This window comes from Streptomyces katrae (assembly GCF_000717655.1).
GTDB classification, from domain to species: domain Bacteria; phylum Actinomycetota; class Actinomycetes; order Streptomycetales; family Streptomycetaceae; genus Streptomyces; species Streptomyces katrae_B.
Map to the genome: position 1 here is coordinate 285,055 of NZ_JNZY01000010.1, position 113,085 is coordinate 398,139.

The 113,085-nt window shown below is 72.6% G+C and carries 105 protein-coding genes and 2 pseudogenes (2 of these 107 cut by a window edge); 59 read left to right on the forward strand and 48 right to left on the reverse strand.

Going from position 1 to position 113,085, the window contains the following annotated elements:
• The 4 genes from IF09_RS0114980 to IF09_RS0114995 form a co-directional block, all read left to right on the forward strand.
• On the forward strand, window positions 1-281 hold the final stretch of the coding sequence (locus IF09_RS0114980; RefSeq protein WP_324606847.1) for a HAMP domain-containing sensor histidine kinase. 1,162 nt of this gene lie to the left of the window's left edge; the window shows 281 of its 1,443 coding nt (coding positions 1,163-1,443); its start codon lies off the left edge, out of view; the stop codon is at window positions 279-281.
• Window positions 282-448: 167 nt separating this feature from the next.
• Window positions 449-676 carry a hypothetical protein gene (locus IF09_RS0114985; RefSeq protein WP_030295799.1) on the forward strand — a complete coding sequence of 76 codons (228 nt, stop codon included), beginning with the start codon at window positions 449-451 and terminating at the stop codon, window positions 674-676.
• On the forward strand, window positions 673-1,599 hold the full coding sequence (locus IF09_RS0114990; RefSeq protein ID WP_051832463.1) for a sigma-70 family RNA polymerase sigma factor: 927 nt from the start codon (window positions 673-675) through the stop codon (window positions 1,597-1,599). Before IF09_RS0114985 ends, IF09_RS0114990 begins: the two co-directional genes overlap by 4 nt.
• Window positions 1,583-2,368, forward strand: a complete 786-nt coding sequence (locus IF09_RS0114995) for a hypothetical protein (RefSeq protein ID WP_051832464.1) — start codon at window positions 1,583-1,585, stop codon at window positions 2,366-2,368. The genes IF09_RS0114990 and IF09_RS0114995 overlap by 17 nt, the downstream gene beginning before the upstream one ends.
• 66 nt (window positions 2,369-2,434) lie before the next feature.
• Here IF09_RS0114995 and IF09_RS0115000 read toward each other — a convergent pair whose 3' ends face one another.
• The 4 genes from IF09_RS0115000 to IF09_RS0115015 form a co-directional block, all read right to left on the reverse strand.
• The gene (locus IF09_RS0115000) at window positions 2,435-3,703 is read right to left on the reverse strand and encodes a serine hydrolase domain-containing protein (RefSeq protein ID WP_030295804.1); all 1,269 of its coding nucleotides are present in this window, start codon (window positions 3,701-3,703) and stop codon (window positions 2,435-2,437) included.
• Between the two features lie 46 nt (window positions 3,704-3,749).
• Window positions 3,750-4,592 (reverse strand): C40 family peptidase, encoded by an 843-nt coding sequence (locus IF09_RS0115005; protein WP_030295806.1) that lies wholly within the window; start codon window positions 4,590-4,592, stop codon window positions 3,750-3,752.
• A gap of 189 nt (window positions 4,593-4,781) precedes the next feature.
• Complete coding sequence (locus tag IF09_RS0115010; protein WP_267882148.1) at window positions 4,782-8,663, reverse strand: helix-turn-helix domain-containing protein; 3,882 nt, start codon at window positions 8,661-8,663, stop codon at window positions 4,782-4,784.
• Window positions 8,664-8,839: 176 nt separating this feature from the next.
• Window positions 8,840-9,205: a hypothetical protein gene (locus tag IF09_RS0115015; protein WP_030295809.1), complete on the reverse strand. Its 366-nt coding sequence runs from the start codon at window positions 9,203-9,205 to the stop codon at window positions 8,840-8,842.
• 360 nt (window positions 9,206-9,565) lie between these two features.
• On the opposite strand from IF09_RS0115015, the gene IF09_RS0115020 reads away from it, so the two are divergent.
• On the forward strand, window positions 9,566-11,650 hold the full coding sequence (locus IF09_RS0115020) for a SpoIIE family protein phosphatase (protein ID WP_030295811.1): 2,085 nt from the start codon (window positions 9,566-9,568) through the stop codon (window positions 11,648-11,650).
• A gap of 142 nt (window positions 11,651-11,792) precedes the next feature.
• Window positions 11,793-12,800 carry an endonuclease/exonuclease/phosphatase family protein gene (locus tag IF09_RS0115025; protein ID WP_418953053.1) on the forward strand — a complete coding sequence of 336 codons (1,008 nt, stop codon included), beginning with the start codon at window positions 11,793-11,795 and terminating at the stop codon, window positions 12,798-12,800.
• Here the strand turns inward: IF09_RS0115025 and IF09_RS47930 are convergent.
• From IF09_RS47930 to IF09_RS0115040, 3 genes are all read right to left on the reverse strand, one after another.
• Entirely contained in the window at window positions 12,794-12,919 is a 126-nt protein-coding gene (locus IF09_RS47930; RefSeq protein ID WP_267882149.1) for a hypothetical protein, read from the reverse strand. The two genes, IF09_RS0115025 and IF09_RS47930, sit on opposite strands and share 7 nt — an antisense overlap.
• On the reverse strand, window positions 12,916-13,254 hold the full coding sequence (locus IF09_RS0115035) for a MazG-like family protein (RefSeq protein ID WP_030295816.1): 339 nt from the start codon (window positions 13,252-13,254) through the stop codon (window positions 12,916-12,918). Before IF09_RS0115035 ends, IF09_RS47930 begins: the two co-directional genes overlap by 4 nt.
• A gap of 86 nt (window positions 13,255-13,340) precedes the next feature.
• Window positions 13,341-13,772 carry a nuclear transport factor 2 family protein gene (locus tag IF09_RS0115040; RefSeq protein ID WP_051832466.1) on the reverse strand — a complete coding sequence of 144 codons (432 nt, stop codon included), beginning with the start codon at window positions 13,770-13,772 and terminating at the stop codon, window positions 13,341-13,343.
• Window positions 13,773-13,904: 132 nt separating this feature from the next.
• Here IF09_RS0115040 and IF09_RS0115045 point away from each other — a divergent pair, with 132 nt between their 5' ends.
• Complete coding sequence (locus IF09_RS0115045) at window positions 13,905-14,474, forward strand: PadR family transcriptional regulator (protein WP_030295820.1); 570 nt, start codon at window positions 13,905-13,907, stop codon at window positions 14,472-14,474.
• A complete protein-coding gene (locus IF09_RS0115050; RefSeq protein WP_030295821.1) occupies window positions 14,461-15,237 on the forward strand; it encodes an SGNH/GDSL hydrolase family protein in 777 nt (258 codons plus the stop codon). The genes IF09_RS0115045 and IF09_RS0115050 overlap by 14 nt, the downstream gene beginning before the upstream one ends.
• Before the next feature lie 4 nt (window positions 15,238-15,241).
• On the opposite strand, the gene IF09_RS41740 is transcribed toward IF09_RS0115050, so the two are convergent.
• From IF09_RS41740 to IF09_RS0115065, 3 genes are all read right to left on the reverse strand, one after another.
• The gene (locus tag IF09_RS41740; RefSeq protein WP_051832467.1) at window positions 15,242-16,480 is read right to left on the reverse strand and encodes a low temperature requirement protein A; all 1,239 of its coding nucleotides are present in this window, start codon (window positions 16,478-16,480) and stop codon (window positions 15,242-15,244) included.
• A 7-nt stretch (window positions 16,481-16,487) separates the two neighbouring features.
• Entirely contained in the window at window positions 16,488-17,207 is a 720-nt protein-coding gene (locus IF09_RS0115060; protein WP_030295825.1) for an aspartate/glutamate racemase family protein, read from the reverse strand.
• A gap of 156 nt (window positions 17,208-17,363) precedes the next feature.
• On the reverse strand, window positions 17,364-17,555 hold the full coding sequence (locus IF09_RS0115065; RefSeq protein WP_037634862.1) for a hypothetical protein: 192 nt from the start codon (window positions 17,553-17,555) through the stop codon (window positions 17,364-17,366).
• Window positions 17,556-17,762: 207 nt separating this feature from the next.
• Here IF09_RS0115065 and IF09_RS0115070 point away from each other — a divergent pair, with 207 nt between their 5' ends.
• Complete coding sequence (locus tag IF09_RS0115070) at window positions 17,763-20,090, forward strand: HelD family protein (protein ID WP_078613256.1); 2,328 nt, start codon at window positions 17,763-17,765, stop codon at window positions 20,088-20,090.
• Between the two features lie 20 nt (window positions 20,091-20,110).
• On the opposite strand, the gene IF09_RS0115075 is transcribed toward IF09_RS0115070, so the two are convergent.
• Window positions 20,111-20,974, reverse strand: a complete 864-nt coding sequence (locus IF09_RS0115075; protein WP_030295831.1) for a helix-turn-helix domain-containing protein — start codon at window positions 20,972-20,974, stop codon at window positions 20,111-20,113.
• A 101-nt stretch (window positions 20,975-21,075) separates the two neighbouring features.
• On the opposite strand from IF09_RS0115075, the gene IF09_RS0115080 reads away from it, so the two are divergent.
• The 4 genes from IF09_RS0115080 (at window position 21,076) to IF09_RS0115095 (ending at window position 26,422) form a co-directional block, all read left to right on the forward strand.
• On the forward strand, window positions 21,076-22,533 hold the full coding sequence (locus IF09_RS0115080) for an MFS transporter (RefSeq protein WP_030295833.1): 1,458 nt from the start codon (window positions 21,076-21,078) through the stop codon (window positions 22,531-22,533).
• A 188-nt stretch (window positions 22,534-22,721) separates the two neighbouring features.
• A complete protein-coding gene (locus tag IF09_RS0115085; protein WP_030295834.1) occupies window positions 22,722-24,041 on the forward strand; it encodes a cytochrome P450 in 1,320 nt (439 codons plus the stop codon).
• A gap of 145 nt (window positions 24,042-24,186) precedes the next feature.
• Entirely contained in the window at window positions 24,187-24,801 is a 615-nt protein-coding gene (locus IF09_RS0115090; RefSeq protein ID WP_030295836.1) for a TetR/AcrR family transcriptional regulator, read from the forward strand.
• Entirely contained in the window at window positions 24,785-26,422 is a 1,638-nt protein-coding gene (locus IF09_RS0115095; RefSeq protein ID WP_030295838.1) for an isovaleryl-CoA dehydrogenase, read from the forward strand. Before IF09_RS0115090 ends, IF09_RS0115095 begins: the two co-directional genes overlap by 17 nt.
• A gap of 90 nt (window positions 26,423-26,512) precedes the next feature.
• Here IF09_RS0115095 and IF09_RS0115100 read toward each other — a convergent pair whose 3' ends face one another.
• Window positions 26,513-27,004: a DUF3995 domain-containing protein gene (locus IF09_RS0115100; protein WP_051832468.1), complete on the reverse strand. Its 492-nt coding sequence runs from the start codon at window positions 27,002-27,004 to the stop codon at window positions 26,513-26,515.
• 66 nt (window positions 27,005-27,070) lie between these two features.
• Between IF09_RS0115100 and IF09_RS0115105 the strand changes: the two genes are divergently transcribed.
• Window positions 27,071-27,676: a TetR/AcrR family transcriptional regulator gene (locus IF09_RS0115105; protein WP_051832469.1), complete on the forward strand. Its 606-nt coding sequence runs from the start codon at window positions 27,071-27,073 to the stop codon at window positions 27,674-27,676.
• Window positions 27,677-27,879: 203 nt separating this feature from the next.
• Here the strand turns inward: IF09_RS0115105 and IF09_RS0115110 are convergent, their stop codons facing one another.
• On the reverse strand, window positions 27,880-28,485 hold the full coding sequence (locus IF09_RS0115110; RefSeq protein WP_030295843.1) for a TetR family transcriptional regulator: 606 nt from the start codon (window positions 28,483-28,485) through the stop codon (window positions 27,880-27,882).
• A gap of 102 nt (window positions 28,486-28,587) precedes the next feature.
• Between IF09_RS0115110 and IF09_RS0115115 the strand changes: the two genes are divergently transcribed.
• Together IF09_RS0115115 and IF09_RS0115120 are read left to right on the forward strand one after the other, a co-directional pair.
• Window positions 28,588-29,571 carry an aldo/keto reductase gene (locus IF09_RS0115115; RefSeq protein ID WP_030295846.1) on the forward strand — a complete coding sequence of 328 codons (984 nt, stop codon included), beginning with the start codon at window positions 28,588-28,590 and terminating at the stop codon, window positions 29,569-29,571.
• A 171-nt stretch (window positions 29,572-29,742) separates the two neighbouring features.
• A complete protein-coding gene (locus IF09_RS0115120) occupies window positions 29,743-30,915 on the forward strand; it encodes a S8 family peptidase (protein ID WP_030295847.1) in 1,173 nt (390 codons plus the stop codon).
• 18 nt (window positions 30,916-30,933) lie between these two features.
• Here the strand turns inward: IF09_RS0115120 and IF09_RS0115125 are convergent, their stop codons facing one another.
• Window positions 30,934-32,349 (reverse strand): amidase, encoded by a 1,416-nt coding sequence (locus tag IF09_RS0115125; protein ID WP_030295849.1) that lies wholly within the window; start codon window positions 32,347-32,349, stop codon window positions 30,934-30,936.
• A gap of 125 nt (window positions 32,350-32,474) precedes the next feature.
• Between IF09_RS0115125 and IF09_RS0115130 the strand changes: the two genes are divergently transcribed.
• A complete protein-coding gene (locus IF09_RS0115130) occupies window positions 32,475-33,077 on the forward strand; it encodes a TetR/AcrR family transcriptional regulator (RefSeq protein WP_030295851.1) in 603 nt (200 codons plus the stop codon).
• Window positions 33,078-33,150: 73 nt separating this feature from the next.
• Window positions 33,151-33,438, forward strand: coding sequence for a DUF6225 family protein (locus tag IF09_RS0115135; RefSeq protein ID WP_030295853.1), 288 nt, complete (start codon window positions 33,151-33,153; stop codon window positions 33,436-33,438).
• Here IF09_RS0115135 and IF09_RS0115140 read toward each other — a convergent pair.
• Window positions 33,386-34,324 (reverse strand): alpha/beta fold hydrolase, encoded by a 939-nt coding sequence (locus IF09_RS0115140; protein WP_234320998.1) that lies wholly within the window; start codon window positions 34,322-34,324, stop codon window positions 33,386-33,388. The genes IF09_RS0115135 and IF09_RS0115140 overlap by 53 nt on opposite strands.
• Before the next feature lie 60 nt (window positions 34,325-34,384).
• Here IF09_RS0115140 and IF09_RS0115145 point away from each other — a divergent pair, with 60 nt between their 5' ends.
• The 5 genes from IF09_RS0115145 to IF09_RS47935 all read left to right on the forward strand — a co-directional run bounded on the left by IF09_RS0115145 (window position 34,385) and on the right by IF09_RS47935 (window position 39,391).
• Window positions 34,385-34,861 (forward strand): MarR family winged helix-turn-helix transcriptional regulator, encoded by a 477-nt coding sequence (locus IF09_RS0115145; RefSeq protein ID WP_030295857.1) that lies wholly within the window; start codon window positions 34,385-34,387, stop codon window positions 34,859-34,861.
• A 187-nt stretch (window positions 34,862-35,048) separates the two neighbouring features.
• On the forward strand, window positions 35,049-35,243 hold the full coding sequence (locus IF09_RS46350; RefSeq protein ID WP_030295859.1) for an alpha/beta fold hydrolase: 195 nt from the start codon (window positions 35,049-35,051) through the stop codon (window positions 35,241-35,243).
• Window positions 35,244-35,287: 44 nt separating this feature from the next.
• The gene (locus IF09_RS0115155) at window positions 35,288-36,922 is read left to right on the forward strand and encodes a glutamate synthase subunit beta (RefSeq protein WP_030295860.1); all 1,635 of its coding nucleotides are present in this window, start codon (window positions 35,288-35,290) and stop codon (window positions 36,920-36,922) included.
• Window positions 36,923-36,989: 67 nt separating this feature from the next.
• A complete protein-coding gene (locus IF09_RS0115160; protein WP_030295862.1) occupies window positions 36,990-39,005 on the forward strand; it encodes a prolyl oligopeptidase family serine peptidase in 2,016 nt (671 codons plus the stop codon).
• A 254-nt stretch (window positions 39,006-39,259) separates the two neighbouring features.
• Window positions 39,260-39,391, forward strand: a complete 132-nt coding sequence (locus tag IF09_RS47935) for a hypothetical protein (RefSeq protein ID WP_267882150.1) — start codon at window positions 39,260-39,262, stop codon at window positions 39,389-39,391.
• 7 nt (window positions 39,392-39,398) lie between these two features.
• On the opposite strand, the gene IF09_RS45620 is transcribed toward IF09_RS47935, so the two are convergent.
• From IF09_RS45620 to IF09_RS0115180, 3 genes are all read right to left on the reverse strand, one after another.
• Window positions 39,399-39,596, reverse strand: a complete 198-nt coding sequence (locus IF09_RS45620; protein WP_158709975.1) for a hypothetical protein — start codon at window positions 39,594-39,596, stop codon at window positions 39,399-39,401.
• A gap of 90 nt (window positions 39,597-39,686) precedes the next feature.
• Entirely contained in the window at window positions 39,687-40,340 is a 654-nt protein-coding gene (locus tag IF09_RS0115175) for a hypothetical protein (protein WP_030295864.1), read from the reverse strand.
• Between the two features lie 104 nt (window positions 40,341-40,444).
• A complete protein-coding gene (locus IF09_RS0115180; RefSeq protein ID WP_030295866.1) occupies window positions 40,445-40,864 on the reverse strand; it encodes a DUF7144 family membrane protein in 420 nt (139 codons plus the stop codon).
• Window positions 40,865-41,183: 319 nt separating this feature from the next.
• On the opposite strand from IF09_RS0115180, the gene IF09_RS0115185 reads away from it, so the two are divergent.
• Window positions 41,184-41,810, forward strand: a complete 627-nt coding sequence (locus IF09_RS0115185) for a hypothetical protein (RefSeq protein WP_051832470.1) — start codon at window positions 41,184-41,186, stop codon at window positions 41,808-41,810.
• A 449-nt stretch (window positions 41,811-42,259) separates the two neighbouring features.
• Here IF09_RS0115185 and IF09_RS0115190 read toward each other — a convergent pair whose 3' ends face one another.
• From IF09_RS0115190 to IF09_RS40250, 3 genes are all read right to left on the reverse strand, one after another.
• On the reverse strand, window positions 42,260-42,709 hold the full coding sequence (locus IF09_RS0115190) for a hypothetical protein (protein WP_030295869.1): 450 nt from the start codon (window positions 42,707-42,709) through the stop codon (window positions 42,260-42,262).
• 226 nt (window positions 42,710-42,935) lie between these two features.
• Entirely contained in the window at window positions 42,936-43,103 is a 168-nt protein-coding gene (locus tag IF09_RS46980) for a hypothetical protein (protein WP_234320999.1), read from the reverse strand.
• Between the two features lie 95 nt (window positions 43,104-43,198).
• A complete protein-coding gene (locus IF09_RS40250) occupies window positions 43,199-43,438 on the reverse strand; it encodes a hypothetical protein (protein WP_037634868.1) in 240 nt (79 codons plus the stop codon).
• Between the two features lie 198 nt (window positions 43,439-43,636).
• Between IF09_RS40250 and IF09_RS46985 the strand changes: the two are divergent.
• A pseudogene (locus IF09_RS46985) lies at window positions 43,637-43,896 on the forward strand (DNA-binding transcriptional regulator); the annotation flags it as partial.
• 51 nt (window positions 43,897-43,947) lie between these two features.
• Here the strand turns inward: IF09_RS46985 and IF09_RS0115205 are convergent.
• Both IF09_RS0115205 and IF09_RS45625 read right to left on the reverse strand, forming a co-directional pair.
• A complete protein-coding gene (locus IF09_RS0115205; RefSeq protein ID WP_030295873.1) occupies window positions 43,948-45,639 on the reverse strand; it encodes a serine/threonine-protein kinase in 1,692 nt (563 codons plus the stop codon).
• Between the two features lie 130 nt (window positions 45,640-45,769).
• Window positions 45,770-46,036: a hypothetical protein gene (locus IF09_RS45625; RefSeq protein ID WP_030295875.1), complete on the reverse strand. Its 267-nt coding sequence runs from the start codon at window positions 46,034-46,036 to the stop codon at window positions 45,770-45,772.
• Window positions 46,037-46,059: 23 nt separating this feature from the next.
• Between IF09_RS45625 and IF09_RS45630 the strand changes: the two genes are divergently transcribed.
• The gene (locus tag IF09_RS45630) at window positions 46,060-46,431 is read left to right on the forward strand and encodes an RICIN domain-containing protein (RefSeq protein WP_267882154.1); all 372 of its coding nucleotides are present in this window, start codon (window positions 46,060-46,062) and stop codon (window positions 46,429-46,431) included.
• Between the two features lie 158 nt (window positions 46,432-46,589).
• Here the strand turns inward: IF09_RS45630 and IF09_RS0115220 are convergent, their stop codons facing one another.
• The 5 genes from IF09_RS0115220 to IF09_RS0115240 form a co-directional block, all read right to left on the reverse strand.
• Complete coding sequence (locus IF09_RS0115220) at window positions 46,590-46,961, reverse strand: peptidase inhibitor family I36 protein (RefSeq protein WP_030295879.1); 372 nt, start codon at window positions 46,959-46,961, stop codon at window positions 46,590-46,592.
• Window positions 46,958-47,491 (reverse strand): hypothetical protein, encoded by a 534-nt coding sequence (locus IF09_RS0115225; protein WP_030295881.1) that lies wholly within the window; start codon window positions 47,489-47,491, stop codon window positions 46,958-46,960. The genes IF09_RS0115220 and IF09_RS0115225 overlap by 4 nt, the downstream gene beginning before the upstream one ends.
• Before the next feature lie 273 nt (window positions 47,492-47,764).
• Complete coding sequence (locus tag IF09_RS0115230) at window positions 47,765-48,433, reverse strand: GNAT family N-acetyltransferase (protein ID WP_030295882.1); 669 nt, start codon at window positions 48,431-48,433, stop codon at window positions 47,765-47,767.
• Window positions 48,434-49,059: 626 nt separating this feature from the next.
• The gene (locus tag IF09_RS0115235) at window positions 49,060-49,551 is read right to left on the reverse strand and encodes an NUDIX hydrolase (RefSeq protein ID WP_037634871.1); all 492 of its coding nucleotides are present in this window, start codon (window positions 49,549-49,551) and stop codon (window positions 49,060-49,062) included.
• Between the two features lie 2 nt (window positions 49,552-49,553).
• On the reverse strand, window positions 49,554-49,886 hold the full coding sequence (locus IF09_RS0115240) for a MazG-like family protein (protein ID WP_037634874.1): 333 nt from the start codon (window positions 49,884-49,886) through the stop codon (window positions 49,554-49,556).
• Window positions 49,887-50,351: 465 nt separating this feature from the next.
• Between IF09_RS0115240 and IF09_RS0115245 the strand changes: the two genes are divergently transcribed.
• Window positions 50,352-50,678 carry a GYD domain-containing protein gene (locus tag IF09_RS0115245; RefSeq protein WP_030295888.1) on the forward strand — a complete coding sequence of 109 codons (327 nt, stop codon included), beginning with the start codon at window positions 50,352-50,354 and terminating at the stop codon, window positions 50,676-50,678.
• Between the two features lie 177 nt (window positions 50,679-50,855).
• A complete protein-coding gene (locus IF09_RS0115250) occupies window positions 50,856-52,154 on the forward strand; it encodes a DUF4241 domain-containing protein (RefSeq protein ID WP_030295891.1) in 1,299 nt (432 codons plus the stop codon).
• Between the two features lie 263 nt (window positions 52,155-52,417).
• On the opposite strand, the gene IF09_RS47940 is transcribed toward IF09_RS0115250, so the two are convergent.
• Window positions 52,418-53,050 (reverse strand): DUF2690 domain-containing protein, encoded by a 633-nt coding sequence (locus IF09_RS47940; protein WP_078613260.1) that lies wholly within the window; start codon window positions 53,048-53,050, stop codon window positions 52,418-52,420.
• 44 nt (window positions 53,051-53,094) lie between these two features.
• Here IF09_RS47940 and IF09_RS40255 point away from each other — a divergent pair, with 44 nt between their 5' ends.
• Together IF09_RS40255 and IF09_RS0115265 are read left to right on the forward strand one after the other, a co-directional pair.
• Window positions 53,095-53,652, forward strand: coding sequence for a L,D-transpeptidase family protein (locus IF09_RS40255; protein WP_078613261.1), 558 nt, complete (start codon window positions 53,095-53,097; stop codon window positions 53,650-53,652).
• A gap of 324 nt (window positions 53,653-53,976) precedes the next feature.
• Entirely contained in the window at window positions 53,977-55,299 is a 1,323-nt protein-coding gene (locus IF09_RS0115265) for a hypothetical protein (protein ID WP_030295895.1), read from the forward strand.
• Window positions 55,300-55,490: 191 nt separating this feature from the next.
• Here the strand turns inward: IF09_RS0115265 and IF09_RS0115270 are convergent, their stop codons facing one another.
• A complete protein-coding gene (locus tag IF09_RS0115270; protein ID WP_037634877.1) occupies window positions 55,491-56,084 on the reverse strand; it encodes a TetR/AcrR family transcriptional regulator in 594 nt (197 codons plus the stop codon).
• A 91-nt stretch (window positions 56,085-56,175) separates the two neighbouring features.
• Here IF09_RS0115270 and IF09_RS0115275 point away from each other — a divergent pair, with 91 nt between their 5' ends.
• The 4 genes from IF09_RS0115275 (at window position 56,176) to IF09_RS0115290 (ending at window position 60,729) form a co-directional block, all read left to right on the forward strand.
• Window positions 56,176-57,396 (forward strand): alpha/beta fold hydrolase, encoded by a 1,221-nt coding sequence (locus tag IF09_RS0115275; protein WP_030295899.1) that lies wholly within the window; start codon window positions 56,176-56,178, stop codon window positions 57,394-57,396.
• Window positions 57,397-57,448: 52 nt separating this feature from the next.
• Window positions 57,449-57,841: a nuclear transport factor 2 family protein gene (locus tag IF09_RS0115280; RefSeq protein WP_030295901.1), complete on the forward strand. Its 393-nt coding sequence runs from the start codon at window positions 57,449-57,451 to the stop codon at window positions 57,839-57,841.
• Between the two features lie 768 nt (window positions 57,842-58,609).
• Window positions 58,610-59,812 carry an NAD(P)/FAD-dependent oxidoreductase gene (locus IF09_RS0115285; protein ID WP_030295903.1) on the forward strand — a complete coding sequence of 401 codons (1,203 nt, stop codon included), beginning with the start codon at window positions 58,610-58,612 and terminating at the stop codon, window positions 59,810-59,812.
• A complete protein-coding gene (locus tag IF09_RS0115290) occupies window positions 59,809-60,729 on the forward strand; it encodes an RNA polymerase sigma-70 factor (RefSeq protein ID WP_030295905.1) in 921 nt (306 codons plus the stop codon). The genes IF09_RS0115285 and IF09_RS0115290 overlap by 4 nt, the downstream gene beginning before the upstream one ends.
• A gap of 163 nt (window positions 60,730-60,892) precedes the next feature.
• Here IF09_RS0115290 and IF09_RS0115295 read toward each other — a convergent pair whose 3' ends face one another.
• Genes IF09_RS0115295 through IF09_RS0115305 form a run of 3 tightly spaced genes read right to left on the reverse strand, consistent with a single transcriptional unit; the run spans window position 60,893 to window position 65,000 of the window.
• Complete coding sequence (locus tag IF09_RS0115295; protein WP_030295906.1) at window positions 60,893-62,173, reverse strand: hypothetical protein; 1,281 nt, start codon at window positions 62,171-62,173, stop codon at window positions 60,893-60,895.
• A gap of 51 nt (window positions 62,174-62,224) precedes the next feature.
• Window positions 62,225-63,112 carry a serine/threonine-protein kinase gene (locus tag IF09_RS0115300; protein ID WP_037634881.1) on the reverse strand — a complete coding sequence of 296 codons (888 nt, stop codon included), beginning with the start codon at window positions 63,110-63,112 and terminating at the stop codon, window positions 62,225-62,227.
• Between the two features lie 16 nt (window positions 63,113-63,128).
• A complete protein-coding gene (locus tag IF09_RS0115305; RefSeq protein ID WP_051832473.1) occupies window positions 63,129-65,000 on the reverse strand; it encodes an ABC transporter ATP-binding protein in 1,872 nt (623 codons plus the stop codon).
• A 412-nt stretch (window positions 65,001-65,412) separates the two neighbouring features.
• On the opposite strand from IF09_RS0115305, the gene IF09_RS0115310 reads away from it, so the two are divergent.
• Complete coding sequence (locus IF09_RS0115310) at window positions 65,413-65,649, forward strand: chaplin (protein ID WP_030295911.1); 237 nt, start codon at window positions 65,413-65,415, stop codon at window positions 65,647-65,649.
• A 51-nt stretch (window positions 65,650-65,700) separates the two neighbouring features.
• Here the strand turns inward: IF09_RS0115310 and IF09_RS0115315 are convergent, their stop codons facing one another.
• The 3 genes from IF09_RS0115315 to IF09_RS0115325 all read right to left on the reverse strand — a co-directional run bounded on the left by IF09_RS0115315 (window position 65,701) and on the right by IF09_RS0115325 (window position 69,527).
• On the reverse strand, window positions 65,701-66,939 hold the full coding sequence (locus tag IF09_RS0115315) for an MFS transporter (RefSeq protein WP_051832474.1): 1,239 nt from the start codon (window positions 66,937-66,939) through the stop codon (window positions 65,701-65,703).
• Window positions 66,936-68,309, reverse strand: coding sequence for a GH1 family beta-glucosidase (locus tag IF09_RS0115320; RefSeq protein WP_030295915.1), 1,374 nt, complete (start codon window positions 68,307-68,309; stop codon window positions 66,936-66,938). Before IF09_RS0115320 ends, IF09_RS0115315 begins: the two co-directional genes overlap by 4 nt.
• Window positions 68,310-68,402: 93 nt before the next feature.
• Window positions 68,403-69,527 (reverse strand): CapA family protein, encoded by a 1,125-nt coding sequence (locus tag IF09_RS0115325; RefSeq protein ID WP_030295917.1) that lies wholly within the window; start codon window positions 69,525-69,527, stop codon window positions 68,403-68,405.
• Window positions 69,528-69,581: 54 nt separating this feature from the next.
• Between IF09_RS0115325 and polX the strand changes: the two genes are divergently transcribed.
• Window positions 69,582-71,339 (forward strand): DNA polymerase/3'-5' exonuclease PolX, encoded by a 1,758-nt coding sequence (gene polX / locus IF09_RS0115330; protein WP_051832475.1) that lies wholly within the window; start codon window positions 69,582-69,584, stop codon window positions 71,337-71,339.
• Between the two features lie 121 nt (window positions 71,340-71,460).
• Here polX and IF09_RS0115335 read toward each other — a convergent pair whose 3' ends face one another.
• From IF09_RS0115335 to IF09_RS0115350, 4 genes are all read right to left on the reverse strand, one after another.
• On the reverse strand, window positions 71,461-71,676 hold the full coding sequence (locus IF09_RS0115335) for a hypothetical protein (protein WP_158709978.1): 216 nt from the start codon (window positions 71,674-71,676) through the stop codon (window positions 71,461-71,463).
• Entirely contained in the window at window positions 71,673-72,089 is a 417-nt protein-coding gene (locus tag IF09_RS0115340; protein WP_030295921.1) for a hypothetical protein, read from the reverse strand. The genes IF09_RS0115335 and IF09_RS0115340 overlap by 4 nt, the downstream gene beginning before the upstream one ends.
• Window positions 72,090-72,227: 138 nt before the next feature.
• Window positions 72,228-73,673 (reverse strand): sensor histidine kinase, encoded by a 1,446-nt coding sequence (locus tag IF09_RS0115345; protein WP_030295923.1) that lies wholly within the window; start codon window positions 73,671-73,673, stop codon window positions 72,228-72,230.
• On the reverse strand, window positions 73,670-74,386 hold the full coding sequence (locus IF09_RS0115350) for a response regulator transcription factor (RefSeq protein ID WP_030295924.1): 717 nt from the start codon (window positions 74,384-74,386) through the stop codon (window positions 73,670-73,672). Before IF09_RS0115350 ends, IF09_RS0115345 begins: the two co-directional genes overlap by 4 nt.
• A 356-nt stretch (window positions 74,387-74,742) precedes the next feature.
• Between IF09_RS0115350 and IF09_RS0115355 the strand changes: the two genes are divergently transcribed.
• The 3 genes from IF09_RS0115355 to IF09_RS0115365 all read left to right on the forward strand — a co-directional run bounded on the left by IF09_RS0115355 (window position 74,743) and on the right by IF09_RS0115365 (window position 77,553).
• A complete protein-coding gene (locus IF09_RS0115355) occupies window positions 74,743-75,090 on the forward strand; it encodes a bifunctional 3-phenylpropionate/cinnamic acid dioxygenase ferredoxin subunit (protein WP_030295926.1) in 348 nt (115 codons plus the stop codon).
• Window positions 75,087-76,271 (forward strand): NAD(P)/FAD-dependent oxidoreductase, encoded by a 1,185-nt coding sequence (locus tag IF09_RS0115360; RefSeq protein ID WP_030295928.1) that lies wholly within the window; start codon window positions 75,087-75,089, stop codon window positions 76,269-76,271. Before IF09_RS0115355 ends, IF09_RS0115360 begins: the two co-directional genes overlap by 4 nt.
• 94 nt (window positions 76,272-76,365) lie before the next feature.
• Complete coding sequence (locus IF09_RS0115365) at window positions 76,366-77,553, forward strand: aromatic ring-hydroxylating oxygenase subunit alpha (RefSeq protein WP_051832476.1); 1,188 nt, start codon at window positions 76,366-76,368, stop codon at window positions 77,551-77,553.
• Here the strand turns inward: IF09_RS0115365 and IF09_RS0115370 are convergent.
• Window positions 77,525-78,322 (reverse strand): IclR family transcriptional regulator, encoded by a 798-nt coding sequence (locus IF09_RS0115370; RefSeq protein WP_030295932.1) that lies wholly within the window; start codon window positions 78,320-78,322, stop codon window positions 77,525-77,527. The genes IF09_RS0115365 and IF09_RS0115370 overlap by 29 nt on opposite strands.
• A 167-nt stretch (window positions 78,323-78,489) precedes the next feature.
• Here IF09_RS0115370 and betA point away from each other — a divergent pair, with 167 nt between their 5' ends.
• The 10 genes and pseudogenes from betA to IF09_RS0115425 all read left to right on the forward strand — a co-directional run bounded on the left by betA (window position 78,490) and on the right by IF09_RS0115425 (window position 94,530).
• The gene (betA, locus tag IF09_RS0115375; RefSeq protein WP_030295934.1) at window positions 78,490-80,184 is read left to right on the forward strand and encodes a choline dehydrogenase; all 1,695 of its coding nucleotides are present in this window, start codon (window positions 78,490-78,492) and stop codon (window positions 80,182-80,184) included.
• An 11-nt stretch (window positions 80,185-80,195) separates the two neighbouring features.
• Window positions 80,196-81,080 (forward strand): methylenetetrahydrofolate reductase, encoded by an 885-nt coding sequence (locus IF09_RS0115380; RefSeq protein ID WP_051832477.1) that lies wholly within the window; start codon window positions 80,196-80,198, stop codon window positions 81,078-81,080.
• Window positions 81,081-81,240: 160 nt separating this feature from the next.
• Window positions 81,241-82,710 (forward strand): aldehyde dehydrogenase family protein, encoded by a 1,470-nt coding sequence (locus IF09_RS0115385; protein ID WP_030295937.1) that lies wholly within the window; start codon window positions 81,241-81,243, stop codon window positions 82,708-82,710.
• 28 nt (window positions 82,711-82,738) lie between these two features.
• Window positions 82,739-83,821, forward strand: coding sequence for a quaternary amine ABC transporter ATP-binding protein (locus IF09_RS0115390; RefSeq protein ID WP_037634885.1), 1,083 nt, complete (start codon window positions 82,739-82,741; stop codon window positions 83,819-83,821).
• Complete coding sequence (locus IF09_RS0115395) at window positions 83,821-85,845, forward strand: ABC transporter permease (RefSeq protein WP_030295941.1); 2,025 nt, start codon at window positions 83,821-83,823, stop codon at window positions 85,843-85,845. Before IF09_RS0115390 ends, IF09_RS0115395 begins: the two co-directional genes overlap by 1 nt.
• 22 nt (window positions 85,846-85,867) lie before the next feature.
• Window positions 85,868-86,884: an ABC transporter substrate-binding protein gene (locus IF09_RS0115400; RefSeq protein ID WP_051832478.1), complete on the forward strand. Its 1,017-nt coding sequence runs from the start codon at window positions 85,868-85,870 to the stop codon at window positions 86,882-86,884.
• A gap of 207 nt (window positions 86,885-87,091) precedes the next feature.
• On the forward strand, window positions 87,092-89,566 hold the full coding sequence (locus IF09_RS0115405; RefSeq protein ID WP_030295952.1) for a GcvT family protein: 2,475 nt from the start codon (window positions 87,092-87,094) through the stop codon (window positions 89,564-89,566).
• Window positions 89,563-90,795 carry a sarcosine oxidase subunit beta family protein gene (locus IF09_RS0115410; protein WP_030295954.1) on the forward strand — a complete coding sequence of 411 codons (1,233 nt, stop codon included), beginning with the start codon at window positions 89,563-89,565 and terminating at the stop codon, window positions 90,793-90,795. Before IF09_RS0115405 ends, IF09_RS0115410 begins: the two co-directional genes overlap by 4 nt.
• Window positions 90,796-90,807: 12 nt before the next feature.
• Window positions 90,808-93,908: pseudogene (locus tag IF09_RS0115420) on the forward strand (sarcosine oxidase subunit delta family protein).
• The gene (locus tag IF09_RS0115425; RefSeq protein ID WP_030295960.1) at window positions 93,901-94,530 is read left to right on the forward strand and encodes a sarcosine oxidase subunit gamma; all 630 of its coding nucleotides are present in this window, start codon (window positions 93,901-93,903) and stop codon (window positions 94,528-94,530) included. Before IF09_RS0115420 ends, IF09_RS0115425 begins: the two are co-directional and overlap by 8 nt.
• 195 nt (window positions 94,531-94,725) lie before the next feature.
• Here the strand turns inward: IF09_RS0115425 and IF09_RS0115430 are convergent, their stop codons facing one another.
• Complete coding sequence (locus IF09_RS0115430; RefSeq protein WP_030295962.1) at window positions 94,726-95,259, reverse strand: CGNR zinc finger domain-containing protein; 534 nt, start codon at window positions 95,257-95,259, stop codon at window positions 94,726-94,728.
• A gap of 26 nt (window positions 95,260-95,285) precedes the next feature.
• On the opposite strand from IF09_RS0115430, the gene IF09_RS0115435 reads away from it, so the two are divergent.
• Both IF09_RS0115435 and IF09_RS0115440 read left to right on the forward strand, forming a co-directional pair.
• Complete coding sequence (locus tag IF09_RS0115435) at window positions 95,286-95,765, forward strand: GNAT family N-acetyltransferase (RefSeq protein WP_030295964.1); 480 nt, start codon at window positions 95,286-95,288, stop codon at window positions 95,763-95,765.
• Window positions 95,766-95,850: 85 nt separating this feature from the next.
• Entirely contained in the window at window positions 95,851-98,070 is a 2,220-nt protein-coding gene (locus tag IF09_RS0115440) for a SpoIIE family protein phosphatase (protein WP_051832479.1), read from the forward strand.
• Here the strand turns inward: IF09_RS0115440 and IF09_RS0115445 are convergent.
• From IF09_RS0115445 to IF09_RS0115460, 4 genes are all read right to left on the reverse strand, one after another.
• On the reverse strand, window positions 98,052-98,435 hold the full coding sequence (locus tag IF09_RS0115445; RefSeq protein WP_158709979.1) for a hypothetical protein: 384 nt from the start codon (window positions 98,433-98,435) through the stop codon (window positions 98,052-98,054). The genes IF09_RS0115440 and IF09_RS0115445 overlap by 19 nt on opposite strands.
• Before the next feature lie 125 nt (window positions 98,436-98,560).
• Window positions 98,561-99,088, reverse strand: coding sequence for a hypothetical protein (locus IF09_RS0115450; protein WP_030295972.1), 528 nt, complete (start codon window positions 99,086-99,088; stop codon window positions 98,561-98,563).
• A gap of 220 nt (window positions 99,089-99,308) precedes the next feature.
• Window positions 99,309-100,754, reverse strand: a complete 1,446-nt coding sequence (locus IF09_RS0115455; RefSeq protein WP_030295973.1) for a glyceraldehyde-3-phosphate dehydrogenase — start codon at window positions 100,752-100,754, stop codon at window positions 99,309-99,311.
• 197 nt (window positions 100,755-100,951) lie between these two features.
• Complete coding sequence (locus IF09_RS0115460) at window positions 100,952-101,773, reverse strand: helix-turn-helix transcriptional regulator (RefSeq protein ID WP_078613285.1); 822 nt, start codon at window positions 101,771-101,773, stop codon at window positions 100,952-100,954.
• 170 nt (window positions 101,774-101,943) lie between these two features.
• Between IF09_RS0115460 and IF09_RS0115465 the strand changes: the two genes are divergently transcribed.
• Entirely contained in the window at window positions 101,944-103,359 is a 1,416-nt protein-coding gene (locus IF09_RS0115465) for an MFS transporter (protein WP_234321001.1), read from the forward strand.
• Between the two features lie 116 nt (window positions 103,360-103,475).
• Here the strand turns inward: IF09_RS0115465 and IF09_RS40260 are convergent, their stop codons facing one another.
• Window positions 103,476-103,802: a hypothetical protein gene (locus IF09_RS40260; protein WP_037634889.1), complete on the reverse strand. Its 327-nt coding sequence runs from the start codon at window positions 103,800-103,802 to the stop codon at window positions 103,476-103,478.
• Window positions 103,803-104,375: 573 nt separating this feature from the next.
• Between IF09_RS40260 and IF09_RS0115475 the strand changes: the two genes are divergently transcribed.
• From IF09_RS0115475 to IF09_RS0115505, 7 genes are all read left to right on the forward strand, one after another.
• Window positions 104,376-105,650 (forward strand): phenylacetate--CoA ligase family protein, encoded by a 1,275-nt coding sequence (locus tag IF09_RS0115475; protein ID WP_030295979.1) that lies wholly within the window; start codon window positions 104,376-104,378, stop codon window positions 105,648-105,650.
• A complete protein-coding gene (locus IF09_RS0115480; protein WP_078613266.1) occupies window positions 105,647-106,939 on the forward strand; it encodes an MFS transporter in 1,293 nt (430 codons plus the stop codon). Before IF09_RS0115475 ends, IF09_RS0115480 begins: the two co-directional genes overlap by 4 nt.
• Window positions 106,936-108,072 (forward strand): GNAT family N-acetyltransferase, encoded by a 1,137-nt coding sequence (locus IF09_RS0115485; RefSeq protein WP_030295983.1) that lies wholly within the window; start codon window positions 106,936-106,938, stop codon window positions 108,070-108,072. The genes IF09_RS0115480 and IF09_RS0115485 overlap by 4 nt, the downstream gene beginning before the upstream one ends.
• Window positions 108,069-109,238, forward strand: a complete 1,170-nt coding sequence (locus IF09_RS0115490) for an acyl-protein synthase (protein WP_030295986.1) — start codon at window positions 108,069-108,071, stop codon at window positions 109,236-109,238. Before IF09_RS0115485 ends, IF09_RS0115490 begins: the two co-directional genes overlap by 4 nt.
• A complete protein-coding gene (locus tag IF09_RS0115495; RefSeq protein WP_030295988.1) occupies window positions 109,235-111,751 on the forward strand; it encodes an aldehyde dehydrogenase family protein in 2,517 nt (838 codons plus the stop codon). Before IF09_RS0115490 ends, IF09_RS0115495 begins: the two co-directional genes overlap by 4 nt.
• A 224-nt stretch (window positions 111,752-111,975) precedes the next feature.
• Window positions 111,976-112,350 (forward strand): hypothetical protein, encoded by a 375-nt coding sequence (locus tag IF09_RS0115500; protein WP_030295990.1) that lies wholly within the window; start codon window positions 111,976-111,978, stop codon window positions 112,348-112,350.
• A 153-nt stretch (window positions 112,351-112,503) separates the two neighbouring features.
• Window positions 112,504-112,869, forward strand: a complete 366-nt coding sequence (locus tag IF09_RS0115505; protein ID WP_030295992.1) for an ArsR/SmtB family transcription factor — start codon at window positions 112,504-112,506, stop codon at window positions 112,867-112,869.
• 22 nt (window positions 112,870-112,891) lie between these two features.
• On the opposite strand, the gene IF09_RS0115510 is transcribed toward IF09_RS0115505, so the two are convergent.
• Window positions 112,892-113,085, reverse strand: partial view of an NAD-dependent epimerase/dehydratase family protein gene (locus IF09_RS0115510; RefSeq protein WP_030295994.1) — the 3' portion only. Its footprint extends 811 nt past the window's final position; the window shows 194 of its 1,005 coding nt (coding positions 812-1,005); its start codon lies beyond the right edge, outside the window; it ends in the stop codon at window positions 112,892-112,894.

Below are 113,085 nucleotides of genomic sequence, written 5' to 3' on the forward strand. Positions count from 1 at the left end.
ACGTGCGGGTCCGGCTCCTGCTGCGGGTCGACGCGGCCCGGCGCACCGCCGTGCTGGAGGTGCGCGACGACGGGCCGGGCATCCCGGCCGCCGACCGGGAGCGTGTCTTCGAGCGGTTCACCCGCCTCGACGACGCCCGCAGCCGTGACGAGGGGGGCACGGGCCTGGGCCTGGCCATAGCCCGCGACATCGCCACCCGGCTGGGCGGCTCCCTCATCGTCGAGGACGCCCCGGCCGGCGGCGCACGTCTGGTGGCCCGCCTTCCTCTGGACACCGCCTGAAGCGGGCGGTTTTACGGTTCTGATTGTTCCCCGTTCTGCTTTTTTCGCACCTGTCCATCTCTATTCACTCCATGCTTGCCTCGGCTCTCGAAGGGGGGCGTCAGCAACGCCAGAGCCGCATCCCGAACAGACATCAACCATGGCGCAAGCAGCCAGAGGACGGCGCGATGAAGAACAACCGGATGATCGTCACCGTGGTGGCGCTCTTAGCGATCTTCGCCTTCAGTGTGGTGATGGTGGTGGCGGGACAGCCCGTCGCAGCCATCACCGCCCTGATCCCGTCGGTCGCGCTGGGCGTGCAGCAGATCGTGCAGGCGGGCACGGGACTTGCGGAGAGCCGCCGCGAGCGGCCCTCCGTACAGGTGCCCGACCGGGACGAGGAGCCGCGGCGATGAACCTCCACTCGGCACCCCAGGACGTTCCCCAGGGCCGGAGCGGCAAGCCGGGCCGCCGGCTGGGCCCCATCGTCGAAGGCACCGGCCCGGCGCACCGCGCCTGGCTCGAGCCGCTGCGCGACGCCGTACACGGCAGGGGGGTGACGCTGGACGAACTCCAGGCGCGTACCGGCCGGGACAAAGGGCACATCTCCGAACTGCTGCGGGCCGTCGGACGCTACCCGCGCTGGGTCTTCGTCCGTACGGTGTTCCTCGCGCTCGAACGGCCCCGCCTGCCCTACGGCACGATGCGGCTCCGCTGGGTGATCGCGGCCCAGGACGTCGGCAAGCGCACCTCGTGGATCAAGGACTGCCTCCACGAGGGCGGCGCCCGCCACCGCACCGCGGCCGCCTCGGCCCCGCTGGACTTCCGGGCCTTCCAGCAGATGCACCGCCCCCACTACACCCGCTACGCCTCGGCGTTCCTGCGCCGGGGCGGCCTCGTCGAGAAGGCGGTCGACGACGTCTTCACGCTCCTGCTCATGCTGTGGCACGACGCGCTCGCCAGCGAGAACCCCGAGCGGTTCGCATGGCCGATACTGCGCCAGACCGTGCTCGAACGCGCCCCGAAGGAGAACGGCCGCCCCTCGCTCGTGGAGGCCGCCTTCGACACGGTCGCCCTGGACCTCGCCCGGGACCCGATAAGCCAGGTCGAGGAGTCCATGGCCCTGTTCCGGGCCGTCGGGGAGCTCGCGCCCGTGCAGCGGGACGTCCTCGTCCTGCTGTACCTGTGCGGACTGGAAGAGGCCCGGGTGGCGGACGAACTGGGCGTCTCCCTCGCCCTGGTACGGTCCACCGCCCGGCACGCCAAGCGCAACCTGCAAGCCGCCCTGTACCCGGACACCACCACCGAGGAGGGGGTCTCAGGTGACCTCGACCATTGACCAGCTGCTGGGCCGCGCCCGGCTCCACGCCACCTCGCACGCCCCCGCCGACATCACGGACACCGGCTGCGCACCGCACCACCATGCGGGCGCCTGGGCACCCGACGCCGTGGCGGGCGAACCACCGAGGAGCATGCGGGGAGCCGCGCGCGACCTCCAGGCCCTGTGCGAAACGGCCGTCACGGCAGCCGCCGTCGCCGCGCTGGGCGATTTCCTCACGCACAAGCTGCCCCAGCCCTCCGGCGCCCGCGTCCTGGGCTGCATCCTGCTGCTCACCGACGCCGAGGACGCCGCCCGCTTCTGGTGGCAGTACGCCGCCGGCGCCGGAGACTCGATCGCCTCGTACTGCCTGTACCTCCACCACCTCGCGCTCGGGGAGAACCACGAAGCCGTCTGGTGGCGACGCCAGACGACCCCCACCGCCGCCCGGCACACGGCGGACGCGCCGGACGCCCCCGACGCGGCCACCGTGGTCTTCGACGGGGCGGAGCGGAACCTCGCGGCCGATGCGAGCCTGCCCACCACCCTGCGGGTCCTGCGGGCGCTAAGGCCCGGCGGAGGCGCGTCGAAGCGCGGCTCGAGCACCGTCAAGGCCGTCATGGACTACGTCTCGGCCTCCGTCAGCTACGTCGACGACGATCTCGAACTGCCCCTGCCCGACCCGGGCTTCACGGACCGGATCCGCGCCCTGACGGCCGCCGCCGCCCGCCCGGCGCGCCCCGGCCACCGGACCGCGCCCCGGCTCCCGCCCAGGCTCCGGACCACCTGATCGTCACCGCCTGGAACAGAGGTGCCGCTCGGCAGGGGACCGCCGAGCGGCACCGGCCCGTCGGGGTCAGCGCGAGCCGTGCTCCGGGAGATCCTGCTCGGCCGGTGCCGAGGTCAGGGCCGGGAGCAGCGCGAAGCCGCGCGGGGCGGTGGCGGCCGCAGGCGGCCTCTTCCCGCAGAACGCCCCCTCGAGCGTGCCGCCCAGAGCCGCGTTCGCCTCGCCCTTGTTCGAGGTGTTCGCCACCGCGGCGAGGCTGCGCGTCCCGTCGCGGGTGGCGAAGGCGTACGTGTAGAAACCCTGGACCGTGCCCGTGTGCCCGTACACCGAGGTCCCGCACGACAGGTCGTAGCGGCGCAGCCCCAGACCGTAGAACCGGGTGTTCGTGGTGTCCGTCGGGGTCATGGCCAGCATGGCGTCCAGCATGCGGGGAGCCAGCAGCTTCCCGCCGAGCAGCGCGGACACGAAGGTGTTCAGATCCGCCGCGCTCGAGATCACCGCACCGGCGGACTGCGCCCAGGACGCCGTCTGCTCGGTGGAGTCGACCAGCGGTGCCCCGGCCTCGTCCGGATGGAGGTAGCCGTGCAGGTGCGCACCCTTGATCTCGGTCGAGGGGTGCACGTACGAGGTGTTCCCGAGCCGCAGCGGCTTGATGATGCGGCGCTCGTACTCCTTGGCCACGCCGTGTCCGGCGGCCTTCTCGATGAGCAGGCCGACGACCACGAAGTTGGTGTTGGAGTACTTGTACGAGACGCCCGGCTCGGTCGTGCGCGGTTCGCGCAGCGAGAGCGCAACCAGATCCTGGTAGGTGAAGACCTTGTTCCGGACGGCCTCGAAGCCGGGCACGGTCCGCTCGAACATGGCCTCCGTGTAGTCCGCCAACCCGCTGCGGTGGGTGAGCAGATGACGCACCGTGATCCGGTCGTCGGGCAGCAGACCGGGCAGGTAGCGGTTCACCGGGGCGTCCAGACTCAGCTTCCCCTCGTCCACCAGCTGGAGCAGGACGACGCCGGAGAACGTCTTGGTGACGCTGCCGATCCGGAAGCGGCTCTTCGGGTTCATGGCCGCACCCGCGGTCCGGTCCTGTACGCCCACCGCACGGGTCAGCGGTGCACCGGATCCGGTGATGCGGACCATGGCGCCCGGCGCCCCGGCCGCGGTGGTGTTCTTCAACGCCTGGGTCACGGCCTCCATGTCAGGCTGAGGCGCGGGCACGGCGGTCTGCACCGCCCGGGCCGGGAGCGGGGCCGCCGCCGCCCGGGCGGCGGTCGCGGGCACCACACCGGCGACCACGGCGAGCAGGGCGGTGGCGAGGGTCAGGCGTCGGTCGAGAGGCATGCGCACGGTGATCCTCAACTACGGAGTGACGGGAAAGGTTTCTCGCTCAGAACGTGCAGGTGGGGACGTTCTCCAGCCATGCGGCGCCCTGGATGTAGATGTTCGTGACCCACGCCTTGTAGTCGGGCAGATAGGACCAGGCGTCGTTGGTGTAGCCGTCGGAGGTGACCTTCTCCGCGTGCTTCTGGCACTCGACGCGGATCGTCGTCGGCCCCGGGAACGCGTAGACGCGCGCGGCCCCGGTGGACGGCCGGTCCTTGGTCCACACACCGGTGCCCCAGGTCCGGAACACGTGCCCGGTCACCGGGCCGGGGTCGATCCGCACCGCGCCGTGGTAACCGCTGTTCAGCCGGACGTCGCTGACCATCAGTTTCGTACCGGACTGCCGGGCCTCCGCCATCTTGCCGGCGCCCAGGTAGATCGCGATGTGGTGCAGGTCCCGGGAAGTGCCCCACACCAGCAGGTCGCCGGGGAGCAGCGGGGCGAGGCCGTCGGCCGCGGTGAAGCGTCCGGCCGCGTGGGGCGTGTAGTACTGGGCGCTGGCGACCCCGTTGAGGATGTCCGACCCGGTGGCCTCGGCGTAGGCGTGGCGGACCAGTCCCGAGCAGTCGAAGCCGAGCCGCTCGGGATCGTGCTCGCTGGCCGGATCCGTGGGGTCCACCTGCCCGTACGTGGGCCCGGGCCGCGGGCCGTGGCCGCCGCCCCACGCGTACCAGACGTCGGCGGAGACCTGCGCACAGGCGGCGCCGACGGCCCGCTCGGCGGCGGCGGACGCCCCCGGCGACAGGACCCGGCACGAGCCGTCGGCGGCCGCCGCCGACGCGGGGGGCCACAGGAGGCAGACCAGGAGGGCGATGAGTGTGCCGATGAGACCGGACCGGCGAAGCATGCGGGATCCTCGTTTCTCGTTGCCGTGGAGATGCACTGCTGGGAAGCCGTGGGGAAGCGCCTTGGTGGGGGCGGCCGTTGGCATGTGCCGCAGACGGAACGAGCCTGCGGGCCGCGGCCCCCCGAGTCGAGGTTCCGGCGGCACCCCACCCGGACGGGCAACGGGAAACCCCCGGGAAACCCCCGCCCGTCAGGGCTCTTCGGCGCACCGCGCCGCTCCGTCGCCCGCGTGCAGCCGGCAGATCTCCGCCAGCCGGATCCGGAGGTCCGGGTTCCACAGCCGCACCGTGCCGTCGTTGCTGCTGCTGGCCACCGTCCGTCCGTCGGGGGAGAAGACCACGCCCCACACAGCGCTGGTGTGGCCCGTCAGGGCGGCCCACAGCCGCCGCCCGGCCACGTCCCAGAGCCGCACCGTACGGTCGTTGCCGCTGCTGGCCAGCGTCCGTCCGTCGGGGGAGAAGGCGATACCGCGGGCGGAGCCGGTGTGGCCCGCCAGCACGGCCCCGGCATCGAACCGCCGCGCGTCCCAGAGCCGTACGGTGCCGTCGTTGCCGCTGCTCGCCAGCGTCCGCCCGTCCGGGCTGAACGCGACGGCCCGTACCGCGCCCCCGTGGCCAGTGAGCGTGGCCAGCGGCCGCCGCCCGGGCACGTCCCACAGCCGTACCGTCAGATCGTCGCCGGCGCTCGCCAGAGTGTGGCCGTCCGGACTGAACACCACGTCGTTCGCGAAATCGGTATGGCCCGTGAGCGTGCCCAGGGCCGTACGGGATGCCACGTCCCACAGCCGGACCGTACGGTCGGAAGCGGCCGAGGCCAGCATCTTCCCGTCCGGGGAGAAGGCCACCGCGAACACCGTCCCGCCGTGACCGGCCAGCGTGCCCAGCGCCGTTCGGGAACCCACGTCCCACAGCCGGACCGTCCCGTCGGAAGCGGCCGAGGCCAGCATCTTCCCGTCCGGGGAGAAGGCCACCGAGAACACCGTTCCGGTGTGGCCCGCGAACGTCGCGACCACCCGCCTCCCGGCCACGTCCCACAGCAGCACCGTGTGATCGGCATCGGCCGTGGCCAGCAGCTTTCCGTCCGGGCTGTACGCGGCGTGCCAGATCTCCGTGAACGGGCGCGAGGTCAGGACCGGACCGCGCAGGTCCCAGAGCACCACCGACTGGTCGAAGGCCGCGGTGGCCAGCATCGTGCCGCCCGAGTCGACCGCGACCGCCAGCACGTAGTCGGTGTGCCCGGCCAGCGTCGAGGTCAGCCGCCCGCTGCGCACGTCCCACAGCCGGGTGGTGCCGTCACCGCCCGCGCTGACGACCGTGGCGCCGTCGGCGGTGTAGGCGACCGCGTTGATGTCGTCGTTGTGGCCCGTCAGTGTCGCCGCCGTGCGGCCTCCGGCCACGTCCCACAGCCGTACGGTCCGGTCGACGCCCCCGGAGGCCACCGTCCGCCCGTCCGGCGCGAACGCCACCCCGAGCACCTCGCCGGTGTGTCCCTCGAGGACGGCGAGCTGACGGGCCGCCACCGGATCCCACAGCCGTACGGTCTGGTCGGTGCCCGCCGACACCAGCGTCCTGCCGTCCGGCGCGTAGGCGAGGGCGTTGACCCTCCCGGTGTGGCCGGTCAGCACCGTCGCCGCGCCGCCGCCCACGGGGTCCCACAGCCCGACCGTCCCGTCGGCGCCCGCCACGGCGAGCGTGTGCCCGTCGGGCGCGAAGGCCAGCGCGCGGGCGTCCGCGGTCTGCGCGGGCAGCACCGCGAGTTCGTGCCCGTCCGTGTCCCACAGCCGTACCGGACCGTCCGTGGACGTCGCCGCGAGGGCCCGGCCGCCCGGGGCGAAGGCGACCGCGCGCACCCGGCCGGGCACGGTCAGGGTCACCGTCGTCCGCCGGTCCGCGACCCGCCGCAGCAGCACCTTCCCGTCGGAACCGGCCGTCGCCAGCAGCCGGTTGCCCGGGGCGAACGCCACCGCGTTGACCGGGCCGCTGTGCCCGCCGAGGCGGGCGAGGAACGGCTGGGCCTGCGTGCTCAGCAGCGCGCCCCGCGCCTGTGGCGTCGCCTCGGTGCGGTACGCCTCCTCGGCGAGCCGCATCGAGGCCTCGGGCTGACCTGCCGCGAGGGAGGTGGACTGCACGGCGAGGGCCTGTGAACGGGCGATGTGCTCCTGGCCGAGCGCGCCCGCCCGCTGCTGGTACGCCAGCGCCCCGGCGGTCAGGGCCAGGGCCAGCAGGCCGACGAGCATGGCCAGCATCCGCTGCTGGAGCCGGACCTGGCGCCTGGCCTGCGTCCGCCGGGCCTCCTCCGCAGCCTGGCTCGCGCGCAGGAAGGCCGCCTCCCGGGGGCTGAGCCGGCTCCTGCCGTCGAGCTCGTCGGCCCAGGCGCGGGCGCTCTCCAGCCGGGTGCCGCGGTACAGGACGGACGGCTCGCGGCCCTCGCGCTCCCACTCCTCGGCGGCATGGGCCAGTTGACGGTGGACCAGCAGCCCGTCCCGGTCGGCGTGGATCCAGCCGCGCAGCCGCGGCCAGGCGTGCAGCAGGGCCTCGTGGGTGATCTCGACGGTGTCGCTGTCCATCGTGATCAGCCGGGCCCGGACGAACGCGTCGAGGGCCGCCGCCGCCCGGTCCGCATCGGCCAGCTGCTCCATCAGCGCGGTCCGGTCCGTCCGCCGCCGCGTCGCCCCCGTGCCGTCGGCGACGTGGACCAGCGCCATCAGGATGCGGCGGATCGTCCGCTGCTCGGCCGGGTACAGGCGGGCGAACACGCTCTCGGCCGTGTGCGCGACCGCGCCCTGGATCCCGCCCGTGCCCTCGTACCCCGCGACGGTCAGAGTTGCCCCCTCGCGCCGCTGCCACGTGGCCATCAGTGCGTGGGACACCAGCGGCAGCGCACCGGACGGCGTGTCACCCGGCCCGCCCGCCGGGGCCGCGGTCCCGGGCTCCTCGCGCAGGCCCGCGTCACGCAGCAGCAAGGGGACCAGACCCGCCTCGAGCGTCAGCCCGGCGAGCTCCGCCGGGCGCGTGATCGACTCGCGCAGCTCGGCCACGGACATCGGGGGCAGGACGAACAGCCCGTCGGTGAAGACCGAGGCCAGTTCCGGAACGTCCAGGCAGCTCCCGGAGAAGTCGGCCCGGACACCGAGCACCACGACGGCCGGGTCGTGCGCCGTCGGCCCCGGCGCCGATGCGGCCAGGGCGCACAGGACGTGGACGAAGCCGCGCCGCTCGTCCTCGTCGGAGCAGAGGGTGAAAAGTTCCTCGAACTGGTCGACGAGCAGAACCGGCCGGACGGTGGGCAGCCGGTGCTCCCCGGATGGCGCCGGGGTGTCGCCCGCCAGATGGTTGACGGCCTCGAGCAGCCTCTCCGGCCGGTCCCGCAGCTCCCCCACGGTGAGGCCGGGATCGCCGCCGAGCACCTTCGCTGTGCAGTCCAGCAGCTCCTGGAGCGGATGCGCGGTCGGTGTGAACCGTACGACCGGCCAGCCGTCGGCGCCCGCCATCGGGAAGCCGCCGGTGCGCCGGAGGGCCGGCACGAGACCGGCGCTGAGCAGGGACGACTTGCCGGCGCCCGACCGGCCGACGAGCATCAGCGGGCCGCTGCCGATCCGCTCGAAGACCCGCTCGACCAGTGCGGCGGTCACCCGGTCGCGGCCGAAGAACCGGGCCGCGTCCCGCGAGGTGAAGGCGGCGAGGCCGCGGTAGGGGCACTCGCCGGGCGACTGGAGCCCGCCCGCGACACCGGCGCCGGGGCGCTCCCCAGGGCCCGATCCCGCCCGGGCCCTGGGGACTTCCGCCTCCGGTACCAGCCGTAAGAGGGAGCCCCCGGCTTCCAGTACCTGGTCGCAGCGCCGCGCGACGTCACGGGTGACCCGCTTGGCGCCGGTCTCGATCTTGCTCAGGTAGCCCTTGCTGTAGTGCGTCCGGCGGGCCAGGTCGGCCAGCGACAGACCGCGCTGCACCCGCAGCTGCCTCAAGCGGGCGGGAAAGGACGCGCCGGGGCCGTCGGCGGACTCGACGGCCTCGGTGGCTTCAGGTGAATCGTGCTGGTGATCGGTGTTCCGTCCGCGGTCCGGGTCCCCCACGGCATCCCCCATGGCACAGCGCGCCCAGGTTGTGAGATGGAAGGTCCCAGGCTACCGCGGGGGTCCGACGGCGGAGCACGCGTTCTGCCCGGCGTGGCGCAAAAACGCACAGCACAGCGGCCTTCCGGGGCCGCCGCGGCCGGCGGATCCGGAAGGCCGTGTGAACGGGTGCTCGGTTACGGCCTGTTGAGGGTGATGGAGTTGATCGGGCCGAGGTCGGCGTAGACGCCCGTCCCCTCGGCGATGCGGGACCCGCAGCCGGCGCCGTTGTAGCCGGTGCACAGGCTGGCGGTGGCGCCGCCGTACTGGTTGTTGAGGACCCAGTGGTTGCCGAACTGGTTGCTCAGGTTGTGGGCTCCGTAGCTGTAGAAGATCTGGCTCGGCTTGACGGCCGGGTTCTGGTTCTGCGGGTAGATGCAGACCGCCCCGTACGGACAACCGGCCCAGTCGTCGGCAGGCTTGGCGTCGGCCGCGCCGCCCAGTGCGACGACGGCCGCGGCGGCGGTGGCGAGCGCGGCGGCGCCGCGGATCATCTTGCGCATCTTGTCCCCCTGTTGGGTTGCCTCGGTGCTGACGTGCTGACGCCATCAGCCTTGCCCGGCTGCCCGCGGGGGTCGACGGGTTGCCCGTTGCCCATCGGCGGACCGACCGGGAAACCGCCCCTGACCTGCCCGGTCGCGAGAGCGTGGTCAACTCGGCGGAGGCGGCGGGCAGCGCCCGCGGGGACACGATGGCGCCCGCCGCCACGCCCCCCGCAGGTGTCACCCGTGGTCACCGCCCGGCTCCCGTGCGGCGCCGTGATGTCCTCCTTCGCGAGGGCGGGCAGAATTGAGGGGGCAGCCCGTGTCCGCCACGCGGGCTCTGCAGCCACACGCGCGCCGTGCGCAGAAAGGGGCCTGCCGATGCCGTCGGACCGGCTGGGGGGCGCGGTGGATCCCGGCCCGATCCGGTCCGAACCGGGATCGTTGCTGGAACACGTGGTGGTGGCCGTCTTCGGCATCGACGACGAGGACCGGGTCTGCTACTGGGGCCCCGGCGCGCAGAGCCTCTTCGGCCACGAGGCCCGGTCGGTGCTGTCGCAGCCCGCGGCGGTCCTCTTCCCCGAGCCGGCCCCCGGCGAAGGTCCGGGCGGTGCCGCGCAGCTCGCGGAGCGCGCCCGCGCCCTCGGCTACTGGCGCGTACGGCTGCCCGCACTGCACCGGGACGGCACGGTGTTCGACTGCGGCTTCCGGGTCTTCCCGATGACCGGCTCCACGGGCGGTTCCGTGGTCATGGGGCTGGCGAGCCGCGGTGACGAGCTGGACCGGGTGAAGACCAACCTGTCCTTCCTCGACGCCCTCTTCGAGACCTGCCCGATCGGCCTGGTCATGCTCGACGAGGAGTTGCGGTACGTCCACCTCAACCAGGCACTCGCCGACATGGACGGGGTCCCGCTCGAGGAGCACCTGGGCCGCCGGATGGCGGACATCATGATCACCTCCGACGGCGGGGAATACCAGCGCATGCTGCGGGTCGTGGCCCAGGAGGGCCGGCCCGTGATCGGCGCCCTGGTGGGGCTGCGCACCCCCGGCCATCCGGACCGCGACCAGGTGCGCTCGGTCAGCTTCTTCCCGCTCAGCGGAGCGGGGGACACCCGGCGCGGTGTGGGCGGGCTCCTGCTGGACGTCACGGAGCGGGAGCAGGCCATCCTGGAGGCGACGGCAGCCCGCCGGCGCCTGGCCCTGCTCGACCGGGCGGCGGCGAGCATCGGCACCACCCTGGACCTGAAGACCACCGCGCGCGAGCTGGTCGACGCGGTGGTCCCGGACTTCTGCGACGCCTGCGTCGTCGAACTCGTGGAGTGGATGGACGAGACCGAGGCCTTTGACCCGGCGCTGCCGGTGACCACCCGCCGGATCGCATCCGGCACCACGCTCCCCGAGCCCGCCGTCGAACTCGTGAGCGGCCTGGAGCAGGTCACGTACCCGCCGGGCTCCAACATCCACCAGATGCTGAGCACGGAGCGCCCGCTCTGCTTCACCGTCGACGAGGACTTCGCGACCCGGACCGTCGTGCACCAGCAGCGCGCGCAGCTGCTGCTGGACAGTGGGCTGGCCGGCATCCTCATGGCACCGCTCGTCGCCCGCGGCACGGTGCAGGGCATCGCCATGTTCGGCCGCTCCGCCGCCCGCCCGGCCTTCGCCGAGGAGGATCTCGGCCTCGCCGGCGAACTGGCCTCCCGGGCCGCGCTGTGCCTCGACAACGCCCGGCTGTACAGCAGGGTCCAGCACATCGCGCTCACCCTCCAGCGGGCCCTGCTGCCCAGCGCCCCCGCCGGCGGCCCGTACGTGGACATCAGCCACCGCTACCTGCCCGGCAGCACCGTCACCGAGGTCGGCGGCGACTGGTACGACGCGATCGCCCTGTCCGGCGACCGGGTCGCCCTCGTGGTCGGCGACGTGATGGGACACGGCGTGCCCGCCGCCGCGGCCATGGGCCGGCTGCGGATCACCGCGAAGACCCTCGCCCGGCACACCGCGGAGCCCGCGGACCTCCTCGAGGAGCTCGACGTCTGCGCCCAGGAGGCCGGCATCGAGTGGGCGACCTGCCTGTACCTGCTCTACGACCCGCACACCGGCCGCGCCCGCATCGCCAGCGCCGGCCACCCGCCGCCCCTGGTACGCCACCGGGACGGGACGGTGCACACCATCGGCGACGTACTGGGGGTCCCGCTCGGCGTGGGCGGCGTACCGTACCGGGCGATCGAGATCGACCTTCCCGAGGGCGCCACCGTGGCCCTGTACACCGACGGCCTCATCGAGGCCCGGGGCAAGGACATCGACACCGGAATGGACGCACTGCGCGAGCAGCTGCGCGCGCCCCTGGGCTCGCTGGAGGAGGCCGCCGACCGCATCCTCGCGAACCTCCTGCCCGACACGGCGACCGACGACACGGTCCTCGTCCTGGCCCGGGTCAGCTCGGTCCCCGGCCGCTCGCCGGCCGGGTGACGGCTCGCCGGCCGCCGGGTGCAGGGCGGCCCGGGGCGGGCCACGGGAACCGGATCATGGCGGTGCGGCGTCGTCGTACCGTGCGACGTCGTGCGAAGGGCCACGATGCGGGGGGACGCCGAACCGACCGGGAGCAGGACGCGTGGGGAAGCAGTGGTCATGGCGGTGGCCGTCGCGGTGGCGTCGGCAGGGGTCGTGGCGCGGGCGGGGGCGGGTGCTCACCGGGCTGGCGGTCCTCGTCGCCTGCCTGCTCGTCTTCCACGGTGCGGTGCCCGATGCGGCGGGCCGTCCCGGCAGCCTGCTGGAGACGTTCCTCCCCTGGCTCGGCCTGGCCGTCCCGGTCCTGCTGGCCTCGGCGCTGCTGCGCCGCTCGGCCCCGGCCGCCTGCGCGGTGCTGCTGCCCGCGGCCGCCTGGCTCGGCCTCTTCGGCGCCTTCCTGGTCCCCGGCGACAACCGGACCCCCGACCTCCTCGCGGTCCAGCACAACGTCAGCGACGAGAACCCCGATCCGGCGGGCACCGCGCGCGCCCTGGCCGGGACCCGGGCCGATCTCATCGCCCTGGAGGAGCTGACGCCCGCCGCCGCGCCGGCGTTCGCGGCGGTGCTCGCACCGGAGTATCCGTACCACGCGGTCGAGGGCACGGTCGGGCTCTGGTCGAAGCACCCGCTGGAGCAGGTGCGGCCGGTGGACATCCGGCCGGCAGGCCTGGGGGAGGACTGGAACCGCGGACTGCGGGCCACCGCCCGTACGCCGAACGGCGAAGTCGCCGTCTACGTGGCACACCTGCCCTCGGTGCGCCTCAGTCCGGCGCACGGATTCGGCTCCGCACGGCGGGACGAGAGCGCCGCACGGCTCGGTGCCGCGATCGCCGCGGAGCGGACGGACCCGCTGATCCTGCTCGGGGACCTCAACAGCACGGTGGACGACCGCGGACTGGATCCGGTCGCGGCGCGGCTGAACCCGCCGAGCCGGGACTTCGCGTTCAGCTGGCCCGCGGCACTGCCGATGGCCCGGATCGACCAGGTCATGACCCGCGCGGCGGCCGTCACCCGGGTCCGGGCGCTGCCGGCGACGGGCAGCGACCACCTGCCCGTTGCCGCGCACATCACGTGGCACGGTGCCGGGCGGGACTCCGGCTCGCGTCAGTGATCGGCTGAGGCGCGCTCGTGGACGAGGTCGGTGAGGTCTGCGAAGCGCCGCAGCGCGTGCTCGCTGCGGGCCGTGACCGGGCGGGGCTCCACGGGCTCCAGCTCCACCGTGGCGGTCATCGGGGACTCCCCGCCCCGTCGCCCGCTCCGCCCGGGGTTTCGATGCGGTGCAGCACGCCCCGCTCGTCCCGGACGTAGACGCGGTCGCGGTTCTTGGCCAGCTTCCGCTCCACCTCGGACTCCAGGTCGATGCCGTTCATCTCGGCGAGCGCCGCGACGTACAGGACCACGTCCGCGAGCTCCTCCCCGAAGTCGGGCAGCTTCTTGCGCCACGCGGTGAACGCTTCCCCGACCTCGGCCGTCAGCAGCCCGAACTCCAGTGCCACGTCAGTGGTGTTGAAGCCCTTCGAGAGCTTGTTGTCCCAGGCGAGCTGCTGGGCCGAGCGGATGTCCACCGGTTCCTCCGGGCGTGCGTACGGGAGTTGGCTGCCCGGTGAGCCTAAGGGCTGTCCCGCAATCCCCGGCGGGCGCACGACGCCGGCTACGCCGCCTCGCCGCGTTGTCGGAGCGCCCGAATACGCCCAGTATGCGGACGCTCCTCGCCCAGGGCGTGCACCGCCGACTGGGGCCTCACCATCACGGTGAACTCCTTGATCCGGCCGTCCTCGGCGTAGTGCAGCAGGTCGATGCCGTGGATCGCCTTGCCGTTCACCGTCGCGCGGAAGAGCAGGACCTCCGAAGGGGACACCGTGCCGTCGACGCTCGTCTCGGCGGTGCCGGCGTACTGCCCGACGTAGCTGAAGTCCTCGAAGGTGCGCAGCAGCACTCCGAAGAGACCCAGCACCATCGGCCGGCCCTCGAACGGCGTGAACTTCACGGGGCTGTACAGGCGGACGTCCTCGGTGAACAGGGCCTCCAGGGCAGTGGTGTCCCGGCTGTCGACGGCGGCGCGGAAGCGGTCTGCTGCGGTCACGGCTTCTCCTTGACGGTGCTCGGCTACGTCTGGTTACTCACCCATGTGATTAGTCAGATTCTTGAGTATCATGCGCAGGGTGTCCATGGACAGGGGCCACAGCGGAAACAGGGAAGTGAAGGAGGCGGTCCGATGGCTTTGCGCCACGCCGTACTGGCGGCGCTGCTGGACGAGGAGCTGAGCGGGTACCAACTGGCCAAGGCTTTCGACCTCGGTGTGGCCAACTTCTGGCACGCGCTCCCGCAGCAGCTCTACGCCGAGCTGACCCGGCTGGAGAAGGACGGGCTGATCACCGGCCGGGAAGTGATCCAGGACACCCGGCCCACCAAGCGCCTGTTCACCGTCACCGACGCCGGCCTCGCCGAGCTGGAGCAGTTCACCGCCTCCGCCACCAAGCCCTCCTCCATCCGCGACGACCTGGTCGTCAAGGTCCAGGCCGCCGACCACGTCGACACCGCGACGCTCATCGCGCAGCTCACCGAGCGCGCCGCCTTCGCCCAGGCCAAGGCCGACCTGTTCACCGGTCTGCTGCGCACCATGCGCGGCGACCGTACCGAGGAGGACTTCCTGCGGTACGGCGACCGCATCGGCCCCTATCTCACCTGCCTGCGCGGTCTCGCCTTCGAGCGGGGCAACCGCGACTGGTGCGCACGTACGATCGCGGTCCTGCGGGAGCGGGAGGTGGCCCGTGCCGGGCGCTGAGCACCAGTACCTGCGCTACGTCGCCCTGGGCGACAGCCAGACCGAGGGCGTCGGCGACGGCGACGACACGACCGGCCTGCGCGGGCTCGCCGACCGGCTCGCCGAGCGCCTCGCCCTCCACAGCCCCGGCCTGCGGTACGCCAACCTGGCCGTCCGCGGCCGACTCGCCGGGCAGGTCCGCGCCGAGCAGCTCGGGCCGGCCCTCGCCCTGCGCCCGGACCTGGCCACCGTGGTCGCGGGCGTCAACGACGTGCTGCGGCCGCGGTTCGACGCCGACGGGGTCGCCGGCCACCTCGAGGCGATGTTCGGCGCCCTCACCGCCCAGGGCGCCCGCGTGGCCACGATGACCTTTCCGGACCTCGCGCGGATCACCCCGCTCGCCCGTCCGCTCGCCCCGCGGGTGAGCGCCCTCAACGACCGGATCCGCGCGGCCGCCGGCCGCCACGGTGTGGTCGTCGTCGAGACGGGACACCATCCGGTGGTCACCGATTCCCGCCTGTGGAGCGCCGACCGGCTGCACGCCGGCCCGCTCGGGCACGAGCGGATCGCCGCCTCGCTCGCCCACGCCCTCGACCTGCCGGGCAGCGACGACTCCTGGACGCACCCGCTGCCCCCGGCCCGGGCGGCTTCGCCCACGGTCCTCGCCGAACTGCGCTGGGCCGCCGCGTTCCTGGGCCCCTGGCTGGGCCGGCGCCTGCGCGGCCGTTCCTCCGGGGACGCCCGCACGGCCAAGCGCCCGGAGCTCCTCCCCGTGCGGGCCTGAGCGGTCAGGGCGCCGCCGTCGCGAGGCGGCGGCGCAGCATTTTGCGCGCGTACAGCAGGTGCACGATCGCCTCGGCGGCCAGGAGCAGGACGACCAGCCACGGCGCGAGGTGGCCGGCGCCCCAGACGACGAGCAGCGGAATGCAGATGCCCGGAACAGCCCAGACGGCGACGGAGGCCGGGGGGCGGCCGTAGCGCAGCGCGATGCAGGCGTGGGCCGAGTGGTAGAGCGCCAGGCCGCCGGCCAGGGCCCACACCGCGCCGGCCGGAAGATGGGCGTGGCCGGCCTCCTCGACGGCGGTGGCCAGGCCCGCGGCCATGCACAACACGCCCGCGGTCACGAAGAAGTGCAGGAAGCCGCCGATGTCGCGGGCGAGGAGGTAGGCCTGTTGGTCGTCGGCCTTGGCGAGCATCAGCTCGGCCGAGGTCGAGCCGAAGTCGAAGTACGACCACCAGAGCGCGGCGAGCAGCACGAAGCCCAGGGCGCCGACGATCCCGGCCCGCAGGCTCCAGGTGTGGTCGGCGGAGGTCACCAGCGCGATCACGGATTCGCCGAGCACGATGATGACGAACAGCCCGACCCGCTCGACGATGTGCCCGGTGTCCAGGCGGGCGGGCATCCGGCGGCCGCGCGCGGTCAGGAGCAGCGCCATCTCGGCGGCGATGAGTACCGCCCACACCACGTACTGCCAGGGTGTGGGTACCGCGGCCGAGGCGGCCCACAGCAGGCCCGACGCGAGGCAGTAGCTCAGGGGGCGCCAGCGCGGGACGCGCCGGGGCTCGGGGTACTTGGTGGCCGGCCACCACAGCCCGAGCAGCACCAGCCGGGTGCCGGCGTACCCGAGGGCGTAGACGGACCCGCGGTCCGTGTCGGCCTCGGGCACGGAGGCGGCCATGACGGCGATGCAGAGCATGGCGGACAGCATGAGCAGCCGGCGGCGGGGGCTGTTGTCCACGAAGACGTTCGCCGAGACCGTGAGGTTGATCCACAGCCACCAGGGCGGGAAGTAGAGCGCCAGGAACACGGCGAAGTCGCGCAGGCCGGGATCACCGTGCAGCCGGTGCGAGAGCTGGGCGGCGAGCGCGACGAAGACGAGGTCGAAGAAGAGTTCCAGCCAGTCGGCGTGACGCCCTTCGGGCGCATGGCCGTCCGGAGCCGCGTTCGCGCCCGTCTGAGGTGTGCCCATGGGTCCGCCCGGGTCCGTGCCGCCGCCGTCGCGGCCTGTGTCCTCGTACGAGATCACGGTATGACTAGCCGAGGGCGCGTGCCGATCGCCGGGGCGTCGACAGTGCCGCCTCGACCGCGGCTTCCACGTGGATCCGGGCGGTGGGGAAGACGGGTACGGGGCTGTCCTCGGCGCCGATGAGCAGCTCGATCTCGGTGCAGCCCAGGATGATCCCCTCGGCGCCGACGGCCACCAGGTCCTGGATGACCTGCTGGTACGCGGCCCGGGACTCCTCGCGGACCAGGCCCAGGCACAGCTCCTCGTAGATCACCCGGTGCACGAGCGCACGCCCGTCGGCATCGGGGACGCACACCTCGAGTCCGCCCGCCGCGAGCCGGCCGCGGTAGAAGTCCTGTTCCATCGTGAACGCGGTCCCCAGGAGGCCCACCCGGGTCAGGCCCGCCGCCTTCACGGCGTTCGCGGTGGCGTCGGCGAGATGCAGCAGGGGCACCGAGATGCCCGCCCGGACGCGGTCGGCGACCTTGTGCATGGTGTTCGTACAGATGAGCACGAGGTCCGCACCGGCGGCTTCCAGGCGCTGGGCCGCTGACGCCAGCACCTCGCCGGCCTCGGTCCACCGTCCCTCGGCCTGCAGCTGCTCGATCTCCGCGAAGTCCACCGAGTACAGCACGCAGCGGGCGGAATGCAGCCCCCCGAGCCGGTCACGGGTGAGTTCGTTCAACAGCCGGTAGTACTCGGCCGTCGATTCCCAGCTCATTCCTCCGAGCAGTCCGATCGTCTTCATAAGCGCTGAAGGTATCAGGCGCGATTTACATAAGCGTTGCTTTGGTTTGCCCAAGGGTGGGCGCACCGGTGGACGGATGGCTCCGCCGCCGGCGCATGGACCTCGGTCCGGCGCCGGCGGCGGAAGCGTGGTGTCGGCGGTCGATCACCCCCACTGTCAGGACTCGGCGGAGCCTTCCCGCATGACGTTTTGGAAGGCCGCCATGCACGGCCCGCAGTGGTGGTCCGTTTCGGCGTTGCCGCCCGGCTGGAGGGGGCGGCCGCACAGGGTGGCCCGGCGGTCACGGGCGACGACGTGCCATACGAGGCCAGGCCCTGTGGCCGCCTCACCGACCTGCATTTCATACATGAGAGTGCTCCAGTGGTGGACAGCTCTTGTGTCCACCAAAGCAGTGCACGGCGCCGAAAGCCTGACGGGTGAGCCGTCCGGGTGACATGCGGCGGCCCGGCGCAGCCCGGCACCGGCGGCGTGACGCAAAAACGAAAAATACCCCGGGACCAATTGACGGTCGGGGTATTCGTCTGTGTATATTTTACGTTTCACGCCCTGATGAAAATGGCGCGTGAAGAAGCTTTACGAGGACATCGTATCGGGTCGGGAGTGGAATTGTCAACCGTGGAATTCCGTAATGAGCAGCAATTCATCGGCGAGCTCTATGCGCGCCTCGACGACCTGCGTGACCAGGCCGAACACGCCGTCCAGCGGGCGCTGGCCGCGACCGGCAGCGGACTTCAGGCGCGCCTGGAGCGGGATGTTCTCGTCGCCGAGCAGTCCGGTCTGCTTTCCGCTCTGAACGCGGGCGAGAACGGCCTCTGTTTCGGCCGGCTCGAGTTCTCCGACGGAGAGGACCACCACATCGGCCGTATCGGAATCAGGCAGGACGACGCGGACCGCACCCCTCTCGTCCTCGACTGGCGGGCCGAGGTCGCGCGCCCCTTCTACGTCGCCACGGGGCATTTCCCCATGGGCCTGCGCCGGCGCCGCCACCTCACCACCCGCGGACGGGAGGTCACGGCCCTCCACGACGAGATCCTCGACCTCGCCGACACCGAGCGCACGGGCCACGAGGGGGCCGACGCGGACGCCGTCCTGCTCGCCGCGCTCGACGCCGCCCGCACGGGCCGCATGCACGACATCGTGCAGACCATCCAGGCCGAGCAGGACCACATCATCCGCTCGCCCCACCGCGGCGTACTCGTGGTGGAGGGCGGCCCGGGCACCGGGAAGACGGCCGTCGCCCTGCACCGGGCCGCCTACCTCCTCTACGAGCACCGGGAACTGCTCGCCAAGCGCGGCGTGCTGATCGTCGGCCCCAACCCGGCGTTCCTCGGCTACATCGGCGAGGTACTCCCCGCCCTCGGAGAGACCGGGGTCCTGCTCTCCACCCTCGGCGAGCTGTTCCCCGGCGTCCGGGCGACCGGCACCGACCGGCCCGGCGCCGCCGCCGTGAAGGGCCGCGCGGAGATGGCCGAGGTCCTCGCCCGCGTCGTACGCGACCGGCAGGCACTGCCGGAGACCGTACCCGCCGGCAGCGGCGAGGACAGCGCGGTGCTCCCGGAACCGGCCGTGGAGATCGACCACGACGACTACGGCACCCTGCTGCTGGACCGGACCATGGCGCACGAGGCCCGGGACCGGGCGCGCGCCACCGGACTGCCCCACAACCTGGCCCGACCGTACTTCGCGTTCCGCGTCATCGACGCCCTCACGGAGCAGCTCGCCGACCGGCTCGGCGCGGATCCGTACGGCGGCCCCAACCTGCTGGGCCCCGACGACATCGCACAGCTCGGCAAGGAGATCGCGACCAGCGCCGAGGTGCACGCCGCGATCGACACCCTCTGGCCGCCCCTCACACCCCGGCAGCTGATCGCCGACTTCCTCGCCGATCCCACCCACCTCCCCTCCGGCGAGGCCGAGTTGATCCGGCGCACGACGGCCGACTGGACCCCCGCCGACATCCCGCTGCTCGACGAGGCCGCCGAGCTGCTCGGCGTCGACGACAGCGCGCAGCGCGCCGCCGAGGAGCGGGAACGGCAGGAGCGCATCGCGTACGCGCAGGGCGTCCTGGACCTGTCGCAGGGGTCCGAGTCGTACGAATTCGAGGACATGGAGAACGAGTTCCTCGCCGCGCACGACATCATCGACGCCGAACGGATGGCGGAGCGGCACGAGGAGGCCGACCACCGCAGCGCGGCCGAGCGGGCCGCCGCCGACCGCACCTGGGCCTTCGGGCACGTCATCGTGGACGAGGCGCAGGAACTGTCCGAGATGGCCTGGCGGTTGCTGATGCGGCGCTGCCCCACCCGCTCGATGACTCTGGTGGGCGACCCGGCCCAGACCGGCGACGAGGCCGGCTGCGGATCGTGGAAGCGGATCCTGGACCCGTACGTCGGGGACCGCTTCGAGCTGGTGCGCCTCGGCGTCAACTACCGTACGCCCGCCGAGATCATGGACGTTGCGGCCGCCGTGCTCCGGGCCCGCCATCCCGGATTCGAGCCGCCGAGGTCGGTGCGCTCCACGGGGCGGCGGCCCTGGGTACGGGCGACGGACGACCTCGCCGGCACGGTCGCGGAAGCGGTGCGCAGCTGCGCACCGGCCGAGGGCCGGGGCGGCCGGCTGGCGGTGATCGCCCCGCGTCCGCTGCACGAGGCGCTGGCGGCCGGGCTGCCCGGCGTACGGGCGGGGGAGGAGCCGGATCTCACCCGTACGGTCGTCCTGCTGGACCCGCGCCAGGCCAAGGGGCTGGAGTTCGACTCGGTGATCGTCGTGGAGCCCGCGGACCATGAGCCGAGCGACCTCTACGTCGCCCTGACCCGGGCCACCCAGACCCTCGGCGTGGTCCACACGGGCCGGCTGCCGGAGGGGCTGGCCGAGCAGCCGTAGCCGCGGACGGGCGGGGTGCCTCAGACGGTGGCCGGCTCGAGGTGTGCCAGCCGCTCCAGCCGCTCCAGGCGGGCGCGGCTCTCCTCGTCGACCGGCACCATCGTCACCAGGCGCGGGCCCGCCGCCGGCCCGAGCCACAGGTTGGTGTGCTCCAGGTGCAGCAGGCCGACGTGCGCATTGCGGATGTACTTCGTCCTGCCGCCCTGGCCCACCACCTCGTGCCGGGCCCACAGCTCGCGGAACTCGGCCGACTCCGCCTCCAGCCGCGCCAGCAGGGCCTTCCAGGCCGGGTCGGCGAGGTGCTCCGCCATGGCCGCCCGGAACTTGGCGGCGATGTTGCGGTTCACCTCGGCGACGTCGGCCATCGACGCCCGCCAGTCCGCGTTGGTGAACGCCAGCCACAGGCAGTTGCGGTCCTCGGGCGGCAGCGCGTCCAGGTCGCACAGCAGCCGTCCGTACGTGGCGTTGTACGCGAGGATGTCGTACCGGCTGTTCTGGATGCAGGCCGGGATCGGCCCGAGCCGGTCGAGCATCGCCCGCAGCGCCGGGGTCACGCTCGGGCACGGCGCGTGCGGGGTCGGATCGAGGCTGCCGGCGAGCGAGAACAGATGCGTACGCTCACTGGAGTCCAGCAGCAGGGCCCGCGCCAGCGCGTCCAGGACCTGCGGGGAGACCTGGATCTCGCGGGCCTGCTCCAGCCAGGTGTACCAGGTGACACCGACGGCGGAGAGCTGGGCGACCTCCTCGCGGCGCAGCCCCGGGGTGCGCCGGCGGCGGCCGCGCGGCAGCCCCACCTGCTCGGGGGTGATCCGCTCCCGGCGGCTGCGCAGGAATTCGGCCAGTTCGTGCCGGCGTACGTCGCTCTCGGGGGCCACAGTGGTCATGGAACCAGGGTGCCGCACCGCTCATCCCGTTGCCAGGTAGTCCTGGTACCAGGATAAGGAGACTCTGGTACCAGGCTGAGCCCAGAGCGATCGTTTCCGGTGTGAGTGAAGCAACCGTACGCACCAGCCGCCCCTCCCCGTCCACCCCGACGGGCCGCCCGGCCCCCGGGCCCGCCCCCGCGGCGATCGGCCCGCTCGGGCTGTTCACCGTGCTGCTGGGCGCAGCCCTGCCCCTGATCGACTTCTTCATCGTCAACGTGGCGCTGCCCGCCATCGACAGCGACCTCGCGGCCGGCCCCGCCACGCTGGAACTGATCGTCGGCGGCTACGGCGTCGCGTACGCCGTCCTCCTCGTCCTCGGCGGCCGCCTCGGCGACACGGCCGGGCGGCGCCGGCTCTTCCTGATCGGCATGGCCGCCTTCGGTGTCACCTCGCTCGCCTGCGGCATCGCCCCCACGGCCTGGGCCCTGGTCGCGGCCCGCGTGGCACAGGGCGCGGCGGCCGCACTGATGCTCCCGCAGGTGCTGGCCACCATCCAGGCCACCACACAGGGCCCGCGCCGGGCGCGGGCGATGAGCCTGTACGGGGCCACCGCAGGGCTGTCCATGGTCGCCGGGCAGATCCTGGGCGGCGTCCTGGTCGCCGCCGACGTCGCAGGCTCCGGCTGGCGCTCGGTGTTCCTGGTCAACGTGCCGGTGGTGGTCCTCGGGCTGGTGCTCGCCGTCCGGGCCGTCCCGGAGACCCGCTCGGACCGCCCGGCCTCGGTCGACGTGCCGGGGACGCTACTGCTCGCCCTGTCCCTGGTGTCGCTGCTGCTGCCGCTGACCGAGGGCCGGGCCGCCGGCTGGCCGCTGTGGACGTGGGTGTCGCTCGCGGTCTTCCCGTTCGCCGCCACGGCGTTCTACCTGACCGAGCGCCGCGCCGACCGGCTCGGACGCACTCCCCTCGTGCCGCCGAGCCTGCTGCACCTGCAGTCGCTGAGGCGGGGGCTGGTCCTGGTGGTGCCGTTCTCGATCGGCTTCAGCGGGTTCATGTTCGTCATCGCGGTGGTGCTGCAACAGGGCCTGCGCATGGGACCGGTGCCGGCCGGGCTCGCGCTCGTCCCGATGGCGGTGGCCTTCTTCGGAGCCTCGCTCGCCGGGCCGCGGCTGGTCGGCCGGTTCGGCAGCCGGGTCGTCACCGCGGGCGGTGTCCTCCAGGCCGTCGGCGTCGCCCTGATCCTCCTCGCGGTCCTGCGCGGCTGGCCGGACCTCGGGCCGGCTTCGCTCGCCCCGGGCGTGGCCGTCGCCGGCCTCGGGCAGGGGCTGCAACTGCCCGTGCTGATGCGGCTGATGCTCTCGGACGTACCGGCTGACCGGGCCGGTGTGGGCGGCGGGGTCATGATCACCACGCAGCAGTCCGCGCTCGCCCTCGGCGTCGCGACCCTCGGCAGCCTCTTCCTGGCACTCGCCCCGTCGATGGGCATGCGGGACGCCCTCGCCGTCACGCTGGTGGTGCAGCTCGGCATGATCGCGCTGACGGTGTTGCTGAGCCTGCGCCTGCCGAGGGTCGTGCGGTGACCAGCGGGCCTGCCCGCGGGCCGGTCGGCAGGGGCGGGTCGGCCTGACGGAGCGGGCGGGCGGAGTCCGCGTCGTCCACCCGGAACGTCGTCCCCCGCGGGGTGTCACGAGACGCGTCCGCTCCCGTACAGTCCGTAATCTCCAGCTCCGTCAGGGGCCAGGACCAGCGGTCGAACAGGAGAAGACCCGTGGCCACCGAAGCCGGCTTGGGCCCCCGCCCGTACGCCTCCCGCACGGGACGAGCGGTCCCGGAGCTGGACTCCGCCCTCGTGGAGCGGTGGCGCTCCGACGGGGCCGAACTGGTCGATCTGCTCACCGTGGTGCGTGAACGGCTCGGCGGCGTCGCCGCGTTCCGCCTCGGGCCGAACCCCACCGTCCTGGTCACCGATCCCCAGGCGGTCCGGCACGTGCTGGCCCTGCATCCGGACCGGTACGCCAAGCGCTCGCACCGCGCCCGCCTCCTGATCGGCGACGGCGTGCTCGCCGCCACCGGCGACGCCTGGAAGCGCCAACGGCGCCTGCTGCAGTCCCAGTTCACCGGCACCGGGATGCGCCGCTACGAGCAGCGGATCGCGGAGGCCGCCCGGGTCACCGCCGAGCGCTGGGCCGGGTACGCCCGCACCGGGCAGACGCTCGACGTCGGCCGGGAGATGCGCAGCTTCGCCCTGGACACCATCTGGCGCTCCCTCACCGGGCACCCCCTCGACGCCGGCACCGAGCACGAACTGAACTCCGTGGCCACCGTGGTGGCCGCCCTCCCCACGCTGCCGGCCGACGCCGGCGACGCCCGGGACGCCGTCGCCGGGGACCTCGCCAGGATCGACGCCGTCGCACACCACGCCATCGAGGCGGCCCGCGGCGGCACGCACGGACCCGACGGGCCGGGCCTCCTGCGCATCCTGCTCGACGCGGCCGCCGAGCGCCCCGAGTACACCGACCGCCTGATCCGCGACGAACTGATCACGTTGCTCGTCGCCGGCCACGAAACCACCGCCACCACCCTGACCTGGCTCTACCTGCTTCTCGACCGCCACCCGGCGGCCCGCGGACAGGCCCTCGCCGCAGGCGCCCCGGGCACGGCGGAACGCCGCCGAGCCGTCCAGGCCCTGGTCCACGAGACGCTCCGGCTCTACCCGTCCGCCTGGATCCTGCCCCGGTACGCCACCGAGGACGACGCCCTGGCCGGCTACGCCGTCGAAGCGGGCACCGACGTGGTGGTCTGCCCGTACCTGACGCACCGCGACCCCGAACTGTGGGCGGACCCGGAGCACTTCGACCCCCGGCGCTTCACCGCCGCCGACGGCCGGCCCACCCATCCGGGCTCCTACCTCCCCTTCGGCATCGGCCCGCGCGCCTGCCTCGGTCTGCAGTTCGCCCTCCGTGAGTCGACCGTCCTCCTGGAACACCTGCTGCCGGCCCATACCCTGACGTTCCACTCCGTCCCCACCAAGGCCGCGTACAGCATCACCGTCCGCCCCGACGGCCCGACGCCAGCGAGCCTCGTCTAGGGGTGTCCGGCGGATCAGGGCCGGGCCGGGCCCCGCCCGGCCTATCCGACCCTGATCCGCCGGGAGGCGACACCCCCGGGGGTGTCCTGCCAGACTCCGCGTCCAGGTCTGGTGTGAAGCACTGAATCAGTGCTTCAATCCTTCCATGCCCTACCGTCGCCCCCCAGCCGTACAGGCCCGCCTCGACGCCCGGCGCGAGCGGGTGCTCGAGGCCGCCGTCCACCTGCTCTCCCGTGAGGGCTACGGCGGCTGCTCGGTCGCCGCCATCGCGGCCGAAGCCGGAATCTCCACCGGCAGCGTGTACCAGTCGTTCTCCGGCAAGTCCGAACTGGCCGCCGCGCTCTTCCGGACCCTGGTGGCCCGCGAGCTGGAGGCGGTGGCCGCCGCGACGGACCGCCCGGGCGGCGCGGCGCAGCGGGTGGCCGCCGCCGTCGAGACCTTCGCGTACCGCGCGCTGCAGGCACCGCGCCGGGCCTTCGCCCTGCTCGCGGAGCCCGCCGACCCCGCCGTCGACACCGAACGCCTCGTCTTCCGGCGGGCGTTCCGTGACGTGTACGCCGAACAGATCGCCGCGGGCGTGGCCTCCGGGGAACTCCCGCCGCAATCACCCGAGCTGACGGCCGCCGCGCTCGTCGGTGCGATCGCCGAGGCGCTCGTCGGCCCGCTGGCGGACGGGGACGCGGTCCCGGGGGACGTCATCCCCGGTCTGATCACCTTCACCCTGCGTGCCCTTGGAGGACACGATGCCGCAGACGCATGAGGTCACCAACCAGGTGCCCCCGCACCACGGTTACGATGCGGCCGCCGACCCGGCCCTGCTGGAGGCGGTCGCCCGCGAAGGCGCAGCATGGGCGATACCCGAGATCCACCGCCTCGGCGCCCTCGCCGGTTCCGAACAGGCCGCGGAGTGGGGCCGCGTGGTCAACGAGAACCCGCCGGTGCTGCGCACCCACGACCGCTACGGCCACCGCATCGACGAGGTGGAGTTCCACCCGTACTGGCACGAGCTGATGGGCACCGCCGTCTCCCACGGGCTGCACGCCGCGCCCTGGGCGGACGACCGGGCCGGAGCGCATGTCGCGCGAGCCGCGAAGTTCCTCGTCTGGGGCCAGGTCGAGGCGGGCCACTCCTGCCCGGTGTCCATGACGTACGCCGCCGTACCCGCGCTGCGCGCGACGCCGGAGCTCGCCGCGTGGCTGGAGCCGCTGCTCGCCTCCCGCACGTACGACTTCGGACTGCGCCGGCCGGACACCAAGCAGGGCCTGATCGCGGGCATGTCGATGACCGAGAAGCAGGGCGGCTCCGACGTACGCGCCAACACCACGACGGCGGCCCCGGTCCCGGACGGCACCTACCGGCTGACCGGCCACAAGTGGTTCACCTCCGCGCCCATGTCGGACGTCTTCCTGACGCTGGCTCAGGCCCCGGGCGGGCTGTCTTGCTTCCTGCTGCCGCGGGTGCTGCCGGACGGCAGCCGCAACCGGCTGCTGCTGCAGCGCCTCAAGGACAAGCTCGGCAACCGGTCCAACGCCTCCGCCGAGATCGAGTACGACGAGGCCTTCGGCTGGCTGGTGGGGGAGGAGGGGCGCGGCGTCGCGACCATCATCGAGATGGTCAACATGACCCGCCTCGACTGCGTGCTCGGCGGGGCGTCCGGCATGCGGCTAGGCGTCATCCGCGCCGTCCACCACGCCACCCACCGGCGGGCGTTCGGCAAGGCGCTCATCGACCAGCCCCTGATGCGCAACGTCCTCGCGGACCTCGCCCTGGAATCCGAGGCGGCGACGGCGGTCGCCCTGCGCCTCGCGGGCGCCACGGACCGCGTCGCCCAGGGCGGCCAGGACGAGGCGCTGCTGCGCCGGCTGGGGCTGGCCGTCACCAAGTACTGGGTCTGCAAGCGCGCCCCCGGACATGCCGCCGAAGCCCTCGAATGCCTGGGGGGCAACGGGTACATCGAGGACTCCGGCATGCCGCGGCTCTACCGGGAGGCCCCGCTGTCGTCGATCTGGGAGGGCTCCGGGAACGTCGCCGCCCTGGACTCGCTGCGGGCCATGGCCCGGCAGCCCGAGACCGTCGAGGCCTTCTTCGAGGAGGTCGGCCGGGCGGCGGGCGCCGACCGGCACCTGGACGCGGCGGTCGCCGGTCTCCGGAAGCAGCTGGCCGACCCCGCCGAAGCCGAGTACCGGGCCCGGCAGCTCACGGAGACGATGGCCTTGGCCTTCCAGGCGTCGCTGCTGCTGCGCCACGCCCCGGGCGCGGTGGCCGAGGCCTTCTGCGCCTCCCGCCTGGGCGGCGAACACGGCGGCGCGTACGGCACCCTCCCGACGGGCGTCGACACGGAGGCCATCCTGGCCCGGGCCAGGACCGCAGCCGCGGTGTGACGCGGTCGCGCCGACGCACGGGCTGCGGGCAGGCCCTGCCGATCGCGGCAGGCCCTGCCCTCTGCCGTTCGCGGCGGGGCCGGTCTCCGCTCAGGTGTGGCGGTGCCGGGTGTGCAGGGCGACGTACCCCGTGAGTCCGCCCAGTGCGACGCACAGCGGGGAGTACAGCAGCAGGTCCCAGTGTCGGAACTGGGGCGGCGCGGAGCCCAGCGCGAGCCCCGAAGCCGCCAGACCGCCGAGGCCGCGTGCCGCCAGTACTCCCGACACCGCCCACAGCCCGGCCCGTACCGGACGCGCCCGGCCGAACCGGCTCGCCGGCCGGGCGCCGGTCAGCACCAGCCCGGCGGCGGCGCCCAGCGCGCCCGCCACGGCGAGAGTCAGCGGCCCGGACGGCAGCTGGGCCTCCTCCACCCCGACCACCACGGCCGCGAATTCGGCCCGGGAGTCCAGTGGCCACGGGGAGAACACCCACACCGCGTGCAGGGCCCCCGCCGCGAGCAGCCCCGCGGCCGCGGCCACCGCCGCGGCGCGGACCCCGGCGCCCGCGTTCTCTGCACCGACCCGCCTGGTCTTGGTGCTCATTGCGCCACCCCTCTCGCCAGTTCCATACATCTCTGTACGGATGTTCCGTACAGTACTGTACGGAACATGGCCAAGGGGAGAGTCACCAAGGACGACTGGACGATGGCGGCGCTGCGCGCGCTGGCCCGGGGCGGGCTGTCCGCGGTGGCGGTGGACGTACTGGCCCGCGAACTCTCGGTCTCGCGCGGCAGTTTCTACTGGCACTTCGAGAACCGGGAGGCCCTGCTCGTGGCGGCCCTGGAGGCATGGGAACGGCACGCCACCGCGGAGGTCATCACGGCCGTCCGGGAGGAGGGCGACCCGTGGACCCGGGCGCGCATGCTGTTCGCCGTCGCGCTGGGTACCGAGGAGATCGCCGGGCTGGAGCCGGCCCTCGTCGCGCACACCGCGCACCCGGCGGTCGCCGAGGTCGTCGCCCGCGTCACCCGGACCCGGCTCGACTTCCTGGCCGAGATCTTCGGCGGGCTGGGCTTCGGGCCGCAGGAGTCCCGTCATCGCGCGCTGGCCGGGTACGCGGCCTACCTGGGCTGGCTGGAACTGCGCCGGACCGCAGCGGACACGGCCCCGGAGGCGCTGTCGGAATCCCCGGGCGCGGAGGCGGCGCTCGACCACCTCATCGGCATGATCCTGACCCCGCCGTCGGCACCGCTGGGCGCCCCCCGACACCCGTAGGGGTGTCGTCAAAGTCCCTCCCCCAGCTACCGCTGGGAGGTGCCCCTGGGCCGACGGGGTCCGGCACGTGCGCTCGCCGCGTTGTCTTCGGTCGGCGACGCGAGCGTCGCCTCCTCCGCCTGCCTTCGGCGGGGGGACTCCCGCCTCCGCCTTGCGATCACGCGCACCAGACCCCGTCGGCCCCGCCCTCACGGCGGACGACGCTACTTCGGCGACACCCCCCGGGCCGGGTCCCGCGGCGGCGCCGTGATGCGGCGGACGGCCTCGACCACCGCCGCTCGGTGCCGGGCCAGCCGCTCGGGTGCCCAGCCGGTGCCCGACCCGCCCGCAGCCGGCCCGCCCACCGCGCCGAACCAGGCCTGGGACAGGCCCATCACGAGCGTGAGGACATCGGCCGGGTCCAGCGCGGGGTCGACGCGCCCCGCCTGCTGCGCCTCCTCCACCACCGCGATCTTGCCGCGGTAGGAATCCGCCTCCGCATCCGCGGTGCCGGGCCGCTCCAGCTGCTTCCACACCACGAGCCGCATCAGGGACGGCTGCGCGACGAGGTGGTCGAAGACGGCCCCCGCGTACCCCGGCAGGTCGTCGGCGTTGAACGGGACGGACTCCGAACCCGTCTCCAGCGCCCGTCGGAGCACGGCGTCGAAGAGCTGCTCCTTGTTGCCGTAGTAGACGTAGATGAGGCGCTTGTTCGCCTGCGCGGCCTCGGCGATGCGGTCGACCCGCGCGCCGGCGATGCCGTACGCGGCGAATTCGGAGAAGGCCGCATCGAGCAGGCGTGCCTTGGTCGCGCTGGAATCCCGTGCCATGGGGCGAAGCCTAGCAAGTAACTATCTGGTTATTGACATGTGGCGCGAGCCGGGTGCATAGTCAAACTATCCAGTTAGTTACTTACCGAGGAGCACAGCACCATGGAGATTCGCGCACTGGGCGGTCAGGGCCTCGAGGTCGGCGCCGAAGGCCTCGGCCTCATGGGCATGAGCGCCCACTACGGAGCCACCGACGAGACCGAGTCCCTGGCCACCATCGACCGCGCGCTGGAGCTGGGCGTCACCCTGCTCGACACCGCCGAGGGCTACGGCCCCTTCCTGAACGAACAGCTCCTCGGCAAGGCGCTGGCCGGCCGCCGCGACGCCGCCGTGATCGCCACGAAGACGGGAGTCGAGTTCACCGACGACGGTGTGCTGCGCGGCCACAACGGGACCCCCGAGTACATCCGCAGGTCGGCCGACCGCTCCCTGCGCCACCTCGGTACGGACCACATCGACCTGTACTACCTGCACCGCGTCGACCCGAACGTCCCGATCGAGGAGAGCGTCGGGGCCATGGCCGAACTGGTCGCCGCCGGCAAGGTCCGCCACATCGGCCTGTGCGAGGCCGCGCCCGCCACCATCGCCCGCGCCCATGCCGTGCACCCGCTGGCCGCCGTACAGACCGAGTACAGCCTCTTCGAACGCGGCATCGAGTACGACGGTGTCCTCGACACCCTGCGCGATCTCGGCATCGGGCTCGTCGCGTACTCCCCGCTCGGCCGGGGCTTCCTGTCGGGAGCGATCACCACCCCGGACGATTTCGCGGCGGACGACTTCCGCCGTACGGACCCCCGCTTCCTGGGCGAGAACTTCGACCGCAACCTGGCCGTCGTCGACCAGGTCCGCCGCCTCGCCGCGGAAAAGGGAGTCACCCCCTCGCAGCTGGCCCTGGCCTGGACCCTGCGCCAGGGCGCAGTGCCGATCCCGGGCACGAAGCGCCGCCGCTACCTGGAGGAGAACATCGCCGCCACCGCGGTGACGATCACGGACGCGGACCTGGCCGCCATCGACGAAGTTGCCCCGCACGGGGTCGTCTCGGGCGACCGCTACGCCCCGGAGCTGATGAAGACCCTGAACGGCTGAGCGTGCCGGGCACGGAACGGCGCGGTGACGCGGTGATCACGGCCTCCGGCCCGTCCGCGCGGGCGGGCCGCGACGGCCGGAACGCAACCGCGCCGCACGGCAACCGGCGCGGCCGTGCCGTACGTCTGCTCCCTCGACGGCGCGAGGCCGCACGGCGACAGGGGGCTGGTCATGAGACGCGGGCACAGGCGCGGGGCGATGCTCGTCGGGGTCGCGATGGTTGCCGCACTGGGGGTTTCGGCGTGCTCGCCGGAGGAAGGGCCCGGGCCCGGCGGCGGTGCGGGGGCCGGCGCCGCATCGCCGTCCGCCCTGCCGTCCGGTGCGCCGCTGTCCACCGGCGTACCGACGGGCAGCCCCCGGCCGTCCGGTGCGCCGTCCGGCCCGCCGGCGGCGACGCCCGTGGTCCGCACCGGAGCCCCGTGGAACCTCGACCGCCTCGACCAGCGCAGCCGTCCGCTCGACGGGAAGTTCACCTCGCGCGCCGACGGCAGCGGCGTGCACGTCTACGTGATCGACACCGGGCTCGACGTCAAGCACGCGGAGTTCGGGGGCCGCGCCGCCCTCGGCGCCGATTTCGTCGGGGATCCGGACGCCGGTGACTGCTTCGACGGCGGCGGACTGGGCCACGGAACGTTCGTCGCGGGCATCATCGGCGGCACCACGTACGGCGTCGCCCCGAAGTCGAGCATCGTGCGCGTCCAGGGCATCGCCTGTGAGGAAGGCAGCGGCCCGCCCGCGAAGGACGTCTCCCCGGCCGCGGGCACGAGCACGGGCACGGGCACGGGCGCCGCGCCGCAGGACCCGGAGGACTCCGTCGCCAAGGCCGTGGAGTGGGTGACCGCCCATGCCCGGCGCCCGGCCGTGGTGAACATGTCCCTCAACCTGAAGAACCGCTCCGCAGGCGTCGACACCGCCGTCCAGCACATGATCGAGGCGGGGATCACCACGGTCGTCGCCGCCGGCAACTTCAACGATGACGCCTGCGGCCACTCCCCGGCCGGTGCGCACGGCGCGATCGTCGTGGCCGCCGCCACCGCCGACGACCGCCACTGGACCGACGGGGACGGCTTCGGCTCGGGGTACGGCCGCTGCGTGGACCTCTACGCCCCCGCCGAGAAGATCACCTCCGCGCTCGCGGGCGGCTCCACCGCCACCAGCGACGCCACCGCCACCTCGTGGGCCGCCCCGCACGTCACCGGCGTCGCCGCCCTCTACCTCTCCGCGCACCCCGCGGCGACGCCCGCCCAGGTCCGCACCTGGCTCACGGGGCAGGCCGTACGCGACGTCCTGACCGGCGTCCCGGCCGGGACCCCGAACCGGCTGCTCCACAGCGGTGGCCTCTGACGCCGGCCGGGCCCGCCCTCACCCGCGCGGGTCCACCGGTGTGAGGACCCCGAGCCGGTCCTCGACCGCCTGCGCGGCGTCCAGGCACAGGTCCTCGCGGAACGCGCGCCCGACGATCTGGACCCCGCACGGCAGCCCGCCGGCCACCCCAGTCGGTACGGCCACCGCCGGCACGCCCACGAAGCTGGTCACGCTGCACAGGCGCATGCCCGCCGCCACCCGGTCGCGGCCCGCCCTGTCCCGTGATTCCAGCCCCGGCTCGACCGGCGGCTCGGTGAACACGGGCCCGAGCAACAGCGGGTACTCGTCAAGGAATTCGGCCCACGAGCGGCGGATGCTCAGCCAAGTGCCCATCAGCTTCACCAGCTCGTCCGCGTTCGCGGGCGGCGTCTGCTCCATGGCCATCGCGATGTACCGGTCCCCGCCCGGGCCGAGCAGCGTGCGCACCACCGGCCAGCTCGGGGCGAACTCGGTCACGGTGATCCGGCCGTACGCCTCGAGCGCCTCGGCCATGCGCGGTACGTCCGCCACCTCGCGTACGTCGTACCCGGCGTCCCGCAGCGCGCCGGCCGAGGCCTCCACGGCTGCGCGCACCGCGGGGTGGACACCCTGCCCGCCGGGATCCGCCACCACGGCGACCTTCACCGGCCCGGGCAGCGGTTCCCCGTAGAGGGGCACCGGTACGGCCCGCGGGTCGCGCGGATCGGTCCCGGCCAGCACCTCGTACGCGAGGCGCAGGTCGCCCACCGACCGTGCCAGCGGCCCGTCGGTGACGAGCATCTGCGACGCCGGGCCGGGGTCGTCCGGGCCGATCACGCGGTGGTCCGCGGGGAACCGGCCCGTGGACGGCTTCAGCCCCGCCACGCCGCAGAACTGGGCCGGGATGCGCACCGATCCGCCCGAGTCGTTGCCCAGTCCGAGCGCCGCCATGCCCGTGGCGACGGCCACCGCGTCGCCCCCGCTGGTGCCGCCCGGGGTCCGGCTGCGGTCCCACGGGTTGACCGTGTCGCCGAACAGCTCGCTGCGGGTGTGCATCCCGGCCAGGATCAGGGTCGGTACGTTGGCGTGCCCGATCGGGATGGCGCCCGCCGCGCGCAGCCGTGCCACCGGGGGGGCGTCGGCCGGAGCCACCAGTTCGCGGAAGCGCTCCGAACCGAAGGTGGTCGGCACGCCTTCGACGGCAGTGGTCTCCTTCACCGTGAACGGCACCCCCGCGAGCGGCCCCAGCGCCGCACCTTCGGCCCGCAGCCGGTCGGTGTGCGCGGCGGCCGCGCGTGCGCGTTCCGCCAGGAGCTGAGTGACCGCGTTCACCTGCGGGTTGACCTCGGCGATGCGCGCCAGATGGCTTTCGACCAGCTCCACGGCCGACACGTCCGCGCGGCGCACCGCCTCCGCCTGCGCGGCGGCCGACATCTTCCACAAGGGATCCAGCATGGTGTGAACCCTCTCCCCTCCACGTTCCGATGCAGTTGCATCGGAACAATAACCCGGGAACCGATGCGACTGCATCGTATAAAGTCGCCCGTACGACGAAGCAGCGGGTGGGAGGAGACCGGGCAATGCCCAGGCAGGTGGACCACGAGGGCCGACGCCGCCTCATCGCCGAGGCCGTCTGCCGCCTCGCCGACGAGAGCGGACTCGAAGGCGTGACCCTGCGCGATGTCGCCGCGCGGGCGCAGGTGTCGATGGGCGCCGTGCAGCGGTGCTTCCGCACCAAGGACGAGATGCTCGTCTTCGCCCTCGGGTACGTCGGCGAGCGCATCGGTGAGCGCGTACGGGCCCGGCTCGCCAGGAGCCCGGCGCAGTCGGCCGGCACCGCCCTGGGCCACGCGGTCACCGAGATCTCACTGCTCCAGGAGGAGCACCGGGCCGAGGCCAGGGTCTGGCTGGCCTTCGTCGCGCAGGCAGCGGTCAGCGAACCGCTCGCCGGGACGCTGAAGGCGAACTACGCGGCCCTCCAGGAGTCGTTCGCGCAGCTCATCGCGGAAGCGGCGGAAGATGCCGGCCGCGCCGTGCCGATCGATCCGCCGCGAGAGGCCCGTACCCTCCTCGCCCTCGCGGACGGCCTCACCGCGCACGTCCTCATCGGCCACCTCACCCCGCACGAGGCGCAGGACGTCCTCCACGCGCACCTGGCCGGCCTCTGGACGCACTCCGGGTGACGGTCGTCCGGATGCGGGAAACCCTCCGGCGCGCCGCGGCAGTGGTACACCCATCGCGCTCTAATGTCGCCGCATGGCTGACATGTTCGATCACAATCCGCAGGTGTGGACCGCTGGCCGCCTCCGCGAGGTGCTCGCCGCGCTGCCCGACGAGACGCCGATCCACATCGGTGTCGCGGACGGCCCCGGGGACTTCGAGGGCTACGGGGAGTACGTCCTCGTGGACGCCGAGCCGGTGGAGGTGGACCCCGACGGGGAGGGCGACGGCGAGGCCGGCCACGGGGGCCAGCCGGGCCCCCGGGTCCAGTTCACGCTGTTCGCCGACGCCGCGGCCGGGGCCTACCACCTCGACCTGGACTGAGCTCCCCGAGGGCGCGGCCGGCCCGGTTCGGGTCGGCCGTGAGGAACGCGGAGATCAGGCGGTTCGTCTCCGCAGGAGCCGCCGTGGGCAGGGCGTAGTGGGTGAGGTGCGGGAGCGTCTCGATCCGGGCGTGCGGTACGGCCTCGAGGGCCCGGGCCGCGACCTTCTCCGGATCGTGCGCGCCGCTGCGGCCGGCGAGGAGCACCAGCAGCGGGGCGCTCAGCGCCGTGGCGTCCGGGCGGCGGCCGACGACCAGCTTGCGGTCCGCGAAATCCGAGGCCGCCAGCGCGAAGAGCCGCTTCCAGCCCGGGTCCGGGTCCGTGCCGGCCGTCTCGCGGTCGAGATGGCGGAGCGCGCGCGCCGCCGTCGGGCGCACCAGCACGGGCAGGGAGCGCAGCAGGAAACCGGGCCGGTGGCCGGCGAAGCACTGGGTCGGGTCGAGGAGCACCAGCCGGTCGACCCGCTGCGCCGCGTGCAGGGCGTACGTCAGGGCGATCCAGGCGCCGTACGAATGGCCCAGCAGGCTGACGAGCCGGGCGGCGGAGCCGCCGGGGCTGCGGAGGCCGTCGAGGAGCGCGTCCAGCCAGGCCATCAGGTCGGCGGTGGTGCGCAACGGGCGGCCCGCGCGCACGCTGCGGCCGGCGTCGCCGAGGATGTCGACGGCGAGCACCCGGTGGTGCGCGCCGAGCGCTGCGGCGTGGGCGAACCAGACGGCGCCGGTGGAGCCGCCGCCGTGCAGGAGGAGCAGCGGAGCGGCCTCGGCGGGCCCGTACGCGTGGACGCGGGTCGTTCCGTACGGGGTGGGAACGTCGATCTCGGCGGTGCCGGCCGGCCAGCGGGCGAGCAGCGCATCATAGGCGGCGAAGAACTGACGGGATGCGGACACGGTGGCCCCCTGGGCGTCGTCTCGTTGACCGATTATCTCGCTCGGCGAGATACTAGTCGAGTGAGCGATGACGACACCCCCGCCCTGCGGCTGGTCCATCTCCTGCGCGCCGTCACGGTGGAACTCCACCTCCGCGGCGGCGAGTTCGCCGGGCGCAACGGCCTTCACCCGACCGACCTGCGGGCCCTGATCCGGCTTCTCGACGCCGAACGGTCGGGTGAGACCGTCACGCCGGGGCGGCTCGGCGAAGCCCTGAAGCTCAACTCGGCGGGCACCACGGCCCTGCTCGACCGGCTCGAACGGCTGGGCCTGGTCCGCCGCAGTCGCGACGACCGCGACCGGCGCCGGGTGCTGTTGGCGGTGGAGCCGAAGGCGGTCGAGCTCGGCTGGTCGTTCTTCGGCCCGATCATCGGCGGCCTGGTCGATGCGGCCGAGGACTTCACTCCTGCCGAACTGGACGTCGTCCAGCGCTACTTGACCGCCGCCTTGCATGCTGCCGCGCCCGCCGGCGCGGAACAGGGGCCCGCCGACGGGTGAAGAGGCCCGGTGCAGGGAACACCCGGTTGCCGGGGGTCGTGGGCGCTGATCATGCTCGAATCTCCGGGCACCGGCCGGTCGCAGGTACCGGAGGACACCGCGGGGGCGAGGCCGCGGCCGCCCACCCCGGCGAAGGCGCCTTCGACCCGACGCCACCCGTACGGCGCCCGCAGGGCTCGAGGCTCCCGTGCTCCTCCTCGCGGGCGCGCTCGACGTGTCGCTTCCCCAGCCCGCCGCGGTCGAGTACGCCGGGCTGCTCCCGCAGGCCCGGCTCGTCGTCCAGCCCGGATCCGGCCACGCCCCGCGGCTCGACGACCCCGAGCGGTTACTGGCGGCCACCACGGCATTCCTCGCCACCACGCCGGCCCGGAACCCGGCGTAGCCTGGTCTGACCGCCGTATCCGCCTGTGACCAGGGAGGCGGCGCATGACCGACCCGTACGGCTTCCTCCGGACCCCCCGGAACCCCGTCCCCTCGCGCCCCGCCGACCAGCGGCTCGGCGACTGGCGCGAGGTGCACGCCGGGCAGACGCTGCTGCCGCTGGTGTCCGAGCAGGCGAACCGCTGCATGGACTGCGGCGTTCCCTTCTGCCACGGCGGCTGCCCGCTGGGCAACCTCATCCCCGAGTGGAACGCGTACGCCGCGCACGGCGACTGGCGGACCGCGTCCGAGCGGCTGCACGCCACCAACAACTTCCCCGAGTTCACCGGACGGCTCTGCCCTGCCCCCTGCGAGGACGCCTGCGTACTGGCGATCAACGCCGACCCGGTGACCATCAAGAACGTCGAGCAGACCATCGCCGACCAGGCCTGGGAACTCGGGTACACCCCGCCGGCGCCGCCCGGCCGGCTCAGCGGGCAGACCGTCGCCGTCATCGGCTCCGGTCCGGCCGGGCTCGCCACCGCCCAGCAGCTGACCCGGGCCGGGCACACCGTCGTCGTCTACGAACGGGACGACCGCATCGGGGGTCTGCTCCGCTACGGCATCCCCGCGTTCAAGATGGAGAAGGCGCACCTGGACCGCCGGATCGCACAGATGCAGGCCGAGGGCACGGTCTTCCGTACGGACGCCGACATCGGCGGGCGGACGTCGGCGGCCGAAATACGACGGCGCCATGACGCGGTCGTCGTCGCCGTCGGGGCCGCGGAGCGCCGGGAACTGGCCGCACCGGGCCGCGGACTGCACGGCATCCACCAGGCCATGGACTACCTGATCTGCGCCAACCGGGTCGGCGAGGGCGACCTGGCGGCGCCCGGGATCACGGCCGAGGGCAGGCACGTGGTGATCGTCGGCGGCGGGGACACCGGCTCGGACTGCCTGGGCACCGCGCTGCGGCAGGGAGCCCTGTCGGTGGTCCAGCTCGACATCCGCCCCGAGCCCGGCCCGGAGCGGCCCGGCGCCGAGCCCTGGCCGCTGGTGCACCCGCAGGTGTACCGGATCTCCCATGCCCACGAGGAGGCGCGCGGGCGCCACGGCACCGACCCCCGGGTCTTCTCCAGCGCGACCATGCACTTCGAGGGCGATGCGGAGGGCCGGGTACGGGCCCTGCACCTGACCGCCGTCGAGCCCGCCGGGAGGACGCCGATGCCGGGCACCGAGCGGGTGCTGGAGGCCGGGCTGGTCCTGCTGGCGCTCGGCTTCTCGGGCCCCGAGCGGGCCTGCGGACTCGCCGAGCAGCTCGGGCTCACCCGGGACGACCGGGGCAACTTCGCCCGGGACGCGGACTTCGCGGCCCTCGGCGAGCCGGCGTCGGCCCCCTCGGGCGGATCCGCGCCGGGCGGAGCCCCGCCGGGCGCAGCGGCCCCGCACGTCAGGACGCCGGCCTGGGCCGAGGCGCCGGCCCCGGGCGTGCCGCCCGCGTGGGGCAAGCCCGCGGAGCGGCCCTCCCGCGGCCGCCCCGACGGGGTCTTCGTGGCGGGCGACGCCGGGCGCGGCCAGTCCCTGGTGGTGTGGGCCATCGCGGAGGGCCGGGCGGCAGCCGCCGCCGTGGACCGCTACCTCACCGGCTCGACCGCCCTGCCCGCCCCCGTCGGCGCCCACGACCGGCCCCTGTCGGCATGACCGGCCCGGCCACCCCGCTGCCCCTGCCGCGGCTCCGGCCGGCCCCGCGGGGCTGCACAATCATGGGGTGACTGCTGAAGATCGTTTCTTGTGGCTGGAAGACGTCGAGGGCGAGGCCGCGCTGGCCTGGGTGGGGGAGCGGAACGCCGAGACCGCCGCCGCGCTCACCGGCGACCCGCGCTTCGAGCCGCTGCGCGCCGAGCTGCGCGAGGCCCTCGACGACGCCGACCGCATCCCGTACACCGTCCGCCGCGCCGCGCACCTCTACAACTTCTGGCAGGACGCGGACCGCCCGAAGGGCGTGTGGCGGCGTACGACGCTGGAGCAGTACCGCAAGGACGACCCGGCCTGGGAGGTGCTCCTCGACATCGACGCCCTCGCCGCGCAGGAGGGCGAGGAGTGGGTGTGGGCCGGCGCCCGGGTGCGGTACCCCGACTACCGGCGGGCGCTGGTCCAGCTGTCCCGGGACGGCTCGGATGCTGTCGTGGTCCGCGAGTTCGACCTCGAGGACCGGGCCTTCGTCGACGGCGGCTTCGAGGTCGCGGAGGCGAAGACCCGGATCGGGTGGATCGACGAGGACACCGTCTTCCTCGGCACCGACTTCGGACCCGGCTCGCTGACCGCCTCCGGCTATCCCCGTACGGTCCGGCGCTGGCGCAGGGGCACCGCCCCGGCGGACGCCGAGCTCGTCTTCGAGGCCGAGGCCGACGACGTGTCCGCCTCCGGCTGGCACGACGCGACCCCCGGCTACGAGCGCGACTTCGTCTCCCGCTCCACCGACTTCTTCCACGACGAGCTCCACCTCCTCGCCGACGGCGACCGGCTCGTCAGGATCGACGTGCCGGACGACGCCGGGAAGTACGCGTACCGGCAGTGGCTGATCGTCACGCCGAAGACCCCGTGGCTCGGGCACCCGGCCGGCTCGCTCCTCGCCTTCGACTTCGACGCGTTCCTCGCCGGGGACCGCACCGCGCACGTGCTGTTCGCACCGGACGAACGCACCGCACTGGCCGGGCACAGCTGGACCCGCCATCACCTGATCCTCGAGACGCTCGCCGACGTCGCGACCCGCATCGAGGTCCTCACCCCCGGCCCGGACGGCTGGAGCCGCCGGCCGCTGGCGGACGTGCCGGTGCTGTCCTCGGCGACCGTCACCGACACCGACCCGGACGTCAGCGACGAGTACTTCCTCAACATCGACGGCTTCCTGCAGCCCTCCACCCTCACGTACGGGCACATCGGCGCCGACTCCGAGCCGCTCAAGCAGGCCCCCACCCGCTTCGAGGCCCGCGGTCTGTCGGTCCGGCAGTTCTTCGCGACCTCCGCCGACGGCACGCAGGTCCCGTACTTCGTCGTCGGCCCGGCCGGCCAGGAGCGCCCGGGGCCCGCGCTCCTCTACGGGTACGGCGGCTTCCGGGACCAGCAGACGCCGTACTACAGCCCGCTCACGGGCCGCGCCTGGCTCGCCCGCGGCGGTACGTACGCGGTCGCCAACATCCGCGGCGGCTCCGAATACGGCCCCTCCTGGCACCGGGCCGCCCTCGGCGCGAACCGGGTCCGGGCCTTCGAGGACTTCGCCGCCGTCGCCGCCGACCTCACCGCCCGGGGCATCACCACCCCCGACCGGCTCGGCATCACCGGAGCCAGCAACGGCGGCCTGCTCATGGGCGCCATGCTCGTCCGCCACCCGGAGCTGTTCGGCGCGGTCGTCGCCAAGGTGCCCCTGCTGGACATGCTCCGCTACCACCGGCTGCTCGCCGGGGCGTCCTGGGTCGCCGAGTACGGGGATCCCGACAGCGAAGCCGACCGGCCCCACCTCGAAGCCCTCTCCCCCTACCACAACCTGTCCGCGGACCGGCCGTACCCGCCCCTGCTCCTGATGACCTCCACCCGCGACGACCGCGTCCACCCCGGCCACGCCCGCAAGACGGCCGCCCGCCTGCGGGAACTGGGCCACCGGGTGCTGTTCCACGAGAACACCGGCGGGGGCCACGGCGGAGCCAGCGACAACGAGCAGGCCGCGGCCAACCATGCGCTCGCGTACACCTTCCTGTGGCAGCACCTGGGAGCGGAAACGACGTGACGTGCTGCAACGCTGCGAGGCCCGGGCGCGGGAAACACCGTTGCCCGGGCGCGGGTCGGATCACACACGCGCGCGGTAGGCGCGAGGGGCGCGGTGGAACTCGTCCCGCTGGTGGTCTTCGGCCCGTACGGCGGGGCCCTCGCCGACGCGATCGACATGCACTGATCGTGGTCGCCGTGGCGGCACCGCCCCGACGGCGGTGCACGCCGTGCTCCGCGCCGTGCTCTCCCGGCTGCTGGACGCCCACCCGGGCCGTGCACTACGCACAGGAGTGGGCCCTTGTCGCCGTCACGGCCGTCCCGGGGGCGGCGCTCGGTACGTACGGGCTGGCCCGCGCCGTCAGGCGGCTCGCCGCCCCGCGCCTGCCCGTGAACCCCGTGCCCTGAGCCCGCGCTAGCCCGTGGGCCTGAACCCGGTCGGCGGGCGGGGGTCCCGGCGGGCCGCAGGCCGGTCGGCGGGCTCCGGCGGGAGCTTCGGGCCGACGACGTACTGGTTCTCGACGAGGTGCTCGTAGATCTCGAAGTCGACGGCCTGCCACCGCCCCATGTCTCCGTGGACGGCCCGGAACTGGGCCGGAGTCGGACTGGTCACTGTTCTCACCTCTCCCGTCAAGGGTGCGGGATCGCAGGTCGTTCCGCACGCCGCACGGACAGGGCCATCGGAGTGACGGCGAGACCGGTCCTACGGGGCGGGGACGGCGTCGGCCGTGAGGCCGGCGAGGTGCAGCGCCCGGTGCACGGCGGGCAGGTCCCAGTCCGCGTCCCGGCCGCCGTTCCCGCTCTCGGCGACCAGCGCATCCAGCGCCCCGGGCGTCAGCCGGTAGTTCTCCGCGGCCTCCAGGAGCTCCCCCGCGCCCGGCCCGTGGCCGGCCAGCAGCCTGAGGACCTCCTCGCGTTCCACGAAACGGCTCATTCCGCAGTCGAGGCCGTCGTCCTTGAGGTCCGCGGGGTACGGCGCGCGGGCCCAGGCGCCGTTCTCGTACCAGTAGACACAGCCCAGCTCCCAGCCTTCGAGCAGGTCGCGCAGGGTCTCGTACGGGAGCCAGTCCGGGGCCTTTGCCAGCATGTCGACCGCCGGCTCGTGCCATTTGACGTCGCTCGACTCGTCCTCGCCGTAGAGCACGAAACGACCCTGGCCCATCCGGGCCAGGGTCCACCAGGTGCAGCCGGCGTCGTCGAGACGGAGCCGGGCGCCGTCGATCCAGTGGCCGGTGCGGTGGATCCCGTGGCCCTCCGCCTCGGTGGTCGCCTCGAGTACGGCGACGAACGCCCACCGCGCCCACAGCAGTTCCGCCGCGGGCAGGTCCCCGGGCCGGCCCGGCCGGTGAATCGTCATGGCGTCTCTGCTCCCCTTGCCGGTGACACACGCGTACCGGCAAGATCGTAGCCGCAGTTCACCGAGGTGTCGGAGGGGCCGAGTTCGGCTGCCGCACCGTACCGTCAGGGTTTCGTCTTGTGCGGGACGTCCGTGCACAGGGCCCAGATGACGAACACGCCGATGCCGATGGCAATGATCGACCAGAGCGGCTGGTACGGCAGCCACATGAAGTGCAGGATCACGTAGAGGCAGGTCAGGACGATACCGGCGATCCGGCCGGCCTCCGACCCCTTGAGGATCGCCGCGCCGGCACCGAGCACGAGGACGCCGACGATGATATGGATCCAACCCCACGCCGTGAGGTCGAACCTGAAGGTGTAGTCGCCGAAGCGCTGGTACACCTCGTCGTTGGCGACGGCGACGATGCCTTCGAGGATGCCGAAGACGCCGCTGACGACCATCAGGACACCCGCGAACATCGTGCCGCCCGCTGCCCAACCGCTGTGGGTACTCCTCGGCGTGGTACTTGGCGTGCTGCTCATCGCGCAGCCTCTCTCTCGGTTGCGGGACGGGCTCTCCATGCCGAACCGGTCCCGTACCCCATCGTGCGCACCCATCGCGCGCGGCGCACGTCGGGCCGTGACGCACCAGGTGACCGGCAGCAGCCCGTGGACAGGCCGACCGGATTCCGCGTGCGGCCATCGGTGGGCGCACCTCCTGTGGCTGCGGCTTCACCGGGCAGAGACGGCTGTCCGCTCGCACCGTTCCCGGGCGCGCGCAGAACGGACCCGGCCGTAGCGGGGATCGAGTCAGGTCACCCCGGTCCTCACTGGGTGTCGATGGCGAACTAATCTTCGGATCATGGCCTTGCGACCTGACGAGTTCTACGACCACGCGATTGCCGCTGCTGATGGGGAGCGTCGGCTCCCGCTCGCGCGCATGACAGGGTGGGACATCAGCCCGTTCGAGCCGGAAGGATTGCGCGTTGCGCCGCTGCGCCCTCCGGTTCTGCCCGAGCCTCCGCGACACGGTGAGGACCCGTCGAATTGCGGGGCGTGCCGTGACCGAGGCGATGGGATCTGGTTCAACGACAGTTGGCGGCTCACCCGGATCACGGGAGTTGGTGTGCCGCTGGTGCTCATGCTGCATCCTCGCGAGCACTATGACATGGCTGACCTGCCCGATGAGCTGGCAGCCGAGCTGGGGGTCCTGTCCACTCACATCGTCCGCCACGTGCAGGCCCTGCCACACATTTCGCGAGCCCACGTCTACCGCCTCGGAGATGGAGGCGCACATCTGCACATCTGGTTCTTCGCCCGGCCCGAGGGACAGACGCAGCTGTACGGATCATGGATGCCCGTCTGGGACGATCTGCTACCGGAATACCCGGCAGATGTTGCAGAGGCGGACGCGGTGATCGTGGCAGAGGCATTGGTCGCTTCCGTCGGAGGTCGCCGGTCGGCTGCCGGCGAATCGCCGCACGACTGATTGCAAGCTGTCCCATCCTTCGACCTCGGCGCTGACCGTGCTCACACACGGTCATGTCCGGGGACCCTGGCTGCTGTTCCGTAAAGCGTTGCCTGCTCCGGAACTCCACGTCAGGGTCAGTCCGCCGTGACGGCCTCGAGGTGGCGGAGGAAGCCGGCGAAGCCCTGCGTCGGCTTCGGATCGTCCTGCTCCGGCAGGGCTGGACGGTGTGTCCGGGCTGGCCGAAGGCCAGCGCGAAGCCCGAGCCGAGAGCCAGGGGCCCATCCGGGTCAGCCACTACCTCACGCGTGCGGCGGGGTATGGAGCCTTCACCCGGGACGAGTGATCCGGCGGCCGCGCCGAACCGTCACGCGGCTCCGCCCCGGCGAGCAGGAGCCCGTCCCATCCCGGGCCGGGTTCCTGCTCGTGCCGGTCACTCAACCGGGGCGGAAGAGAGCTCGTCCAGGGGCTCAGGCCACGCACACCACCATGCTGGTGACCGGAGTCCAGTTGGCGGTGGTGTCCTGTGAGGGCGAGTGGGGCGTGCGGTAGATGCCCGAGCTGGTGTACATCGCAACCCGGTCGTTCGTGCCGGCCAGGTTGTTGTACCACCAGCCGCCGCCGTACCACGGCATGCCGGTGGACCCGCACCCCCATTCCGCTCCGAACCCCTTCTCGGAGCTGTAGCCGCAGAAGTACCCGGCCCTGTAGGACGCTGCCAGTTCCGCCGGGGAATCCACGCCGCGCAGTAACGTTGTTCCGTTGCCGAGGCTGATCCGTTCCACCCCGGCGCGGTCTGCGCCTGCCGTCTCGTCCGCCGCGGACGGCGCCGCCGTGGCGGTCGCCGCTGCCAGAAGCAACCCGAGGACCGCGAGCGTGCCCCGGGTCCGGCGTGCGGCGTGGGTGTGTCGAACGCGCATGCGCTTTCTCCTTCACCTGGATGGCTGGTTGCCCAGGCTGACGCGTGGGCCCACCTGCCACCAGGCTGTGAGCTGTCCGGGCTTGTCCGGGACAAGGAGGCCGCCGTTGACCAGCGTTGTCCGACGGCGCTGGGAGCCCGGCTCCCGGGCAGCAAGCAGCCCCGTTGCCCCGCCCTCGTTGGCAGCTCCGTCGCCGGGCGTCGCCACAGCCGCCGGCCGGGGCTCGCTACGCCGGCGGTGGTGTCCAGCAGTCGGGGCCGCCGCCGCGCCAGTCGACCAGAGCGGGGTCCGTGACGTCGAAGTCCTCGGCGTTCTCCATCCCCGTCGCGGCGAGGAAGACGGCGATGTCGCTGAGCCGGTACGCCGTCCCCAGACTCTGGGCGTCGCACCGCACCCGGCGCCATCCTCGGTGGTCCGGGGGGTGTACCACCACGCGGGAAGTCGGGGTCGGCGCGTCGGGTCCCGGGTCGTTTCCGGGGCAGGCGCTCGTCATGCCGCTCTCACCCAGCCCCTGGCCCTCGCTGCGCGGCGGAGCTCGACCGGGCCGCCCGCCGTACGGACCGGGCCCGACCGGTACGGATGAGCGGCGATGGCGCGCGAGAGCGCGATCAGCCGGCGGGGGAGCGGCGTCGCGCCGGCGGTCGAGGGCCGCCGGGCCAGCTCCCGGTAGGTACGGAGCCACTCGGCCTGGAGGGAGACCAGGCCGTCTGGGAAGGAGGTGCACTGCATCCACCAATTCAAGCATGTGTTCGATTTACGGCGCGAGTGGAGCCCTGCAGGCCAAGGACGCGGTTCGCTTGGTTGACGCCGCAACAAGGCAGCGTTTCGCCCGCCGGTGGCGGTCGAGGCGCTCCTGCATGCGAGGGGCGACGCCTCGGGCGCGGACCTGTTCCTGCGCGAGGCACGCACCGGTCACGGTTTCGACCTCGTGCGGTGCTCGCCGGACACAAGCTGCCCATCCACTGCGGCGGCCGCGGGCCAGCCGCCCCAGTGGCGCACGGTGGACCCGATCGGCCTGGTCACCGTAACGGGGCCGGGGCTATTTGCTCCCCGAAACGGCACGGCGGCCGAACCGGGTCGATGGACCGATCTGGCGGGAACGCTCCGCGCAGTTCCTCGGCGGCGACCACATCACCGTGCCGGCACGGGTGGACCCGGCGCGGCGGGAGGACCTGCTGGACGCCGTCCGGGTGACGCCGCCAAGTGGCTTCAGGGGGGCGTCGGGAAAGGTCGCGGACTCAACAGCGGGTGAGTGTGCCGCCGTCCAGGGTGGACTTGTCGCTGAACACCCAGCCTTCGGTGCCCGTGCCCGCGATACGGGCGTAGATCCACTTGTTGGCCTCGGCATTGGTGACGTAGCAGTCGTAGGAGACCTTCGTGCCGGACTTGACCAAGGTCACATAGGAGCACGCCGCGTACGGACCGGTGTAGAGGTGGGTTTCCTGGGCCGCGTGGCCGTAGCCGTTGCTGCTGTTCGAGTGGGCCCAGCCGGTGCACGCCGTCGACACCGGGGTGGGCTCCTTCACCGTGGAACCGGGGGTTGCCTTCGGAGAGGCTGACGGGTCTCCGGCCGGCTTGCCGCCTCCGTTGCCCGGCGATGACGTGGGACCGGTCTCTCGGCCTCCGTTCTTCTTCGACGGGGTGCCGGACGGCGTCCCGCCGGGGCTGATGGACTTGCCGCCCGCGCCGGGCATGTCACCGCCGGCGGGGGTGCTCGCGGCCGGAAGAGCGGTGTCCGGCCCGCCGCCCTCGACGCCTCGCATGTCCACCAGAGCGTAGGCGACTCCGCCGCAGGTGAGGACGGTGGCGGCCGCCACCGCGACGATGGTACGGGTGCGGCGGCGCCCGCGGACCATCGTGGCACGGGTCTCGGAACCACTGTTGTGACCGGCGGGTATGCCGGGCCCCATGGCCTGCTGCGCGGCGCCCGCCTGCGGAGGGGCAGCGGCGTACGGGCCGGCCGGCATGTAGGGAACGACGGGCTGGGGCGCGGGCGGGGAGAACGGCGCGGCGACGACGGGACCGAAGCCCGGCGGAGTGACGGGCCGGGGCGCCGGTGCCACCCCGAGGTCCGCCCCCCTGCCCTCGGCGACCGCCTCCAGCATCTCGCGCGCCTGCGCGGCGTCGGGCCGCTGCAGCGGATCCTTGGCCATCAGCGCCTGCAGCACCGGCGTGAGCGGTCCGGCGCGCCGGGGCTCGGGCAGCGGTTCGCCGACGATCGCCGCCAGCGTGGACCACACCGACGTACGGCGGAAGGGCGAAGCGCCCTCCACGGCCGCGTACAGCGTCATGCCGAGCGCCCAGATGTCCGACGCGGCACCCGGTACCTGGCCCTGTGCGCGCTCCGGTGGCAGGTAGTCGAGAGAGCCGACGATCTGACCGCTCTGGGTCAGCTTGGCCAGGGCCTCGTCGCCGGAGGTCTCCATGCTGGCGATGCCGAAGTCGGTGAGCACGACCCGGCCGCTGCGTTCGAGCAGTACGTTGCCGGGCTTGACGTCCCGGTGGAGGACCCCGGCCCGGTGGGCCGCGTCGAGCGCGTCCATCAGCTTGGCGCCGATGGCGGCTGCTTCGCGCGGATCCAGTGAGCCGCGCTCCTCCAGCACATTGTCGAGGGACGGCCCGTCGACCAGCTCCATGACGATGACCGGCAGCCCCTGCTCCTCGACCACGTCGTGCACGGTGACCACACCGCTGTGACGGATACGGGCGGCGGCCTGCGCCTCCCTCTGCATCCGGACCCGCAGATCGGCCAGTTCGGCTGGGGATGCGTCGGTGTAGGCGCGCAGCACCTTGACGGCGACCTCGCGGTTCAGCAACTCGTCCACCGCCCGGGCGACGACACCCATGCCACCGCGGCCGATCGTCGCGGTCACGCGGTATCGCCCGCCCAGAACCTCGCCGGCCAGATCCGCGCCGTTCGCCCCCGTCACCTGTCAACTCCCGTTCGCCGCACTGTTCGCATCCCGCCATGTGTCGGGCACCAGGGTAGGGGTTCGCCCATGTGCGAGTGCGCACGGCCCGGTCCTCGGCACGCAGGTCGCACCTTCGTCGCGTCAGGAGTCAGCTCCGCTCGTCGAGCGATGCGTGGGCACCTGCAAGGACCTGGTGTTCCAGGGCTCCCATCCACTGCACGAACGCCGCGTCTGCGGCCGCCCAGTTCACGCGGCTGCCCAGGAGCAGGCGGTCGACGAGCCGCCCGATGCCGTATCCGGTGGCCGCCGCTGCAGCGGGCAGGCCGAAGGCCCCCGACAACGCCACCACCAGGTACCAGTCGCCGAACTCGTCCGGCGAAGCCCTGCCGAACCGCGCCGCCTCCACCGCCGTCATCACGTACTGCGTCCACGGGCTCGATCACCAACACCCACAGTGGATTGTGCATCGACACCAACGGTCCGCAACGACCCGGACTCAGCGTCGTGCTCCGTGTGTGTGGGAACTACAGCGGTCAGATCTGGGGCTACGACGAGACGGGCCTGCACCTCACGAACACTCCCAGCGGCCTGTGTCTCGACACGAACGGGAAGCCCGCCAGCGGCGTCACAGCCGTGCTCAATCCATGCGGCTACTACAGCGGCCAGCAATGGCACTACGACGCCGGTGCCGGCCGGTTCGCCAACCCGGCGAGCGGCCTGTGCCTGGACACGAGCGGACCCCCGGACATCAACCTCGACCTGGCACTCAACCCCTGCGGAAACCACACCGGCCAGGGCTGGCAGATGTGAACGCCGCCCGAAGGATGCTGCGTACGCTCGACCGGCGGGCACGCGCACGCCGGCGGCCGGGCCGGCCTGGTGGGTGGCCCGGCCGTCGCGCGTGGAGTGGGGCGGGGTCGTGGACGCTGTCCGGTATCGCCCGTGCGCGTCCTGCGCGGGGAGCGGTATCAGCAGTCCGAAGTCCAGGTGTGTGAGCCGCCCCGGTCGTTGGCGCCACCGTTGTAGCCGACCTCCTGGCCGGGGGCCAGACAGAGGGTGACCCCGCTCGTGAGTTCGCGTCCGTCGTAGACCTTGACGTGGTCCTTGACCCCCGGTCCGGAGACCCCGTGGTTCGCCCACGAGGAGTCCTGGTTGTTCATGTTGCCCTCCCACCAGTGGTCGTCGCCCGAGTGTTCGATCTTCATGCCGTCGAAGTTGGCGTGCGTCCAGACGCAGAAGTAGCCGCGGCGGCAGTCGGCTGCCTGCGAGGCGGCGGCGGTGGCCAGGAGCGCGGCAGTGGAGAGGACAGCAGTGGCGAGCAGAACGGTGAGGCGCTTCATCGGGGCATGTCTCCTTGGGACGAGGGGTGGTTGAGCACGGTGGTGGCCTCGGAGAGGGCGCGGGTGCGCATGCGGTGCCAGTCGGCGAGGTCGGCGCGGTGCCGGTCGCGGACCTCGCTCAGGGGCCGCTGGGTGTGGGAGGCCTCGGCTTCGAGGTTGTTGACGATGACCGACACGCGGAACCAGCGGCGCTGATCGCCGTAGAGCCGCTGCTGGGCAGCGCCCAGACAGCCGTCGGTGTGGGCGCGTACGACGTACCCGGTGGGCAGGGTGAGGGAGAGTTCCGTCGGGCCGTTGCCGAACAGGGCGGAGGTGATCTGCTGCTCGTGGGCGGGCGGCGGACTCTGGCCGCGGCGGGGCGGGGTGAGTCCCTGGCGCGTGAGACAGGCGTCGGTCAGTGCCTGGGTGGCCGCGTTGATCACCTCGTCCGGAGCCGGGACGGGCGCGGCGGCCGAGCAGCCGGTCAACAGGAAGCCCAACAGCGGCAGGAGGCCGGCCGCCGAACGGGGCGGTGGGAGAGGAACGCGCATCAGGGTTCCCGGCCTACTCGACAGGGCAACCTTGCACCCGGTCAGCGGGTCCGAATGGGCGGCCCGAAACCCGTGCAGGCGCTTCACCTGCGGTGAACGAGGAGAACGCTGTGCAGGGCACGCACTTTGCCGCAGCCTCACCCCTGCGGGTATCCCCCGTCCACGGAAGCGCAGAAACCCAGCACCGGCCGGAGGTGCCCTGCGGGGCCGGCCAGGGTCCAGTCCGGGCCCCGCACACGCGGGATGACCCCGACCGCCGTCTTTGCGGTTCCCTCAGACGTCGGCTGGGTCCGGGCCGCGCAGGGCGCTGGTCAGCGGGGCCAGTACGCGCCATCCCGTCGTCTCGTACAGGGACCGGCCCTCTGGCGTCGCGCCCAGCACGCCTGCTCTGGCCCCCTGTTCTGCGGCAGCCTCCGTAAGCCGGTGCATCACCAGGCGTCCCAGGCCTCGGCGCTGGTGGGCCGGGTCGGTCTCCACCTGGTCGACGACGGCCGTGTGGCCGGTGACGGCGACCTGGCCGCGCGCGGCGAATGCGCCGTCGGCGGTGCGCACCAGGGCGCGGGTGACGCCGTCACGTGTCCAGGTGTTCATCTGGTAACCGTCGGGCCCGGGGCCCGGGGCCCGGGTGGGCGCGATGGGCAGGGAGGCGGACATCAGGTAGCCGGATCCGCCGGCGAGGTGCCAGCCGGGGGCCAGCCACGGTTCGAGTGTTTCCGGTGGAACGAAGGCCTTCAGCCAGGCGCCGGGTGCGGTGGCGTGCTCGGTGATCTCGTGGACGGTTGCTTCGTCTGCAGAGTGCAGTACGTGGCGCATGACGTGTCCGTGCAGGCCCACGTCGACGGTGAAACCCCAGGCGGCCGGTACGGGTTCGGCTGCGCCGCGCGAAGCGGACCAACCGTGAACCCATGCCCGTACGGCCTCGGCCGTGTGAGCGAAAGGCAAGACTTCCCCCCTCGTTGGTAACAGGTGAGCTCCTTCAGTGATTATTACATCGATGGTGGGATGGCTGGTGGAGGAGGGGGGTGCTGCTCGTGAGCCTGGTCCTCGGCTGCCTCACCGCCAGCGGCGGCGGCGCCGTCACCGTGACCGGCCTGGCACCCCGAGACCGGGATCACCTTCTGTCCCTCCGACGAAAACGGCGCGCGCGCCAGGTCGGCTGGGCGGGGCCGGCGCCCTGGACTTCCACGCTCCGGCGAAGGCCACCACGTGCATGCCCGAAGAGGCCAACACCTGGGTCGTCAAGGGCGGCTTCACGCTCCGTCGGTGACGGCCCGGAGGTTCGCAGGTCTTCGTCCTGCTGCTCCGGCCGCGGGGCCGAGCGGGTGACGGGGGATCGTTCCTGCGCGTGCGGCCTGCGATGTCACCGCCGGCCCGGCCGCGCTGCGCGGTTGGCGTCACGCGGAACGACCCCCGCTCTCCCGCCGGGCGGCGGACACCGGCCGACCCCCGCCTCACCCACCGGGCAGGGTTGCCCCGGAGCCGGCCAACCGGATCCTGCCGGGACGGGCCCGGACGCTTGGCGGTGGCGCGGACAGCGCCGCGGACGGGCAGCCCGGTCCTGATCCGGATCAGGGTGATAACGGGCTCCCCTCGCGGAGGTACACCGCAGTGCCGGACCGGGCGGCGGTATGGAGCGCGGTCAGCGTCTGGAGACGAGCGGCGAGCGGGGTGTCCTGCAGTTCGTCCAGGTGCTTGAAGGCGTGGAGGTCGTGCTCGGAGCTCAGGCGGATGGGCCGGTCGCCGGTGTAGACGCCGCCGTGGAAGAAGTAGTCGATCACGGGGCCGGTGTTCTCGACATCGGCGCGGTGGTCCGTACCGATGAGCCGGGGTACGTCGTCCAGGTCGGCCCCGGTTTCCTCGCTCATCTCCCGCCGGGCGGCAGCCCATGGGTCCTCGCCGTGGTCGAGCATCCCGCCCGGGAGCCACCACTGCCCGGCGGCAGCCTGGCCGGGGCCGTACCGGAGAAGGAGGACGCGGCCGTCAGGGTCCAGCATCATGACGCAGGAGGCCACGATCGTCCGCGGCAGCGTCTTGATCCACTCCTCTCGGGGAATCCACATGCTCAGGCCTCCCGTGCAGCCAGGGTCCGGGCGGCGGTCTTTTCCAGGTGCGCGGTGAACAGTGCGGCCGGGTCGGCAACGCCGAGCCGGTGCAGCGCGACCATCGCCGTCACCAGGACGTCGCACACCTCCGCTTCCACGTCCTGCCATGTGTGGGACCGGCCCTTGCGGGGATTGGTGCCGGTGGCACCGATGACGGCCTGGGCGGCTTCGCCGAACTCCTCCCCGATCTTGAGTACCTGCAGTACTCGGCGCTGCTCCGCGGGGACATGGGCGGCGGCCTCGTCGAGGAAGACGGCAAGCTCCCCGGTGATGTCCCAGGCGTTCTTCTCCACGGTGGTTCCCCTTCGTCCGGCTGTTGTCCGTTCTCAGCCCTCTCAACGAATCGGCGGTGCCCCGGATGCTCGAACGCCCGTTTCCGGCGGTCGGCCGGTGGCCAGCCGCGGCTCGGGCTGCGATCGCTCTGCCCGTCAGAGGCGCCGCTGTCGAAGGTCGGGCTCGGGGCCGCTGCATCGTGCGGCTGGCTGTCAGACCCTGTGACGCGGTCACTGGTGAGAACGCGACCGGCGGCCGCGAGCCCCCCTGGTCCATTCGGCCCTCCGCGCTGCGGCCGGCGCCGGGCCGGAATCGACCTGGAGTGGCGCGCTCGACCCGAACCAGCGGGTGCGGCCCTGGGTCTCTCACCCCTTGGCTGTGGCGGTGCAGTCGTCATCCCCAGCCCGTTCGGGGGATACGCGGGCTGCATCCGGCGCGGCTGCCGCTCTGCCGGGGCATCCCTTGGTGGAACGAAAGGGGACATGATGCCGCTCTATCTGTCGAGGTTCAGCTACACACCGGAGACTTGGGCGAGGCTGATCGTCAGACCCGAGGACCGCGCAAAGGCCGCTCAGGCGTACATCGAGTCCGTCGGCGGGAAGCTCCACGGCTTCTGGTACGCCTTCGGCACGCACGACGGATACAACCTGTGGGAGGCGCCCGACAACGTGTCCATGGCCGCGGTTGCGCTGGCGATCAGCGGAGGCGGCGCGCTCAGCTCGTTCGAGACGACGGTCCTCCTGACCGTCGATGAAACCATGGATGCCCTGCGCAAAGTCGAACGGGTCCAGTACCGGGCGCCGGGTGCGTAGCGGTCCGGGCCGAGGCGTCCTCGTGAGCCGCCGCTCCGACGACCTGCACGCGGGCCGCCACGACCCGGCGCGGAACTGACGCGGCACCGTGGGGTCGTTGTGCGCCGTTGTCACAGCCGGCGGCTACCTTGCAGGTCAGCACACAGCCGAGGCAGGACGCAGGGACGGGGAGCGGCAATGGTCGTCGAGGTGGGGTACGCGCAGGCGTGGGACCTGGAGGCCCGCGCGCCCTGGCGGCCGATATCGGCCGGGGAGGCCCGGGAACGGGATGCCGCCGGGCTTCCGCACGTCGTCGTGTACCGGGAGCCGGGCCGGGAGGCTCCGTTGGAGGTCCGGCTGGTCGCCTGGCAGGACCATTACGTCGGGCTGTGGGTCTACGACGCCCAGGGCCGCCGCACGTACGACCTGGACATGCGGCTGCTGGACGACCCGTCGCGGCTGCTGCGCCGGTACTCCGTCGGCTGGTACTACACCGGCCCGGAAATGGCGGAGTTCGACAAGGCGTGCCCGCGCATCACCGTGGACCTCTTCCCCGACGGGAGGGGCCGTCGGACGGAGGCGCGGCAGGGGCAGGGCGGGGGCTCCTACGCCACCTCGCCCAGACTCCGGGACGACGAGCGCTGGATGGACCGCCCCGCCTTCGGGGAATGGCCGCTGCTCTCGGCCCAGGTGCACGGACTCACCGAGCCGCCGGCCTTCGAGGCGGTCGAGGCCGCCGAGGCCGCAGAACCCGGGCACGGAGATGCCCCCGCCACCTGCTGGCGTCCGCCGCGCCCCGCGCAGCCCGGGCCGATCAACGAGCTGTTCCGGCCCGGGGTGCGCGTGACCGACGGGTACCACCCTGAGATGACCGTCGTGGAGCCGCGCCGGGTCGGCACCCTGCGCGTGCCCGGCGGGCTGCTGGCCGTCTCAGGCCCGGACGCCGACGACGGCGACGGGCCGCGCATCACGGTCCCCGTCCCGCCCGGGGAGTACGTACTCGACGAGGCGCGGGTCCGCTACAGCTACCACTGCGAATGGCGGGACGCCGAGGTCGAGACCACGGCCCCCACGGCCGTCCGCCTCCTCGTCGGCGAGACCCCTGCCGCGACCTGGGAGATGGCCCTCGGTCCCGACGACGATCCCCGGCTGTTCATCGAGGAGCAGATAGCCGGCTTCGACACCGACGGCGCCACCGGCTGCTTCGCCGACGCCGGGGCCTGGGAGCCGCTCATCGCGCTCTTCGAGCGGGGGCTGATCCAGGGGGAGCCGGACCTGGAGGGGTACGAGGACATCGACGACGGCTCCATGTTCATGCAGCGCACCTGGGACGAGGCTTCCGGCGGCGAGCTCATGGCCTTCGCGACGACCGGGGACGGCACCTACCCCGTGTGGGTCGGCCGCTGCGAGGCCGGCGAGGTGGTCGGCGTCGTGGTGCTGGTGGAGGGGATGCCCGAGCTGCTCCCGGAGCGGGACGAAACCACTGCCGATGCCTGAGACGACGTAAGTGACCGACCGGGCCTTCCGGCCCGGCACCCACACCTCCGGGATGACGTCCTCGACCCGGTCCCCTGCGGCAGCGTGCGCGTGCCGAGCGGGGTGCCGGCGGTGGCCTGCCCGCAGAGCCGGGACGAGGAGCCGAGCACCGCGGTGGCCGTGCCGCCGGGCACGCACCCGGTGGAGGCGGCGTGGGCCGAGGTCGCGAACGGGCCGCCCTGCGGCGGGAACGAGGCGACGGTGGAGCGTGCTCCTTCAGGCGGTCATCGTGGCGCGGGATGGGTGGCGCACACGGTGCCGCGGCCGTCGATGAGCGCGCAGGCCCGGGCGTCGTCGGGGGTGGTTGCGGGGATCATGCGGGTGTGCGCGTCGTTCCCGTACCGCTGGCGGTATTCCTCGGCGTTCCCCTGTTTCGGGTGGACCATGACCCGGTCTCCCGCAGCAGTGCCGCTCATCTTGGCCCAGACGGCATGGCAGTGGGCGCTGTACCGCAGTTCGACACGGGCACCGTAGTCGTGGCCGGTGTACGCGGTGATCGCGTCTTTCGAGCACATGGCGGTTGCCGGCTCCAGCGATGCGCACGAGGCGCCCTCGCAGGTGGCGGTGGGGGCCGGCGAGACCACGGACCCTGAGGGCGTGGGCGGTCGTGCATCCTGTGTCGCCGGGCCCCGGTACTGCACACCAGCCCAAGCCGCGGCCGCCAGCACTGCCACCGCTCCCCCAGCCATGAGGGTAACCAGCCAACCCGCTCTGGCCGGCGACTGTGCAGAGGGAGGGGTCGGGTCAGGTTCCCGCGTCACGCTCACCGGCGCCGACGTCCGTCTCGGGACGCCTGCCCTCTCCTGCAGCACGCAGCGGTGGAGGGCCAGGGCCTTGTCGGCATGCCGGCTTGGCATGTGCTCCCGGCGCCGCCGCCGCTCACGGCGCAGGCACGGCGACCATGGCGCGCCAGAGCCGGCCGATGGACACGGACTCCACGGGCAACTCGGGCCACCCCGGCTCGCACGCGTCCACCGGCGCCAAGCACGGCCCTCGCGGATACCAGCTGAAGTTCACCAAGAACTGGGAGCACCCGGACCGTTCGACGCTCGCGCTCGTCCGGGACGGCATGCCGGTCAAGACCTACCGGGCCGGGTCCGGCGTGGGAGTCACGGACGAATGCCGGAGCAACAGGGGATGGCTGCCCAGCGGGACCTACCAGGTGAAGGGGCACCAGACCAATCGAAACAGCGCGATCAAGGGCTATGCCATTCAGCTCTCCGACAAGAAGTGCCGCCCCAAGGAGGGGAAGACGGCGGTGAAGCGCGGTGATCTGTTCATCCACAGCGAGATGACCAAGAACGGCGGACGCGGCTCCACCGAGCCGACCCGATGGGACGGCGACGGCGACTACAAGTCCCTTGGCTGCATCAAGCTGACGCCCGCCGACATCAAGGACCTGTTTTCCCGCTTGGCGGCTGCCCACTGGCCGAAGGACCTGACCTTGCAGGTGAACTGACACCCGGAGGCGAGAGGGCTCGCGACGGAGTCGGGGATCAACTCGGGTGCCGGCCCGGCGAGTTGCGGCGCCATCGTGGAGCGGAACCGCTCCGGCGGCGTCCGGTCGACGAGCCCGCCCAGGTCGAAGCCGCGCACCGAGGAGACTGGGTGCCGCGCCGGCGTCACATCGTCGAGGACCGGCAGCAGCAGCGCGCTCGCCAGCTCCGGTCACGTAGTCCTCGCGGGGCGAATCGACCCGGCGGGCCGCCTCGGGCCGTTCCGCGCCGTCCCGGACCACGGTGCCATGCCGGGGCTGTCAGTGGGGCGTCGGACAATTCTGATCATGGTTCACACGTTCCCCATGACCCTGCCCGCTTCGCTGGTGGAGGCGCACCGGGTCGATCTGGCCTCCAAGCCCTCCGACGGCTGGCGCTTCGCGGTGTTCGATGTTGCGACGGCCGCGTCCGGCGATACGTATGTACTGGGCGGGGCGCGCCGTTACCGGACTCCGGCGCAGCCTCCGCAGGACCCGGCCGAGCGGAACTTCACGTACGGGATGGTCACCCGGCACGCGCCGGACGGGACTCCCGTGGACACGGCCCTGTTCGCACAGCCGCACCCGGACGGCTCCCCTTCGGCGATACCCGAGGCGGGGGACATGACGCTCGCGGTGCTGCCCGACGGGCAGGTCGCCCTGAGTGAGAAGCCGGGCAGCACCTTCCTCCTCTCTGCTGATCTGAGCCGGGTCACGGAGTCCTGGCGGATGCCCTTCGGCTGGTCCGTCGAGGAGGCCGGGCCGGGGGACCCGTATGCGGTCTCCCTCTCCGTCACCCCGTCGGGCAGGCTGCTGGCCGTGACCTCCGAGTACGGGCTGAGCAACTGGGCGGGCGCGCATGCCAACATCGTCGCCGTCTCGGAGCCCGGCAGCGCCCTCGCTCCCGGGGCGAAGCCGCCGTTGAACGCCATCGCCTCGCTCGACGACCGGACCGACCGCCAGACCGATGCCGACCTGCGTCCCTACGTCCGCTACCAGGGCGCGCCGGTCGGCGGCGCGAACCGGCCGTCACCGTCACTGACCGAGCTCGTCTCGTCCTGCACAAGGCGGCCCTACGAGTACCGCGACTGCTGGCTGGGCCGGCCCGCGCCGCTCGGCGACGAACTCTTCGTCGTGCCGGTCTTCAGCCGCATCTACCGATCCGGGAACAGGGGCGGGGAGTTCACCTTCGCCCTGCTGGACGACCAGGGCCGGCTGACAGGCCGCCTGGAGGGCCTGGACCTCTACAAGGACAGCCCCTTCACCGGCTTCTGTTTCACCGTCGCCGGCGACCCGCACCGGGGCCGCGCCTTCCACCTGAACCGGTACGGCCTCTACGGATGGACCTCCGACGGACAGATGCGGGCCAGGACGTCCACCGAGGACGAACCGTTCAAGGCCCTGACCCACTTCGCCCTCATGGGGTGCGCCCCCGCCGGCGAGCTGCTTCTCGTGCACCGCAAGCAGAACCTGCTCCTGCGAGTGCCGGTACCGGAGGACCTGGGCGATCTGCCGGCGGCCTTGGAGGATGCCCTGCGGACGTACGGGACCCAGCGCACCGCGCTGAAGAAGCGGTTCACCCCCGTGAACTGGCACTGGGCCGAGGCTTCGGCGAGGGTGCACCGGCTCTGAGCCCCGGCCGGCTGCGCGGTCCGCTCACCTGCGCGGGATGCGCTGACGCCGGTCTGCTCGGGCGGATGTTGCCGGGCCTGGACGGCGCAGGGTCGCGAGCGGACCCCTGTCGGTCTGTCAGCGACCCTGCGTGTCCTCGAGGAGCGGTGGGGCCCGGTGCCCGGGGCTGGGGACGCAGGAGTGGTCCGCGCTCAAGCCGGCTGCGGCGTGGCCGTGCTGCCCAGGAGACGGTCCACGAGGAGTTCCGGGTATCCGGAGGCCGGCGGGTCGATGCCGAAGATCGCCCGCAGGTAGAGCGGTGCGATGAGCTGGTCGAGGATCTGGTCGAGGGGTGGGGGGACCTCGCCGCGGGCGGCGGCGCGGTCGCGGATGCGTTCGATGGCGCCGATGCGGCGCTCGAACTGCTGTGCGCGCTCCCCTTGGGCTGTGGCGCTGCCCGGCATGGACAGGGCGACGGCACGGATGAGCAGGCGCCCTTCCGGGGTACGGATGCTCGCGACGCCCGCTTCGGCCCATGCCGTCAGGTCGCCCCGCAAGGTTCCGGTGTCGGCCAGCGGCCAGTCCCGTTCGAGGCGGGTGACGACCACGTCGGCCAGGAGTGCCTCCCGGCTGCCCCAGCGCCGGTAGACGCTGGTGTGGTTCACCCCGGCGCGTTGCGCGACCGCGGGGATGGTCAGGTCCGCCCCCTCCGGGTCGGACAGCAGGTCGATGACGGCCTGGTGGACCGCCGAGCGGACCTGCTCGGGGCTCTTGCGAAGGCGCGGGGCCGGTTGTTTCGAAGTCACCCCCACATCGTAAGCACAATTATTTGCTTAGTGGCACCGACGGGGTCTACAGTCCTCTCGTACGCACAGATCTGTGCTTAAGGAGAGTGTGATGAAGCCGCTGCTGTTCCCCGGCAACACCCAGTTCTGGTACGAGACCCTGCGCTCGATGAGCCACATCGCCTACGGCGGCGCCGACTTCGGCGAGGTCGTCTCCACCAGCGAGCGCATCAAGGAAGGCGACTACGACAGCTGGCACGAGGAGTGGATGGCGACCGCCGGCCGGGTCGCGGCCGAAGCCCAGCGGGCCCTGGACGCGGGCCACACCATCAGCGCCCGGGACGGATTCCTGCGCGCCTCCAACTACTACCGCTCGGCGGAGTTCTTCCAGCACGGTCACCCGTGCGACCCCCGTCACGACCACGCCTACGACCGCAGCGTGACCTGCTTCCAGGCCGCGGCCGCGCTCTACACCCCCCGCATCGAGCCGGTCCGCATCCCCTACGAGGGCACCACCCTGCTCGGCTACCTCTACCGGGCCGACGACACCGGCACGCCCCGCCCGACCCTGATCATGCACAGCGGATTCGACGGCACCGCCGAGGAACTCCACTTCAGCGGCGCGCTGGCCGCCGTGGAGCGCGGGTACACCGTCCTGACCTTCGACGGCCCGGGGCAGCCCGGCCCCCGCCACCACCAGGGACTGGTCTTCCGCCCGGACTGGGAGAACGTCATCACCCCGGTCGTCGACTTCGCCGAAACGCTGCCCGAGGTCGACAACAGCCGCATCGCGCTCCTCGGGAGCAGCATGGGCGGCGTACTCGCCCCCAGGGCAGCAGCCTTCGAACACCGCCTCGCCGCCCTGATCGCCGTCGACGGCGTCTACGACCTCGGCCAGATATCCACCCGCCACATCCCCGGCGACCGCGACCAGGCGGAACGGCTCCTGCGCGCGGACTGCGCCCCCGAACTCGACGCACGCTTCGAGCAGATCATGGATCAGGACGCCACCGCACGGTGGGCGATCAACCACGGCATGTACGTGATGGGCGTCGGCACTCCCCGGGCCTTCAGCGCCTCGTACCTCGACTACACCCTCGACGGCGGCATCGCCGAGCTGATCCAGTGCCCCACCCTCGTGTGCGACGCCGCCGAGGACGAGTTCTTCAAGGGACAGCCCGAGCAGCTCTACGAGCACCTGACGTGCCCCAAGACCCTGATGCTGTTCACCGCCGAGGAAGGCGCCGGCGCTCACTGCCACCCCGGCGCCATGCGCCTGGCCCTCGCCCGCATCTACGACTGGCTGGACACCACCCTCGCAGCCACGGCCTGAGCAGCCCGCCCCGAACCCACACCCACGTACCCACCCGAAGGACGCCGTCATCATGAACCGCACCGGAATCGAAGCCGCCCTCAACGACCTGCTCTTCAACCACGACATCACCCTGGAAGAGGCCGCCGAGCGCCACTTCACCCCCGGGTACCGCCAGCGCACGGACGGCGAGTGGGCCGACCGCGCCGAGTTCCTCGACCACATCAGCCACCTGCGCGGAATCGTCGCCGGCGGCACGGTCGAGGTCCACGACGAGCTGTACGACGGCAACAAGTACGCCGACCGGCACACCTGCCACATCACCAAGAACGACGGCACCACCGTCACCATGGAGGTCTACGTCTTCGCCGACCTCGCCCCCGACGGCCGCTTCCACCGCATCGAGGAAACCACCCTGATGCTGAGCGGCTCCGACGCCGACCGCAACATCGGCAGCGCCCGCTGAACCCAAGCCGACGGGGGCGGGCGGTGCGGGGCGGCCGGGCCGACAAGCTCGCCTGCGCTGCTGCCCTGTCCCGCAGGCGACGCTCGGCAAGGGGAGCGAGCGGCCCCCCGCCGGGCGCGGCAGGGGCCCTCGGGCCAGCTTTGGGGAAATCGTCACGCCCCGGTCGATGCCATCCCCGGGGTGGGCTACGAACCCCACCTGGTCGACCGCATCCTCGCCGACACCAGCAGCGAGCCGGGTGCCCTGGCGCTCCTCGCGTTCACCCTGGACATGCTGTGGTGTCCTGGACGATCCCGTCGTCCGCATCGTCGACATCGTGACGGGCAATACGGTCTCGACGGTACGGACGGCCGCCGACGCCGTCTTCATCCGTTTCGACCCCAGCGGCCGGTACTTCGCACTGTCCCGCGGCCAGGGCCGTCCGGAGCTGTGGCAGCGCGAACCGGCCCGCAAACAGATCAGCCCGCTGCGCAGCGTCTCGGAAAGCGGCGACCGACGGCAAAGGCGGCCCCCTCGTCCTGGACCCCGGCCTGTGACAGCGCGAGCTGTGCAGCATCATCGGCTACCGCGAGTTCACGGCCGAGGGTAAGGGACAGCCTCCCGGTGAAGCCCCCGCAACACCCGGTCTGTACGGCTCCCTGACCGCCGGGGGTCGTGGTGGACGGCCGTCACGGCGGCTGTGACGCGCGTCACGTCGGCCGCATGTCACGAACGGGCCGACAGCTTCCGTCTGGTGGTCGTCAGCAGCAGGCGGAGGAAGGCGGAGCGATGAACGAACGGCACGAAGCAGGGGCGAGCGCGCATCGTGTTCTGGTCCTGGGGGCGGGTTATGCGGGCATGTCCGCGGCGATCCAGCTCGCGGCCCGGGTCAAGGGGCGCGAGGGCGTGCAGGTGACCTTGGTGGACGCGCAGCAGCGGTTCACCGAGCGGATGCGGCTGCACATGACCGGGACCGGGCAGCGGCTCGCCGAACTGAGTATCCCGGAGCTACTGGCCGGCACGGGTGCGCAGTTCGTGCGCGGCTGGGTGACGGCGGTGGACGCGGACGCGAGGACCGTACGCATCGACGATGACCGGATCCTGCACTACGACACGCTCGTGTACGGGCTGGGCGGCGTGGCCGACACAGCGGAAGTGCCGGGGGCCGAGGACCACGCGTACACCCTGAACGGCGTGGAGGACGCCGAGGTGCTGGCCGACCGGCTGGCCGGGCTCGGCAGCGGCACGGTGGTGGTCGCGGGCAACGGGCTCAGCGGCATCGAGTCGGCGGCGGAGATCGCCGAGCAGCATCCGGAGCTGAACGTCGTGCTGCTGGGCCGGAGCGAACCCGGCGCGGCCATGAACCCGAAGGCCAAGTCGTATCTGCACTCCGCGCTCGAGCGGCTGGGCGTCCAGGCGCGTGGCGGGGCCGACGTGGTGAAGGTGCTGCCCGATGCGGTCGAGCTGGCGGGCGGGGAGAGCATCCCCGCCGACGTGGTCTTGTGGACGAGCGGTACGCGGGTGTCGCCGCTGGCGGCCGCCGCCGGGCTGACCGTCGACGACCGCGGCCGCATCGTCACCGACCCCGCGCTGCGGTCGGTGTCGCATCCGGAGGTGTACGCCGTGGGCGACGCGGCCGCCGTCCGCCAGGGCTACGGCGTGATGCACGGCACCTGCCAGGGCGGCATGCCGACCGGTGTGCACGCTGCGGTGTCGATCTTCCGGGTGCTGAAGGGCAAGCAGCCCAAGCCCTTCCGCTTCGGCTACTACCACACGCCGGTGAGCCTGGGGCGGCACGATGCGGTCGTGCAGTTCACCCGCCCCGACGACAGCCCCCGGCGGATGTATCTGACCGGCCGTACGGCGGCACGGTATAAGGAGACGGTGACTGCTTCCCCCTGGCCGACCTACGGCCGTATGAAGAAGATGCCCGCCTCGGGCGCGTTCTGGCCGCGCGGCGGCCGCTTCACCCGGGTCCAGGGGGCCCGGTGACCCAGCCGTCCGCGGACTTCGACCAGCAGATATTCCACCAGTACCGCAATCTGCTGTTCTCGGTGGCCTACCGTTTCCTCGGCACTGCGGCCGATGCCGAGGACGCGGTCCAGGACGCCTGGATCAAATGGTCGGCCGCCGAGCGCTCGCAGGTGGCCGATCCCAAGGCGTACCTGACGCGGATCGTGTCCAATCTGGCGCTGGAACGGCTGCGCTCCACCCGGTACAAGCGCGAAACGTATGTGGGGCCGTGGCTTCCCGAGCCCATTCTTACCGGCGGGGACGCCGCCGAGGCCGTCACGGACGCCGAGTCGGTGTCGATGGCGATGCTGGTGGTGCTGGAGACGCTGAGCCCGCTCGAACGTGCGGTGTTCGTGCTGAAGGAGGTCTTCGACTTCAGCCATGCCGAGATCGCGGAGGCGGTGGAGCGGTCCGAAGTCGCGGTTCGGCAGGCCGCGCACCGCGCCCGGGAGCACGTACGGGCCCGTCGGCTGCGCTTCCCGACGGACCGCTCGAGGCAGCGCGAGGTCACCGAGCGGTTCTTCGCCGCCTCCACCGGTGGCGACGTCAACGCCCTGATGGAGCTGCTGTCCCCGGACGTCACCCTGTGGACCGACGGCGGCGGCAAGGTCCGCCAGGCCCTGCTTCCGGTCGTGGGCGCATCCACGGTGGCTGCCTGGTTCGCGGCCATCGGCACGGTCACCTACCAGGGCGTCGAGCCGGCCGACATGAACGCTCGACTCGTCGAAATAAACGGCGGGCCCGGCATGCTATTCAGCGGACCGAGCCGGGTGATCGCCACCGTCACCTTCGATTTCGACGCCGACGGCCGCATCACCGCCCTCCACAACGTGGCCAACCCGGACAAGCTCCGGGCCATCGCCGAAGGCACCACTCACCACGTCGGGACGCGGTAGGCCCTGCACTTCGGGTGCCCCGCCCACTCGCCGTTCCGGCCCGGAGAGCGGTGGACCCCCGCGCCGGCGCGGGAGTTCCCCGGCCGCTACTCGAGTCGGTCCCCGGCCCACCTGGACAGCGAGATCGTCCGCTACCCGGCGGATCCCGGTAGGCACTTCGTGCCTAAGGGCGCGCCGCGGTGTGTTCGAGGATCGTGCGTACCTCCGCGGTGATCGCGGTCTCGTTCCGCTCGAACTCGGGGCCGGTCAGCAGGTTCGGGTCCGCCGGGAGGCCGGTGAGGACCGGGGTGTGCAGGTGACCGCCGGGCAGCTGCGGGGCGAGATCGCCGCGGAGGCGGTTGGAGCGGTAGGCCACCTCGTTCGACAGGTAGCCGCCCCCGCCGCCCTCCACCGCGCGCGAACCCGGCGTCGGGCCGTCCTCGCGGTCCACGGGCGCGGTGGCGCCCGCCGGGATCTCCGTGACGGCGGTGTTCAGGAGCACGGGGTACGGGCTCTGGACGGCGCCGGTCGCCGCGGCGGTCGGGAGCGTGGTCCGGATGAACTCGGCGCCCGGGGCGAGGCCGGGAGCGGTCACGGGGTGCTCGCGTGTGCCGCCGGAGAGGGAACCGGTGTTGTCGGGGTACGGATCCGCCGACCGGGACCGGCCGGCCCAGGCCTCCAGGGTGAAGAGACCGGGGTAGCCCTGGCTGATGGTGGTGATGACGTCCGCCGCGCCCGGGCCGCCGGGAGCGCCGGCCAGGCGCGGGGCGAAGGCCCGCTCCACGATGCCGGCGTCGAAGTCGGCGTACCGCACGGGCAGGACGACGGCCCGGATCTCGGCGGGGCTGCCGTCGGCGAGGGTGATGCGGCGGCCGTTGAGTCGGAGGGCGGCGGAACCGGAGGGGTTGGCGCGGCGGAGCTCGGCGTCCAGACCGAAGGGGTCGAAGCCGCTGATGAACACGCGCCGTACGCCCGGAGCGGTCCGGAAGGCGTTGTCGGTGAGGCCGCGGGAGGCATCCTCGAAGCGGGCGCGCAGCGCGGTGCGGTCGACGGCGAAGGCCGGCTCCCAGCGGGCGAGCGCGGTGGTCATGGCCAGCCGGGTCCAGTACAGCGGCCGGTCGTCCCCGGCCTGGAGGTCACCGCCGGGCCGCTGCCCCTGGGCGCGGCGTACGGCGGACTGCCAGAGGGCCCCGCCCCAGCCGTCGAGCAGCCGCTCGGCCTCGGCGGGGCTCCGGACCCCGCACAGGGCGGCCGGAAAACGCCGTACGAAGTCCCCGAACCCGGCGCGCTCGACGAGGGCCGTGGTCCGCGCATCCTCGAGCCGCGCTTGCTCGGCGTCGAGGGGCGCGGAGGGCGCGGTGCGGCAGGAGGAGGCGTCCTGTGCGTGCGCGGGTGCGGTGACGGCCAGGGGGAGGACGGTGGCAAGAAGGACCGCGAAGGACGCGGCTCGCCGTAAGAGCATCATGCAATGTGACATTACACAGCTGCGGCCAGCCCGCGACAGACACTTTTCCGGTCACTCCGGCACAGGCGTGTCGCGCCGCCGCCGGTGCAGCGTCGCGTCGAGGGCGGCAGACAGTTCGGGGATCGAAGGCCTCGCCGCCGGGTCGGGCAGCAGGCACCCGTCGATGGCCGCAGCCAGGGCGCGCGGGAGGCGCCGGCGGGCTGTCACCGGTGGGGCCGCCCCTTCGAGCTGCGGAAACCAGTCCGCGCCCCCGGTGTCCGTCGTGCCGCTGACCGTGTCGCCGATGTCGAACGGCACGTCACCGGTGGCGAGTTCGTACAGCGTGATGCCGATGCCCCAGACATCGGCCGCCGCCGACAGGGGCCCTCCGCGCGCCTGTTCGGGGGCCAGGTAGCCGAACGTGCCCACGCCCGGCGGGGCGATGCCCGGCGGGCGGGCGACGCTGAGGTCGAGCACTTTCGCGTGACCGCATTCCACCACGACGTTGGACGGCTTCAGGTCCAGGTGCAACAGGCCCTGCCCGTGCAGGTAGTGCATCGCGGAGCACAGCTGCACGCCCAGGAGGGCCACGTCCTCGGCGGCTGCCCGCCGGGGCAGACGGCCGATGAGGTGGGACAGCGTCTCACCCGTCAGCGTTTCGAGGACGACGAGCGGCTCGGGCGACTCGAACGTCTCGTACGCGCGGACCAGATGCGGATGCGTGAAGCGCTGGAGCCAGCGGCCCTCGCGGACGAGCCGGCCGCCCAGCCGCGGCTCGTCACGGCAGTCGGGGCGCAGGACCTTCACCACGCACCGGCAGTCCCGTTCCTCGCTCCAGGCGTCGTAGAGGTCTAGCCAGCCGGTCCGGGCCAGGGGCGCCAGGACCTCGTACCCCGGTGCGGGGACCGTGCCGGGTACGAGGGGCGGGGCCACGGGCCGGGTGGCGGTGGCGGGGCTCATGACGGGACCTTCGGGCTCACGACAGGATCTTCAGGGGAGTCGCGGCCGTGGGTGCGTCGGCCCCGGGCGCACCGCCGTTCGCGCGGTGCAGGCGGGCATAGGCACCGCCCCGTCCGAGCAGCTCCTCGTGCGTGCCGCACTCGACGACCCGGCCCCGGTCCAGGACCACCGTGCATGTCGCGTCGCGCACGGTGAGCAGGTTGTGCGAGATCACGACGGTGGTCCGCCCGGCCATCAGCCGGCGCAGCGGTTCCATGATGCGGCGGCCCGACTCGGCGTCCAGGCCGGTGGTCGGTTCGTCCAGGAGCAGTACGGGCGCGTCCCTGACCATCGCGCGGGCGATCGCCAGGCGCTGTGCCTGCCCGCCGGAGAGCGTCCGGCCCCGCTGGCCCACCACCGTGTCGTAGCCCTCGGGGAGCAGCCGGATGAACCCGTCGGCGTCGGCGGCGCGGGCCGCGGCCACGATGTCCGCCTCCGTGGCGCCGGGCCGGCCGTAGGCGATGTTCTCGCGTACGGTGCCGTGGAAGACGAGCGTCTCCTGCAGCACGACCGCGACGTTCTCGCGCAGCTCGGACAGCCGCAGCTCCCGCAGATCGGTGCCGTCGAGGAGGACCGCCCCCTGGTCCGGGTCGTAGAAGCGCAGTTGCAGCTTCCCGACCGTGGACTTGCCCGCGCCGCTCGCACCGACCAGCGCCAGCGTGGTACCGGGCTCCACACGGAACGACACGTCGCGCAGTGCCCGCCGCGACGTGCCCGGATAGCGGAAGGAGACGCCGCGGAACTCGACATCGCCGCGGGCGCGCCCGATCCTGCGGGCACGTGCGGCTTCCACCTCGACGACCTGTGGGCGCTGGTCGAGCAGTTCGATGATCCGCTCGGCCGAAGCGGACGCCGCGTAGAAGGTGGTCGTGAGCTGCGACAGGTCGCGGATCGGACTGTAGAGCTTGCTCAACAGGGCGATGAAGACCAGCAGTCCGCCCAGCGTGAGCTGCCCCTGCGCCAGCTTCCACGTACCGAGGCCCATCACTGCCAGCGCGCCGGTCAGTTCGATCACCTCGACGACCGGGCCGTAGACGGAACGGATGCGGGCCGAGACCATCTCCGCGCGGAACCGGCCCATGCTTTCGCGGGCGAACCGGCCTTCCTCCGTCCCCTGCCGGTTGTACGCCTGCACCAGCGCGATGTTGCCGAGCGACTCCTCGGCTATCGCGCTGATCGAGCCGCTGCGCCGGCGCCGCTCCCGAGACGCGGCCCTGACCAGCCGGGAGAAGCGCCGGGCCGCGGCCCAGAAGAGCGGCACGATGATCAGCGCGAGGAGGGTCAGGTCCCAGCTCAGGTAGAAGAGCAGGCCCAGGAAGACGCCCAACTGGACCACGTAGTAGAGGGCGTTGGCCACTCCGGAGAGGAGGAACGTCTCGATCGCGTCGACATCGCCGGTGATGCGCGAGAGTACGTCCCCCAGCCGCCGCCGTTCGAAGAACCCGAGCGAGAGCCCCTGGACGTGCCGGTAGACGTCCGAGCGCAGGGCCAGCAGGAAACGCTCGCCGACCCAGGTGGACATCACGTCGTCGGCGAACTCCAGAATGCCGGACAGAACGACGAGTCCCAGGTAGGCGAGTGCGATCCAGAGGAAGGGGCGCAGATCGCGCGGAACGAGGACCTCGTCCACCACGATCTTGAAGAGCCAGATCTCGGCCGCGTCGATGAGTGGGCCGATCATGCTGAAGAGGAGGATCGGGAAGAGCCAGCGCCGGCCGCCGCGCGTATAGGGCCAGAACCGCCGGAAGGCCTCACGCGGAGCGACCGGCGGCGCGGCGGCGACGACCGCATCGGGATCATCGGCCACCGACAGCAGCCGGTGCAGCGCATGCCACGCGACACGCCTCATGGACGCGGTCCTCAGGGATTGCCGGCTGGGCGGGGCAAGGAGCGGGGTCCGCCCAGCCGTTCTCGGCGGTCAGCAGCCGCGACCGTGGCGGCCGTTGTTGCCGTGCTGGCCGTGGTCCGTGTTGCGGTGGCGACGGTGCCGGCGCCTGCCGGTGTTGTCGTCGCGCCCCGAGGTCCAGTCCCTCTTTCCGTGACGGCGGTTTGCTGGGATGAGATGAGTGAAGATCGCCATGAGCTTTCCTCCTGGAGAGGCTTCTACAGGGGATACGGTCCAGACGGTCCGGGAGATTGCCTTTTCCGGAAAAAATCTTCCTCCCGCCCCCGGACAGCGCCCACGAGTGGGTGAATCGGCCTGGTTCGGACCCGTCTGGTATGGGATGGCCCGGCACACCCTCATCCGATGGGAGACCCACATGAAGATCCGTACTCTGGCCGTTGCAGCCTGTCTGGTCGTCGGTGCGACGCTGGGCGGGATCGGCAGCGCTTCTGCCGATGCCACGGCCGAGGGCTATGCCATCGGCTCCCCGGGCATCCTCTCGGGCAACGTCGTCCAGGTGCCGATCCACGTCCCGGTCAACCTCTGCGGCAACAGTGTCAACGTCATCGGGGTGCTGAACCCGACCGCCGGCAACGTCTGCATCAACCACTGACCCATGCCTGCCCGCGGTGTCACCGGACCCGTCCGGTGACACCGCCCGGCGTCACGGAACCCCGCGGATGCGGCGGACCAGTACCGACCCCGCCAGCGCCAGGGCCCCCGCGAGCGCGTACAGCGCCGTGTACCCGCCGAAGTGGGTGACCACCGGCGCGGCGATCACCGGAGCCAGCACCTGGGGCAGCGCATTGGCGATGTTGATGACGCCGAGGTCCCGGCCCCGGTCCTCCGCCGTCGGCAGCACGTCCGTCAGCAGGGCGAAGTCCACCGACGTGTAGACGCCGAACCCGACCCCGAGGACGAGCGAGGCGACGATCGCCCCCGTCCAGGTCTGCCAGACGGCGAGCAGCAGGGTGGCCGCCGAGATGACCAGCCCCGACCCGATGACGTAGACCTTCCTGCGGCCCGTTCGGTCCGACCGCACACCGCTGATCACCACCGTGGCCAGCAGGGTGAGCGCGTTGAGCGCCGTCAGGATCAGCACGCCCGTGTCCGCGTCGTCCTCGTAGTGCACGGCGTCGGTCAGGTAGTACAGCAGGTACATCGTGCTGACCGAGTACGACAGGTTCATCAGGAAGCGCGTCAACCAGGCCCAGCCGAAGTCGGGATGGTTCCGCGGATCGATCCAGAAGCCGGTGAGGAAGGTCCGCCAGCGGAAGGCGGGCCGGGCGTCGGGCCACAGGCGCGTGTCGCGGCGCATCACCACGTACGGGACGGCCGCGAGCACCGAGAAGGCCGCGCACGCGAGATACCCGGCGGTGACGCCGCCCGCGACCGTGGCGAGCGCCGTACCGACCAGGATCCCGCCGACCTGCGCGACCCCGAGCCAGCCGCCGACCAGACCGCGCTGCCGGGGCGGAACCTGATCGGGCACGGCGGCGGTGAGGGCGGCGAACGCCGCGTTGAGCGCGAGCTGCACCAGGCACCAGCCCGCGATCACCCCGGCGACGCTCGAAGCCCGGGCGAGGACGAGCAGTCCGGCCGCGCCGCCCGCAACTCCCGCCACCACCCAGGGGATCCGCCGGCCCGCCGGCGACGTCGTACGGTCCGACAGGGCCCCGAAGACCGGGTTGGCGACCATCGAGACCGCCGCGCCCACCCCCGTCACCAGGGCGAGCGTGGACGCCTTGTGGCCCGGGGTGAGCTGCTGCGCCTGGCGGGCCAGGAGCAGTTGGAGCGGGCCGAACCAGCCGGCCCAGACCCCGAGATTCGCGAGGGACAGCGCACCGACCCAGCGCCCGCCGACCGGGCTGCCGGTCTCCGCGGCCGTCCGTTCGACGGTCATCTGCCGCCCTTGATCAGGTCGCGGTACCAGGCGTACGACTCCTTGGGAGTCCGCTCCAGCGTCTCGTAGTCGACGTGGACCAGCCCGAAGCGCTGCCTGTACCCCTCCGCCCACTCGAAGTTGTCGAGGATCGACCAGATGAAGTAGCCGCGTACGTCGGCCCCTTCCGCCATCGCCCGGTGCAGGGCGGCCACGTGGCCCTCGTGGTACGCGATCCGGCGCGCATCGGCGACCCGCCCCGTGGCGGGATCCGGCCCGTCCCCGTACGAACAGCCGTTCTCGGTGATGTACAGCGGCGGCAACCGGTCGCCGTAGCGCTCGCGCAGGGAGACGAGCAGTTCGCGCAGCCCGTCCGGGACCACCGGCCAGCCGAAGTCGGTGTGCTCGTACCCTTCGATCGGCCGGATGCCGAAGGGGAGGTCCGCGGGTATCTCGATGCCGCCGAACTGGCCTGCGGGAGCGGCCGGTTGCGGGGCGCCGACGCGCATCGGGTTGTAGTAGTTGATCCCGTACCAGTCCAGCGGGGCCGAAATGGTCTTCAGGTCCTCCGCCACCGGGCCCGGCAGCAGCGAGGCCAGGCCTTCGTCGGGATATGCGCCGGTCAGGATGGGATCGGCGAAGAGCCGGTTCGTGAGCAGGTCGTACAGCTCGGCGGCGCCGCGGTCCTCCGCGCCGTCGCTCGCCGGCCACACGGGGCTGTGCGAGGCGGCGATGCCGATCTGCCGGGCGCCCGCCGCACGCAGGGCCTGTACGCCCAGGCCATGGGCCAGGAGCTGGTGGTGCGCAGCGGGCAGGGCGTCGAAGACGAGACGTTTGCCGGGGGCGTGCTCGCCGAGGCCGTATCCGAGGAGGGTGACCTCGGCGGGCTCGTTGACGGTGATCCACATCGGGACGCGGTCGGCCAGCCGCTGCGCGACCACCGAGGCGTACGCCGCGAACCGTTCGGCGGTGTCGCGGCTGAGCCACCCGCCCTTCTCCTCCAGGGCCAGGGGGGTGTCCCAGTGGAAGAGGGTGGGCACCGGGGTGATGCCGGCGGCGCAGAGCTCGTCGACCAGCCGGTCGTAGAAGTCGAGCCCCTTGCGGTTGACCTGCCCGTGGCCGTCCGGCAGGACCCGCGACCAGGACACCGAGAACCGGTAGGCACCGACGCCGAGTTCGGCCATCAGGGCCACGTCCTCGCGGTAGCGGCGGTAGTGGTCGGTGGCCACGTCCGCGTGCGAGCCGTCCCGGATGCGTCCCGGCTCCTTGGTGAAGGCGTCCCAGGAGGAGGGGCCCCGGCCGTCGGCGGTCGGCGCGCCTTCGATCTGGAAGGCAGAGGCGGAGACGCCCCAGAGGAAATCGGCGGGGAACGCGGGTACGGGCGCTGTCATGCGGGCTCACTTCGGTCGCAGGTGCATCGCTGACGGCACACTTTTGGGCTCCGGAACCCGCCCTGTCAATGGAAAGTGAACAATCCTCAACTTCTACCGCGGGGTGGTGGCGGCGGTGAGCCGGAAGGCGCCGTCCGGCTCGCGCCCGAGCTGCACGCCGAACCCCTGGCAGATGCGGACGAGTACCTCGTACAGCCAGCGGGAGTCCTCGTCCGTCACCGGCCGCAGCCGCAGCCGGCGCGACTGCAGCGGTACGAGGCGGACGCCGACGAGCCGGCCGTCCGCGGGGTCCACCGACACCAGGTACAGCAGCCGCAGGTCGTCCCGGAACTCCGTGTACCCGCCGATGCCCTCGTAGTCGTTGACGAGGTCGCCGCACCCGTAGGCGATGAACCTCCCCCGGTACGCCTCCATCGGCCGCGGATGGTGCGAGGAATGCCCGTGCACCAGGTCCGCACCGCCGTCGACGAGCGCGTGCGCGAAGCCGATCTGCTCGCCCGGGACGCGATAGCCCCAGTTGGAACCCCAGTGGATCGACACGACCGTCAGGTCGCCCGGCCGTTTCGCCCGCCGGATCCGGTCCACGACCTCCCCCGCGGCGGCATGCGTCGGCCCGGCCACGAAGTCCACGCCGCTGCGCTCCGCCGTCGCGGCCCAGCCGTGCGGAACACCGCTGGAGGCCATGGCCAGCGAGTGCACCAGCAGCCGCCCGCCGCCAGGGAGCGGGACGGCCGCGGGACGCCGTGCCTCGGCGAGGTCCCGGCCCGCCCCCGCGGTCTGCAGCCCCGCGGCGGCCAGTGCCACGAGGGTGTCCTCGAGCCCTCTCCGGCCGTGGTCCAGGACGTGGTTGTTGGCGAGGGCGCAGACGTCCGGGCGGGCCGCGGCCAGGCACGGCAGGTTGGCGGGGTGCATCCGGTAGTGGACTGACTTGCCGCGCGCCCGGTCCTCACACTGCGTGACGGACGTCTCCAGGTTGAGGATCCGCGCGTCCGGCGCCGCGGCGTCGAGCACTCGCAGGGCATCGCCCCACGGCCACGCGAAGCCGACCGGGCGCGGCACCGCGCCGCCGACCGCCTCGGCCAGTTCCACGTACGTCCGCGCGTCCCGTACGTACGTCTCCCGCAGCGCCGGATCCCCGGGGTGCGGGAGGATCTGGTCGATGCCGCGGCCCAGCATCACGTCCCCGCAGAGAAGGAGCCTGACCAGGTCGCCGCCCATTACTCCAGGCTAGGGCTGTCCCGTAATCCCCGGTGGATCAGCGCGCGGCGTCGGATGCGGTGCATCGCAAGGCGGAGGAGCGTCCGCATACTGGGCGTATTCGGGCGTTCCGAGGCACTGCTCCAGGAGTACGCCGACCTGATCGCGATCAGCGGCGGCGACGCCTTCAAGGCGCGCGCGTACGAGAAGGCCGCCCGCGCCATCGGCGGCCACCCGGCCGATGTCGCCGAGCTCGACGCCAAGGGCCTGCGGGAGATCCCGAACGTGGGCAAGTCGATCGCCGAGAAGGTCGTCGAGTACCTCAGCACCGGGCACGTACCGGACATCGAGGCGCGCAGGGCCGCCGTCCCGGCCGGGGTGCGGGCCCTGACCGCGATCCCGGGGCTCGGTCCCCGCAAGGCCCTCGTCCTGTACGAGGAGCTGGGCGTCTCCTCCGTCAAGCAGCTGGAGGACGCCATCCGCAAGGAGCGGCTGCGCGACCTGAAGGGCTTCGGCGAGCAGACCGAGCAGAACATCCTGCACGGCATCTCCGTACTCCGGAACGCCGACGACCGGATCCTGCTCGGCGCGGCGATGGACATCGCCGAGCAGATCGTCGCCGAGATGGAGCGGATCCCCGGGTGCGTGCGGTGCACGTACGCGGGCTCGCTGCGCCGGATGCGCGAGACGATCGGTGATGTCGACATCCTGGTGGCGGCGGAGAGGTCCGCCCCGTTCATGAGGGCCCTCGCCGAGCTCCCCTTCACGGCCGACGTCATCGCGCACGGGGCGAAGAAGACCTCCATCCGGACCGGGGCCGGACTCCAGGTCGATCTGCGCGTCCTGCCGCCGGCGTCCTGGGGCGCGGGACTGCAGTACTTCACCGGGTCGAAGGCGCACAACATCCGCACCCGCGCCTTGGCGGTGCGCCAGGGCCTCAAGCTCTCCGAGTACGGCCTCTTCGACGCCGAGAGCGGCACCAACCTCGCCTCGGAGAGCGAGGAGGAGATCTACGCCCGGCTGGGCCTGCCCTGGATCCCGCCGACGCTGCGGGAGGACCGCGGGGAGATCGCGGCCGCGCTGCGCGACGAACTCCCCGATCTCGTGGCCGAGGGCGACATCCGGGGCGACCTGCACACCCACACGGACCTCACCGACGGCCTCGCCCCCCTGGAGGACATGGTGGCCGCCGCTGCGGCGCGCGGGTACGCGTACTACGCGGTCACCGACCACGCGCCGGACCTCGCCATGCAGCGCATGACGCAGGAGAAGATCCTGGCGCAGCGCGAGCAGGTACGGGCAATGGACCGCACGGTGCACGGGATGCGGCTGCTGCACGGCACGGAACTCAACATCGGCCCCGACGGGGGCCTGGACTGGCCCGACGAGTTCCTCGCGGGCTTCGACCTGTGCGTGGCCTCCGTGCACTCCCACTTCGGCCAGAGCCGGGCCGCCATGACCCGGCGTTTCATCCGGGCCTGCGAGAACCCGCACGTCGCCGTCATCGGGCACCCGACCACGCGGCGGATCGGGCGGCGCCCCGGTGTGGACGCCGACTTCGACGCGGTCTTCGAGGCCTGCGCGCGGACGGGCACCGCCCTGGAGATCAACGCGCATCCGGAGCGGCTCGACCTGCGCGACGAGGACATCCTGCGCGCGAAGGGCCACGGGGTGAAGTTCGCGGTGAATTCGGATGCGCACGCGACCACGCACCTGCCGTACCTGCGCTACGGGGTGGGCACGGCGCAGCGCGGCTGGCTGACCAAGGACGATGTCATCAACACCTGGCCGTGGGCCCGCCTGCGCCGGTTCCTGCACGGGAAGCGGGCCTGACACCCGTGGCTGCCCGGCTCGAGGACGCGGCGCGCACCGCACCCGCCCGGGGCCGCTGCGTGAAAGGCAGCCGGCCCGCCCCCGTGGATCGGGGGCAGGCCGGGCGTGCCTGCGAAGCGGGTCAGTTGTTCTGTGTGGCGTCCGAGTCCGCCTGGGCCGCCGCGCTCTCGGCGTCGTCCAGCTTCTGCTGCATGTCCTTGGCCTGGGCGTCGTCGGAGCTCACGGACCGGGTGCCCTGGGGCTGGGCCTTCGCGCCCGGGAGGCAGCCGGTGAGCAGCAGCGCGGCCGCCGTGAGCAGGGTGGCGAGCCCCGCGGCGGCGCGGCGGGGCACGCTCACTTGGACTCCTGCGCGGAGCACCAGGTGCTGACGGCCTTCAGGTCGTCCTGCCGCTTCTGCAGGGTGGGCAGCAGGCTCTTGCGGAAGGTCAGGCGGTCGTTCAGGTAGGTGTGGACCTCGGTGTGGCCGGCGGTCTGCGCGTTCGCGACGCGCTGCTCCAGCCGTGCGACGGAGCCGAGGACGGTGACGTCGCCGTTGAGTCGGTTGATCGCGGTGCTGACGCGGGTCTGCGTCTTCGGCAGGCGCTTGCAGATCGCCTCGGCGCCGTCGCCCTTCGGCGCGGACTTGGCCGGCTTGGGGGCGGCGGGGGCGGGGCTGCCGCCATCGGCCTGGGCGGGGGCGGCGCAGAGCAGGGCGCCGGCCAGCGCCACGGCGCCGATCGCGGCAGCGGCGGTCCTACGGTTCGGGAGCATGGCTGTATCCCCTTCGGTACGAACGGGCCGGCTCACGGGCGGCCGACCGGTCAGGACGGTAGGAGGTGTCTTTGTGGAAACTTTGTGAGTCCACAGGAGCGTCCCCGTGAGGCCCGGCCCGGGCCGGGTCGTCGCCGTTCAGTCCCCTCGGGAGATCCAGTCGCGGCGCCTCGGCAGGCGCAGCGTCGGGGCGTCCGCGCCCGACAGGGGCAGGCGCACCTCGACGCGGGTGCCCGCGGCGTCGGGCGGCGTCCCGATCGAGATCGTGCCCCGGTGCAGCGCGACCTGCTGGGCGACGAGGGTCAGCCCGAGCCCGGAGCCGGGACTGCCCGGGCGGTGGTGGAACCGGCGGAAGACGGCTTCCCGCTCGGCGGGCGGGATGCCGGGCCCCGCGTCGTCCACGGTGAGCACTGCGTGCCCGCCCTCCGCGCGCAGCCGTACCGTGATCCTGGCCGGCTCGTCGGGCAGGTGGCCGTGCACCACCGCATTGCCCAGCAGATTGGCGAGCAGGATGGCCAGCCCGGCATCCCATCCGAACACCCGCAGCTCCGGCGGAAGTTCAGCCTCGAGCTGGGCCGCGGGGTGGCGGCGGCCGGTTTCGCCGACGACCGTGTCCACCAGCTCGGAGAGGTCGAGGGAGGCGAACGCGGACACCTCCACCAGATCGCCCCGGGCGAGCATCCGCAGGGCCGTGAGCAGGTCAAGCAGCCGGGCGTGGTCGCTCTGCAAGTCCCGTACGACCTCGGCCCGTTCGGCGGGGGACAGGTCGGGGTGGGCGGCGAGGACGTCCAGGTCGGTCCGCATGCTCATGAGTGGTGTGCGCAGCTCGTGCGAGGCGGCGGAGGAGAACGAGCGGGCGGTGTCGAGCGCCTGCGCCGTCCGGGCGGCCTGCTCCTCGTACCGGGCCAGCAGCTGTCCGATGGCGGCAGCCAGTTCGTCCACTTCGGCGATGTTCACCGGTGCGGTGGCGAAGGCGGCCGCGCCCACCCCCGGGTCTAGTGCGGCGGCCCGCCGGCTCAGCCTCCGTACGGAGGCGGTGGCGCGGCCGGCCAGCCCGTACGCCAGCAGCCCGGAGACAGGCGCCGCCAGCAGGGCCACCAGCAGGACCCGGCGGCGCACGGCGACGACCTGAGGGTCGGCGGCCGAGGCAGGGCTGAACAGCCAGAACGTGCCCGGGGCCGGCCCGGCCACCGGGACGGTCAGCACCCGCCAGGCATGGCCCTTGGCCCGGACGGTGACCGGCCCGCCCGGCGTCTGCTCGGGCAGCCGTACCGGGTCGGCGGGCTGCGGCCCGCCCTCCAGGACGACCGTTCCGTCCGTGGTCCGTACCCGGATCCCTGCGTCGAGCACGTCGCCGAGGACCTTGCGGTGCTGGTTCTGTTCTGCCTTCGGCCGCCCGTTCAGGTCGGCCGTGAGCATCGCCTTGACGTCGGGGAGGACGGCCGAGGCCCGGTCCTGCAGGCGGGTGTCCTGCTGCTGGTGCAGGTCGCGGCTGACCAGTCCGAGCACCAGCAGGCCCGCGGCGAGCACCAGCAGGGGCACCACCACGGTCACCGAGAGCGCGATACGGGTGGCGAGTTTCACGAGCCGCTCCGGTCCTCGGGCACGCGCAGGACGAAACCGACCCCGCGCACCGTGTGGATCAGGCGCGGGCGCCCGCCCTCCTCCAGCTTGCGGCGCAGATAGCTGACGAAGGTGTCGACGGCGTCGCTGCGCACCTCGAAGTCGTAGCCCCACACCCGGTCCAGCAGCTGGTCCCTCGTGAGCACGATCCCCGCGTTGCGCACCAGCTGGACCAACAGCTCGAACTCGCGCCGGGTGAGGTGGAGTTCCACCCCCTCGTGGTGTACCTGCCGGCTGGCCCCGTCGATCACCAGCGGTCCGGCGCGCAGTACGTCCGACGCGGGGCCCTGGGCCGGCCGGCGCCGCAGCAGGGCGTGCAGGCGCAGCACGAGCTCCTCCAGGGCGAAGGGTTTGACCAGGTAGTCGTCCGCCCCGGCCTGCAGCCCTGCGATCCGGTCCGTGACCTCGTCGAGGGCCGACAGCATCAGAACGGGGGTCTCGTCGCCCTGGGCCCGCAGGCTGCGGCAGACCTCCGTGCCGGTCAGACCGGGCATCGAGACGTCGAGTACGAGGACGTCCGGGGCCTGGCCGACGAGCAGGCGCAGCGCGGCGGGCCCGTCCTCGGCGAGGAGCACGGTGAAGCCGCTCAGCCGCAGCCCGCGCTCCAGCGAGCGGCGGATGGCGGCGTCGTCGTCCGCCACCAGTACCAGTCCGGTGGATGTGCTGCCGGTCACACTGCCCTCCTCGCGCGCGGCCCCGTCGGAGGCCGGGCCGACCCTCTCACGGCCGCCGGACCGCCCGGCAGCCGGGGTGTGGAGCGGGAAGGGCGCCGCGGGGTGCGGACGGGAGACGCCCCCGCCCGGGCCGGACGGGGGCATCTGCTGCCCGTGGTGTTCTCCGCGGCCGTCGCGCTCGTGGCGGTGACGGCTCCCCCGAGGAGCAGGGCGCGCCCGTGAGGGCGAGCGGGGTCGAACGGCGGATGTCCGGGCCCTTTCCGATGTCGTGAAACCTTCCTTGACAGGGTAGAGGGGCGCCCTCACACTGACGTTGCGTTCACCGCAATCCGTTTCGCTATACGCACCGAGGTGTCATGAAGATTCCCGTGTGCCGACTCGCCGATCTTCCGCGAGGCGAGGCCTGCAGACTCGATTCCGATCCTCCGATCGCGGTGTTCCATACCGAGGCCGGCGAGGTGTACGCCATCGACGACACGTGCACCCACCAGGACGCTTCCCTCTCCGACGGCTGGCTCGAGGGGTGCGAGGTCGAATGCCCCCTGCACGCCTCGAAGTTCGACCTGCGCTCCGGCAGAGTCGACTCCCCGCCCGCCAAGCGCCCCGTTCGCACCCACCAGGTCCTCGTCGAGGACGGCACGGTGTACGTCCTGCCGGCCCCGACGCCCTGTGAGCCCGTCCACCGGGTGGAAGGCCGCGCGTGAAGACCGTGGCCGTCGTCGGCGCCTCGCTCGCCGGCCTGTCCGCCGCCCACTCGTTGCGCGAGCAGGGCTACGACGGGCGGCTCGTCCTCATCGGCGGCGAACCCCACCGCCCTTACGACAGGCCCCCGTTGTCGAAGGAGTTCCTCGCCGGCGAGATCGACGAGGACGCGCTCGCCCTCGAAGCGGAGGGCGAGGACCTCGCGGCCGTATGGGAGCTCGGCGTGCGGGCCGTCGGGATCGACACCGGGTCGTGGGCCGAGCACCACGTACGGCTCGCCGACGGCCGGTCGGTCCGGGCCCACGGCATCGTGATCGCCACCGGCGCCGCAGCCCGGACCCTGCCCGGGAGCGAGCGCCTCGACGGCGTGCACGTCCTGCGCACACTGGACGACGCCCGCGCGCTGCGGGCGGACCTGGCCCGCGGCGGCCGGCTGGTGGTCGTTGGCGGCGGGTTCATCGGAGCGGAGGTCGCCTCCACCGCGCGGCGGCTCGGCCTCGACGTCACCGTCGTGGAAGCGGCGCCCACACCGCTGGCCGGGCCGCTCGGCAGGGAGATGGGCTCCCTGGTCTCCCGGCTGCACGCCGACCACGGCGTTCGCCTGCTGTGCGGAACGGGCGTACGCGCACTCGCCGGTACGGGGAGGGTGGCGGCCGTCGTACTCGACGACGGCCGCCGCCTCGACGCCGACACCGTGGTCGTCGGAGTGGGCGCCCGCCCCTGCACCGACTGGCTGGCGGGCTCCGGGCTGGACCTGGACGACGGCGTACGGTGTGACGCGGCCGGCCGTACGAACATCCCCGGCATCGTCGCCGTCGGGGACTGCGCGGCCTGGTACGAGCCCGCGGTCGGGGCCCACCGCCGGGTCGAGCACTGGACCGGCGCGCGGGAGCGCCCTGCCGTGGCGGTCGCCGCCCTGCTCTCCGGCGGGCAGGGCGTGCCGGAGGCGCCGCACCCCCCGTATTTCTGGTCCGACCAGTACGGGACCCGGATCCAGTTCGCCGGGTACGCCGCGGAGGCCGACAGCGTCACGCTCGAGGAGGGCGCGGCGGCCGACCGCAGCTTCCTCGCGGTCTACCGGAGCGCGGGCCGGCCGGTCGGGGTGCTCGGCCTGAACCAGACGCGGCTGTTCACGCGGTGGCGGCGCCGGCTGGCCACCGCCGGGGCCCGGACGGCCGGTTGACCCACCCGGGTCCCGGTCCGGCCCCCCTGGGCCCCGCCCTGCCGCCCCCCCGATGCACCACGCCCCGAACCACGACGTTCCGCGAGGAGTGCACGTGACCACGACCGGCCTGCCGGAAAGCCTGATCGCCACCCTTCCCGGCGAGTACTACACCGCCCCGGACATCTTCCGGCTGGAGCAGGAACGCATCTTCGAGACGATGTGGTTCTGCGTGGGGCGCTCGTCCGAGCTGGCCAAGCCGGGCGCCTTCCGGACCGTGGACGTGGGCCGCGAGAGCATCCTGGTGACGCGGGCGCGCGACCAGGCGGTCCGCGCCTACTTCAACGTGTGCCGGCACCGCGGCGCGAAGCTGTGCACGGAGCCGGCCGGCGAGGCCGGACGGGCCTTCCGATGCCCGTACCACGCCTGGACGTACGCCCTCGACGGCAGGCTGATCGCCGCCCCCAACCTCACGAAGATGCCCGACGTCGGCCGGACCGAGTTCGGGCTGGTGCCCGTGTCCGTACGCGAATGGCTCGGCTACGTCTGGGTCTGCCTCGCGGACAGTCCGCCCTCCTTCGAGGAGCAGGTCATGGGCGCGGCCGTCGAGCGGCTCGGCGACGCGGAGTCGATCGAGCGGTACGGCATCGAGGACCTGGAGGTCGGCCGGCGGATCGTCTACGACGTCAAGGCGAACTGGAAGCTCATCATCGAGAACTTCATGGAGTGCTACCACTGCGCCACCATTCACCCCGAACTCACCGAGGTGCTCCCGGAGTTCACCGAGGGCTACGCGGCGCAGTACTACGTCGGGCACGGCGCCGCCTTCGGCGAGGGCATCCAGGGCTTCACCGTCGACGGCTCGGAGGGTCTCGACCGGATCCCCACCGTCTCGCCGGACCAGGACCGCAAGTACTACGCGATCACCGTGCGGCCTCAGGTCTTCGTCAATCTGGTGCCGGACCACGTGATCTTCCACCGGATGTACCCGGTCGCGGCCGACCGCACGGTCGTCGAATGCGACTGGCTCTACCTCAAGGACGTGGTGGAGAGCGGCAAGGACGTCAGCCGCTCCGTCGAGCTCTTCGACCGGGTCAACCGGCAGGACTTCGACGCCTGCGAGCGCTGCCAGCCCGCGATGAGCTCCCGCATGTACGCCCACGGCGGGGTGCTCGTGCCCAGTGAGCACCACATCGGAGCGTTCCACGACTGGGTCCGGGGGCGCCTGGACGCCGGGCACGGGCAGCCGCGGCAGGAGCCGTTGCAGCGGCCGCTCAGCCCAGGTGGCCCATGCGGTGGCTGATCTCCTGCGCGCCCTTGAGCAGCAGCGGCGCCAGCTCGTGCATGCGCTCCTCGCTGAAGCGGTAGCCGGGCCCCGATGCGCTGATCGCGGCGATGACCACGCCGTCCCGGTCGCGGATCGGGGCGGCCATGGCGTGCAGCCCGATCTCGTACTCCTCGAACGTCATGGCGTACCCGCGGTCCAGGGATGCGACGAGGTTCTTCTCCAGCTTCGTCCTGGCGGTCAGGGTGCTCGGCGTGTACTTCTTCAGCCCGGCCTCCGCCAGCAGCTGCACGCGCTGCTTCGCCGGGAGGTGGGCGAGGAGCACCTTCCCGCTGGAGGTGGCGTGCAGCGGGGTCAGCTGGCCGACCCAGTTGTGCGCCGTGACCGCGCCCGGGCCGCGCACCTGGCAGAGATTGATCGCGTACTGCTCCTCCAGGATCGCGATGTTGACCGTCTCGCCGAGCTCCTCGGCCAGCCGTTCGCACACCGGGCGGCCCACCTGCGTGATGTCGATCCGCCCCGTGACCGCGCCCGCCAGCCGCACGATGCCGAAACCGAGCCGGTACTTGCCGCGCTCGGTGGCCTGTTCGACGAGGCCGCGCGCCTCGAGCGCCCCGAGCAGCCGGAACGCCGTCGACTTGTGGACGTCGATCTCCGCCGCCACTTCACTGACGCCCGCCTCGCCGCGCTGGGCGAGGATCTCCAGCACGCTGACGGCGCGGTCGACGGACTGCACCCCGCCCGCCGGCGCGCCCGCGGTTTCGGTGGCTGCCTCGTAGTTGCTCATGGCGAAACTATACGCGCCGTCATCAACAGGTGATCGGTCCTGGCCGCGGCCGGAAAGTTGCGCGGAACGCAACCTGGTGCGCCTGGCGATACCCGTACTAGCATGCGCCGCATCTTGACGGCTGGGGGGCAGCCCTCGGCCGGAGACGACGGAGGGACGAGACTCCGATGGTGCCCCAGCAATACGACTTCGTCATCGTCGGCGGCGGCTCGGCCGGCAGCGCCCTGGCGAACCGGCTCTCCGCGGACCCCGGCAACCGCGTCCTGGTCCTCGAAGCCGGTCGCCCGGACTACCCGTGGGACGTCTTCATCCACATGCCCGCGGCGCTCACGTTCCCCATCGGCAGCCGCTTCTACGACTGGAGGTACGAGTCCGAGCCCGAGCCGCACATGAACGGGCGGCGCATCTACCACGCCCGCGGCAAGGTGCTGGGCGGGTCGAGCAGCATCAACGGAATGATCTTCCAGCGCGGCAACCCCCTGGACTACGAGCGCTGGGCCGCCGACCCCGGCATGGAGAACTGGGACTACGCGCACTGCCTCCCCTACTTCAACCGGATGGAGAACTGCCTGGCCGCGGACCCGCAGGACGCGTTCCGCGGCCGCTCCGGACCCCTCGTCCTGGAGCGCGGCCCGGCGACCAGCCCGCTCTTCCCGGCCTTCATGGAGGCGGTCCGGCAGGCCGGATACCCACTGACCGACGACGTCAACGGCTACCGGCAGGAGGGCTTCGCGGCCTTCGACCGCACCATCCACCGCGGGCGTCGGCTGTCCGCCGCCCGGGCCTACCTCCACCCGGCCATGAAGCGGTCCAATCTCGACGTGCGGACCAGGGCCTTCGTGACCCGGATCCTCTTCGAGGGCAAGCGCGCCGTCGGAGTCGAGTACTGCCGCGGCCGCGGGGCGGTCCGGCAGGTGCGGGCCGGCGAGGTGATCCTGTCCGGCGGCGCGATCAACTCCCCCCAGCTGCTCCAGCTGTCCGGCGTCGGCAACACCGACGAGCTGCGGGCCCTGGACATCGACGTCGTACACGATCTGCCGGGCGTGGGGGAGAACCTCCAGGACCACCTGGAGGTGTACGTCCAGTACGCGTGCAAGCAGCCGGTCTCGATGCAGCCCTACCTGAAGTGGCGCCACCGCCCCTGGATCGGCCTCCAGTGGCTCTTCCGTACCGGCCCCGGCGCGACCAACCACTTCGAGGCCGGCGGTTTCGCGCGGAGCAACGAGGACGTCGCCTACCCCAACCTGATGTTCCACTTCCTGCCCGTCGCGGTCCGCTACGACGGCTCCGCGCCCGCCGGGGGCCACGGCTACCAGGTGCACGTCGGCCCCATGTACTCCGACGCCAGGGGCTCGGTCAAGATCAGGAGCAAGGACCCCCGGGTGCACCCGGCCCTGCGGTTCAACTACCTCTCCACCGAGCAGGACCGCCGCGAGTGGGTCGAGGCGATCCGGGCGGCGCGCACCATCCTCGGCCGGCCCGGGCTGGCCCCGTACAACGACGGCGAGATCTCGCCCGGGCCGGACGTGGAGACCGACGAGCAGATCCTCGACTGGGTCGCCAGGGAGGGCGAGACCGCCCTGCACCCGTCCTGCACCGCCAGGATGGGGACCGGCGAGGGGGCGGTCACCGATCCGGCGAGCCTGCGCGTGCACGGCCTGGAGGGGCTGCGCGTCGTGGACGCCTCCGTGATGCCCTACGTGACGAACGGGAACATCTACGCACCCGTCATGATGGTGGCCGAGAAGGCCGCCGATCTCATCCTGGGCAACGAGCCGCTGCCGCCGTCCAAGGCCGAGTTCTACCGGCACCACCGCCTCGGCAGCGAGGCAGAGCAGGGGCAGCACCCCGGCCACACCTGAGGAGGAGCGGCATGTCCGCCCGGCCCACGCCGTACCCCGAACGCCCCCTGCCCGCCCCGGTCACCGGGGGCGGCCTGGCCGGGCTCCTGCGCAGGGTCCGCTACGAGGTCCTGCCGGCGAAGGCCACCGAGGACAAGGTCCTGGCCCACGTACCGGCGGAGGTGCCCGTCACGGTCACGGCCTCCCCGGCCAAGGGCCTCGGCCCGACGCTGGACCTCGCCACCCGCCTGGCCGGGCACGGCTACCGGGTCGTCCCGCACCTCCCGGCCCGGCAGATCGCCGACGCCGCTCACCTCGCGGACATCGTGGACCGGCTCGTCGCCGCCGGCATCGAGGACGTCTTCGTCCCGGCCGGCGACGCCGACCCGCCGGCCGGGGCGTACGACGCGGCCCTGCCCGTGCTGCGCCGGCTCGGCGAGCTGGGCAGCCCGTTCGCGCATGTCGGCATCACCGGCTACCCGGAGAGCCATCCCCTCATCGCCGACGACGTCACGGTCCGGGCGATGGGGGACAAGCAGCCGCACGCGACGTACATCGTCAGCAACCTGTGCTTCGACCCGGCGACCCTGCGCCAGTGGCTCGCGCGAGTGCGCCGCCGGCACGTCGTGCTGCCCGTGCACGTCGGGATCGCCGGCCCGGTCGAGCGCGCGAAGCTGCTGTCCATGGCCACGAAGATCGGCGTGGGGGAGTCGGCCAGGTTCCTCACCCGGCACCCCTCGTGGTTCCTGCGCTTCGCGGCGCCCGGTGGCTACTCCCCGGAGCGGCTGCTGCGCCGCAGCGCCCCCGCGCTGAGCTCGCCCGAGGCGGCGGTGGCCGGGCTGCACCTGTTCACGTTCAACCAGATCGCCGAGACCGAGCGCTGGCGCCGAGCGATGCTGGAGCGCATCGGCGGCTGAAGGGCTGAGCGCGGCGCCGGCCGCCGTGGAACCGCCGTGCCCGGGCGCCCGTCCCCTTGACGTACCGCACCCCGTGGGCGATCGTGTCGTTCCATTCCGAGCAATACGATGCGCAATACGCAACGCACATACCGGTGTTACCCGTATGGAGGCTCCGCGCGTGGCAGATCTGTACGTCGGTGGGAAGTGGCGCGAAGCGGCCGCGGGCGGCCGTCGGGACATTCACTGCCCCGCCGACGGCGCGCTCGTGCGGACCGTGTCCGAAGCGACGCGGGCCGACTCCGAAGCCGCGATCGCCGCCGCGCGCAGCGCCTTCGACGAGGGGCCGTGGCCGCGCACACCCGAACGGGAGCGCGGCGCGCTGCTGCTGCGCACCGCCGAGGTGCTGGAGCGCGAGGCGGCGGAGTTCGCCCGTGCCGAATCCCTCGACACCGGCAAGCGCCTGGTGGAGAGCGAGTACGACGTCGCCGACGTCGTGGCCTGCTTGCGGTACTTCGGCGGTATCGCTGGCACCAGCGCGGGCCGGGTGGTCGACACGGGCCGTGAGGACGCCGTCAGCCAGGTCGTGTACGAGCCGGTCGGGGTGTGCGGGCTGATCACCCCGTGGAACTACCCGCTGCTCCAGGCCGCGTGGAAGGTGGCGCCCGCCCTCGTCGCCGGCAACACGCTCGTCCTCAAGCCCAGCGAGCTCACCCCGTCCACCTCGATCCTGCTCATGCGCGCGCTGGAGGAGGCCGGGCTGCCCGCCGGCGCGGCGAACCTCGTCCTGGGGGCGGGGCCCGGGGCCGGTGCGCCGCTCGCCGAGCACCCGGGCGTGGACATGGTCTCCTTCACGGGCGGCCTCGAGACGGGCCGGCAGGTCATGGCGGCCGCCGCGGTCACCGTGAAGAAGGTCGCGCTGGAACTGGGCGGCAAGAACCCCAACGTGGTATTCGCCGATGCCGACTTCGAGGCGGCCGTGGACTTCTCCCTGACCGCCGTCTTCCTGCACTCCGGGCAGGTCTGCTCGGCCGGCGCCCGCCTGATCGTCGAGGACCCGCTGCACGACGCCTTCGTCGACGAGCTCGTGCGCCGGGCCCGCACCATCCGGCTGGGCGGCCCCTTCGACCCCGCCGCCGAGACCGGGCCGCTGATCTCCGCCGCCCACCGGGCCGAGATCGAGGAGTACGTCGCGGCGGGCCTCGCGGAGGGCGCCGTACTGCGCTGCGGCGGCCGGCGCCCCGAGGACCCGGCGCTCGCCGACGGCTTCTACTACCCGCCGACCGTGCTCGACGCGTGCCGCCCGGACATGCGCGTCGTACGGGAGGAGTCCTTCGGCCCGGTGCTCACCGTCGAGCGGTTCTCGGGCGAGGACGAGGCGGTACGGCTCGCCAACGACACGGAGTACGGGCTCGCCGGCGCGGTGTGGACCCAGGACGCGGGCAAGGCCCAGCGCGTCGCCCGGCGGCTGCGGCACGGCACGGTCTGGATCAACGATTACCACCCGTACCTCCCCCAGGCCGAATGGGGCGGCTTCGGGCGTTCGGGTGTCGGCCGCGAGCTGGGCCCGACGGGCCTGGACGAGTACCGCGAACCCAAGCACATCTGGCAGAACATCCAGCCGAGGGCGCAGCGCTGGTTCCGCGGCTGAGCCGGTGCCATCCGAAGAGAGGCCGACAGTGACCGCAACGAAGACAGAACTGCCGTCGCAGCGGGACGCGTCCGGGGACGGGACCCCCGTGATCTCCGTCCGCGGCCTGTGGAAGGTCTTCGGGCCCAAGGCGGCGCGGGTGCCGGACTCGCCCGAGCTGTGCGCCCTCTCGCGCCGCGAGCTCATGGAGCGCACCGGCTGCACCGCGGCCGTACGGGACGTGGCCTTCGACGTGTCGCCCGGCGAGGTCTTCGTGGTCATGGGCCTGTCCGGCTCGGGGAAGTCGACGCTGGTGCGCTGTCTGACCCGGCTGATCGAGCCGACGGCCGGCGAGCTCGTCCTCGAGGGCGAGGACATCCGAGCCGCCGATCGCGCGAGGCTGCGCGAGCTGCGGCGGCGCAAGTTCGCGATGGTCTTCCAGCACTTCGGGCTGCTGCCGCACCGCCGGGTCCTGGACAACGTCGCGTACGGGCTGGAGATCCGCGGCACCGGCCGGGCCGAGCGCACCCGGCGTGCCATGGAGGTGGTCGAGCTGGTCGGCCTCGCCGGGTACGAGCACTCCTACCCCGACCAGCTCTCCGGCGGCATGCAGCAGCGGGTCGGGCTGGCCCGCGCCCTCGCCGGCGACCCGGACGTGCTCCTGTTCGACGAGCCGTTCTCCGCGCTCGACCCGCTGATCCGCCGGGACATGCAGAACGAGGTCGTCCGGCTGCACCGCGAGGTCGGCAAGACGATGGTGTTCGTCACCCACGACCTGTCCGAGGCGCTGAAGCTCGGCGACCGCATCCTCATCATGCGCGACGGCCGCACCGTCCAGTGCGGTACGGGCGACGAGCTCGTCGGGGCGCCCGCCGACGACTACGTGCGGGACTTCGTGGCGGACGTGCCGCGCTCGCGCGTGCTCACCCTTCGCTGGATCATGCGCCCGGCCCGCCCGGAGGACGCACTCGACGGACCGGAGCTCGGCCCGGACACCGTCGTCCGCGACGCGACGCGCGCCGTCCTCGCAGCGGACCGGCCCGTGAAGGTCGTCGAGAACGGGCGGCTGCTGGGCGTCGTCGACGACGAGGAGATCCTCGCGGTCGTCGCCGGCCCGGAGGGCGGTGCGTGATGGCCGCCCTGGTGGCGGCGAGCGCGGGACGCACGCCCGTACGCGGCGGGCGCGCACGGGTCGCGGCCGCGGTCCTCGTCGGGTGGGCCGCTCTCTGGCTCGCCCTGCGCGGCGTCCACACCCTTCCCCTCGGCACCGCCGAACTGGCCCCGCTCCACCGGCGGTTCAACGAGATCAACGACGCCGTGGGCGCCGGCCGCAACAGCAACCCGGTCTTCCTCTACGTCTTCAACGAAATCCGGCTGGGCATCGACCACCTGGTCACCTTCCTCCAGGCGCTGATCGCGCAGCCGTCCTACGGCCGCCCGGTCCCGGTGATCGGCTGGCTGGGCGTCGTCGCCCTCGTCGGATACGTGTCGTGGGCGTTCGGGAACGTCCGGGTGGCCGCGCTGGCCGTCGCCGGGTTCGTGTTCTTCGGCCTCCAGGGGCTGTGGCGCGAGAGCATGGACACGCTCGCCCTGACCGCGGCGGCCGTCCTGGTCTCGCTGCTCATCGGCATTCCGCTCGGTGTCTGGACCGGGCTGTCGGACCGGGTGCACCGCCTGGCGACCCCGGTGCTCGACTTCATGCAGACGATGCCGACCTTCGTCTACCTGGCCCCGCTGACGCTGTTCTTCCTGATCGGCCCGGCGTCCGCCACGATCGCCACGCTGATCTTCGCGACCCCGCCCGCCGTACGCATCACCGCCCACGCGATCCGCTCGGTCCCCGCCGTCACGGTCGAGGCGGCCGAGTCGCTCGGCGCGACGCGGCGCCAGACGCTCGCCACCGTGCTGCTGCCGATGTCGAAGCGCACCGTGGTGCTGGGCGTGAACCAGACCATCATGGCCGCGCTGTCCATGGTCACCATCGCCGCCCTCATCGACGCGCCCGGGCTGGGCAAGACCGTCGTCAAGGCACTGGAGACGCTGGACGTGGGCACGGCGTTCAACGCCGGGCTCGCCATCGTCGTACTGGCCATCGTGCTGGACCGCGTGACCACTGCGGCGAGCGCGCGAAGCGAGATGGTGGTCCTCCCGGCCGAAGGCCGGGGGCGTGGGGAGGACGCCCGGCGCCGCGTCGGGCGTGCGGCGCGCCGGCGCCGCCCGCTGCTCCTCGGCGGGGGTGTGTTCACCGCCGTGTGCATGTGGCTCTCCCACACCTATGTATGGGCGGCGCAGTTCCCCGCCGATTCCGGTGTCGGCGGGGCGATCGCCCGTACGGCGGACTCCGTGACCGGCTGGGCGCAGGGCAGCTTCTCCGGTGTGACGGGCGGTCTGCGCGACGTGGTCACCACCTTGCTGCTCAACCCCTTCGAGGCGCTGCTGACCGGCTCCCCGTGGTGGCTGGTCGGCGCGGTGGTGGTGGCCCTCGGTGCGCTGCTCGGCGGCCGGCGCGCGGCGGCCACCGCGGCGGTGTGCGTGGCGCTGATCGTCGGGACGGGCCTGTGGCGGGACAGCATGACGACGCTGGCCTCCAGCTTGGTCGCCACGGTCGTCGTCCTGGCCCTCGGCGTCGCGGTGGGCGTGTGGATGGGGCGCAGCGCCCTGGCCGACCGGCTGATCCGCCCCGTGCTCGACGCGGGACAGACGATGCCGGCGTTCGTCTATCTGGTGCCGTTCCTGGCCCTGTTCGGCGCGAGCCGGTTCACGGCGATCGTGGCGGCGATCGTCTACGCGGCCCCGGTAACGGTGAAGATCATCGCGGACGGGGTGCGCGGGGTACCGCAGAGCACGGTGGAGGCGGCGGTGTCGGCCGGCTCCAGCACCTGGCAGATCATCACGAAGGTCCAGCTCCCGATGGCCCGCGGAGCCCTCGCGCTCGCCACGAACCAGGGGCTGGTCCACGTCCTGTCGATGGTCGTCGTCGGCGGGCTGGTCGGGGCGGGCGCCCTCGGCTACGACGTCGTGGCGGGCTTCTCGCAGGGCCAGTTGTACGGCAAGGGGCTGGCGGCGGGCCTGGCCATCGTGCTGCTCGGGGTCATGTTCGACCGGATCACCCAGGCGGCGGCGCACCGGGCGGCAACAGCCCCCGGCGGGCGCTGAGGCGGAAGAAGGGGCAGGACACATGGCAGGGAACCTCAACACAGGACCGGCGCCGCAGCGGCGCCCGGCCCGGCGGGCGGCGCTGGCCGGCCTGTCGGCGCTGGCCCTCGCGCTCGCCGGATGCAGCGGCGCGAAGGTCGGCGAGGCAGGCGCCGGACCTTCGGGCGGGGGCGGCAGCGCAGGCACGTGCGGGTCCTTCAACCTCGCCGTCAACCCGTGGGTCGGGTACGAGGCCAACGCGGCGGTCATCGCGTACGTCGCGAAGAAGGACCTCGGGTGCGAGGTGACGAAGAAGGACCTCAAGGAAGAGGTCGCCTGGCAGGGTTTCGGCACCGGCGAGGTCGATGCGATCGTCGAGAACTGGGGCCACCCGGACCTGAAGAAGAAGTACATCGAACAGCAGCAGACGGCCGTCGCCGCCGGGGAGACGGGCAACAAGGGGGTCATCGGCTGGTACGTGCCGCCGTGGCTGGCGGAGAAGTACCCGGACATCACCACATGGCAGAACCTCAACAAGTACGCGGACCAGCTCAAGACCTCGGAGTCCGGCAACAAGGGCCAATTGCTGGACGGCGACCCGTCGTTCGTCACCAATGACGGCGCCCTGGTGAAGAACCTGAACCTCGATTTCAAGGTCGTGTACTCGGGGAGCGAGGCCGCGCTGATCCAGGCGTTCCGCCAGGCCGAGGCCAAGAAGACGCCCGTCATCGGCTACTTCTACGAGCCGCAGTGGCTGTTCTCCGAGCTGAAGCTCGTCAAGGTGGAGCTGCCGGAGTACAAGGCGGGCTGCGACGACGACCCCGAGAAGGTGGCCTGCGACTACCCCGTCTACGCGCTGGACAAGATCGTCAGCAAGAAGTTCGCCGATTCGGGCAGCCCGGCCTACCAGCTCGTGAAGAACTTCAGCTGGTCGAACGACGACCAGAACCTCGTGGCGAAGTACATCGCGCAGGACAAGATGTCGCCGGACGACGCCGCCAGGAAATGGGTGGAGGGCAACCGCACGAAGGTCGACGCCTGGCTCGGGAAGAAGGACTGATCCGCTCCCCTTCCTGTGCACCGCACCGTGCCCGGCGGGCTGCTTCGACAGCCCGCCGGGTACGGCTGTCTCCGCCCTCTGTGCAGGGGAGTTGCGTCGCGTTCGACGCTCTTGACACCGCCCTGGGCGACCGGCACTGTGAGTTGCGCAGCCTGCACCACGTTGCGCTGACGGCAACTCGATTTCGTTCGAATCGGAGGGGCGGAGATGGCGGGACCGCGCGTGGTCATCATCGGAGCGGGCGTCGTGGGTGCAGCACTGGCGGACGAACTCTCCTCGCGCGGCTGGACCGCGCTCACGGTGGTCGACCAGGGTCCGCTCCCCGCCACCGGCGGCTCCTCGTCCCACGCCCCCGGCCTCGTGTTCCAGGCGAACCCGTCGAAGACCATGACCGAACTGGCCCGCTACACCGTCGAGAAGCTCAGCACCCTCGACGTCGACGGGCAGCCCTGCTTCCTCCAGGTCGGCGGGCTCGAAGTGGCCACCACCCCGGAGCGCCTCACCGATCTGCGGCGCCGCCACGGCTGGCTCACCTCCTGGGGCGTCGAGGGCCGGCTCCTGGACCCGGACGCCTGCGTGGCGCTGCACCCCCTGCTCAACCGCGACCGCGTGCTCGGCGGACTGCTGGTCCCCACCGACGGCCTGGCCAAGGCGGTGCTCGCGGTGGAGGCGCAGCTCCGGGCCGCCCGCGCCCGGGGCGTACGCCTCCTGGAGCGCCACGAGGTGCTGGACATCCGCACCGAAGCCGACGACACCACAGACGGCGACCGCGTCACCGCCGTCGTCACGGACCGCGGCGAGATCCCCGCCGACATCGTCGTGTGCTGCGCCGGCATCTGGGGCCCCAAGGTCGCCCGCATGGTCGGGATGAGCCTGCCGCTGACCCCGCTCGGCCACCAGCTGGCATGGACCGGCCCCGTCCCCGCGCTCGCCGGACAGACAGAGGAAGCGGTCCGCCCCATCCTGCGCCACCAGGACGCCGACCTCTACTACCGCGACCGCCACGACCGGCTCGGCATCGGCTTCTACGGACACCGCCCGATGCCGGTGTCCGCCGACGACATCGCGCCGGTCGACTCCTCCCCCGACATGCCGTCCGTACTGCGGTTCACGGCCGACGACTTCGCCGAGGCCTGGACCGAGACCCGGTCGCTGCTGCCCGCGACGCGCGACGCCAAGGTCGAGGAGGGCATCAACGGGCTCTTCTCGTTCACCACCGACGGAATGCCCCTGCTCGGTCCGTCACCGGACGTCAAGGGCTTCTGGGTCGCCGAGGCCGTCTGGGTCACCCACTCCGCCGGCGTCGGCCGCGCCATGGCCGAATGGCTCGTGGACGGCCACTGCTCCTCCTTCGACCTGCACGCATGCGACGTCAACCGCTTCGAGCCGCACCAGCTCGCCCCCGCGTACGTACTCGCCCGCGACTGCCAGAACTTCGTCGAGGTCTACGACATCCTCCACCCGCTCGAGCCCGCCGGTGCGCCGCGTCCGCTGCGCACCAGCCCCTTCCACGTCCGCGAACGCGAACTCGGCGCCTTCTTCCTGGAGGCCTCCGGCTGGGAACGGCCCCAGTGGTACGAAGCCAACGAACCCCTCCTGGACCGGTGGGACATCCCGGTCCCGGGCGACTGGGCCGCACGGATGTGGTCGCCGATCGTCGGCGCCGAGGCCCTGGCCACCCGGGAGAGCGTCGCCCTGTACGACATGTCGGCCCTCAAACGGCTGGAGGTCTCCGGCCGCGGAGCCGCAGCCTTCCTCCAGCGCCTGACCACCTCCGACGTCGACAAGTCCGTCGGCTCGGTGACGTACACGCTGATGCTCGACCGGAACGGCGGCATCCGCAGCGACATCACGGTGGCCCGGCTCGCCCGGCACCGCTTCCAGATCGGGGCCAACGGCAACCTCGACCTCGACTGGTTCACCCGCCACCTCCCCGCGGACGGCTCGGTCGCCGTACGGGACATCACCGCGGGCACCTGCTGCATCGGCCTGTGGGGGCCGAAGGCGCGCGAGGTGCTCCAGCCGCTCGCCGACGCCGACTTCTCCAACGAAGGCCTGCGCTACTTCAGGGCCCGCAGCGCCCACATCGGGGCCGTCCCCGTCACGGCCCTGCGCCTCAGCTACGTCGGCGAGCTCGGCTGGGAGCTGTACACGAGCGCCGACATGGGGCTGAAGCTGTGGGACACGCTCTGGGAGGCCGCGCAGCCGTACGGCGGCATCGCAGCCGGCCGCGGCGCCTTCAACAGCCTGCGCCTGGAGAAGGGCTACCGGGCCTTCGGCACCGACATGGGTCACGAACACGACCCGTACGAGGCCGGACTCGGCTTCGCAGTCAAGACGGGCAAGGGCGATTTCATCGGCCGGGCCGCGCTGGAGCGGCGCGCCGCGGACGTCCGGCGCCGCCTCACCTGCCTGACCATCGACGATCCGAGCGCCGTCGTCATGGGCAAGGAGCCCGTGTACGACGGGGACCGGCCGGTCGGCTACGTCACCAGCGCCGCGTACGGCTACACCATCGGCAAGGGCATCGCCTACGCCTGGCTGCCCGCCGAGCTCGCCACGCCGGGCCGCGCCCTGGACATCGGCTACTTCGACCTGCGCATCGCGGCCGTGGTCGCCGAGGAGCCGCTGTTCGACCCGGGGATGCTACGCCTGCGCGGCCTGTCGGGAGACGCCCGATGAGCCCCCGCCCTCCGGGCGCAGACCTGCCCGAGCACCCGGCGTGGCTGTGGCGCACGCCCGAGCCCAGGCGCAGTTACGACGTGGTCATCGTGGGCGGCGGCGGACACGGCCTGGCCACCGCCCACTACCTGGCGAAGAACCACGGCATCACCGACGTCGCCGTCCTCGAACGCGGCTGGCTCGCCGGCGGCAACATGGCCCGCAACACCACCATCATCCGCTCCAACTACCTCTGGGACGAGAGCGCCGGGATCTACGAGCACGCCCTCAAACTGTGGGAGGGGCTGGAGGAGGACCTCGACTATCCGATCCTGTTCTCCCAGCGCGGCGTGCTGAACCTGGCCCACACCCTCCAGGACGTACGGGACGGCGTGCGCCGCGTCGAGGCCAACCGGCTGAACGGCGTGGACGCCGAATGGCTCGACCCCGCGCAGGTCAAGGAGGTCTGCCCGATCGTCGACACCTCCCCGGACGTGCGGTATCCCGTCATGGGCGCCACCCACCAGCCGCGCGCGGGCATCGCCAAACACGACCACGTCGCCTGGGGTCTCGCCCGCGCCGCCGACGCCGCCGGCATCGACCTCGTCCAGAACTGCGAGGTCACCGGCATCGACGTGCAGCACGGCCGGGTCACCGGGGTGCAGACCTCGCTCGGCCCGATCGCCGCCGGCCGCGTCGCCCTGTGCGCGGCCGGGCACTCCTCCGTACTGGCCGCGATGGCCGGCTTCGAGGTCCCCCTGCAGAGCCACCCGCTGCAAGCGCTGGTCTCCGAGCTGCTGGAGCCCGTACACCCCACCGTCGTGATGTCCAACGCGGTGCACGTGTACGTCAGCCAGGCCCACAAGGGCGAGCTGGTCATGGGCGCCGGCATCGACGCGTACAACGCGTACACGCAGCGCGGCGCGTTCCACATCATCGAACGCCAGATGGCGGCCGCCCTCGAACTCTTCCCGGTCTTCGCCCGCGCGCACGTCCTGCGCACCTGGGGCGGCATCGTCGACGTCAGCCCCGACGCGTCCCCGATCATCGGGCTCACCCCCGTGCAGAACCTCTACGTCAACTGCGGCTGGGGCACCGGGGGTTTCAAGGCCACACCGGGGGTCGGCTGGGCCTTCGCGCACACCATCGCCCACGACGCCCCGCATCCGCTGGGCGCCCCCTTCACGCTCGAACGCTTCACCACCGGCGCGCTCGTCGACGAGCACGGCGCGGCCGCGGTGGCCCACTGAGGAGCCGAGACGATGCTGCTCATCCCCTGTCCCTGGTGCGGGCCCCGCGACGAGGCCGAGTTCCACTACGGCGGCCAGGCGCACGTGCCCTACCCGGCGGACCCCGCGTCCCTGAGCGACGAGGCGTGGGCCCGTTACCTCTTCTTCCGCGACAACCCCAAAGGGCCCTTCGCCGAGCGGTGGAGCCACGCGGACGGCTGCCGCCGCTGGTTCAACGTGGTCCGGGACACGGCGACCAACGAGATCCGCTCCGTCTACCGGACCGGCGAGCCGAGGCCGGTGAGCTCATGACCGCGCACCCCTTCCGGCTGCCCGATCGCGGCCGCATCCGGCGGGACCGGCCGCTCCGCTTCCGCTTCGACGGAGTGGACTACCAGGGCTACCGCGGTGACACGCTCGCCTCGGCGCTGCTCGCCCACGGCGTCCACCAGGCCGGGAGCAGCGTCAGACTCGGGCGCCCGCGCGGGATCTTCACCGCCGGGGTCGAGGAGCCGAACGCCGTCGTACAGATCGAGGAACCCTTCCCCGAGCCGATGCTGCCCGCCACGACCGTCGAGCTGTACGACGGGCTCGTCGCGAGCAGCCTGCCCGGGCAGGGCCGGCTCGCCACCGCACCCGACCCCGCCCGCTACGACGCGGTCCACGCCCACTGCGACCTGCTGGTCGTCGGCGCGGGCCCGGCCGGCCTCGCCGCGGCGACGGCGGCCGCCCGCAGCGGGGCGCGCGTGATCCTCGCCGACGACCGGCCCGAGCCCGGCGGCAGCCTGCTCGGCACGGGCGAGCTGCCCGAGTGGGCCGCCGCGGCGGGCGCCGAGCTCGACGCGGCGCCCGAGGTCCGCGTACTGCTGCGCACCACCGTCTTCGGGCACTACGACGACAACCACGTGCTCGCCGTGGAGCGCCGCACCCACCACCTAGGCGCGCAGGCCCCCGCGCACGTCTCCCGCGAGCGGGTGTGGCGGATCCGTGCGCGCCGGGTCGTGCTCGCGACCGGCGCGCACGAACGCTCGCTCGCCTTCGCCGACAACGACCGCCCGGGCGTCATGCTCGCCGGGGCCGCCCGTACGTACCTGCACCGGTTCGGTGTCGTACCTGGCCGCCGCGCGGTCGTGTTCACCACCAACGACAGTGCGTACGCCGCCGTCCTCGACCTGGCCGCGGCGGGTGTCGACATCGCCGCGGTGGTCGACGCCCGGCCCCGGCCGGGGGAGTGGTCGCGCCGTGCCGCCGAGGCAGGCATCGACGTGCTCGCCGGGCACGTGGTGACGGGCACCGCGGGCGTGCCCGGACTCTCCTCGGTGACGGTGTCCGGTCCCGGGGAATCCTCCGCCGCCCGCGAGCTCCCCGCCGACCTCCTGCTCGTGTCCGGCGGCTGGAACCCGGTCGTCCACCTGTTCAGCCAGGCGGGCGGGCGGCTGCGGTACGACCCCGTGCTCGGGACGTTCGTCCCGGACGGCTGCCGCCAGGCGGTGGAGGCCGCCGGCGGGGCCCGCGGTGCCTTCGACCTCTCCCACTGCCTGGCCGAGGGCCGGGCCGCGGGAACCCGGGCCCTCGAAGCCGAGAGCTTCACCGCGACCGACGCGCTCCCGCTGCCGTCCGTCTCCGCACAGCCCCGGACCCCCGCCCGGCACCTCTGGGTGGTCCCCGGTACGGACACCGCGCGCAGCTTCGTCGACCTCCAGCGCGATGTCACCGTCGACGACCTCGCCCGCGCGACGGGCGCCGGCCTCCGCTCGGCGGAACACCTCAAGCGCTACACCACGGCGGGCACCGCGAACGACCAGGGCAAGACCTCGGGCGTGCTCGCGAGCGGAGTCGTCGCACACCTGCTGGGCGTCGGCGTCGGCGAGCTGGGCACGACGACCTTCCGCGCCCCGTACGCCCCGGTCTCCTTCGCCGCGCTCGCCGGCCGCGACCGCGGCCTGCTGCACGACCCCGTACGCGTGACCGCCCTGCACGACTGGCACGTCGCGCACGGCGCCGAGTTCGAGAACGTCGGCCAGTGGAAACGGCCCTGGTACTACCCGCAGGCCGGCGAGGACAAGGCGGCGGCGGTGCTGCGCGAATGCCGCGCCGCCCGCGAGGGCGTCGCCCTCATGGACGCCTCCACCCTCGGCAAGATCGACGTACAGGGGCCGGACGCCGGTGTCTTCCTGGACCGGCTCTACACCAACATCATGAGCACCCTGAAGACCGGCATGAGCCGCTACGGCGTCATGTGCCGCCCGGACGGGATGGTCTTCGACGACGGCACCGTCATCCGCCTCGCCGACGACCGCTACCTCGTCACCACCACGACCGGCAACGCCGCGGCCGTACTGGACTGGATGGAGGAATGGCTCCAGACGGAGTGGCCCGAACTGCGCGTGCACTGCACCTCGGTCACCGAACAGTGGGCCACCGTGGCCCTCGTCGGACCGCGCTCCCGGGACGTCCTGCGCGGGCTCGCCCCCCGACTCGCCGTGGACGCGGCCGACTTCCCCTTCATGGCCTGGCGGGACACGGCCGTTGCCGGGATCCCGGCCCGCGTGTGCCGGATCAGCTTCTCCGGTGAGCTGGCGTACGAGATCAACGTACTGCCCTGGCACGCCCGAGAGCTGTGGGAGGCGCTGTACGAGGCGGGCCGGCCCCTCGGCATCACCCCGTACGGCACCGAGACGATGCACGTCCTGCGCGCCGAGAAGGGCTACCCGATCGTCGGCCAGGACACCGACGGCACCGTGACCCCGCACGACCTCGGCATGAGCTGGGTCGTGTCCCGCAAGAAGCCCGACTTCATCGGCAAGCGCTCGTACACCCGGCCCGACACCGCCCGGCCCGACCGCAAGCACCTCGTCGGACTGCTGCCGGACGACCCCGGCATCCTGCTGCCCGAAGGCACCCAACTGGTCGCCGCAGCCCTGCTGCCCGAACCGCCGGTGCCGATGCTCGGGCACGTCACCTCCAGCTACCGCAGCGCGGCGCTCGGCCGGAGCTTCGCGCTCGCCCTGGTCAAGGGCGGCCGGGACCGCATCGGCGACCGGCTGTACGCACCCGTGGACGGGGGCCTCGTCCCGGTCACCGTCACCGGTCCCGTCCTCTACGACCCCGAGGGGGCACGCCGCGATGGCTGACACCGCCGCCCGCCGCGCCGGGCTGAGCCCGCTCGCGCCGTACGCCGAACGCTTCGCCGCCGCCACCCGCGCCTCGGGCGGCGCCCTGCGGCTGGCGGAACTCCCCTTCCTCGCCCAGGTCGACGTACGGCTCGACCCCAAGGGGCCGGCAGCGGACGCCGTCGGGCTCGCGATCGGATTCCCGCTGCCGAGGGAGCCCGGCACGGTCGCGCACGGCGGGGAGTTCGCGGCGCTGTGGCTCGGCCCGGACGAATGGCTCGTCATCGGCCCGGCCGGAACCGGGACGCACCTCGAAGCCCGGCTGCGCGAGGCCGTGGGCGACCGGCATGCGGCGGTCGTCGACGTCTCGGCACAGCGCACCACCCTGTTCGTCGGCGGAGCCCGGGCCGCCGCACTCCTCGCGCACGGCTGCTCCCTCGACCTGCACCCCCGCGCCTTCGGCGCCGGCCGCTGCGCCCAGACCACGCTGGCCCGGGCCCAGGTGGTGCTGGTCCCGTGCGAGGGACACCGGCCCGGATTCCGGGTCCTGGTGCGCTCCTCGTTCGCCGGCTACCTCGCCGAATGGCTCCTCGACGCGGCTTCGGAGTACATCTGGAATCCGCCCGACCCGACCCCGGCCTGAGGGCTCCCCGCGCCGGCGTGGCACCGGTCGTGCGACCAGGGAAACGCGATGGTGCCCGGAACCAGTGGTACGGGCCGAGGAGATGACGTGCGCATCTGGCTGTCGGCGTCGACGAACGACAATGCAGAAACGTTTCGCCCTCCGCGGTGGGCGAGAGCCGGCCCGTCCCCTTCGACCCCTACGCGTAACGCCCTGCTAAGCCGGGTCCCCGCCGCCCCGAGCGGCGCGGTGCCGTCGTACCGCGTCGCGGTTGGCGCAGCGCTGGGTGCAGTAGCGCCTGCGTCCGGTACGGGAGGTGTCGGCGAAGACCGTGGCGCACTCGGCCACGGCACACCGCCTCAGCCGGTGCATGCCGCGCCCGGCCAGATGCAGCGCCGTCCCGACGGAGATCAGCGAGAACAGCAGGGAGCCGAGCGGCTGCCGGTCGGGGCGGTAGTGCAGGTGCCAGCCGTCGCCGGCGTGGTCGGTCAGCCGCGGATGGGCGGCGGCGGCCTCCAGCATCCGGTTGACCAGCTCGGCACGCTCCGGCTCGTCGGCGGCGTCGACGACCTTCTCCCACGCGTCCAGCGCGGCCCCGACCCGGTCCAGGTCCTGGGGAGTGACCGGTCCTTCGAGGGCCAGCCCGGCTGCCCGGCAGCGGTCCGCGAGTTCCTCGGGGCTCGCCGGGCGCCGGTTGGCCAGGTCCGCAGCGAGGTTGACGGCGTCCTCGCCGTAAGGGTTGAGGTGCACCAGACCATTACACCAGTCTGGTCGGCATGACGGACCACACGGGAGTACGGCAGGCGACGGACGCCGATGTCGCGGAACTCGTCCGGCTGCGGGCGCTGTTGTTCGACAGCCTGGGCGGCGAGTTCTTCAACCCCACGACGGCGCAGGGGGATTGGCGCAGCGCGCTGGCCGTGGTGCTGAAGGAACAGCTGACGGCGGACTCCGTACGGATCCTCGTCGTGGACGGCGGCCACGGCCTCGCCGCATGCGGCATCGGCACCGTCGAGCAGCGGCTGCCCGGACCGCACCTGTGCAACGGCCGGGTCGGGCAGGTGATCGGCGTGGTCACTGACCCGGCCCACCGGCGGCGCGGGCACAGCCGGGCGATCATGGGGGCCCTGCTCGACTGGTTCCGGGAACGCGAGGCCGCGCGCGTGGACCTGTACGCCTCCGCCGAGGGCGAACCGCTCTACCGCGCGCTCGGCTTCGACGACCACCCCGACCCCGCCCTGTGCCGGCGCCCGTGACGGCGGTACCGCACGACGCGGCTTCGGGCTCGCCCGGCACGGGCGGGTGCCGACGTGGGGGAGCGTGTGGAGGGAACATGGTCGGGTGCGAAACCTTCCAGGGCGTGACCAGGGTGGCGAGGGTCCCGAGGGTGGCGAAAGGGCCCAGCGGGCCGCGGCGCCCGAAGGGGCCGCCCAGCGGGTGCTGGGGGAGGCGCTGCTCGACGCCCGCAGTGACGCCGGGGCGTCCATCGGCATGCTCTACCTGCCCGATCCCGCCCGGCGCGTCCTGCACCTGGCGATGGCCGCCGGGGTGTCCCGCGAGTTCGCGCTGCCCTGGTCGCGCGTCGGGCTGGACGATCCCGTCCCCGTGGCAGACGCCGTCCGCGACGGCCGGCTCGTCTGGCTCGGCGGCCAGGAGGAGACGGCCCGCCGCTACCCGCGCCTCGGCCTGGTCCTCCCGTACGACTTCGCCCTGGTCGCCGCCCCGCTCCCGGCCCAGGCCGCCGACCGGGGAGGGCCCCCGGGGGCCGGACTCGTACTGCTGTGGCCCGGCTCCCACGGCCCCCGCCTGACCGACGCGGAACGCCGGTCCGTGGAGACGTCCTGCCACCGGCTCGCGCACATCCTGGGACAGGCCGCCGACGACGGCCGCCCGATCCGGCCCCCGGCGCAGCCGGTCACACTGCGGCCGCTTCCCCCGCCCACACCCGGACCGGTCGAGGCCGCCGCCGCCCTGGCCTTCGTCCGCAGGCTGCCCGGCGGCAACTGCGCACTCGACCTGAACGGCACGATCACCTTCATCACCCCCGAGGCGGCCGAGCTGCTCGGCGCACCCGTCTCCCAGCTGCGCGGAGCCCTGCCCTGGGAGGCCCTTCCCTGGATGGACAACCCCACCATCGAGGACCACTACCGGGCCACCGTGATCAGCCGGACGCCCCGCAGCTTCACCGCCGCGCCCCCGATCGGCCGGTACCTGCGGTTCGACCTCTACCCGGACGACACCGGGATCAGCGTCCGCATCAGGCAGGTCGCCGACCAGCCCGCCCCGCCGCCCGCCCCGCCGACGGCCGCTTCCGCGGAGCCGTCCCCCAGCCGGGCCACCGCCCTCTACCAGCTCATGCACCTGGCAGCCACCCTCACCGAGGCCGCCCACGCCCAGGACGTGGTCGACCAGGCCGCCGACCAGCTCGTCCCCGCCCTCGGAGCCCAGGCCATGGCCCTCCTGGTGGCGGAGGAACAGCGCCTGCGCATGGTCGGGCACCGCGGCTACCCGGCCGAGCTCATGGCCCGCTACGACGGCATGCCCCTCAGCCTCGACACCGCCACCACCCATGGCCTGCGTACGGGCAACCCGCTGTTCTTCGGCGACGAGAGCGAGCTCCTGGCCGCCTTCCCGGCCATCGTGGTCGCGGACGGCATGGCCGCCTGGGCCTTCCTGCCGCTGATCGCCTCCAAACGCCCCATCGGCACCCTCGTCCTCGCCTACGCCCGCCCCCGTACCTTCGCCCCCGGCGAACGGGCCGTCCTCATCTCCATCGCCGGACTCATCGCCCAGGCCCTGGACCGCGCCCGCATCTACGACTCCACCCACCAGCTCGCCCACAGCCTGCAGACCGGCCTGCTGCCCCACGCCCTGCCCCGCATCCCGCACCTCGAAGTGACCGCCCGCTACCTGCCCGCGGCGCACGGCCTCGACATCGGCGGCGACTTCTACGACCTCATCCGCATCGACGACACCACGGTCGCGGCCGCCATCGGCGACGTCCAGGGCCACAACGTGAACGCCGCCGCTCTCATGGGCCAGGTCCGCGCGGCCGTCCACGCCACCGCCGGCGCACCGCCCGCAGAGGTCCTCGCCCGCACCAACCGGCTCCTGACGGACCTCGAACCGGGGCTGTTCACCAGCTGCCTGTACGCCCACATCGACCTGGCGGCCCGGACCGCCCACCTGGCCACCGCCGGGCACCCGCCGCCCCTGCTGCGCCACGCCGACGGCCCGGCCCGGATGCTCCACCTGCCGCCGGGTCTGCTCCTGGGCATCGATCCCGACGCCTCGTACACGGCGGTCGAGATCCCCTTCGCCCCCGCCACCCTCCTCACCCTCTACACCGACGGCCTGGTCGAGGTCCCCGGTGAAGACCTCGAGGAGGCCATCTCCGCGGTCGCCGCTCGCATCACCGCAACCGCCGGGGACCACCCCCTGGACGACCTCGCGGACGACCTCATCGAACACGCCCGCAGCGGCGCGCCCCGCACCGACGACACCGCCCTCCTCCTCCTGCGCTCCCAGACCCGGTCCCCGGCTCAGGGGAACGGCACGTAGGTCTGGCCGTTCAGGTGGAGGTAGCCGTCCTGCCCGACGTACCACTCGTACGTCGTGGGCGAGCCCGCCTCGGTATAGGTGGTGAGCCGGCTGCCGCTGGCGACGAAGCGGCCGGTGACGGTCCCCACACGGTTGAGGTCCATGCGGTACGTGCCGTCCGCGTAGAAGCTGTAAACGGACGACCGGAACCCGTCCGAGCTGCCGCCGCTCCAACTGCCCACCAGCTCCCGCGGAACACCGGCCGGCCGCTGCCCACCGGTACGGTCGGAGGGCGTGACCACGTCCGAGCCCCTCGGCGGGTCGTTGGGTTCGCCGCACCCGCCCAGCGTGAGGAGGGCGCCGAATGCCATGGCAAGAACGGGCATGCATCGTTTCCTGATCACCGGAACCCCCAGTGCTGTCCACGTGCAGATCCCGTTCAGCGTCGGTCCGGACAGCTGCCGAGGCAATCGAACAGCCGGAAGGTTCGCGGAGGGATCGATTCTGCAGGTCAGCTGTAGACCACCGGGCAGCCGTGGGTCAGGCAGTGGCGGGCCGCGTGGAGGTACAGGGCGGTGTGGAACGTCCTGTCCGCGCCCGGGACTTCGCGCGCGGAAGCGTCGAAGTACCAGGAGGTCAGGGCGAGGGGGCCGGAGGGGGCGAGGACCTCGGGCGGGAGCGGGGCGGACGCCGCCAGGAGTTCCGCCATCAGCAGCACCTGCGGAGCGCCGGCGACGGCGACGGGCTCGTCGGGTTCCTCCTGCGTCGCCACAGTGATCTCCGAGTCGAGGGAGAGCGGCACCAGCACGGACCAGGAGAGCAGGTCGTCCACCCCGTGTTCCCGGCACAGCTCGACGAAGCCGTCCATCGGGGGAACCATCTTCTCCTCGAAGCGGGGCGTCGGGCCCGGCCCGGGTGCGTACGGCGGCAGTCCCCGCCGGCCCAGCTCCCGGTCCAGCCCGGCCGCGATCTCCGCCCGGCCGCCCTCGTACGCACCGCGCCAGTCCTCCGCGGTGACGCTCACCATGTAGATGCCCACGGCCACAACCTAGCGCGGGGCGCGGAACGTGACGGAATCAGCGCTTTGCGCGCACCCCCCCGCTCGCGCAGGGGGCAGCCTTCTGGGCTGGTACGTCCGCGAGATACCGGCGAGCAACGCCGGCTACCGGCCGCAAACGCGCACGGCCCGTCCCGCCGCCCGTGGTGGGCGGTGGAACGGGCCGTGAGTACGTCGGGACTGCGACGCGCGTGCGACGGGATCAGACCGCCGGGGCCGGGTACGTGGGGTACTCGACGCCCGAGACGTGCTGGACGACGCGGATGACCTGGCACGAGTAGCCGAACTCGTTGTCGTACCAGAGGTAGAGGATCGCGTTGTCGCCGTCGACCTTGGTGGCGCCCGCATCGATGATCGACGCGTGGCGCGAGCCGACGAAGTCCATCGAGACCGCGTCGGGGGCGGTGGTGAAGTCGATCTGGCGCTTGAGCGGCGAGTGCAGGGAGACGTCGCGGAGGTGGTCGAGGACTTCCTCACGGGTGGTCTCGCGGCCCAGGCGCAGGCTCAGGATGGCGATCGAGACGTCCGGGACGGGGACGCGGATCGAGCTGCCGGTGATCGGCGCCTTGAGGTCGGGCAGCGCCTTGGCGACGGCGGACGCGGCACCCGTCTCGGTGATGACCATGTTGAGCGGCGCGGAACGGCCGCGGCGGTCGGCCTTGTGGTAGTTGTCCAGCAGGTTCTGGTCGTTCGTGAACGAGTGGACGGTCTCCACGTGGCCGCGCAGCACGCCGTACTCGTCGTCCATGGCCTTCAGCGGCGGGACGATCGCGTTGGTGGTGCAGGAGGCGCAGGACAGGATCTGCTCGTCCGGCTTGATCGTGTCGTGGTTGACACCGTGGACGATGTTCGGGACGTCGCCCTTGCCCGGGGCGGTCAGGACGACCTTGTCGATGCCCGGGCGCAGGTGCTTGGACAGACCCTCACGGTCACGCCACTTGCCCGTGTTGTCGATGAGGATGGCGTCCTTGATGCCGTACGCGGTGTAGTCGACCTCGGACGGGTCGTTCGCGTAGATCACCTTGATCGCGTTGCCGTTGGCGATGATCGTGTTCGTCGCCTCGTCCACGGTGATGGTGCCCTGGAACTGGCCGTGGATCGAGTCGCGGCGCAGCAGGGAGGCGCGCTTGACGATGTCCTGGTCGCCGCCCTGGCGGACGACGATGGCGCGCAGGCGCAGACCGTTGCCGGAGCCGGCCTTCTCGATGAGCAGCCGGGCGACGAGGCGGCCGATGCGGCCGAAGCCGTACAGGACGACGTCGCGGCCGTCGCCGCGCTCGAGCTTGTTCGCACCGGTGGCACCGGCGACGGCCTCGGCGGTGAACTGCTCCACCGACAGGCCGCGGTCGTCGCTCTTGTACTCCGCGGCGAGCATGCCGATGTCGATCTGGGACGGGCCGAGATCGAGCGTGGTGAGCACCTGCAGGAACGGCAGCGTCTCGGTGACCGAGAGCTCCTCACCGTCGATCTGCCGGGCGAATCGGTGGGTCTTCAGGATGCTGACCACCGACTTGTTCACCAAGGAGCGGCTGTGCAGCAGGATCGTCACGTCCTGCTCACGGTGCAGCTTCCCGATGATCGGGATCATCGACTCCGCGATCTCCTCGCGGTTCTTCCAGTTGGTGAACGAGTCGTCATTGACAGTCACAGGTTTATCTTTCGAGCTAGGCGGCGCTCACATGCTAACCCCACGCCACTTTGATCACTCAAGGGGTACCGCCTGAGCGGTGGTACATGGGGTTATGTCTCATTTGCCCCTCGGGTGATCCTGTGAATGGTCCACGCGCCGGCGGAGCGGGGGAGCGGGAGGAGCGAGGGGTGGCAGTGAAGGCGGCCCGGGCGGGGTCAGCCGGCGATCGGGTACATGGACCCCCGGCGCCCCTCCGCCGAGGTCAGCCACTCCAGCTTCTCGGCCGTGTCAGTGGCCGGCAGCGGGGTGTGCAGCACGATCGACAGGTCGGGCCGGGCCGGTACCCGCAACTGGGTCGACTCGACGAACAGCGTCCCCACGACGGGGTGCTCGATCTCCTTCTGTATCTGACCGCCGGGCCGGATGTCCCGCTGCTCCCACAGCTCGGCGAACTCCGGGCTGACCTCCCGGGCCTCCTCGACGACCGCCTGGAACCCCTCGTCCTCGGGCCATTCCGAGCACGCCGCCCGGTACTGGGCGACCACGGTGCAGGCGATCTCCTCCCAGTGCCGCGAACGGGCCTTGTAGATGGGGTCGGTGAAGAACGCGATCAGGCAGTTCTGCACGATCTCCGGGCGCATCCCGAGCACCATCGCGGCCGCGTCGTTGTAGAGCACCGTGTTCCAGTAGGCGTCCATGATGTGCGCGGGGAACGGCATCCACGCGTCGATCAGCCGCTTCAGCCCCTGGCACATGTCCCGGTCGGCCGGCGCCACCTCGAGGGCCGGCGGGTTGAGCCCCGCCAGTACGTACAGGTGCCGGCGCTCGGCGCTGGTCAGCTGCAGGACCCGGCCGACCGAGTCGAGGACCTGCGGCGACACCGTGATGTCCCGGCCCTGCTCCAGCCACTGGTACCAGGACACCCCGACCCCGGCGAGCACGGCGACCTCCTCGCGGCGCAGTCCCGGGGTGCGGCGGCGGGCCCCGCCGTCCGGCAGGCCCGCCTGCGTGGGAGTGATCCTCGCCCGTCTGCTCATCAGGAACTCGCGCAGTTCGGAACGGCGGTGCCTGTCGATCGGTGTAGCCACTCACTCCCCCTGTCAGCTGCCTGGTGGTGTCACCAACAGGATAAGTTCCCACTCTCCACGGGCATTCCCGGGCCGCGAGGGTGGTGGCCATGGCGATCGATACTCATACGACGACGGCAATGACGACAACCACCACCACCGGCTCCGGGGCGGCAGCCCCCGCCCCCGCGAACGACCGGCTCACGGGCCGGGCCAAACTGGTCCTCTTCGTGCTCTGCGCCGCCCAGTTCATGGTGGCCCTCGACTTCTCCGTACTGAACGTGGCCCTGCCCGCCCTCGGCAAGGACCTGGGCCTGAGTCAGTCGGCCCTGCAATGGGCGGTCACCGCCTTCGCGCTGCCCTCCGGAGGCTTCCTCCTCCTCTTCGGCCGGATCGCCGACCTGTACGGACGCAAGAAGCTGTTCCTGATCGGCCTCACGCTCTTCGGTGCGGCCTCGCTCCTGGCCACCCTGGCCTGGGACCCGGCGTCCTTCCTGGCCGGGCGCGCCCTGCAGGGCCTCGGCGCGGCGGTCATCGTGCCGACCGGCATGTCCCTGCTGACCACCACGTTCCCCGAGGGCCCGCTGCGCGACAAGGCGATCGGCATCTCCGGCACCCTGCTGTCCCTCGGCTTCACCATCGGCATGGTCCTCGGCGGCGTCATGACCGACACCCTCGGCTGGCGCTCCACGATGGCGCTGCTCGCGGTCACCTCGGTCATCGTGCTCGCCCTCGCCCCCGGTCTGCTGCCCGAGTCGCGGAACCCGGACCGGCCCCGCCTGGACGTCCCGGGTGCCGTCACCGTCACCGGCGGCCTGCTCGCGCTGATCTACTCCCTGTCCACCGCGGCCCAGCGGGGCTTCGGCGGCGTGGACGTCTGGGGCACGCTGCTCGCCGGTCTGGCCCTGCTCGGCGCCTTCGCGGTCGCGGAGTCGAAGACCCCGGCCCCGCTGGTCTCGCTCCCGATGCTGAAGCGGCGCACCATCGCCTGGGGGAACTTCGCCGGCCTGGTGACCTTCGCGATGATGTCGACGGTCATCTTCGTCCTGACCCTGTACCTCCAGGAGACGCTCGAGCTGTCCTCCTTCCGGACCGGCCTGGTCTTCGGCGTCCAGGGCGTCGCATCGGCCCTCGCCGGCTCCTACGCCCCGAAGGTCATCGGCCGCTTCGGCGCCCGGCGCACGCTGGTCGGCTCGCTGCTCGGCCAGGGGCTCCTGACCGCGGCGCTGCTGGCGGTGGGCGCCGAGTCGGGTGCGCTGGTGGCGACCGTCGCCGTCTCGGTGGCCAGCATGTTCCACCTCGGCGCGATCATCTCGTACGGGCTGACGGTGACGAGCGGCGTGCCGGACGAGGAGCAGGGCCTGGCGACGGGCCTGGTCACCACGACGCAGCAGGTCGGCCTCACCATCGGGATCCCGCTGCTCGGTGTCCTGGCCACGACGCAGGCCTCGCTCTTCGACGGGGTCCGCACGGTCCTGGCGATCGACGCGGCGATCGTGCTCGCGGCGGCGGTCCTGGTGGGCTTCGGCCTGGGAAGCCGTACGAAGAAGGTGTGACAGGGACCGAGGACGCCCGGCGGCGGCCGGGACCGGGGACCGGAAGCGGAGGCCAACCTCCGCCCACCGGTCCCCGTCCGGTTTCCGCACCCGACTCCGTTCCACCGGGCCCGGCCTCAGGCCCGTGTCCACCGGGGTGGGTTGCCCGGGGAGGCGGGCTCCGGTGCGGGTTCCGGGCCGCGCAGGTGGAGGTCGCGGACCGTGGCCGCGATCTCGCGTTCGAAGTGCTCCCAGGAGACCAGCCGTCGCCAGGCCGGATCCGGCTGCCCCGGCACGGTGGCGCCGCGCGCCGCCCACTCCCGGGCGAGTTGCTCGAACAGCGGGGCGGCCGCGGCCGCGTGGGCCGGCTGCCGGGGAGTGGGGACGTACAGGGGGCGGCCGCCGTCATCCGGAGCCGCCCGGTGTCGCGCCGTGGTGGTGAGCGTGGAGCGCGTCGTCGTCATGCTTGCGCAAACGATTCCCTGGGCGGCGGGGACACGGACGGCCGCGGGCCGGGGCCGGAGCCGCCCTCCGGCTTGACGACTCGGAATCCGGACCACCGGCCGACACGCCGGGGGTCTCCCCGTTGAATGCGTCAATTCCCTTGTGCTGTACGGGGGTTCGGGCCGAATCGGTCTGTCATTCTTTATCGCCGGACTGCGTCTTCGGTAATGGTGACCTTTTCCTCGAAAGGAACCCCGGGTTTCCGGACATTGTGATGACCGGACCCGACGGGCGTCTTCGCTGGTGGTGACGCCGCGGTTGACCCGACGTTTCCCGATGTCAGCGTGGTTTCGGCCCCGCAGGCCAGAAGTCTGCCGTTCTTGGCCGAGGTCGGCCTCGTTCGATTTGGCGGTGCGTTCCTCTTGTCTCATCATGTGAACGGACGTCAGGTTGCAGCCTCGCTCGCCAACTCCATGCGACGTGCGCATTGTTGACTGATCAACCGGTGAAAGTGGTGTGAGTTCCACCACGCCGCCCCGACGCGTCACCTGTCTCCCGCCTATTCAACTTTCATCTTTCGAGGTAAAGGCAGCATGCCCGTCCAGCAGTTTTCAGACCTCGTGCGTTTCGCCCGGCACGCCTCTCCTTTCTACGCCGACCTCTACGCGGACCTGCCACCGCACGTGAGCCGGATCACCGACGTTCCCGTCGTGGACCAGGACAGGTTCTGGGCAGCCAACACCCTGCACGACAACCGCGTCCTGACCGCCCCCCTCGGGGAAGCCGTCGTGTTCAAGACGGGCGGCACCACGGGCACGCCGCGGTTCTCCTGCTACACCCGTGAGGAATGGCAGGAGTTCGTCACCGCCTTCGGTGCCGGGATGGTCGACGCCGGCCTGCGGCCCGGGCACAGGGTCGCCGACCTCTTCTACGCCGGTGAGCTCTACGCCAGCTTCCTGTTCATCCTGGACTCGCTCGCGCACGCCCCCGTCGCCAACGTCCGGCTGCCCATAGGCGGCGGCGCCCCGCTGGAGTCGACGGTCACCACGCTCGAGGACTTCGCCGCCCACGTCCTCGCCGGCACGCCGACCACCCTCTGCCGACTCGCCGAGCACCTGACCTCCGCCGGCCGCCAACTGTCCGGCGTGGAGTACCTGTTCTTCGGCGGGGAAGCCCTCTTCGCCGACCAGCGCCGCCTCCTTTCGGCCGCCTTCCCGGGCGCCACGCCACGTTCGCTCGGCTACGCCAGCGTCGACGGCGGCCTCCTCGGCCGCCCGGTGCCCGGCACGGACGACGACCCGCGCACGCACCGCCCGTTCACCCCGCACACCCTCGTCGAGATCCTCGACGAGACGACCGGCGAACCGATCCGCGAGCCGGGCCGGCCCGGACGGGTCGTCGTCACCCAGCTTTTCCGCCGCCTCATGCCCGTCATCCGCTATCCCGCCGGCGACCGCGCCGAGTGGACCGACGCCGAGGGCGGTGCCTTCCGCATCCTCGGCCGGGCCGAGGAAGGCGTACGCGTCGGCCCCGTCTCGCTGTACTGGCAGGACGCCACGGACGCCGTCGCCGAGGCCGACACCGCCGGCAGGGTCACGGGCATGCAGCTCGTCGTCCGCCGATGGGACGGCCGCGACGGACTCGTCCTGCGCCTGGCCACCGCCCCCGGCCAGGACCCGGCCGGCCTGGAGGTCTTCGCCAAGGAGGTCGTCACCGGGCTGAACACCGCCCGGCCGCTCTACCCCGACAGCGTCGCCGCGGGATTCGTCCACCCGCTCCGCGTCGAGTGGGCCCGCCACCGCGACCTGGTGGTCAACTCCCGCTCCGGCAAGCTCGTCCGCGTCATCGACGAGAGGCCGACCGCATGACCGCCCCGGCGCCCGAGGCCGCCGGCCGGCGGCTCCCCCTCGTCCTGCGCAACCGCGCCTTCGGGACCGTATGGCTGGGCCAGGTGCTCACCCAGGCCGGCGTCCGCATGTTCCAGGTGGGCATCTCCTGGTGGCTCATCGGCTACGCCACCTCCGGCGACGGCGGATTCGCGGCAGGGCTGTTCATGGCCGTCAGCACGCTGCCCGCCGTGGTCCTCGCCCCGTTCGTCGCCCGCGCCATCGCCCGCTTCGCCCACCGCTCGCTGCTGCGCACCGCCGCCGGCGGCGCCGGAGCGGCCGCTGCCGCTCTGGCCGTCTGGGCCTGCGCGAGCGACCTGCCCGTCGCCGCGGCCTACGCGGCGGCCCTCGCCCTGGCGACCTGCCAGGCCTTCTTCGACCCGTGCCTGACCACCTCCGTCCCCGAGCTCGTGGACGACGCGGACATCGAAGCCGCGACCGGCTTCGAGCTGTCCACCCAGTCGCTGGCGAGCCTCGGCGGAGCCCTCCTGGGCGCTGTCGTCGTGGACGCCGCCGGAGTGGCCGGTCTCGCCGTGGGCTGCGCAGCCGCCTACGCCACGGCCGCCCTGCTCATCGCGACCGTACGGTTCCGCACCGCCAGTGCCGGCACCGCCGCGCACCCCGAGGAAGCGGAGGCCCCGCGGACACTGCGTCAGCTGCTGGGCGCCATGCCCTATGTCCGAGGGATCCTCCTCTGCTTCACCGCGGCCAACCTCTTCACCACGGCCGTCTTCGTCGTCATGCCGCTGTACACCGCCTCGGTGCTGCACGGCGACGGCGGCACCGTCGCCCTCCTGGAGGCCTCGCTCGGCGTGGGCACGCTCATCGGCTCCTTCACCGGCGCACGGGTACCCGGCCGGCCCGTCGTCGTCGGCACCGCGTGCCTCGCCGCGATGGCCGCAGCCCTCGCCGTGCCCGGGCTGATCGCCGCCCGGCCCGTCATCGCCGGGGCCCTGCTGGTGACCGGCTGGTGCGTCGGGGTGATCGGGGTCCGCTTCGTGGCCCTGTTCCAGCGCCTGGTTCCGGCCGCCGACAAGCCCGCGTTCTTCGCCGTCATGCAGGCCGTCCTCGGTGCGACCTTCCCGGTCGCCTCGCTGCTCTTCGGGTTCCTCGGCGACCACCTCTCCGCCCAGACGCTGTGCCTGATCCAGGCCGCCGGACTCGTCCCCGCCGCCCTCGCCCTGGCCCTGCTGCCCGGCCACTCCCGCCCGGCGGGCGCGCCCGACCCCGCTCCCGCGCCGGAGCCGACCCCCGCAGGAGGCGCGCGATGACCGCCGCGATCGAGCAGGCCACCCCGGCCGACATCGCCGATCTCCGCCAGCTCTACTACGCCGTCTACGGCCCGCACTACCCCACGGCCCTCGGCACCGACCCCGCCGAGATGTCCCGGCTCATCCGGGACCCGCACACCCTCTGGCTCGTCGCCCGCTGCCCCCGTACCGGCGCCCTCGCCGGATCCGCCGCGGTCCACAGCGAACCCGGCAGCCGGGTCGGCCGCCTCGAAGGGCTCGCCGTCCACCCCGACCAGCGCGGAACCGGGCTCGCCGGGCAGCTGACCGAGGCCGTGTGCGCCGGCACGCTCGATGCCGGGACGCTCGACTCGGTGTACGCCACCGTCCGTACGGTCAGCGCCGGACCCCAGCGCGTCGTGGCCCGCAACGGCTTCCGCCCCCTGGGCATCCTGCCCAACGCCGTGGAGCTCAGCAGCCGCGAGAGCCTGGCACTCTACGCGCGTCACTCGCCCGGGGTGCTGGACCGCCGGGTACCCGTCGCCGAGGTGCCCGCCTCCCTGGTACCGCTCCTGCGCACCGCCGGGGCGAGCCTGGGCATCAGCTACGCGGACGCCCGGCCCACGCCGCCGGTGCCCGCGCCCGCCGGGCCGGCCGCGCGGCCGCTGGAGATGATCGAGGCGCCGGCCTTCGTCCGCCGCCGCTTCCACCAGCACTTCCCCGACACCGGCCGCTGGTTCTACCCGCTGCACACCCCCAACATCCTCCTCACCCCCGACGACGGCGGCTTCGAGGTTTACGCCTATCTCAACCGCACCGGCGGCTACTGCGCCCTGGTCACCGCCCACCCGGACCCGGCGGCCGCCGCCGGCTGGCTGGAGCCGGTCACCCGGACGCTCACCCGCGCCGGCGCCGGTTACGTGGAGGCACTCGTACCCCTGGAACACCACGCCGCGCTCTCGGCCTTCGCCGCCGAGGGCTTCATCGCCGGGGCCCTGTACCCGGCCATGCGCCGGGACGGCGACGGCTTCCACGACTACGTGGTGATGTCCCGGACCACCGAGCACATCGACTTCCGCGGCGTGGTCGTCGACCCGCCCCTCCAGCCCTTCCTCGATTCCTATGTGTCGGCCTGGGCGTCGGCCCATCTGCCCGTACGTGAGGTTGCTTCATGACCCCTTCCACGACCCCCCCGAAACCCCATCTCGCCCCCGTCGACGTCCCCGACGCCGCGGCCCTCGGCCGGGTCCAGCAGCTCTGCGACCTGACCGAGCCCTACACCTGCGGCCCCGCCGAGGAAGCGCTGTTCGCCGCCGCCATGGCGGAGATCAACGCCTGGCACCGTGACCGGTCCCCGTTCTTCCGCAGCCTGTACGACGGGGAGCGCCCGGACACCCCGTACGAGGCACCCCTGGTGCACGCGAACTTCTTCAAGCGCCACGAGGTCCTGTCCATACCCGAGGACGAGGTCCACCTCCACCTGACCTCCTCCGGGACCACCGGACAGAAGTCGCAGATGTTCTTCGACGAGTGGACCATCCGCTCCGCCCAGCGCATGGTCGCCCGCATCTTCGACCACAACGGCTGGATCACCCCCGACCAGCCCGTCAACTACCTGCTCTACAGCTACGAGCCCGCCCGCGACCTCAACCTGGGCACCTCGTTCACCGACAACTACCTGTGCGACTTCGCTCCGGCCCGGCAGGTCGAGTACGCGCTGCGCAACACCGGCAGCGGCCACGAGTTCGACCCCTTCGGCTGCGTCGCCGCCCTGCGCCGCTTCGCCGAGGACGACGCACCCGTCCGCATCCTCGGCTTCCCCGCCTTCCTCTGGTTCACGCTGGAGCGGATGCGCGCCATGGGCGTCGAACCGCTGAAGCTCCCGGAAGGGTCCCTGATCGTCCTCGGCGGGGGCTGGAAGGGCCACACCGACCGGCAGATCGGCAAGCACGAGCTGTACGCCCGCGTCACCGAGCAGTTGGGGGTCCCCTCAGAGCGGATCCGCGACACCTTCGGGTCGGTCGAGCACTGCATCCCGTACATCGAGTGCGCGCACCACAACCTCCACGCACCCGTCTGGTCCCGCGTCTTCATCCGCTCCACCCGCACCCTCGAGCCCCTCCCGTACGGCGAACGCGGCTACCTGCACCTGGTGTCCCCGTACATCACCTCCGTACCGGCGCAGAGCGTCGTCATGGGCGACCTCGCCTCGCTCCACCCGGGCGACGAGTGCGGATGCGAGCTGAGCACCCCGTGGTTCACGATCCACGGCCGGGCCGGCGTCAGCCGCAACCGCAGCTGTGCCGTGGCCGCCGCCGAACTGATGAAGGGAATGGCATGACCGACACCATCAACCACCACTACTGGCAGGGCACCTTCATCGGGGACGACGAGGCCGCCCGCCGCCTGGCCACCCTCCCCACCGCCGTCGAGGCCGCACTCGGTGCACCGCTGGACACCGAGACCGTCCTCGCCGCCTGCGACGCCCTCTCCCGCGCCCTGCGCGACCCCGGCCACCGCGTACGGGAGCGGCTGGCCCCGCACCTGCCCGCGGACGGCGACACGGAGCGCGAAGAACTCCTGGCGGAACTCGCCGGCTTCCTCGACCGCAGCTCGCTCACCCGCAAGCTCCGGCGCGAGCTGGGCAGCGCCGCCCCGCAGCGGCTGAACCGCCCCGACGCCAAGGAGACGGTGTACGAGGCCTGGGCGCCCGTCGGTCTGGTCGCCCACATAGCCCCGGGCAACGCCGCCACCGTCGCCCCGCTCAGCCTGATCGAAGGGCTTCTCGCCGGGAACGTCAACGTCCTCAAGACCAGCAGCTCCGACACCTTCCTCGCCCAGCACCTCCTCGCCGAACTCGCCGCGCAGGACCCGACCGGCGCCCTCGCCGAGCGCATCATCGTGCTGCGCTTCCCCTCCTCCCGCCAGGAGTGGCTGCGCCTGATGTGCGCCCCCGCCGACGCCGTCGCGGTCTGGGGCGGCGAGTCGGCCGTCGAAGGCGTCGCCGCCCATGTCCCGGCCGGCTGCCGCCTGGTGGAGTGGGGGCACAAGATCTCCTTCGCCTACCTCACCCAGGACGCCTGGGAGGACGAGGCGACGCTGACGGCCCTGGCCCGGGACGTCTGCCTCTTCGAGCAGCAGGCCTGCTCCAGCCCCCAGGTCGTCTACCTCGACACCGAGACGGGGAACACCGAGGTGCTGCACGCGTTCGCCGAGCGCCTCGCCGCGGCCCTGGACGCCCGTCCGGCGCCCGCCGCGGCGGACCTCGACCCGGCCGAGTACGCCGAGCTGACCACCACCGAGCACCTCGCCCGCCTCGAGGAGCACCTGGGCCTCACCCGTGTCCTCGCCGCCCCCGACGGCACCTGGCGGGTCATGGCCGACACCCGGCCGGCCCTCACCGCCTCCCCGCTGCACCGCAGCGTCTGGGTGAAGCCGCTGCCCCGCAAGAGCCTCATGGCCACACTGCGTCCCATGCGCCGCTACCTCCAGACGGCGGGCATCGCGGGCAGCCGCACCGACACCGCCGAGCTCTCGGCCCTGGTCCTGGCCGCCGGAGCCACCCGGGTCACCCCCGTCGGCGCCATGACCGCGGGCTACGCCGGTGAACCGCACGACGGGGTCTACGCCCTCCAGCGCTACAGCCGGCGCGTCGCCGTCCAGGCCGACGAGCGCTTCGCCGCCACCGCCTGTCTCGACCACCTCGTCCGCCCGGCCGTCTTTCCGCCGGCCACCGGGCCGCTGCTGGACAAGGCCGCCGTCCAGGACCTCAACCGCGGGGTCGACCGGAGCGACGCCGAGCTGTACTTCCGCAGCGGGGGCAGCACGGGTACGCCCGCCCTGTCGCTGTTCACGTACGCGGACTACGACACGCAGATGCACGCCGCCGCCCGCGGCCTGCTCGCCGCCGGCTACGACCCGGCCCGCGACCGTACGGCCAACCTCTTCTACTGCGGCGGCATGTACGGCGGGTTCATCAGCTTCTTCTCCATCCTCGAGCGCCTGGGCGGCGTCCAGATGCCGATGGCAGCGGGCTCCGACCACCGCGCCACCGCGGAGATGATCGCCGCGTACGAGGTGGACACGCTCTTCGGCATGCCCTCGTACCTCTGGCAGCTCCTGAACGAGGAAGCGGACCTGCTGCGCTCGTACGGAGGCCTGCGCAAGATCTACTACGGCGGCGAGCACTTCACCGACGCACAGCGCAGGACGCTGACCGAGACGTTCGGCATCGAGGTCATCCACTCCCTCACCTACGGCAGCACCGACCTCGGCCCGCTCGGCTACCAGTGCACGCAGAGCAGCGGCAGCGTCCACCACCTCCATGACGACCTGCACACCCTGGAGATCGTCGACGTCGACGAGGACCGTCCCGTGGCGCCGGGAGAGACCGGCCGGCTCGTGTTCACCACCCGCGCCCGCCGGGGCCAGCAGCTCGACCGGTACGTCATCGGCGACCTCGGTCGCGCCCTGCCCGGACGCTGCCCCTGCGGGAGCCACGCCCCGCGCTTCGAACTGCTCGGCCGGCTCGGCGAGGTGATGCGGGTGGCGACGTACTTCCTGAACTACCGCCGTTTCGTGGCCATCGCGGGGGAGTGTCTGGGGTACGGCGGTGAGCTCCAGGCCGTGCTGACCGCCGGGGCCCTCCGTGAAGGCCTCACCCTGCGGATGGAGAGCGCCCACGCGCCGGACCCGGACCGGGCGCGCGAGGCCTTCCTGGGCGAGTACCCCGAGGTTCGGTCGGCCGTGGCGGAGAAGCTGCTCGACTTCGCGGTCGAGGTGGTGGACGGGGCCGCCCTGTCCCGTACGGCGACGAGCGGGAAGCTCCTCGCCGTGGTGGACCGCAGGCGGTAGCCCCGGCACACCCAGTGCGTGCCGCGCGCACCGGGTGTGCCGGGCGTGCCGGGCGTGCCGGGCGTGCCGGGCGGATCTTAGACGGGGGAGGGGGCGTTTTTGGTCAAATCTCCCGTTCTCCTCACGCCGCCGCGCACGCTCAGTAGCGTCGGTCTCACAAGAGGTCCGGCGCACGGCGGAAGCGGGCGCGGGGCGTGGACGGAGAGAAGAAGGAGCGGGCGCCGATGGCGAATGTGGAAGTCTCGTTGAAGGAGACCATGACCTCGATCGAGGGGACCCTGGGAGTCGCGCTGGTGGATTACACCAGTGGTATGGCACTGGGGACTCTCGGGGGTGGCAAGGACCTCGACCTGGCGGTCGCCGCCGCGGGCAACACGGACGTGATCCGGGCCAAAGTCCGCACGATGGAAATGCTGGGCCTGCGCGATGAGATCGAGGACCTGCTGATCACCCTGGGGAGTCAGTACCACCTGATCCGGCTGCTCAAGGGACGGGAGACCCACGGCCTGTTCCTGTACGTCGTACTGGAGAAGGCCAACTCCAATCTGGCGATGGCCCGGCACCAGCTCAAGCGCATCGAATCCGCTCTGGAGTTGTAGCCCCTCTCGTTCTCGGGCCCACGCATGCCCACGAATTGAAGAACTCTTCAATCCGGCACATCCGAAATTGGTCAAGCAGAGGCGCGCGTGGGCCCATCGGGCGGAATGATGGGCGGTGGTGGCGGTCGAGCAACGGTGGGAGCGTTCGTGAGCATGCAGGTACCCCTGTACCAGGCGAAAGCCGAGTTCTTCCGCATGCTCGGACACCCCGTCCGGATCCGCGTCCTGGAGCTCCTGCAGAGCGGTCCGATGCCCGTGCGCGAACTCCTCGCCGAGATCGACATCGAGCCGTCCAACCTGTCCCAGCAACTCGCGGTCCTGCGCCGCTCCGGAATCGTGGTCTCCACGCGGGAGGGTGCGACGGTCAACTACGCGCTCGCCGGCGGCGACGTCGCCGAACTCCTGCGCGCGGCCCGCCGGATCCTCACCGAACTCCTGGCAGGCAAGAGCGAACTCCTCGCCGAACTGAGGCAGGTGGAACCCGGGGCCGGTACTGCGGGACGGGGCCCCGGTCGCTGAGCGCCCTCACGGGCGGACGACGCTACTTTGACGACACCCCTTCTTCGAGAGCGTCGAGCAGCTCGCGCTCGCGCCCCGCGCTCAGGCCGGCGCGCCGTTCCCGGTCCAGACCCTGCTCGCGTTCCCAGGCCAGCGTGTCGGCCAGCAGCTCCGCCCGGGACCGGTGCCGCAGTCCCGCGGCGCGCGCCGCGGACCCGTCCCGGGCCAACGCCCCTT

Bases quoted from the DNA above. Each gene is read 5' to 3' on its own strand.
- IF09_RS0115460 (WP_078613285.1), bottom strand. From the start codon at position 101,773: ATGAGCAGACGGGCGAGGATCACTCCCACGCAGGCGGGCCTGCCGGAC.
- IF09_RS0115005 (WP_030295806.1), bottom strand. From the start codon at position 4,592: ATGCTTCGCCGGTCCGGTCTCATCGGCACACTCATCGCCCTCCTGGTC.
- IF09_RS0115490 (WP_030295986.1), top strand. From the start codon at position 108,069: ATGACCCCTTCCACGACCCCCCCGAAACCCCATCTCGCCCCCGTCGAC.
- IF09_RS0115320 (WP_030295915.1), bottom strand. From the start codon at position 68,309: ATGACAGCGCCCGTACCCGCGTTCCCCGCCGATTTCCTCTGGGGCGTC.
- IF09_RS0115060 (WP_030295825.1), bottom strand. From the start codon at position 17,207: ATGAAGACGATCGGACTGCTCGGAGGAATGAGCTGGGAATCGACGGCC.
- IF09_RS0115220 (WP_030295879.1), bottom strand. From the start codon at position 46,961: ATGAAGCGCCTCACCGTTCTGCTCGCCACTGCTGTCCTCTCCACTGCC.
- IF09_RS0115405 (WP_030295952.1), top strand. From the start codon at position 87,092: ATGGCGGGACCGCGCGTGGTCATCATCGGAGCGGGCGTCGTGGGTGCA.
- IF09_RS0115090 (WP_030295836.1), top strand. From the start codon at position 24,187: ATGCCCTACCGTCGCCCCCCAGCCGTACAGGCCCGCCTCGACGCCCGG.
- IF09_RS0115135 (WP_030295853.1), top strand. From the start codon at position 33,151: ATGGCTGACATGTTCGATCACAATCCGCAGGTGTGGACCGCTGGCCGC.
- IF09_RS0115280 (WP_030295901.1), top strand. From the start codon at position 57,449: ATGAACCGCACCGGAATCGAAGCCGCCCTCAACGACCTGCTCTTCAAC.
- IF09_RS0115310 (WP_030295911.1), top strand. From the start codon at position 65,413: ATGAAGATCCGTACTCTGGCCGTTGCAGCCTGTCTGGTCGTCGGTGCG.
- IF09_RS0115130 (WP_030295851.1), top strand. From the start codon at position 32,475: ATGCCCAGGCAGGTGGACCACGAGGGCCGACGCCGCCTCATCGCCGAG.
- IF09_RS0115225 (WP_030295881.1), bottom strand. From the start codon at position 47,491: ATGCGCGTTCCTCTCCCACCGCCCCGTTCGGCGGCCGGCCTCCTGCCG.
- IF09_RS45625 (WP_030295875.1), bottom strand. From the start codon at position 46,036: ATGACGGCGGTGGAGGCGGCGCGGTTCGGCAGGGCTTCGCCGGACGAG.
- IF09_RS0115065 (WP_037634862.1), bottom strand. From the start codon at position 17,555: ATGTATGAAATGCAGGTCGGTGAGGCGGCCACAGGGCCTGGCCTCGTA.
- IF09_RS0115295 (WP_030295906.1), bottom strand. From the start codon at position 62,173: ATGATGCTCTTACGGCGAGCCGCGTCCTTCGCGGTCCTTCTTGCCACC.
- IF09_RS0115125 (WP_030295849.1), bottom strand. From the start codon at position 32,349: ATGCTGGATCCCTTGTGGAAGATGTCGGCCGCCGCGCAGGCGGAGGCG.
- IF09_RS0115190 (WP_030295869.1), bottom strand. From the start codon at position 42,709: ATGCGCGTTCGACACACCCACGCCGCACGCCGGACCCGGGGCACGCTC.
- IF09_RS0115465 (WP_234321001.1), top strand. From the start codon at position 101,944: ATGACGACAACCACCACCACCGGCTCCGGGGCGGCAGCCCCCGCCCCC.
- IF09_RS0115305 (WP_051832473.1), bottom strand. From the start codon at position 65,000: ATGAGGCGTGTCGCGTGGCATGCGCTGCACCGGCTGCTGTCGGTGGCC.
- IF09_RS0115120 (WP_030295847.1), top strand. From the start codon at position 29,743: ATGAGACGCGGGCACAGGCGCGGGGCGATGCTCGTCGGGGTCGCGATG.
- IF09_RS0115000 (WP_030295804.1), bottom strand. From the start codon at position 3,703: ATGCCTCTCGACCGACGCCTGACCCTCGCCACCGCCCTGCTCGCCGTG.
- IF09_RS0115095 (WP_030295838.1), top strand. From the start codon at position 24,785: ATGCCGCAGACGCATGAGGTCACCAACCAGGTGCCCCCGCACCACGGT.
- IF09_RS0115100 (WP_051832468.1), bottom strand. From the start codon at position 27,004: ATGAGCACCAAGACCAGGCGGGTCGGTGCAGAGAACGCGGGCGCCGGG.
- IF09_RS0115110 (WP_030295843.1), bottom strand. From the start codon at position 28,485: ATGGCACGGGATTCCAGCGCGACCAAGGCACGCCTGCTCGATGCGGCC.
- IF09_RS0115075 (WP_030295831.1), bottom strand. From the start codon at position 20,974: ATGACCACTGTGGCCCCCGAGAGCGACGTACGCCGGCACGAACTGGCC.
- IF09_RS0115400 (WP_051832478.1), top strand. From the start codon at position 85,868: ATGGCAGGGAACCTCAACACAGGACCGGCGCCGCAGCGGCGCCCGGCC.
- IF09_RS47940 (WP_078613260.1), bottom strand. From the start codon at position 53,050: ATGCCAAGCCGGCATGCCGACAAGGCCCTGGCCCTCCACCGCTGCGTG.
- IF09_RS0115155 (WP_030295860.1), top strand. From the start codon at position 35,288: ATGACCGACCCGTACGGCTTCCTCCGGACCCCCCGGAACCCCGTCCCC.
- IF09_RS0115340 (WP_030295921.1), bottom strand. From the start codon at position 72,089: ATGCTCCCGAACCGTAGGACCGCCGCTGCCGCGATCGGCGCCGTGGCG.
- IF09_RS40255 (WP_078613261.1), top strand. From the start codon at position 53,095: ATGGCGCGCCAGAGCCGGCCGATGGACACGGACTCCACGGGCAACTCG.
- IF09_RS0115395 (WP_030295941.1), top strand. From the start codon at position 83,821: ATGGCCGCCCTGGTGGCGGCGAGCGCGGGACGCACGCCCGTACGCGGC.
- IF09_RS0115275 (WP_030295899.1), top strand. From the start codon at position 56,176: ATGAAGCCGCTGCTGTTCCCCGGCAACACCCAGTTCTGGTACGAGACC.
- IF09_RS0115480 (WP_078613266.1), top strand. From the start codon at position 105,647: ATGACCGCCCCGGCGCCCGAGGCCGCCGGCCGGCGGCTCCCCCTCGTC.
- betA (WP_030295934.1), top strand. From the start codon at position 78,490: ATGGTGCCCCAGCAATACGACTTCGTCATCGTCGGCGGCGGCTCGGCC.
- IF09_RS0115015 (WP_030295809.1), bottom strand. From the start codon at position 9,205: ATGCGCAAGATGATCCGCGGCGCCGCCGCGCTCGCCACCGCCGCCGCG.
- IF09_RS0115435 (WP_030295964.1), top strand. From the start codon at position 95,286: ATGACGGACCACACGGGAGTACGGCAGGCGACGGACGCCGATGTCGCG.
- IF09_RS0115300 (WP_037634881.1), bottom strand. From the start codon at position 63,112: ATGAGCCCCGCCACCGCCACCCGGCCCGTGGCCCCGCCCCTCGTACCC.
- IF09_RS0115285 (WP_030295903.1), top strand. From the start codon at position 58,610: ATGAACGAACGGCACGAAGCAGGGGCGAGCGCGCATCGTGTTCTGGTC.
- IF09_RS0114985 (WP_030295799.1), top strand. From the start codon at position 449: ATGAAGAACAACCGGATGATCGTCACCGTGGTGGCGCTCTTAGCGATC.
- IF09_RS0115485 (WP_030295983.1), top strand. From the start codon at position 106,936: ATGACCGCCGCGATCGAGCAGGCCACCCCGGCCGACATCGCCGATCTC.
- IF09_RS0115315 (WP_051832474.1), bottom strand. From the start codon at position 66,939: ATGACCGTCGAACGGACGGCCGCGGAGACCGGCAGCCCGGTCGGCGGG.
- IF09_RS0115235 (WP_037634871.1), bottom strand. From the start codon at position 49,551: ATGTGGATTCCCCGAGAGGAGTGGATCAAGACGCTGCCGCGGACGATC.
- IF09_RS0115185 (WP_051832470.1), top strand. From the start codon at position 41,184: ATGGCCTTGCGACCTGACGAGTTCTACGACCACGCGATTGCCGCTGCT.
- polX (WP_051832475.1), top strand. From the start codon at position 69,582: ATGCGGTGCATCGCAAGGCGGAGGAGCGTCCGCATACTGGGCGTATTC.
- IF09_RS0115425 (WP_030295960.1), top strand. From the start codon at position 93,901: ATGGCTGACACCGCCGCCCGCCGCGCCGGGCTGAGCCCGCTCGCGCCG.
- IF09_RS0115250 (WP_030295891.1), top strand. From the start codon at position 50,856: ATGGTCGTCGAGGTGGGGTACGCGCAGGCGTGGGACCTGGAGGCCCGC.
- IF09_RS40250 (WP_037634868.1), bottom strand. From the start codon at position 43,438: ATGCAGTGCACCTCCTTCCCAGACGGCCTGGTCTCCCTCCAGGCCGAG.
- IF09_RS0115325 (WP_030295917.1), bottom strand. From the start codon at position 69,527: ATGGGCGGCGACCTGGTCAGGCTCCTTCTCTGCGGGGACGTGATGCTG.
- IF09_RS0115380 (WP_051832477.1), top strand. From the start codon at position 80,196: ATGTCCGCCCGGCCCACGCCGTACCCCGAACGCCCCCTGCCCGCCCCG.
- IF09_RS0115180 (WP_030295866.1), bottom strand. From the start codon at position 40,864: ATGAGCAGCACGCCAAGTACCACGCCGAGGAGTACCCACAGCGGTTGG.
- IF09_RS0114990 (WP_051832463.1), top strand. From the start codon at position 673: ATGAACCTCCACTCGGCACCCCAGGACGTTCCCCAGGGCCGGAGCGGC.
- IF09_RS0115105 (WP_051832469.1), top strand. From the start codon at position 27,071: ATGGCCAAGGGGAGAGTCACCAAGGACGACTGGACGATGGCGGCGCTG.
- IF09_RS0115265 (WP_030295895.1), top strand. From the start codon at position 53,977: ATGGTTCACACGTTCCCCATGACCCTGCCCGCTTCGCTGGTGGAGGCG.
- IF09_RS0115500 (WP_030295990.1), top strand. From the start codon at position 111,976: ATGGCGAATGTGGAAGTCTCGTTGAAGGAGACCATGACCTCGATCGAG.
- IF09_RS0115370 (WP_030295932.1), bottom strand. From the start codon at position 78,322: ATGAGCAACTACGAGGCAGCCACCGAAACCGCGGGCGCGCCGGCGGGC.
- IF09_RS0115505 (WP_030295992.1), top strand. From the start codon at position 112,504: ATGCAGGTACCCCTGTACCAGGCGAAAGCCGAGTTCTTCCGCATGCTC.
- IF09_RS0115445 (WP_158709979.1), bottom strand. From the start codon at position 98,435: ATGCCCGTTCTTGCCATGGCATTCGGCGCCCTCCTCACGCTGGGCGGG.
- IF09_RS0115475 (WP_030295979.1), top strand. From the start codon at position 104,376: ATGCCCGTCCAGCAGTTTTCAGACCTCGTGCGTTTCGCCCGGCACGCC.
- IF09_RS0115070 (WP_078613256.1), top strand. From the start codon at position 17,763: ATGGCGCGTGAAGAAGCTTTACGAGGACATCGTATCGGGTCGGGAGTG.
- IF09_RS0115020 (WP_030295811.1), top strand. From the start codon at position 9,566: ATGCCGTCGGACCGGCTGGGGGGCGCGGTGGATCCCGGCCCGATCCGG.
- IF09_RS0115410 (WP_030295954.1), top strand. From the start codon at position 89,563: ATGAGCCCCCGCCCTCCGGGCGCAGACCTGCCCGAGCACCCGGCGTGG.
- IF09_RS0115115 (WP_030295846.1), top strand. From the start codon at position 28,588: ATGGAGATTCGCGCACTGGGCGGTCAGGGCCTCGAGGTCGGCGCCGAA.
- IF09_RS0115045 (WP_030295820.1), top strand. From the start codon at position 13,905: ATGGCTTTGCGCCACGCCGTACTGGCGGCGCTGCTGGACGAGGAGCTG.
- IF09_RS0115175 (WP_030295864.1), bottom strand. From the start codon at position 40,340: ATGACGATTCACCGGCCGGGCCGGCCCGGGGACCTGCCCGCGGCGGAA.
- IF09_RS0115495 (WP_030295988.1), top strand. From the start codon at position 109,235: ATGACCGACACCATCAACCACCACTACTGGCAGGGCACCTTCATCGGG.
- IF09_RS0115355 (WP_030295926.1), top strand. From the start codon at position 74,743: ATGAAGATTCCCGTGTGCCGACTCGCCGATCTTCCGCGAGGCGAGGCC.
- IF09_RS0115245 (WP_030295888.1), top strand. From the start codon at position 50,352: ATGCCGCTCTATCTGTCGAGGTTCAGCTACACACCGGAGACTTGGGCG.
- IF09_RS47930 (WP_267882149.1), bottom strand. From the start codon at position 12,919: ATGACCGCCACGGTGGAGCTGGAGCCCGTGGAGCCCCGCCCGGTCACG.
- IF09_RS40260 (WP_037634889.1), bottom strand. From the start codon at position 103,802: ATGACGACGACGCGCTCCACGCTCACCACCACGGCGCGACACCGGGCG.